Genomic DNA, 88075 nt, shown 5'->3' on the forward strand with positions numbered 1-88075 from the left:
CCTGGAACGATCAGCCCTCCTGATCAAAAGCTGTTGTTGGGTTACGTTGCGCTAACCCAACTTACCCTTGGCTTTAGCTGAGTCCTAGTTTACAGAAAACCGACTACCCTAGAATAACAAACCCACCCAATCAAGGTGGGTTCCTCAATCGCTTACACTTGGTCAAACCCTACGTCCATGACATCCTGGTTAGATTTAAAGATGCCCCTAAGAGGGAGTTAGTCAAACAGGTAAAGAGCTTACCTACTCAGCTACCAGAGTTTGATTTCAGTGACTTACGTTTTATCCCTGACACATACGTGAGGCTAAGGAAAGGACCTTCAAGAAAGACCGAGATTCTCTCTGAGTTTGACCAAGGGCAAGTTGTTACCGTCATTTCCAAGAAAAGGAACTGGATAGAAGTCAGGTATTGGGATGTACTAAGCAAAGACTACTTGCAAGGCTGGGTCTTTACTAAGCACACCGCTTACTTCAATCACCGCAGACCGCGATGAGCCGTTAATAGCCTAAAGGTGTGTGATCCCTATAATACGATGGACACTGGCTAGAAATCGGAGCAAGAGGGTATAGTAACTGCCTTAAGTTCCGGTACATTTCTTTGGTACATGTGGTATTCTTGTATCCCCCAAAGGCCCTGGTCATCAGGCTTTGGAGTGTGTTGGCCCTAGGCTGGCGGAGCCGCCTCCAATTGCTTATATCCATAATATTCTCTGTAAATCAGCATGGTTTGCCTTTCTGCAGTCGCGTAGGGAACAAGTGGCTGGGCTGTGTATCGACGAAGTCTTGAGCAAATTAGCGACTGGCCGTTTATGTGGCGAAATTTTGTTACTTCAACCGCTTACTGACTATCTTCTATTAGCATTACTCTCCAATATTTTTTGATAATGTTTCAATTATTCTGCTGTTTAAGCTGTGGTAATCAGGAGCTACTATTTCTCCAACAATGAACGGGCCGGGAGATAGCGTGAAAGCCATCGGCGATACCAAGTCTTTATCTATCAGATAATCTGCAGTCTTAGCGGATATTGAGCTGCCTGCTTAATGTTATTTCCGTTAAGAAGGGTTCTCTGGAAAACCTAAATCCAGTCGACGTGCTAGTTTCCACAGAAAGCGGGCTACACCGAGTATGCCTGGTTGCTAGTTGCTCTCAAAGTGCTGAAGGCTTCGTGGGCGTTTTTTGGCTATCGGGTCAATCAACAGCCGTTGTCCGGACTACACCACCACAATGGGCCGAATTATGTCGAAAACTATCACTATTGGCGTTACTGATCTGTCTTTTCACCGCGTTACGGCCTCTTTGGTTGTTCATACCCTAAAGAGTATGGGTTTTGAGGTAAATAGAATTTACTCGCCACACCAGGATAACTTTAAAAAGCTGAAAACGGCTGAAGTTGATCTATTGAGCTCTGCCTGGTTGCCGTCCAGTCACGGGGTGTACAAGAGCGATGTTGAAGAATCAGTACCTCTTATTGAGTTGGGTTTGCACTATGAGCCCTATGCGCTGTGGGGGGTGCCCGCTTATGTACCTGTTGAGATGGTCGCTGGGGTAGCCGATTTACTAAAGCCGGATGTTTTAGCGAAAATGAAACCTGATATCCAAGGCATAAATCCTGGCGCGGGAATTACTCGTTTCTCGATTGAAATGATGGATAGATATCAGCTGAGTAAGGCCGGTTACAGGTTCCATACCGGTACGGAAGAGGATTGCTTCAACGCCTTTGAAAGAGCTGTTGCCAGTCAGGAATGGATTGTCGTTCCTCTGTGGAAGCCGCAGTTTCTGCACTACAAATATGATATTCGCGAAATAAAAGAACCAAAAGGGCTGTTGGGTACTGTTGATAGAGCCGTTTTGTTGCTTAGAGAGGATAAAAAAACACTGTTTAGCCAAGCGCAGCTGAATATTTTGGATGCTTTACGCTTTTCGAATGACATTATTGCTGAGCTTGATTATCAAGTGTCTCGAGAAAACCGCCCCCTGGATGAGGTCACTTTTCAGTGGTTGCAATCACAGGGTTCAAAAGAAAGCTGATTTCAGTTTTGGGACGCCTGATAGGGAGCTGAAGATGAAAGTAAGGTTCGATCATCTGGCTTTGAGTGCTAAAAATCCTGAAGGGATGAAGAACTTTCTTTGTGATCTGCTCGGGCTCGAAGTTGGTTTTAGACCCAGCTTTCCTTTTGATGGGTATTTTCTATGTGCTGATGGTAAAGAGGTTATTCATATTTTTGAGTATCCGGTAACTACTATTGATCAAAGCCGTTTGGAAAAGACAGGTAGGCCAGAGCAAGGCATTGTTCACCATGTCAGTTTTTATAGTGATGATTACGGTGAGGTTATGAAGAGACTCGCTAAATTAAAGCTGAATTATTCTGTCAGCACTGTACCTGATTCATCGGTCAGGCAGGTTTTCGTTCGTGCGCCGGAAGGCCTGATCATAGAAATACAGGTGATGCAAAAAAGTTAATTCCAATAGCGGAGCGGCGATATAACAAGTTATATCGTTGCCTTCACTACCATCAAACGATAAGAACAAGAGGTCAGTATTATGTCGATCTATAAGCCGGTTATCACCCCGGAATCTCGATTAACTTCCTTGGGTTTTGAGCTTCCGGATGCTCCTGATGCTGTTTCAAACTACGCCCCGCTGGTCCAGTCAGGAAGTATTGTTTATACCTCCGGACAACTTCCGTGGATTGATGGTGAGCTAAAGTACGGAGGTCAGTTAGGGCAGGGAGGGGAGCGCAGTGACGAGGATGGTTATCAGGCTTGTCGCTTATCTGCGTTAAATGCCGTCGCTCAATTGAAAAAACACCTTGGTGAGCTTAGCCGCGTAAAGCAAATTGTCCGGGTAGAAGGGGTGTTGAACGTTAAGTGTGATTCTCGCTGGACGGGTCAGCCTAAAGCTTTGGATGGCGCTTCAGATTTGATCAATGCGGTTTTTGGTGAACAAGGACGTCACTCACGTATGGTGAATAGCAACTCTGCTATGCCACTCGATTGCACTTCACTTATCTATATATATGCTGAAGTCGAATGACAACTGCTGAGAAACATTGACACAGGTGTCATTCTTCCGGTGTTTTCCAAGATAGTTATTAACTCTGAGTTTATTTGTTATGGCTGCGATATATCCCCGGGGATATCCCGGTGATATATCCGGTTGCTCAGTTCAAAAGATAGGTTCTCTCAGGTTGAGTACTGTTTAGAAAGCCTTATTCTGAAGGTCTTATACAGAGAACCTTAATACTCCCGTCTTTACTGATCGGTAAGGTGATGGATGTTTGCTATAGCTCCATCAAGGAACACATCAACTCGCATATCAACAATGGCTTCGATGTTTTTTGGAATTGGAAGTCGGTAAATATACTTGCGTACCCCTAAATAGAAGAAGCTGGAGTGAAATCCCCATATAAGTTCAGTGGCCAGGTTTTTTTTGTCCGGGTGCTGTGAGAGCTTCAGTCCATTCTCCGTAGCAATTTCTTCAATCAGGACACTAAAAATCTTTTCGTGAAGAATGGCAATGTATTTCTGGCTGATTATGGGATCATCAAAAGCTGACACTAGAAAGACCCTGATCCATTCTTCATCTAATATGGATTTTGTATAATCAGTCAAGTATCTCTTTAGTCTTTCTCTGAGTGGAATCTCACGATTACGTATTAAGACCTCCCAGTCCGGATTCCATCGTCGCAGGAATACTTCATCGAATATTCTATCAATAAGTTTCTGTTTGTTTTTGAAATATCGGTAAAGCAAAGGTTGAGTCATTCCTATGCTTTCTGCAAGCTCTCGGGTTGTAAACTTGAACCCCTTCTTTGAGACAAACATTATAGCCGTATCAACAATCAGCTTTTCTCTTTCATCAGCGCTTAGGTATTTCTTTTCTTTATCAGCTGGCTTTGAATTTGTCATGGGGTATTAATTCTTTCTGATTTTCAGTGAGACGAGGTTATTTCTTCTGGTAGAAATGGGTTGAGTATCTATTCCATTCAGGCAATAGGAAGCCTCCACACTGTATATCTAAAGAGGTTGTGGGACAAGTTGTGTTGAGGTTATTGCAGGTCTGAACAATTTTCTATTGGGTTAGAAACCACTCTTAAGAATCAATATTTTCAACGCTACTATGTTGCTTTGCGCAGTTCCGCTTTTGAATAATTCTTTAGAATATTTTGAAAATATTTTCTGAATAAATAATTATTGATTGTTTGTATATGTTTGATATACAAGATTTATTTTAGAGTTTTCGGTTGGGGATCAAGAGAGGGTTGTTCGCTCAATGCCCTATCAATGCTAGCGAACAAAATTAGTCCAAGCTTTTTTCTTCTATTTTTTTGATGAATTATTTTCATCTTTTAGGCGGTAAATTATCTATTGATAAATTTATCGTTTGATAAATTCTGGTGATGAGATTATCATCAATTCACATCGGAGTTAGTTGGAGATCCCGATGGATTCTTCTAGTCCGTATGTCTATTTTGATAAGGAGAAGAGCGTTGACTGATTCAAATTTGTCAGATGGTTTTTGTTTGTCATGTCCGACTTTGGAAGCCTATGCCGGGATAGCTGCTGAACAGTATCTTAATGACTTCGGCTGTACCGGAGAGAATGAGAGACCTACTCTGAAAATCAGTAATCCACCCAATGGGGTTAAGAGCTTTGCCGTGACATTTTATGATGAGGATGCACCCACAGGCAGCGGATTCTGGCACTGGGTTGTCTATAACTTGCCTGCTGATACCGTTTTATTGCCATCAGGTGACTTACCTGAGGGGGCCTTGGAGGCAAACTCTGATTTCGGTGTTCCAGGTTATTTTGGGCCTTGTCCGCCGGTGGGGCGCGAGCATAGGTATACATTTACTGTGCATGCTCTGGATGTAGAGCAGCTTGATATTCCTGATGTTCATACCGGGGCGCTAGCGGGATTCTTTATATATCAACATACCATTGATAAAGCGTCTTTTACTGTAAAGGCTGGTCCCAGATCTGGTTAACAGTCGATTTTTCTCCAGCCGTATTTAATCTGAAAAGGACGCTTGCTGTAAGTTATGTCCTTTTTATAGCTATCAGGATGATTGAATACTCTGACTCTGCCGGTACCTGTTGGCTGAGGGGGTTCATCCTGAATACTTTGGTTACCTTGGGGTTCTGGGTTTAATTAAAAATATAGGATTTTATTCAGTAGTCTAGGTGTTCATCAATTAACAGGGATTGTTTCTGACTGATGTGTAGGGTGCTTATTTTTATAAGTAACGGATAGTTAAAATGAATAATAATATTCCTACTGAAGTTTATTTGGATTTTCTGGGAAAAACGATTGATATTCATTGGAATTATCATGCGATTCTAATGTTTTCCGTGTGGTTCATATTGGTTCCCATTTGTATTATATCGTTACGCTATTTCAAACCTAAACCGACACTGAACGGGATTAGCGCTCAGTCAAAATTCTCTCCCAAATGGCGATGGTTTAGCATTCATGTATATGGGTTATATCTGGCAGCGGCGCTCTCTCTGGCAGGTACGGCAGTTGCGATGCTGGTGAGTGGCGGTATTAGCGGTTCAGTTCACTCTGTGTTTGGCCTGATGACTGTCGGGTTGGGATGCCTCCAAATAGTATCGTCCTGGTTCAGAGGCACTCATGGAGGAATGTATGATGGTCGAGCTGATTCAAATGACCCATCAACGTGGCGAGGTGACCATTTTGATATGACCTTGCGTCGGCGAGTCTTCGAGGCATATCACAAGAATGCGGGTTATTTTACGATTTTTTGTGCTGTCGCTGCGGTCGCTACAGGGTTAATGAATTACTGGATGCCAGGTATTGCGATTGCGTTGGTGGGTGTATTTATTAGCTTGTTTTTATTGTCTTTTTTCTTTGATCTACGAAACCGCCAGCAAGATACCTATAGGTCATGTTTTGGCTATAACGCTAAGCATGACTACAACAAGACCCGGAAAAACTGGTAATCAATCCGAGGGGCGTGGGGGTTTCTCTTTCTGTTCTTTTCGCCTATAGGGAGAATATCAGCAAAAAATTATCAAATGATAAATTTATCGTTTGATAATTTTATTGAGGTGGATTAGAGTAGTACTAAAGCGATGATTGACAGTGTCATCATCAGTGAATCAGACGCAGAGCTGTTGAATATAGAAATCATTGAACCTGACAATGGGGGATGTATACATGGGTCACCCGATTCTTCCGAAGCCTGAATACGCTAAGAACATGAAGCTAATCGGTCACTCTGATCAGGGGGGGCGTCCAGATGGTGTACAGTTGATGGTTAATAAGGGTTTTGCCTTCACCGGTCACATGTTCTCGAAAGGGTTCAGTATTATTGATGTGAGGGATCCAAGAAATCCCAAGCCGGTTAAATACGTGTCAGCACCTCCAAATACCTGGAATATTCACCTTCAAACCCATGGTGATCTGCTTCTGGTGATCAATGCGAAAGATATGTTTGCCGCCGCTGAATTTCAGGATGAATCTGAATATTACAAAGGTGCGCTCGGAAAGAAGGTTGGTACCGCTGACTTGTCCCGTAAGCGTGACTGGACAGCGGGTATGACGGTTTACGATATTTCCAACCCTGCCAATCCACGACAAATTTCTTTCATGCCGGTCGAGGGAGGGGGAATTCACCGTCTCTGGTATACCGGTGGTCGCTGGGCCTATGCATCGGTCCTGCTGGATGGGTTTATCGATTATATCTTCATTACTATTGATATGGCCGATCCAACCAATCCTAAAGAGGCGGGACGGTATTGGCTACCCGGCATGAATGCTGCTGCCGGTGAGTATCCGAAGGAAGGGGAGGCACGAGCAGGGTTGCATCATGCCATTGTTCATGGCGATACTGCTTATGGTGCCTGGCGTGACGCTGGCTTGGTTATGATTGATGTGACTGATCGCTCAGATCCTACACTGATCACTCATAAAAACTGGTCACCACCATTTGGGGGTGGAACTCATAACTGCCTGCCTTTGCCTGGTCGGGAATTGCTGATTGTTCTGGATGAGGCGGTGCTGGATAACTGTGCAGACGGTATCAAGCATGTCTGGGTGTTCGATATCCGTGAGCCTTTAAACCCTATCAGTATTTCTACTTTCCCGGTTCCCTCTGAGGCTGATTATTGTAGTAAAGGTGCCCATTTTGGTCCTCATAATGTTTATGAAAACCGTCCGGATGGGCTGGTCAGCGACCAGATTATTTTCTCGACCTACCAAAATGCCGGCATCCGGGTGACTGATATTTCAGATGCCTACCGGCCAGAAGAGATCGCTGCATTTGTGCCTCCAGCTCCAAGTCGCTTGGTTGACCATCGTCCAAACAGACCAAAGGTTATTCAATCCTGTGACGTGTGGGTATCAAAGGAAGGTCTTGTTTACAGCAATGACTATAACGGTGGTCTGTTTATTCTCGAATACACCTGATAGTCGCTAAGGCAACGCTGTTTTTTTAGTAAATATATAGACCTGGTGATTGATGAGTAAGACCTATTTTAATATTTTTTAAAATAATAATTTGTTATTTAAAATTTTAACTAATTTAAAATAACAATAACTGTCTTGGATAGATTTATTAAAGCTTATTAATTCTTTAAAGATAAGAAGTAATAGGAATAAATGTTGGTATATCTAGAAGGATAATAAAAATGAAACGTCGTACTTTTTTTAAAGCAGGCGCTGCAGCAACAGCAGCTTTGGCTTCAACTTCCTTGTTGGCAAATACGCCACGAAAATTACGTCTGGCCAGTTCATGGCCAAAAAATTTTCCAGGTATTGGAACCGGTGTAGAAAGGATTGCAGAAAGAATTAAGGTTCTCAGCAACGGGACGATTAATGTTCAGGTTTATGCTGCCGGAGAGTTAGTTCCATCTCTGGAAGTTATGGATGCCGTGTCGGCGGGCAGCGCCCATATGGGACATACCTCTTCTTACTATGCTATCGGCAAGAATCCTGCGTTCAATTTCTTCGCAACTATTCCTTTCGGTATGACTGCGAACGAGCACTATGCCTGGATTCGCTATGGAGGAGGGCAGCAGCTATGGGATGAGTTGGGAGCTGAGTTTGGGGTCAAGCCCCTACTGGCAGGCAATACCGGCCCGCAGATGGGGGGATGGTTTGTGAAGAAAATAGATGATGCTGAGGATCTCCAGGGACTTCGCTTACGCTACCCCGGTCTTGGGGGGGAGTTGTTACGTCATCTAGGCGCCACGCCGGTTAATATCCCCGGTGGGGAGCTATTTACCGCTTTACAATCCGGGACGGTTGATGGTGTGGAGTGGATATCTCCCTGGAATGATCTTGCGTTTGGTCTCCAGCGGGTTTGCAAGCACTATTATTATCCTGGTTTCCACGAACCTGGTCATGGATTTGCTCTGTATATTAATCTGGAATTATGGAATTCCTTTTCTAAAGAAGAGCAAGCGATTATTGCAGCGGCGGCCGAGGTTGAAAACTCTGCGATGCTTGGTGAATACAATGCTCATAATCAGTCATCTCTGGAGCAATTGATTAAGGAGCATGAGGTTCAAACACACAAGTGGCCTGAAGATATTCTGTCGCGTTTAGCAGCTATCGTTGATGATGTTATTGCCGACGATGCAGCGCGAGATCCGTTTGCGAAGAAGGTATATGAAAGCTGGAAAAGCTTCCTGGACAGTCAGAAACAATGGGCAGAAACAGCAGATATCCCCTACCTGGCAATTCGGAAATAATATCAATCTGAAAGAACCAGTGAATGGGTTCATCAGGTTCTCAGCAAGTCTTTTGGGGCTTTCAAAGCATCGGCAGAGGGCATTATATTTCGACTGGCCATCAGCTTGCCAGTAATCGTTACCTCTGTTTCCAATTGCTCTGAAGGTCCCGGAGTCTCCAAGGTGTGGTTTTGTTACGACCATATTCCTCAGCGTGTTGAACTCTGATTTGAAACTAGATTTACTGAGTCAGCTTGAATAAGATTAGTTTTTTCAATATTGACTATTTAATAAATTAGGCCCGGAGAGTGCTGCAGTGATGGAAATAATCTGTCTTTACTGCATGAATAAAATAACTTCAGGTGATGCGAAAATAACGTGGTTAAGAAATAACTCAAATTATTACTCTGACCAATCAGGTAAAATAAAATGAACTCACCAATGCCTCTTATACTCCGTATATGCAGTTATATTGACTGGATTAATGTTTCTATCGGAAATTCGGTTGCGTGGCTTACCATTGGCATGGTGGTTATCCAGTTTATGGTCGTGCTACTGCGTTATGTTTTTGGATTTGGATCTGTTTTTCTTCAGGAAAGTATTATCTATCTGCATGCTAGCGTTTTTCTATGTGGGGTTGGATATACCTTATCAAAAGATGCTCATGTTCGGGTAGATGCTTTTTATCACAGATTTAGACAGCGAACAAAGGATCAAATAAACATGCTTGGTAGCCTGATTTTTATCGGTTCGTTTGTTGGAGTGTTGAGTGTTTATAGCTGGCCCTATGTCTGGGCATCTTGGGAGGTGCTTGAGGGATCCCGAGAGACAACTGGAATACCTGCCGTATTTTTACTGAAAACATTGATGCTGTTCTATATCACACTCCTGGCGTTACAGGGTTTATCTCTTTTTCTTAAGTCGTTTCACAGGCTATATCTGGAGCCCCGGTCATGAGCCAGGAAGTCGTTCTGTTAATTTTATTGTTTACTGCACTTGCGTTCAGTTTAATGCTTGGATTTCCCGTCGCTTTTACATTAGCGGGGTCTTCACTCATTGTTGCCTTGGTGGCTGAGTATTCCGGGTATTTCGATATTTCACTGCTGACGGCTTTACCGCAACGGGTCTTCAGCATCATGATCAATGAAATTTTATTGTCAATTCCACTGTTTGTCTTTATGGGGATCATGTTGGAGCGGGCAAAAATTGCTGAAGATCTGCTGGATACCATGGGCCGGCTGTTAAGGCATTTACCGGGTGGGCTGGCTGTTGCTGTAACCGTTGTAGGGGCGCTTTTAGCTGCTTCAACGGGCATTGTGGGAGCGACAGTCGCAACGATGGGACTGCTCTCTCTTCCAGTGATGCTGCGTTGGGGCTATGACCCAAAATTAGCCGCTGGCAGTATATGTGCATCGGGTACGCTGGGTCAGATCATTCCACCATCAATTGTTCTGGTATTGCTGGGCGATGTTATTTCATCTGCATACCAGCGTGCTCAAATGGATCAGGGGATTTTTGCGCCTGATACGGTGTCCGTTGGAGATCTGTTTGCCGGGGCCCTGCTGCCGGGCATATTGTTAGTGGCTCTCTATATTGTCTACCAGATTATATTTGCTATTCGTAATCCTCATCTTGCCCCTTCAAAAGCCTCCGCTGAAGGTTCTGATCTTTCGGATGTGCCAACGATTGTTGAAACGCTTCAGGCGCTGGTTCCTCCTTTGGGGTTAGTGATTGCAGTGCTGGGGTCAATCCTGGCAGGTTTGGCAACACCGACGGAAGCAGCAGCTGTTGGGGCAACAGGAGCCTGTTTTTTAGCCGCAATCAAGCAAAACTCCTCTCTTCGACCCTGGCTGTACGCAAGCCTGATTTCATTGCTGGTTATATTTGTGCTTTCCGGGCAGGTGAATCTTTCTTTCGCACGAGAGGTAAGAAGCAGCGTTGAACTTTTCAGTATGATTCTGGCCGTAGCACTTACGTTATTTTTCCTGGCTGGTTTTTCTGTTTCTCTGATAACCATTTACCGAGGTAATACCTTGGTGAATGTTTGTCGATCAACGATGAATCTGGCTGCCATGATCTTTTCAATTCTTCTCGGAGCGACCCTGTTTTCCCTGATATTCAGGGGGCTGGGAGGAGATGAGCTGGTTCATGGTTGGTTGCATGATCTCCCTGGAGGCGTTTACGGCGCATTTCTGGTAGTCATGGTGATTATGTTTTTGATGGGATTCTTTCTGGATTTCATTGAAATTACCTTTGTTGTTGTTCCGGTGGTCGCACCCACGTTACTGATGCAGGGATTGGATCCAGTGTGGCTGGGTGTGATGATTGCCATGAACTTGCAGACATCTTTTTTAACACCTCCATTTGGTTTTGCTCTCTTTTATCTTCGAGGAGTTGCTCCACCAGAAATTACTACCGTAGGTATTTATAAGGGAGTAATACCTTTTATATTTGTTCAGCTAATTGCAATGATTGTTCTGACTCTGTTCCCCAGTATTGTTACTTGGTTGCCAGAGGTTATATATGGTTAGGGGAGGGAGTCATATAAAAATTAACAGGATAATAAAATAGTTTATTTGAATTGAGGTTGATTCTGGGAGATGTGAATGAATAACCTAAATCTGTTTGGTAAGCCGGATCCCTTGGTTTGGGGTCGAGGTTCACCTGTGCTTGAAGTTTTTCTGGAACCAACTTGTCCATTTTCGGCTAAAGCGTTTAAAAAAATTGATCCATTACTTTTACAGGCAAAAGAAGAATCATTGACCGTAAAGATATGGTTGCTCTCTCAACCCTGGCACCTTTTTTCAAGTATTGTGACGCGGTCCATTTTTGCTGCGTCGACCATAGAAACAGGTGCAGCAGGAAGAGATAATGCCAAGGCGGTGATGATGGCGGTATTTTCACATCGAGAGGAATTTGAATTTACCGATCATTGTAAAGGTCCAAATCTCAATAAAACCCCAGCGGAGGTGATCGAACTTATTTCCTGCTACAGTGGGATCGATGTGGGCAAGGCATTTCAGGAAAGCAGTCTTCATTCAGAGATGAAGCTGCATGCGAAGTATGCAAGGCAGAATGGAATTCATCTCACACCGACATTTATGGTGGACGGCATTATTTCGACAGAAATGAGCAGCGGGCAAGAAGTGGCTGAATGGATAGAGATACTGAGTTTACCATAGCCGTTTTAACAGGGATGGCCCCTGATTCAACCGCCATAAAATGGCTGTTTTCTTAATTTGCTGATAAATTCGGGAATTGGCTTATCCCTCGGATCGTGCAGATCTTCCATAGGACTGGGGTACAGATTGGCAAAAATCATAGTGTGCAGATTTGCTTTCTTCTGGTTTGGCACTGTGAATATGGATTAATCTGAATCTGTGCCCTGTGTCTGTTATCACATACTCTTGTTCTGTTGCGATAAAACCAATGCTTTGTTGTTAACGGGGTTTCTTTAAAAATTATGTGGGGTAGATTTTGTGGGATGGAGCCCAATATCAGATCTGAGTCACGCAGAGCATAATGAGTACTGAATGAGATTATATTCGTCCAATACCCGTGGAAGCATTTTCATGGTGCTTGCAATGTGGGCTTTTGCTATTGAGGACATGTTGATAAAAGCCGTCGCAAACACTGTTCCTACTGGGGTCGTGTTAGCCATTTTTGGATTGGGCGGTATGTTGATATTTATGCTGCTCACATGGAGAAGAAAAGAAGCAATCATTCATCCTGCAATCTTGTCGCGCCCCATATTGTTGCGTGCAGCCTGTGAAGTAACAGGGCGATTGTTTTTTATATTAGCGATTACCCTGACACCTTTATCAAGTGCTTCAACTATCTTGCAGGCAACTCCTCTGGTTGTTGTAGCAGGCGCGGCTTTGTTTTTTGGAGAGAAGGTCGGGTTTCGACGCTGGTGTGCGGTTCTCGTCGGTTTCGTGGGGGTACTCATTGTTATTCGCCCCGGGGCGGGAAGTTTTGAGCCGGCATCTCTGCTTGCGGTAATAGGGATGATTGGATTTGCAGGGCGGGACCTGGCTACCCGGGCGGCACCTTCTGTATTGTCCAATATGCAATTAGGTATTTACGGGTTTTTTATAATGATACCCACCGGACTGGCTATGCAAATGTATACGGGGTCGGTAGTGAGGATTGATTTGGTAGCAAGCGGCCTAATGACGGGGGCCATTGTCTTTGGTGTTATAGCCTACCAATGTTTAACTATTGCGATGCGCACCGGAGATGTTTCCGTTGTGGCTCCATTTCGTTATGTCCGACTGTTATTTGCAGTATTCATAGGTGCAGTCGTATTTGATGAACAGTTGGATATGGCGATGCTGCTAGGTGGGGTGATTATTGTGTTGAGTGGCTGTTATACCCTGGTACATAACCGCTGGAGTATTGCGTCAGAGCCTAAACGAGATTTTGTTTAGTGGTTGATAGTTTTGTTTAGTGGTTGATAGTAATGAGGGGTCATTAAATGGATGATGCTTACTCCAGCATGCTTTCTGACTTTTCTCTGGAAACGACGGCTCAAGGCGCTGAGCATTTTCAGATGCTGTCTGATGTTCCGGAAGGCACCCAGGTAAAAGTTGCGTTCTTAGGTAATGAAACCTTTGACCAGCGACTGTCAGCTATCGAAGTGCTTTGTGCCAGCCGAGTTTGTCCTATGCCCATTATTTCCGCCCGCAGGCTGGAGTCAGCCTGGGTACTTGACTCTTATCTAACGCAAGCGAAGCAGGTCGGCCAGATCGAGAGTATTTTTCTGGTTGGTGGAGATCCATCAACTCCTCAGGGGGTATTTGCCGACTCGTTGGACGTGATAAACAGTAATATTTTAGACAGGTTTGATATAAAGACTGTCGGAATTGCTGGTTATCCAGAGGGGCATCCTCGAATTCATACTGAGGTTTTGTGGGCCTGTCTAAAGCGTAAAGTTGATGAGCTTAGTTCCAGGGGATTCTCTGTAGAGATTACGACGCAGCTGTCTTTTGACGCTGAACGGGTTATCTTTTGGGTTGAGCAGATCAGGAGTGAGGGGATTCATGTGCCAATCCGTATTGGTATTCCAAGTCCGTCCACAGTAAAGGGACTGCTTAAGTTTGCCGGTCAGTGTCGCGTGGGTACATCCCTGCGACTTTTACGTCAGTATGGCTGGCAGGTCACTTCGTTATTGGGGAATGTTGGTCCAGCAGATTTTCTCGAGGCGTTTCGGGAAGGTGTTCAGGATCGTGATCTGGGTGATGTGCGCCTGCATGTTTTTCCTATGGGGGATCTGTCCACAGTGATGCTCTGGATGAAGGGCGTTGCAACTCAACCTTGTGAGTAACCAGGGGCTTTTCTACTTCGGCTGATTATGCTTGCTGTAACAACATCTTAAGTGAATTAAGTAACTGCTTGTTTTCCACTCCAGCGACACTTATCTGCACAGAGGCGTGAGGATTGGGGGAGCTGTTTTCAGTAATCTGCACATTAAGTTGCAAGGGGCCGTTTTTAAGAGAGAAGCGATCACTGGTTTCTGATACCTCGGTGTTGCCATTGGCATGGCAAAGTCGAGCTAGCTGGATTCCCAGGTCGCGGTTATTAAGAACTTTCAGGGTCTGACGTTCGCGGGTCAGCGCCTCATGTCCCAGGTCACTGATTAGATCAAACAGCAACTCGCAGCTTTTGCTTGAATTTTCAAGCTCTTCGGTGCTTGCTTCCCAGCTGTGTTGTGGTGGGTAAGTGACTCTGACCCCAGTAGCAACACCGGTGGTTGGTGCCATTACGACCTCAATAAACAGTGTCAGCGTATAGTGCAGCCCTGACTTGTCTTTAAAAGGTACCTGTAAGGTTCGGCTGCAAATTCCCGAAGGGTTAAATACGATATCGGCGTATTTAGGTCGGATTACCTTATCCAGTTTCTGAAAAACCTCTTCTGGGGTCATAACGATACCTTTACGTTTTTGATGCAGTATTGGGCTGTTTGCAAAATCTAAAGGGGCCATAAGTGAGACTGTCCTGACAACGCTTTGATGGGCTTGCTTAAGTCACTTTAACTGTATGGCTAATAGAGAGTTTAGGCCATAGATTCAGATCAAGAGAAATTGATTGAATACTGTTCTTGCAATAGCTGAATCAATAGCTGAGTCAATAGTTGAATTGATCACTGAAATTAGCTGATAGGCTTCCATATGCTGGCTATCCAAGGCGCTTATCGCTAGCATAGGGCTTTATCTTCAACAATGAATAAACAACCTTTTTCAGCGATGGCTATTACTGCATGAGTTATCAGGTACTCGCCCGAAAGTGGCGGCCTTCAACTTTCGATCAGATGGTGGGGCAAGATCATGTGCTTAAGGCGCTGGTTAACGCACTGAACGGAGGGCGTCTTCATCATGCCTATTTGTTTACTGGCACTCGCGGGGTGGGAAAGACATCCATTGCGCGGCTCTTTGCCAAATCGCTGAACTGTGAGAATGGTGTCAGTGCTTCTCCTTGTGGTGAGTGTTCTCCATGCAGGGAAATCAAAGAAGGGCGATTTGTTGACCTTATCGAGGTTGATGCGGCATCCAGAACCAAGGTAGAGGATACTCGGGAACTGCTGGAGAATGTTCAGTATGCACCGACTCAAGGGCGTTTTAAGGTCTATCTGATAGACGAAGTTCACATGCTTTCGACTCACAGTTTTAACGCATTGTTAAAAACCCTGGAAGAGCCTCCTCCCCATATCAAGTTTTTGCTTGCTACCACTGATCCTCAAAAATTGCCGGTTACCATCTTATCTCGTTGCCTGCAGTTTAATTTGAAGAACATGTCTCCAGAGCGAGTCGTTGATCATCTGAAACATATATTGAACGCAGAGCAAATAGACTTTGAAGATCCCGCTTTATGGCTTCTGAGCCGGGCTGCTAATGGCAGTATGCGTGATGCTTTAAGTCTGACAGATCAGGCCATATCTTTTGGCAGCGGACAGCTGCTGGAAGAGGATGTTCGGGCCATGCTTGGCAGTGTTGATCAGCAGCAGGTACTTAAACTGCTAGCTGTGTTAGCTGAAGGGTCAGCGGCTAAGGTGATGGATGCGGTGGCCAGCATGGCGGAATTTGGTGCTGATTTTTCTGATGTACTGGCTGAGCTGCTGGGGCTTTTGCATCGGGTCGCTTTGGCTCAGATACTTCCCGATAGTATAGATAATAGCCTCGGAGACCAGGAGGCGGTGCTCTCTCTGGCTCGTTCAATTCGGGCTGAAGATGTTCAGCTGTTCTATCAGATTGCACTTTGTGGACGCAAGGACTTACCATTGGTTCCTGTACCTCGAGACGGGTTTGAAATGACGCTGCTACGTATGTTGGCATTTCGACCCGTTTCTTCCGGGGAAGTCGCCTTACCCAAGCCGGGCAGTCCCGATACGGCTGATGGTCCTCCAGATATCAATAACTTGGACAGGATGTCGTCCCCATCGTCTTCAGCAGATCACTCAGAGGGGGCTTTTTTTGATTCCAATAGTGTTGATACTTCTGCCATAGCTGTGGGCACAGGACAGAACTCAACTCAAAACTCCGCTGAGCTGACTCCAGAACCGGATCGTCAACAAAAGCCATCAAGGCCACTACAGGAAGCCGTTCCGGGGAGTCTTGAGGCGTCTGTTACGATACCTCAGGTTTCTGCGTTACAGGAGTCTGCGACGGTAGGTCGTTCAGATAACAGTGCTCCCGTTATCGAAGACACCGGCTCTCAATATGAAGACAAAGCTTTGGCTTCAACAACAGAGTTTGTTCCCAATGATCCTGTTGCAGTAGCGCCTGATTCAGGAGCTTCGCATTCTGAGGGTATTCCTGACCTGGACGAAGCTCCTCCCTGGGGCGATTCTGCAGTCAGCTCAGTTTCCTTAGATAACCCTCAAGCGGTTATTAGCCCACAGCAAACCGCAAATCAAGAACACCCGACTGGCCTGCAACCAACAACAGTCAGTCCTCCTGTAAAAAAGATTGATACCCCTGAGGGAAGTATTGTCGGCACTTCAGGGGAACAGGAGCAAGAAGAACTCAATATCAGCTTGTCTGAGCTTAATGGGGAAAACTGGATCAGATTACTGGCTGTTATCGGTTTGTCAGGAATGACGTATAATATTGCTGCAAATGCCGCAGTAGACGGAGTTGAAGCTTTAGCTGCCGGAGATCCTGTCGATAACGATGGGATTGTTCGTTTTTTACTACCCGGCCGTCAGATGCATCTCTATAACGATACGCATCAACAAAGAATAGAGGCTTCACTTTCCAGCTACTTTAATGGCAATGTCCGGGTGGTCTTTAATGAAGGTGATAGCGCCTCTGAGACACCTGCTCAGCATAAAGAGCGTCGGCGTAAAGAACGCTTGGCAGGTGCTATAGCAGCAATTCAGGAAGATCCTAACGTTCAGGCGATGATAGAACGGTTTGGGGCAGTCGTTGATGTGAATTCGGTAGAGCCGATTAATCCATGATCCTATACAGGTTCTATATTTGTTTAATAAAGAGGTAAAAGAAGATGTTAAAAGGTGGAATGGGCAACCTGATGAAACAGGCTCAGCAAATGCAGGAGAAAATGCAGGAAGCCCAAGAAGAAATTGCCAATGCCGAGGTTACCGGTGAGTCAGGTGCTGGCATGGTCAAAATTCAGATGAATGGTCGTCATGATGTTAAACGGGTGAATATTGATGCCAGTTTAATGGGGGAGGACAAAGATATTCTGGAAGACTTGGTCGCTGCGGCTATCAATGATGCAGTTCGTAAAATTGAGACTTCGACTCAGGAAAAAATGTCAGGATTGACCGGTGGGATGGGAATGCCTCCTGGGTTTAAAATGCCGTTCTAACGTCCTTTCATCGTCAGGTTGTTTGTTTTGGGTGTTGTACGGTCAATGTCCACCTGTTATTCGTAGTTAGTGACTCTCATGAGCAATGATGGATACAGCTCTTGTCGGTACAGCTCCTTCCTAAGTCGTTAGAAGAGTAATCGTGACCTATGGCATTTAGTCCGCTGATAGACGAATTGATCAGTGCTTTGCGTTGTTTACCTGGAGTTGGGGCCAAGTCCGCACAGAGAATGGCGTTTCAGCTGTTGGAACGTGATCGAAAGGGAGCGCTGGTATTGGCAGCAGCACTGGGTGATGCTATGCAACAAGTTGGGCATTGTCAGACATGCCGGACCTACACGGAGGAGAAAACTTGTTTGCTTTGCTCCAATCAACGCCGTGATGGCTCGATATTGTGCGTTGTTGAAACGCCTGCCGATGTCTTGGCGGTAGAGCAATCGGGGACCTATAGTGGTCGTTACTTTGTACTTCACGGGCATCTTTCTCCGATTGATGGTCTTGGGCCAGAGGACATCGGCATGCCGCAGTTGCTGGAGCATATTACTCAGTCTGAGATCGTTGAAGTCGTTGTGGCAACAAACCCAACGGTGGAAGGAGAGGCTACAGCTCATTATATTTCTGAGCAGCTAAAGCCGTTGGGCGTGAAGGTCAGCCGTATTGCACATGGGGTGCCTCTTGGAGGCGAGTTGGAGTATGTAGACGGTGGCACGCTGGCTCATGCATTTGCAGGACGTAAACAGTTGTGACTAATCCAGAGTCGATTATGGTTGAGACCAAGTCAGGTGAGGTAAATACTGAGTCTTTAGATCTTGTTGCTATTCATAAGGCCGCAGAAGACTATGAATGGGTTGATAGCAATGAGCGCCTCGCAGCTCTTTGTCTTGAATGGCGTAAACAGCCATTGCTGGGGCTGGATACTGAATTTTTAAGAACCGATACATTTTACCCAAAACCGGGGCTCATTCAGGTGGCTTGTTGTGGCCAGTGCTACTTATTGGATCCGTTGAAAATTACTGAATTCGATGAATTTATCAGAGTTTTGACAGACCCTTCGGTGTTGAAGATTCTTCATGCCTGTTCAGAGGATCTTGAACTGTTTGTTGAATGTTTCGGCGCAGCACCGCAACCGATTTTTGATAGTCAGGTCGCTGGTGCTTTTCTTGGCTTAGGCTTGTCGATTGGCTACCAACGCTTGCTGGATACCCTGTTTCAAGTAGAGGTTGGTAAAGAAGAAACGCGTTCAGACTGGTTACAGCGCCCCCTCACTGATGCTCAGAAGCTTTATGCAGCAATCGATGTTACCTATTTAAGTCCAATTCATCAGATATTATCGGACAGGCTGCGTCAACAGGGTAAGTTGGCCTGGGTTATGGAGGAGTGTCAGCGTCTGGTGGATTCGGCGGCACAGCCCGCTGATCATGGCCGCAGTTACCTGCAGCGTTTTAAGCAGGCCTGGAAATTACAGCCTAAACAGTTGGCGGTATTAAAAGAGCTGTCTGCCTGGCGCGAGGATGAGGCTCGAAAAAGAGATATGCCAAGAAATTTTCTGCTGCATAACAACTCTATTATGGAAATGGCAATACGGCCTCCTGGTAACATGAGGGCTTTAGCTGCCGTTGAGAAAATGCGCGGTCGCACAGTATCCACCGATGGTAAGCAGTTATTAACGTTAGTACAAGACGCCCTGGATGCTCCTCTGGATCCTAACCTGGAGTCACCACCTCGACCTTTGCCCAGCAGTTGGGCAAAACGTTTGAAACCTTTGAAAGAAACCATCAGGCAAGTAGCCGATCAACTTGAGCTGGCTCCCGAGATGCTGGTCAGAAGAAAAGACCTGGAAGAGCTTGTTCGTAGCGGTCTCGACGGCCAGGAATTTGCGTTGCCTGTCGAATTGAAAGGCTGGCGTGAAGAGGTTGTTGGCCAGCAACTGCTGGAACAATTACAGTCGATTGATAAAGCAGAATAGCTGGTTCAGTTGATTAACTCCATTGGTACAGAAGTAAAACGGTAACCCAATGAAACGAATCTGTTGTATCTATAAAAGCGCTAAAAAAGATGAAATGTATCTTTACGTTGATAAACGTGAGGCTCTTTCGCGAGTACCTGAGGTCTTGCTATCCAGCTTTGGAAAACCTGTAGAGGTGATGACATTGCTTATTACTCCTGGAAAAAAACTAGCTAGAGTTGATGCTGATAAAGTTCTGGAGGAGATTGAAAAGCAGGGTTTTTATTTGCAGATGCCGCCAGCAAAAGAAGAGTATATGCTGGATCTCTATAAGACTCCGACAGAAGCAAAGTACTGATATCCGAGGGTACTATTTATGGCTGCTCAGCCCTTCTGGGAAACAACAGCGCTGGCTCAGATGGATCAGTCCCAGTGGGAGTCTTTGTGTGATGGTTGCGGAAAATGCTGTCTTCATAAAATTGAAGACGAAGATACTGATGAGCTGTTCTATACTCGCATCGCTTGTACGTTGCTCGATATTGACAGCTGTCGGTGTCAGGATTACACCAATCGGATAAAGAAGGTTCCCGAGTGTCTTCGGTTGAAGCCGGAGGATGTAGCTGAGTTTCATTGGTTGCCAAAAACATGTGCTTATCGCTTGATCGCTGAAGGTAAGAAGCTCGAGTCCTGGCATCCCCTGATCAGTGGAGATCCAGATTCTGTGCACCGCGCGGGCGTGTCAGTCAGGGCATGGGCCGTTTCTGAGTCAGAGGTATCGGAACAAGAGTGGTTTGATCATGTTTTGGAGGGGGTGGAGCTTTAGGCTTGCTGCTACCTGAAAGGTTGAGGTTTTATTCTGATTGTAATGGTTTCTGTTGTTCTTTTTCAGACAGCTATATTGGCAGTGAGGAATGCAAAGAGAAGGGGAAGCAACGAGAAGGGAAATAACGAACTGAGATATAAAAAAAGGAGCACTGATGTGCTCCTTTTTTGGCTAGTTACCGGGCTAGTACCTAGCTGTTAGGCTGTCGCTTAACGGTTTTCCATTTGCTGCTTGATCAGGTCACCGATAGTGGTAGGACCGTCAACAGAAGTCTGTTGCTTATTGAGGTTCTGCATAGCAGTCTTCTCTTCAGCAACGTCCTTAGCTTTGATGGAAAGGCTGATTGAGCGGTTCTTACGATCAACGTTGATGATCTTGGCTTCGATAGGATCACCTTCTTTCAGAACATCGGCAGCGCTTTCAATACGCTCTACACTCAGCTCAGATACCTTGATGAACGCTTCTACACCTTCAGCCAGCTCAACGGTAGCAGCACGCGCTTCTACGGCTTTAACAGTACCGTTTACGATAGTGCCTTTAGCATGAGCAGAAACATAATCGTTGAATGGGTCGCCGTCCAGTTGCTTGATGCCTAAAGAGATACGCTCTTTTTCTGCATCGATAGACAAGATAACAGCTTCCACTTCTTCGCCTTTCTTGAAGTTGCGCAGAGCAGCTTCGTTGTCGGCATCCCAAGAGATGTCAGACATGTGCACCAATCCGTCCAGGTCGCCTTCCAGACCAACGAAGATACCGAAGTCGGTGATGGTCTTGATGGTGCCTGTTACGCGATCATTGGTGCTGAATTTCTCGGAGAAGTTAACCCATGGGTTGCCAGCGCACTGCTTGATACCCAGAGAAATACGACGACGCTCTTCGTCAACATCCAGAACCATAACTTCGATTTCGTCACCCACCTGTACAACTTTGGAAGGATGGATGTTCTTGTTAGTCCAGGACATTTCGGATACGTGTACAAGACCTTCAACACCGTCTTCCAGTGAAGCGAAGCAGCCGTAGTCAGTCAGGTTGGTAACGCGAGCCTTGATCTTGGTGTCAGAAGGGTAGCGCTGCTTGATGTCGGCCCATGGATCTTCCTGAAGTTGCTTCAGACCCAGAGACAAACGACCAGACTCTTGGTCGAACTTGATGACCTTTACGGTGATCTCATCGCCCGGAGTCAGCATGTCGCTTGGATGAGAGATACGCTTCCAAGCCATGTCAGTGATGTGTAGCAGGCCGTCAACGCCGCCCAGGTCTACGAATGCACCGTAGTTGGTCAGGTTCTTAACGAAACCTTTAACTTCCATGCCTTCCTGGATTGTAGCCAGAAGCTCATCGCGCTGAGCGCTGTTCGCTTCTTGAAGAACTGCACGTCGGGAAACCACGATGTTATTGCGCTTTGGATCCAGCTTAATCAGCTTGAATTCCAGCTCTTTGCCTTCCAGGTGGTCAACATCGCGAACAGGGCGAACGTCTACCAGAGAACCAGGCAAGAAGCCTTGAATGTTGTTGATCGCAACAGTAAAGCCACCTTTGACTTTGCCGTTGATAACGCCGGTAACAGTCTCTTCAGCATCAAATGCTTTCTGCAGTTCCTGCCAGGTTTCAGCGCGCTTAGCTTTTTCGCGAGACAGTTTTGTCTCACCGAAGCCATCTTCAACTGCTTCCAGAGCAACACAGACTTCATCACCGATAGCGATTTCCAACTCGGAAGTTGCGTTGATGAATTGGTTGCGGGGAATAACAGCTTCAGACTTCAGACCGGCGTTAACAGTAACCCAGTCGTCATCGATATCGATAACAGTACCAGTCACAAGTGAACCGGGTTTCATATCGATATCTTTTAGGGATTCTTCAAAAAGATCAGCAAAGCTTTCGCTCATTTTTAATCCTATGGGATTCGGACGATTGTCCGATCACCGTTTCTAAGCCTGTAGCACCAGCAGATACAGGTCAGTTAAGTATTAGCGCCTCTCACAAGCTGGTTAATAAGTGAACGAGCGCAGACTAAGGGAGCGCAAATTATACAGCAAATTAACAAAATGCAATAGACTATATTTTACAACCCACCAATAAGCATAGCACGATGTACTGGATGTGGAGCTTTAATCTAAAGAAAGCGCTATGCCGGCTATCTGGAGACAGCTTAATGTGCCGATATTTATGGGTGAAGCTCCTGAGCCACCAAGCAAGTATTGAGTTGTTTTCAGTGCTGGTGTTGATAACAACGCTTTGCTGATTAAAGCGCTACTCTGATTAAAGTTCTTTCTTCGGGCAAGAAAGTGGTCGCAGGTAATCTTATAAAAGGCTATTGATACGGCTGTTAAGGTCCTTGATGCAGGGAGATTTGATTGTATCTATGTCTTCTTTGAGAGAAGGGCTCAACGGGGAGGGATCATTGGTGCGGAAATACTTCAACAACATGGCTTCCTCTCGACGGTCATTGGCAACAATACCAATACTATCTCCGATACAAAATGCAAAAGGAGGGAGGTGCTGGGATAACAACAGATCTTTTTGTTCTTCTTTAAGGCTTAATTGGTATTGTTTTAGTACATCAAGGTAAACATTGGCAGATTCCAGTGCCATCGCTTCTTTCTGAAATTCAGTAAATCGATCGGCATCTTTTGATTGCTCAAGGAATGAGGCCAAATTTTTAATCGCTCTTTCCCGCTCATCTTTGAGTAGTCGCGGGGCAAAGCGCTCATTATTATCTTTATAATTTTGCAGCAGTGCCACTTCCTGTTCGAGCTTGGCGACTTTCTTCCGATAGCCCGCAAGCTCTGATACCAATGCCTCCTTTTCTTTGCTCAGAGATATAATGATTTTGTCAGTGGCCGCCAGGTTTTCTTCGCCGATACTCGAAGGGATCTGTAGTTGGCCGTCAACGCCAGTGGTTACGCTTCTGGTATCATCAGCTCCCCGACTGATAGGGGTGACGGCACTACCAAAGCCTGCCAGGGCGTCAACATTTTCATCGTGTACTTGACCAACTTTGACTGCTAAAAAATAGCCGCCGATGCCGAGTGCTATCAACAGGATAAAACCTACGGCACCTAGAATGAGTTTTTTAGAATTCATCTTTGTTAGTTCTGCCAGCTATATGTGTTATGTCTTGTTATCGCCAGGTACTGTTGACCGGATGCTAATTATTGCTTGCCTGGAGAGTTTTCGGGTTAAGAAAATCCAGTAACACCTGACCACTTTCCTTAAGGAGAGCGTCTTTTTCAGGATCAGTATTATGCTGGTTTTCTGCAAGCTGCTCCAATTCCGCATAAGATTCTATGGGTGGCTGATTCTTAGCATGTCGACGACGATTTTCCAAATCCAAACGCCATTGCTGGTCTCTTTCCCGGCGTTGTTTCAACGCAACTTCATTAAGGAGCAGGTCGTTCTCCTGCCGACGCTGCTTCATATAGTCAATCTGTTCAAACATCGCCAGGAAATCGGGTTCGTCTTCAATGCGCTGCTGATGGGCTATATCCAAAGATGTGAGTAAGTGATTGAAATCAGGAAAGTTCAGGTGAGGCAGAGGTTTCACCTGATCCCAGGGTAAAGCGCCCTTGGCGTTGCTTTCACCTATTTCATCCGGATCATAGAGAGAGGGTTGGGTGATATGGGGCATTACTCCCTTATTTTGTGTGCTGTCGCCAGATATTCGATAGAATTTGGCGCGAGTCAGTTTTAGCTGTCCTGCATTCAATGGGTGCATGACCTGAACCGTTCCTTTGCCAAAGGTCTGACTACCAACCAGGATCCCTCGGTTGTAGTCCTTTATGGCGCCTGCGAAAATTTCTGAAGCTGAAGCACTGAGTCGATTAACCATGACGGCTAAAGGAATTTCATAGTGTTTCGGGTCCTGATCAAATTCAACTCTGACCTGTCCCCAGGAATCTTTGATTTGCACAACCGGGCCTTGAGGTATGAACAGACCGGCAAGGTCCACGGCCTCTCGAAGTGAGCCTCCACCATTGTTACGAAGATCGACAATAAGTCCCTCAATGTCTTCTTCCATCAGTTCCTGTAGTAACCGCTCAACATCTCGAGTGGTGCTTCTGTAGTTGGGGTCACCGTCTCTCAGCGCATTGAAATCAATATAGAATGTGGGGATGCTAATCAAACCCAGCTTGTGAGTTTTCCCATTGCGTTCGATTTCCAGTACTTTTTTCTGTGCAGCCTGTTCTTCCAGTTTTACTTTGTTACGTACAATCACTACTTCTTTAGTGAGCTTGTCATCGCTGCCTGCTGGAATAATCTGTAGCCGCACGGTGCTGCCTTTTGGACCACGGATCAGGTCTACGACTTCATCCAGGCGCCAGCCTACGACATCAACCATCTCTTCATTTTCATCCTGTCCAACACCGACAACCAGATCCCCCGGGCCTATTTGGCCTGTTTTGTCTGCGGGACCTGCCGGTATCAAGCGAACGATCTTGGTATTTTCATATTCAGTTTGTAGTACTGCGCCAATACCTTCTAGCGACAAGCGCATGTCAATGTCGAAGTTTTCTGATCGGCGAGGTGAGAAATACTGTGTATGGGGTCCATAAAGGCTGGCCAGAGCGTTTGCGTAAGATTGAAATACATCGTCGCTATTGACCTGATTCAATCGGTTAATCTGATTCTGGTAGCGCTTTCGTAATAACTTTTCGGTGTCGCTGGTGTTTTTGTCTGAAAGTCTGAAATTCAGGACTGTGCTTTTCAGACGCTTACGCCAAAGGTCATCCAGTTGAGATCTGTTGGTTGACCAGGGAGCTTCAGAGCGATCTGCTTCCAGTTGTTCATTGAGCTCGAAATCAAGATCGTCAAGTCCTGCTTCTATTCGCGTTAACAGATACTCCAGGCGTTCTTTGGTTCTTTGCTGGTATCGGTGAAAAACCTTGAAGGCAAAGTCCAGGTCGGACTGGGCGATTCCGTCATCAAGTTTGTATCGATGACTCTCAAACTCTTCTATGTCGGAGGCAAGGAAATAAAGTTTATTTTTGTCCAGTCTTTCAAGATAAGCATCAAATAGTTGGGAGGAGAATTGGTCGTCAACAATAAGTTTACGGTAATGCCCTAATCGTAAGGTTTTAGCCAGGCTGCGTAAGGTTTTCGTATGCGTGGCTTCTGGTTCCAGCTTAGACAGAGGGAGATCAGTGGAAGCCAGTAAGTTAGGTGAACAGATCGCTAATAGCGAGACAGTCAGGGTGACACTTTTAATCAATTTGATTGGCAGCATAGGCATTAGTACTTCGCGCTTCATTTATCGAGTCAACGTCCATCAGACAAGTATATGGATATATCAGTTCCATTGAGAAGCCAATGTTGGCCTTATCTCATAATGCATTAGTATAGCTGTAAGGTTATTATTTGTATGCCTTTGAATTTGATGTTCTATTGGTGAGTTTTCGGCCTTAATATATTTGTGTGGCTATATGCTGGATCCCTGTCTCTTATAAAAGGAAGGTATCGGATGGGATGGTACAGCTGGAGTCAGTTGGTACTTGGTCCAGATGGTGCTTGAGTGTGATTGGATCTGGAAGCCTGATTTGCATGGTCGGCCTGTTTATTTGCAGAGTCGGCCTGTTTAAACGTGGAGTGTTTTTTTTGATTGCTTACTTTGGGAAAAAAATAGACCGGGTCCGTGGCCCTGTTGTGGGTGTACTGCTGTTCCTTTCGGGGTTGCTAATACAGGGCTGTAGTTTCGATCTGGATGATCGTCTGGAAAAGCTTCGATTGGAAGCTGCAGCTAATGATAAGGCTGGTCAGGCTTTTCTGAAAAGCAACCTGATGAAAGATGGGGTTCATCGTACAGAGAGTGGATTGCAGTATAAGATTTTGAAGGAGGGTGGCGGTAATAAGCCTGGAGCCGATGACGTTGTTAAAGTTCATTACCGAGGGACTTTAATAGATGGGACCCAATTTGATAGCTCCTATGATCGGGGCGAAGCTGCTGTTTTTCCGGTTAGCCGATTGATTCCTGGTTGGACTGAAGCGTTGCAGCTGATGAAGGAAGGCAGTTACTGGCAGCTGTATATACCCGCTTCACTCGCTTATGGTAAGAAAAGTCCATCGACGGCGATTCCTACCAACTCTACTTTGATCTTTGAACTTGAATTGATTTCCATCGAACAGTGATTTGTTGTTTGTCCGGACCTGCCTCGTATTTCTCCCGAGATGAAAGTCAGCGCTCCAAGGGACTTGTTCGCAGGTTCCCTAAGGAATACTCTTATCGGTACGTTATTTATAAAGCTGTTGCTAGGAACATGTAGATGTCTATCTCGACTTTTAATCAACAATTGCTGGATTACCTAAGCTTGTCACCAACACCATTCCATGCTGTTGAAACGATGAAGCATCAGCTGTGTGAAGCCGGCTTCAGAGTTCTGAATGAGCGTGAGGCCTGGTCATTAGAACAAGGCGGGTGTTACCTGGTTACGCGTAATGATTCTGCGTTAATCGCTTTTGTGATGCCTGGCAATGAGCAGATGATCGACCAGGGATTCAGGATGGTTGGTGCTCATACGGATAGCCCTTGTTTGAAAGTAAAACCAAATCCTGAGCTGAATCGTGATGGCTATTTTCAGTTGGGTGTTGAAGTTTATGGTGGTGCACTGCTAAATCCCTGGTTTGACCGGGACTTGTCGTTGGCTGGTCGAGTGAACTATGTTGATGACAGTGGTGAGCTTGCTCAGGGGCTGATTGATTATCAGGACCCTATCGCCGTTATTCCGAGTCTGGCGATACATCTGGATCGTGAGGCCAATGAAAGTCGTAGCATCAATGCCCAGAAACACTTACCGGTTATTTTGTTCCAGAGTGAAAATCAACAAACTGATTTCAGAACCCTGTTGCTGGATCAATTGAAGAGACAAGGCATTGAGGCTGCAAAAGTACTGGATTACGAACTGCTGTTCTATGATACTCAGGCCCCGGCGATGATCGGTTTAAATCAGGATTTTCTTGCCTCAGCACGCCTGGATAATTTACTCAGCTGCTTTGTCGGATTAAAGAGCCTTTTGGATTCAGACCGAAGCCGTGGTGCCATACTGGTTTGCAATGATCATGAAGAAGTCGGTAGTGTCTCGGCGGCTGGTGCTGACGGTCCTTTCCTGCAATCTATTATAGAGCGGATTGCTCCTGATGTGGAATTAAGGAATCGAATGCTGGCCAGCTCCATGATGATTTCTGCGGACAATGCTCATGGTATACACCCCAACTATGCCGATAAGCATGATAGCAATCATGGACCCAAACTGAATGCAGGGCCTGTAATCAAGATAAATGCCAATCAACGTTACGCTACAAATAGTGAAACCAGTGCGGTGTTTCGATTCTTGGCGGAACAGGAAGAAGTGCAGGTACAGGCCTTTACCGTTCGTTCTGATATGGGATGCGGCAGTACTATCGGCCCGATGACTGCTGCGAAGATAGGGGTACCTACTCTGGATGTTGGTGTGCCTACATTTGCTATGCATTCTGTTCGGGAGTTAGCTGGTCGGGATGATTCCGAGAGCCTTTATCGAGTACTGAAGCGTTTTTACAGTGATCAGGCCTGAGGTGTTGATTCAATCTTTAGGGATGTTCACTAGCTTTTAACTATAGGCGTATTTACTGGTTGTAGATATGCCGTCCTGTTACAGAAACAGATATGCTTGACTGAGTCATTAACAGTTGCCATTCAGTTGCTTAGCCAGTGAATGGTCATGACTATAAACAGCAGGTAAGCGACAAAGCTTGACGGAACGACCTTCTCAGCAAGAGGGTCGCTTTTATCTTTAAGCTGCGCTGCGACAATTAATGCTCCGGAAACCAAGGCCATTAATCCAAGGGCGAACAAATAGCCATCAAGGGATTTTTCCTGAGGGTACATCCCTAACAAGGTGCTCAGGGCTGCGACTATGGCTATGACCAGAGAAAGTCTGCCAAACCATCGAATCCATCTACTACTTAACTGCATGATCATTGTCTTTCATTACCCTGATATTCCAGAGACGTTAGTTTTGCCCCGGTGTTATCTTATAATTGAAGATTAACAAAGTTATTGCTTTGCCGTTCGTGCTAAATACTGGTCCAGTTGATTGGCAAAAGCCTGACGATCTGCGTGACTGAATGAGGACGGGCCTCCCGTTTCAACCCCGCTGCTTCTAAGGGTTTCCATAAAATCTCTCATATTCAGTCGTTGGCGTATGTTTTCAACGGTGTAAAACTCGCCCCTGGGGTTGAGTGCATTAGCCCCTTTATCGATAATTTCTGAGGCTAAAGGGATGTCTGCGGTGATGACCAGGTCGCCTTCGTTGCACTGCTGGACGATATGGTTATCAGCGACATCAAACCCGGGGGGGACACGAACAGAGCTTATAAACTGTGAAGGTGGTGTCTGGAGAGTCTGATTTGCCACAAGTACCAGTTCAATTTGCACTCGCTCGGCAGCGCGATACAAAATTTCTTTGATGACCTTTGGGCAGGCGTCGGCGTCGACCCAGATTTTCATGATTGTTTCCTTAATCGCTCAATAATAACTATGGGTAGTGAGTCCTGTACGTTGAGTACAATAGTTGACTGACGAAGCTACATCCATAATGGGCTTATTTGCAGGTTCTGCACAATAGTTTTTGTAGAAACAATAGGTTTGGCTGAATGTTATTGTTCGTAGCCTATAGGTAATTCGACTCGAAAGCAGCTTTCTTGACCTGGTATGCTGTTGAGATAAATAGATCCCTGATGAGCGGATACCACGGCGTTGACCAGGCACAGTCCCAATCCCATACCGGGTTCATTGCGGCTTTGGTCGGCGCGATACAGACGCTTGAAGACATGAGGCTGATCAGCCAGTGCGATACCTATGCCGTTATCTTGAACCTCTAATATTATCTGATCTTTTCTGCGTTTCAGGCAGACCGAGACCAAGCCACCGGGCGGGGTATATTTAATAGCATTATCCAGCAGGTTTCCCAGTACTTGCTGCATTCGCATGCTATCGGCAGTCAGTGAGCAATGGGCTTCTGTTTTCAGTGTTAAGTGGATTTTTTTTTCTTCAGCGACATAACGATACAGTTCCACTGTCTTATGAGCCAGTACGCCGAGATCTATAGGCTTCAGATGGAGTTTCAGTATGCCGCTTTCGGCTTCGGATATATCCATCAGGCTTTTTAACATGGACTCAATACGCTCGCTTTCCTCAGCGCAATCCATCAGAGCTTCCTTCAATCGGCTTTGTTCTGGCTGTGAAAGTGCTGACTCAAGGCTCAGGCGCATTCTGGCCAGTGGTGTACGCAGATCATGAGCGACGGAGTCCAGAGATTGTTGCATTCCATTAATTAATCCTTCTATTTGAGCGAGCATGTTGTTAAATAACTGTGCCAGTTTACCCAGCTCTGATCGGGGATTACGTACCGTGACTCGTGCTTTTAAGTCCCGAGCGCGAAGGCTTTGTACTGTTTCAATCAGATCGTACACCGGGCGCAGAGCATGCCAGTTCATCCATGCAGTCAACATCAGACCCAGAATAAATAAGGGGACCATGACCTGTAATACTAAACTGCGATATTGGCCTATCTGAATTTTGCGGGCGGCGACGGACTGTCCAATGCGAAGGCTGTTTCCAGACTGTAAATCAACTTCTTTGAATAACAGTTGAATTTTGGAGTCTGCCAGTTGAGCCTGTTGCCATTCATCGTTCTCCTGCCGTTGGTCTGACTCTAAGATTTGATTCCAACCTGCTGGCTGGACTAGTAGCTGAGTCTGGCGTTCCCTGTCAATCAGTTCTACCCGCATGGCGCTTCGTTGGAAGTAGGGAGCGTCTCGCTCAATCACCAGTTCCAGTTTGTGTATTCCTGCCTGGACTTCTAGCCGTTGATAGCTTTCCAGAAAAGAGTTGATGAGCTGTTGATCTTTTTCAAGCTGGCTGCGGCTCAGTAAATAGTCAACCGTTATAAATAAAACTGAAGCACAGAGGAGAAATAACAGCGCAAATCTAAGAGTCAGATCAACTGCGGTATTGCGATGAAGTAAATCAGTCAGCTTTGAGAACATAGCCAACGCCTCTTAACGTATGCAGCAACTTCATCCTGAAGCCCTTGTCGATTTTGCTGCGCAAGCGACACACCAGTACATCCACTACATTGGTTTGAGGGTCAAAGTTAAACTCCCAGACATGTTCGAGAATGAGCGTTTTTGAGAGTACTCGACCCGGATGGCGTAACAGGTATTCCAGTAACTGGAACTCGCGAGGTTGCAGGTGGATAGGCTGATTGTTTCGGGTAACTGTTTTTCGGTAGGGATCCAGTTCTAAATCGGCTAATTGCAGTTTTGTCAGGCGAGCATCACTGCCTGATAATAGTTGCGACCTTCGTAATAATGCCTGGGCCCTGGCTTGCAGTTCAGTAAAGGAGAATGGTTTGGTAAGGTAGTCATCACTCCCCGTTTCAAGACCTCTGACCCGATCTTCGACAGATCGCTTGGCGCTGAGAATTATAACCGGTGTAGACAAGCCACGGGCCCGCAATTCTTCTATGACCGATAGACCATCCTTGCCAGGCAGCATCACATCGATGATCAACAGGTCATAGTCACCCTCCAGCGCCATTGCCAAGCCATCATTGCCGTCAAACAGGGTATCGATGACATCGCCGGATTCCTGGAACCCCTGGGCTATATAAGCAGAGATTTTTTGATCATCTTCTATCAGTAATAGTTTCATCGATGAAGCATCCACTTCTGTATCCTTTATTGGCTACAGAAGGTTTTTTGTAAGCGCAGATAATAAAACAACGTTAACACTGTCAGTACAGACTGGCACCTGATTACTCTGAACCTTTCAACATTGTAATGTTGTCGCAATCTTCAGGTAATCCTCCTATTTATACAGTAGTTCCATCAGCTTGTATGGCTGTTTCTACTACAACTGAGTTTTTTGTTTTGCCTGATATCTCAGCAAACAAATGACCTGAAACAATGGAGATTATCTATGAAATCTAATCTGATGGGTTTTACTACTGCTCTGGCATTGACTACTGCCATGAGTGTCCAGGCCGCTGAATTACCTCAGCAAACTTTTCTGAATCTGGAAACTGCTCAGAAGTTAGCTAATGAAGCTCTGATCAACTGTCTTGAGGGTGGATATAACGTCAGTGTTGCGGTGGTGGATGCCGCAGGTCTGACCCGAGCGTTGATCAGGTCTGATAAGGCAGGACCTCACACTTTAGAAAGCAGTCGTAAGAAAGCATACACCGCTGCAAGCATGGGGCGTCCTACTGCTGACTTTGCGAATCTGATCAAAAAGATGCCAGAAGTTGCAGGGTTACGGGATATGGATCCAAATATCCTGATCTTGGGAGGAGGATTGCCTATTAAAGTAAATGATCAGAAAGTCGGTGGCATCGGGGTGGGTGGTGCTCCGGGTGGTCACCTGGACCAGGCTTGTGCCCAGGCTGCTATCGATAAAGTGTTGGGATAAACCTGAGTTTTAGAGTTTAGTTGAAACAGACGGGCTTTTATGGCCCGCTTTTTTTGAAACTGAGATTTCAGTCAAGGTTTTCAATGAATATAACCTGATGGTGTTTATTGTCAATTTTATCTTGAGTTGTAATATCGTTTAATCTCTTTGTATTAAGTTTTTGTGACTAAAATCATTCCTATCGCATTCATTGCTAATTTATAAAAAATACTCTCTCCTGGATTACAAATTTTTATATTGAATATGAAATATAGGGTTAAATGTCAGATGGTGATCAATGTCATATTTGGGTGGTCAGTCATAATCTGTATTCTTATCATTTATAATCCTTATTTAACAATAAGATAAAGTTGGCGGTGACTTTTTTTTGTTAAAAATTTTCAACTTTCAGTCGTTACCGAAATCGCTTTTTCTGTCCGTAACATCGTTGTTTTTTCTTGATTTTATTCAATAACTGCTAACTTGATCAGGATCAAATCAGTAAGAGCTTCAGGAACAATTTGATACGGATCAATTCGTCTATTTCCTATAGGTTTAATATAAATTCCGGCTCATCAGATAACCCTTCTGTTCATGGCTAGTGAACAACTGATGATTAGGAAAGACAATCGTGATTGGGCCATAGTTCTCGCCTTTTTTTAACTGGGTGATAAAAGTCCTGTAGGAGGTCACCATCCATGAAACGAGCTACATTAGGATTATCCGCTTTAACCTTGGCAATGGGTTTGAGCGCTGGGGGGAGTGCATTTGCAGCGAATGCTGCACCGACTCTGACTCCAGAAGAGTTTGATAAAGCCAAGTCTATGTATTTCCAGCGCTGTGCTGGTTGTCACGGTGTGCTACGTAAGGGTGCTACCGGTAAGAACCTGGAACCCGTGAACATGCTGAAGAAGGGGACTGATCGTCTGTCCCGGATCATCGAGCTGGGCACTGAAGGGGGAATGAACAACTTCAACGATATCTTCTCCAAAGAAGAAATCGACCTGTTGGCCAAGTACATTCAGATGGAACCACCAGTTCCACCAGAAATGTCTCTTGCTCTGATGAAAGAGCGTCATAAGGTTTTCATTGAGCCTAAGGACTATCCAACGAAGCCTCTGCACGGTCGTAACTGGAAAAACTTCTTCGTCGTTATCGAGCGTGATGCTGGTAAAGTAGCCATTATCGACGGCGATACTAAAGAAGTTATCGACCACATCGATACTGGTTATGCGATCCACGTAATCAAGGGTACTGAGCATCACAAAACTCAGCACGATGAAAAGTATGAAACTGGTCGTTTCTGGTACACTCAGGGTCGTGACGGTAAAATGACCAAGATCGATCTGTGGCAGAAGCCTGGCAACATGCTGGTGGCTGAAACCCAGATGGCATACGACGCACGTGACGTTGCTGTCTCCGGTGATGGTAAGTACGTTATCGGTGGCGGTTACTGGCCACCACACTTTGTAATCCTCGATGCAGAAAACATGGAGCCGCTGAAGGTGGTTTCTACCCGTGGTATCGACGTTGATGGTAATTACGTCAACGAAGCGCGAGTAGCTGCAATCTACACCACTCCTAACGAGCCAACTTTCCTGGTAGCGGTTAAAGAGCTGGGTCAGATGTGGCAGGTGGATTACACCGATCTGGACAACCTGCGTATCGAGCAAATCAACTCTGCTAAGTTCCTGCATGATGGTTTCTTCGATCCTTCGGGTCGTTACTTCCAAATCGCTGCTAACGCTTCCGATAAAATGGTTATCGTAGATACCAAGACTCGTAAGCTGGAAGCGATGATCGATACAGACGCCAAGCCACACCCTGGCCCTGGTGCAAACTGGATAGATCCTGAATGCGGTCCTGTAGCAGGTACTACTCACTTGGGTGTCGGTCTGGTATCTGTTTGGGGTAACGATCCTGCCAATAATCCAGACAATGCCTGGAAGCTATGCTACGAAGTTGAGACTGATGGTGCCGGTGTCTTCATCCGTACCCATCCTGATTCACCTTACGTATGGGCTGACCAGACCAAGCATCCTGAACCTGAAGTTCAGCAGTCAGTACAGGTCTTCGACAAGAAAACCCACGAAATCGTCAAGACTATTCGTGTGACTGAGGAAGAAGGTAAAGCAGCGGTACACATGGAGTACAACGCCGACGGTACTGAAGTCTGGGTTTCTGTATGGAACCGTGCGGACAACGGTAATCCAACGGGTGAGATCGTTGTTTATGATGCCAAAACTCTGAAAGAGATCACTCGCATCAAGGGGCTGACTACTCCGACTGGTAAGTTCAACGTTCATAACCGCATTAATCACGTGACTTAATTAATCGGTTCTCGTTGTACTGCTTGAAGTACTGTTACTGGCAGTGCTGTTAAGAAGTGCTAACAGGAGAGGTGGTTCTCACCTCTCCTGTTTTTCTCAAACATCTCATTAATTTATTTTCGGCCAGGAGAGTTGGTAATGGCTATCCCACAAGCGCTCAAGACGCTCATGTCGCGCAAGCTTATTCTGGGAACATCCGTTGGCGTTGCGCTTATATTTATGCTGGCGGGGGTGATTTTCTGGGGCGGATTCAATACCGCAATGGAAGTTACCAACACCATGGAGTTCTGTATCAGCTGTCATGAGATGGAGGAGAACGTCTACCAGGAATACAAGAAGTCTATTCATTACAATAACCGTGCAGGAGTTCAGGCGACCTGCTCAGATTGCCATGTACCCAGACCTTGGGGGCATAAAGTTGTACGGAAAATCCAGGCATCTAACGAAGTGCTACACAAAGTCTTAGGCTCCATCGATACGCCTGAGAAGTTTGATAACAAACGATTAGAGCTGGCCAACAATGTTTGGAAAGCTATGAAGTCGACAGATTCTAGAGAGTGTCGTAACTGTCATGATTTCAAAACCATGCAGCCGGAAAATCAAAAACCCCGTGCTCGCAAGCAACATATGAATGCAATGACTGCTGGTAATACCTGTATCGATTGCCACAAAGGTATTGCCCACAAGCCGGTTCACGATCAACTTTCTGATGAAGAAATTGAATCGCTGACTAAGCCCGATCCCTCTATTGCGATCAATCTGCCACCCCAGTGGGAAGAGTTTATCGCTAAAGAGGAAGAAGAGAAGCGTCTGAAGAAAGAACAAGCAGAGGCAGCAGCGGAAGCGGCCAGGTTAGCTCGTGAAAAAGCTAAGGCGGAAGCAGCTGAGTTAGCTAAGCAGCAAGCAGAGGCGGGTGCTGTCGCTACTGCATCCACACAGGCTCCGAGCGCTGCAAGTGCCGGAAATGGTGTTGACTGGAGTCTGGTGCCCAGTCGTGAAGTGACCATTTTCTATCCGGGTCAAACCTCAATGGAATGGGTTCTTCGTGGAAAAGACCACGGTGGTGCTCGTCCGGTCAAGGCTGGTGATCGCTGTGTCGATTGTCATGATGCAGAAACAGCGGACATGGGGCAGAAGATTGTTACTGGAGAGAAGAAGAAAGTAGAGCCAACGTTGATTCCGGGTAAGCGAGGAAGTATACCTGTTCAGGTTCAGGCCAGTTACGATGCCACTAATCTGTACCTCCGATTCCAGTGGGCTGATGCTGAGCACACACCGGTTCCCTTTGTCGAAGGTGGCAAGATGGATCCAGAGAATCAGATGAAACTGGCCTTTATGCTGGCGACAGATGATATCAAATATGCAGGGCAAGCCGGATGCTGGGGTACTTGTCATGCAGATCTGGATAGCATGCCGTTTGCACCTGAAGGTCAACAGGTCACTAAGTATCTGACTGAGAGTCGTACTAAAATTGAGCTTAAGGGTCGCAGAGGTAAAGCACTGGGTGGCTGGGATAAGCTGAAATCTGAAGATGAGATTGCCAGTGAGTTTAAAGCTGGACACTATATGGACATCATTCGCTACAAGAGTGGTTCTAAATTAGTGGAAGATGGTCATATCCTGGCTAGCCGTGAAATGACCGAGGCTAATCCGACTGAATTTGTAGCTAACAAAGAAGGTGATCAGTGGGTGGTCGAGGTGGTCCGGAAATTAAATACTGGCAAAGAAGGGGATGTTCCGCTGGCTACTGATCAGGTTTACAATTTTGGGTTTGCTATTCACGATGACTATACTCAAGCCCGTTACCACCACGTTTCCCTTGGGTATAAGCTAGGGTTTGATAATGTTGATGCAGAGATCAATGCTATTGCTAGATAGTTATGATTGAAGGCGTACATTGTTCAGGGTAAAGCCGAGGAGCGTTGAATGTTCAATTGCCTTACTCGGGCAACTAAAGGGTGGCTAATAGTCACCCTTTTGCTGTTGTCCATGCCATTCAGCTTGGTTGCGATTGCTGACACTCATGAGATTGAAATCAAAAGAATGAAGTTTCGTACACCGGAGTTGAGTATAAAAGCCGGAGATACAGTGATTTGGAAAAACATTGAATATCGCCAATATCATAGTGTCTGGTTTGAGTCGCTTGGTGAACCGGAACCTATTGACTATATATTCCCAGGGGATTCCTATAGCCGGACTTTTGAACAACCGGGTCGCTTTCCCTACCGTTGTGGGCCCCATCCCAAAATGACGGGTGTTATTCATGTGGCCGAATAGTGGATTGCAGAATCGTTCGTCTTTGCTCCCCGTCTCTGAATTCTTTAACGTGCTGGGAGCTTTGTAGAGTCCCGCTGAAGTAGGTAAGTGTTGCAGAAGTCGTTAGACAGCAATGTGAACTGCAGATTAACTGCTCGGCGTGTGGAAAGGGGCGGTAGAAACTGTTGGGAGGATGAGCCGTTATTCCTGGTTTTAAAGGGACTGAATGACAGTAATCGGAATGAAAATATTCACTGGCCGTCCATAGTGATTTATCGTCGGCCAGTATTTAATGACGGGCTGCCGTGGTCACCAGGCTTTGAGTTTAATCGGAAAAGTAAAAACTGCTCAATTCCGGATGTTCTATCACATTGATTGGAATATGTCTTCTATGAACTCTGGCAACAATATTTTCGGTTTCTTCCTCTGGTAAATCTGCCACCACTACGAGATCTCGTTCTTCAAGGTCACTGTCTTCAAAATCCTTTTCCAAATGAGTGACTTCGGCTTGATCGATGAGTCGCTTGAGGGGCTCGCTAGGATCATAACTGATCACGGTAACCCGAACTTTTGCCTGTACTAAAACTTGCGCTGTGGCTGCGGCTTCAGATCCACTCCCTATTAACAGGGCCTGGGTTGAATTTGAACGAAGTAGAATCGGCAGAGTGTCCATAATCTCATCCTTTAAAGCGAAAGACGGCCTCAGGGGTCCGGCAGTTTTGATCATTGCGAAAGATCCCAGTTTGGCTATTTTTCTGGATCATAATCTCTGCTCGGCGGTGGCAACTTGTCCAATGTCAAGATATCAAAAGAGCAACTTGAGCTGGGTCAACTGCCTTGGTATGGCCGATAGAATTTGTCTTATATCAAGGAGTGACCCGCTGCCAGGCGTATTCTGGTAGCCAGTGATATTTGAACTGAGGTTTTGTCGTGAAGAGGTCATTGATCAGCCAGGTACGATTTACTCGTGGTTGCCCTGCCAGGAGAATAAAACAGGGCCTGGGGCTTGCACTGTTGCTGGCGTCAAGCACTGCCTGTATGGCTGAGAGTTCTCTTGATGTAAAACGTCAACAGGAGCTGACCTATATGCTGAAGCATGATTGCGGTTCCTGTCATGGCATGACGCTGAAAGGAGGGCTGGGCCCGTCTCTATTGCCGAATACTCTATCGAGTAAAGGGCATAACATTGAAAGCTTGAGCCTCATTATTCGTTATGGAAAACCGGGTACGGCAATGCCTCCCTGGGGGCCCGTTTTAGCGGAAGAAGATATCCGCTGGATTGCAACACAATTACTTGAGACAAACTGATTGGATTTCAGCAAGCCCGGAAGAGGTATCAAATGAATAGACGTATTTTCCTGAAATCAACGCTGGCCTCGGCGGCATTGCTTTCTGTGCAGGGCTGTAACTCTCTGGCAAGCCAACCAGCAAAGCAAGAGTATTGGATGCCCACTGGAGACTTAGGGATCGTCATCGAAAGAGCCGACGGCAAGGTCGCTCTGGTTAATACAAGCAGCCGTGAGAAATTGGCTGAAATAGAGGGGTTGGGGGATCTCTCCCATGCATCAGCGGTGTTTTCCCGCAATGAACGTTTTGCCTACGTTTTTGGCCGAGACGGTGGATTGACCAAAGTTGACCTGATTACTCGATCTATTGACCGTCGAGTTGTTCAATCCGGCAACAGCATCGGTGGAGCGATTTCCCAGGACGGAAAGCTGGTTGCTGTTTCAAACTATACACCGGGTGGCGTGCAGGTTTTTGACAGTGAAACGCTGGCGCCAGTGCTGGATCTACCTGCTGTTGGAAAAGATGGCCAGGCCTCAAAAACAGTGGGCTTGGTTGATGCGCCAGGACAGCGTTTTGTTTTCAGTCTATTTGATTCTGGGGAAATCTGGCTGGTGGATTTTAGCGCTGCAGAGCCAAAAGTTACTCGTTACCAGGATATTGGCAAACAACCCTATGATGCGTTGATAACGCCAGATGGCCGTTACTATATAGCCGGGTTGTTTGGAGAAGACGGATTGGCGCTTCTCGATCTCTGGCATCCCGAAAAAGGTGTTCGTCGTATTCTGCCAGGTTATGGTCGTGGCCAACAGCGTTTACCTGTGTACAAAATGCCGCATCTTGAAGGCTGGGCCATTGCTGGTAATAAAGCCTTCATCCCTGCGGTGGGACGGCACGAAGTGCTGGTGGTGGATACAAACACTTGGACAGAGATTGATCGTATCAAAGTCCACAGCCAGCCGGTATTCGTGATGTCCAGCCCGGATGGGCGGCAGATCTGGGTTAATTTTGCTTTTCCTGAGAACAAGCATTTACAGGTCATAGACTCGGATAATCATCGGCATATTCAGCATCTGGAGCCAGGAGAAGGGGTACTGCATATGGAGTTTACCCCCAGAGGAGAGGCTGTTTGGGTTTCGGTCCGTAACAATAACGAAGTTCAGGTTTTTGATACACAGGATTTCAGCAAGTTGGCAACACTGTCTATTGATAGCCCAAGCGGTATTTTCTTCACGGCCAGAGCGCATCGGATAGGTCTTTAAAATGTCCTGTGAATACGGCCTTGGTAATCGGTTTTTGAAAAGGAGCGTGTATGTATCAGCTTAATGAGCAGGAACGCCAGCTGTTGAATCTCTATCAGCGTCAGTTGCCGATACAGGAACGGCCCTACGCCACGATGGCCGAGGCTTGTGGTATGAGTGAGTCCGAGGTGATTGATTGCCTTAGTCGCTGGCAAGAAAGTGGAGTAATCAGTCGAATCGGAGCCGTGGTTAACCACCAGAAAGTGGGTGCCAGCACCTTAGCTGCCTTAGCGGTACCTGAAGATGAAATTCAGGCGGTGGCTGAACAGGTTAATGGCTTTGCCGAGGTCAATCACAACTATGAGCGAGAGCATTTCTTTAATCTGTGGTTCGTTCTTGCAGCTCCTTCTCAACAACGAATTGATGAAGTTCTGGAAGAAATTGAATTAACAACTGGTTTGCCGTTGCTTAATTTGCCCATGGTGAAAGCACATCATCTGGATTTGGGGTTTGCGCTATGAATTATAAAAGCGTGCATTCAGCAGAGGTAAACGCAACCACGCTGATGGCAAATAGCACTAATGCTGATTTATTAAATATAAACAACATCGGCACCAACAGCAGAGGATTCAGGCGAATGAGTTTCAATGGTGGAAGTATCCATACCGCTAAAGTTGATATAGATCCTACTGATGCTTCAGGAATCCTGCTTCAAGCCCTCCAGGAAGGTCTACCTATTGTTGAGCGTCCCTACGCAAAGATAGCCGATCAATTGGGTTGGACTGAGCAGCGGGTTATCGATGAACTGGAAAGTCTTTCCAAGTCAGACCGGGTTCGACGTATGGGAATTATTGTTAAACACCGTGCCTTGGGTTTTACGGCCAACGCCATGGTGGTTTGGGATATTCCCGATGATGAGGTGGACGCTGTAGCAGAGCGCATGGCTGAAGATAACTGCGTTACTCTTTGCTATCAACGACCTCGTCGGTTACCTCAGTGGCCATACAACCTCTTCTGCATGATTCATGGGCAAGAGCGCGATCAGGTCCTGGGACGTCTGGATCAGTTGGTCGAGAACCTGAGCTTACAACAATATGCCCATCAGCCACTGTTTAGTACTCGCTGTTTTAAGCAATGTGGTGGTCGCTACTTTCGTACTCCAAAGAATGGAACTGCTGATATAGGAGTGATTAAGAGTGAAGCGTCTAAGGTTGAGGTTTCAAGCATGGACATCGCTGATATCAACAGTAAAAGCGTAGCGATGGGGGGAGCCCATGTCTGAAAGCGCTGCTACCGTCAGTGGTTTGCCAACCGGAAACTGTTCCTCCCGTGTGGCCGATCCGGCTGGTGTCGATAAAAAAATAACAGTAGCTGAGCTGGACACCACTGATCGTGCCCTGATTAACGAATACCAGAGTGGCTTTCCGTTATGTTCAGAACCCTACGCAGAGGTTGGTCGTCATTTAGGTATTGAAGAAGCAGAGGTTATTTCACGAATATCGAGATTGTTGGAATCAGGGGTTCTTACTCGCTTTGGTCCTCTTTTCAATATCGAAGCTTTTGGTGGGCAATTTACATTGACTGCTATGGAAGTGCCTGAAGAGCGGTTTGAAGAAGTTAATGAAATAGTTAATGGATTTTCTGAAGTCGCGCATAATTACGAAAGGGAACATACCCTGAATATGTGGTTTGTGCTCGCTTGTGAGTCTGTTCAGGAAACCGCAGAGGTTCTGGGGCAGCTGGAGCAGGCCACAGGTCTGAAGGCTTACCCGTTTCCTAAAACTCAGGAATTTTTTATCGGCTTGAGGTTTGACGCATGAGTTCCTCTGAAAAAACAGCCTGTTCCTTAGATGCGCTTGACCGTCAACTCATTGAAGAAACGCAGCAAGGACTGCCTTTGACGGCAAAACCTTATCAGACCATTGCCGAGCGCCTCAACTGTGATGAAAAAGAGGTTATCTCAAGGCTTGAAAGAATGATGGAGCAAGGCGTCGTTCGCCGAATCGGAGTAGTCCCTAATCATTACAAGCTTGGATACCGCTACAATCTGATGACGGTTTGGGATGTTCCTGATGAGAAGGTTACTTCTCTGGGGGAGTCGGTGGGGGCGTTGGATTTTGTCAGCCACAGTTATGAACGACCGCGGCATTTACCTTTATGGCACTACAATCTGTTTGCCATGGTTCATGGTCGCAGTGAAAGTGAAGTTGAGCAGAAAGTCAGTGTCATCCAGGAAATGCTGGGTTCACATTGCAGGGACTTTCGCCTGCTTAACAGTAAAAGAATTCTGAAAAAAACCGGGCTTCGATTGAAAAAAAGCAATTGAGAAAAGCAATTGTAACAGTGCACCAATCAGGGCTGACTGCGATGGTGGTTAAACCCATCGAGAAGACTCATTTTGAGGAGATCCTATGTTCCGTTTGACCCATTATGTTCGTGAGCTGGTTAGCCCCGGCAGTCAGCGTAAACCGGGTACTCCACCTGGTCCCGTCGTGATCTGGAACCTTATTCGGCGTTGTAACTTATTATGTAAGCACTGTTATTCCATTTCCGCTGATACAGATTTCAAAGGAGAACTGAATACAGATGAGGCGTTCGCCGTATTGGAAGATCTGAAAGGATTTAAGGTTCCTGCCTTGATTCTTTCCGGTGGTGAACCTCTTTTGCGACCCGATATTTACCAAATTGGTGAGCGAGCAAAAGAACTTGGCTTGTATACCGGGCTGTCCACTAACGGAACTCTGATTGATGAACAGGAAATTAAGAAGTTAAAGCAGGTTGGATTCGATTACGTGGGAATTAGCCTTGATGGGTTAGAGAAAACCCATGATGAGTTTCGACGCAAGGAAGGGGCTTTTGCCGCTTCTTTTAAAGCGGTTGAACTCTGTAAAGAGGCGGGTATCAAGGTTGGACTACGTTTTACGTTGACGGAAGACAATGCCAGTGAGCTGGCTGAACTGCTTGATATCAGTAAGGAATACGACATCGAAAAGTTTTACCTTTCCCACCTTAATTATGCCGGCCGAGGAAACAAAAACCGCGGAGATGATGCCTTTCACCGCACCACCCGAGACGCTCTGGATTTGCTGTTGAAAGAGGCGCTTGATGATGTAAAAGAGGGCCGGGCACGGGAATTCGTGACAGGCAATAATGATGCTGATGGAGTCTATCTTTATAAATGGGCTCTTCAGAACTTCCCGGAGCAGGCGGAGCATATTCGAGAGTATCTGGAGGCCTGGGGAGGGAATGCTTCGGGTTTGCATATCGCGAATATTGATAATCTGGGAACTGTCCATCCAGACACCTTCTGGTGGAATTATGATCTTGGTAATGTCCGGCAGAAACCATTCTCTCAAATTTGGTCAGAATCCGATGATCCTTTGATGCAAGGCTTCCGTCAACAACCCCGGCCGGTAACAGGGCGTTGTGGTGCATGCCAATATCTGAAAATTTGTGGCGGAAATACACGTGTTCGCGCTTATCAGTTGACTGATGATCCCTGGGCTGAAGATCCTGCCTGTTATCTGACTGATCAGGAAATTGGCATTGATACAGATGTAGAGCGGCTTCAGACAACACCTTATGTGCATAAATCTAAAAGTCAAAACGGGTCCGTCGCGAAAGGGACAGGTTTGGCAGAATCAATCGCGGTGCAGAATATATGAAGCGTTCGACCCTGTCCTCTGCTGTAGGTGGATTATGTCTGGCTATGACATTACAGATGCTTATCACGGCTGATACAAAGGCTTCCAGCCCTGCTGTGATTCAACCGGCTGTAGCTACTGCCGAATCTGTGATTAAGCTCTACCAGGATAACTGTGCTTCCTGTCATGGAATTGAGAGACTGGGAAGCATGGGACCGGCGTTACTTCCGCAAAATTTGAAGCGCTTGCGTAAAAAAAGTGCTGTTGAGGTCATATCGAAAGGCCGGGCGGCTACTCAGATGCCCGCTTTTGGGGAAAAACTGAGCGGAAAGGAGATTCAGTCTCTGGTCAGTTATATTTATACTGAATTACCCACAATCCCAACCTGGGATATGCTGCAAATCCTGGCTAGCCGGATGGTTAATCAAAGCTCAGACTCTCTGAGCAACAAGCCGGTTTTTGACGCAGATCTGATGAACCTGTTTATTGTGGTTGAGTTAGGAGATCATTCTGCCACCTTGCTTAATGGTGATAGTTTCGAACCGATCCATCGTTTTAAAACCCGTTTTGCTCTCCACGGTGGCCCCAAGTACTCTCCCGATGGCCGTTACGTCTATTTTGCATCCCGGGATGGCTGGATCAGTAAGTTTGATATCTACAATCTTAAAACCGTGGCGGAAGTCCGTGCCGGTATCAATACCCGTAATCTAGCCGTCTCCAGTGATGGTCGATATGCAATTGTTGCCAATTACCTGCCCCACAATTTAGTTGTTCTTGATACCGAGACGTTAAAACCACTGAAGGTAATTGAAACCCGTGGCCGTAACGGTGAAACATCCCGTGTCAGTGCCGTTTATAATGCGCCGCCCAGAAATAGTTTTGTGGCTGCAATGAAGGATCTTAAGGAGGTTTGGGAAATCAGTTACGAGGACGAACCTTCTTCAGATTTTTCAGGATGGGTCCATGATTATCGCAAAGATTCGGGTGAGAACCGCGAGATAGAGCCTTTTCCAGTGCGTAGTATCAAAGTGAAATCCTATCTGGATGACTTCTTTTTTGATCAGAGCTATAGCTTACTCCTGGGAGCATCACGTCAGGGGGAAGGAATTGTTTTATCACTGGATGCCGGTCGTATGGTTAACGAGCTGGATATCCCTGGAATGCCTCATTTGGGTTCAGGTATCACCTGGCAATATCAGGGAAAAACGGTGATGGCGACGCCCAATCTTAAAGAAGGGGCCGTCAGTATTATTGATATGGAAAGCTGGGAAACAATCAAGAAAATCAAGACAAATGGGCCGGGTTTCTTTATGCGTAGTCATAAAAATTCTCCTTATGCCTGGGTCGATGTTTTTTTCGGTCCCAACAAGGATCAGGTCCACGTGATTGATAAGGCGAGTCTGGAAATCGTCAAAACCTTGATACCTGCTCCAGGAAAGAACGCAGCACATGTGGAATTTACTAAAGATGGTCGCTATGCCTTACTCAGTATCTGGGATACCGATGGAGCCCTGGTGGTCTATGACGCAGAGTCGTTGGAAGAAATAAAACGACTGCCAATGGCTAAACCTTCTGGAAAGTACAATGTTTTCAATAAGACCCGTTATGAGTCAGGAACGAGTCATTAGATGATGAGAAGTCGATTCTGATCTTCACCAAAAACAGCGTTGATAGCCATTCAAAAGAATGGCTATTGGCTAAAAAACAGATAGAGCCCACAAAGGGCTGACAGCAGTAGTAAAAACAGATTCCAGAGAGCAATCACCTTGCGACGCCGACCACGGGCCTCCTGTCGCAGATAGCCAAGCAATCCGGCTGCACTGACCACCATCATAAACTCACTGAAGAAAACAGCTATCACCGTAGCTACCTTGGTGCCGCCTCCCCATTCCCCGAACCAGGCCAGAACAGAAAGAGACACAGCAACCATTCCAACTAGTGTCGGCAGCAAGGTAACGTAGTGCCAAGGAGAAACTCTTAGATTATCGGGTGGGGAAAGCTCTGGCTGCATTACTTTTCTCCGATGGTTGAATCAGTTTTTTGATTGTAATGGGAACCGTTCAACAATGGGAAGAAGAATAGTTGTTGATTTGACTTCGATGAATATATTTTGGCAATTAGTGGCCTTGAGTTGTCAGGAGTGCTTTATTTCAATTTCAGTTTAAGCTGAAAACCAGATTTAGTAGGTCCTGGCTGTTGCGCCAGATCAACGGACCATATGTCACTTGACAGATACAATCCCTTGTACTTGCAGGAGATATCTCTCCTACCTATAATCATATGCGACTAAACCGCTTTAGGGATAAGACCATGGCCTCTTCTGTTGGACGCGATACCAGTACTGATACTGAAGAAACTTTTGATATCACAGTTCTTCGTCAAAACCTGGTCGAACTGTTTAATAGTAACCAGATTAACTGGAGTGGGATCAATTGGCGTCAAACCGGCCAGCAAGTGGTTTTTGGTGATGATGACGAGAGTTCCACTGATGATTTGTTTTTGACAGTTGTTGGCACTAATGAAATGGATCATGTCAGAAACCCTACATTTTTCTTTCCTGACGGTGAAACAAATCGAAGTATTACTGGTGCCATGTTTGGTATGGCTGGGGATGATGTGCTCTATTCATTACATCCCGAATACATTCCATTTTTAGCGGGTGGTACTGGCAATGATACCTACTTTTTTGAAGGTGGAAGTTCCGCTGAATTCCTTGAATATGGTAACGATTCTGACGATACCCTTATTTTCAATGTAAACGATATTGGTTTTGTGGGTGATATTGAAGGACGCCATTTAATCATGGCCAATTCCAGTCAGTCTGATGTGCTGGTTATATGGAACTACACGGTTCCCGAGGCGCGAATAGAAAACTTCTGGATTGATTGGAATAAAGATGGAGTCAACGAAGAATATAAATATGATGAATTTATCAGTCTGATTAAGACCGATAGCACTTGGTTTGGAAGCCTTTCTTCAGAAAGCTTGGCTATTAGCGCTCCAACCTGGTACGAGCTAACTGAAAGCGTTGCCGGTGCATTAAACTCCTCTTTGGCGCATGAACCTTTTCGGGAAGCAGATCTAAGTGTTGTTGAAGACATCGCACGGTTATACACCGCGGCATTTGATCGCGCTCCGGATGTCGGCGGGCTTAACTTCTGGATTGGGCAGTGGGAGTTATCTCTTATTTCTATTAACCAGATGGCTGACGAGTTTTTGCTTTCTCAAGAGTTCCTGAATACCTACGGAGACCTTGATAACAACGCTTACATTACGGAACTGTATGACAACGTACTGGATCGTACGCCGGATGCCGAAGGTTTTGACTATTGGACTGGGCGCTTAACAGGTGGGTTAGAGAGGGCGGATGTACTGGTTTCATTTGCTCAATCGCCAGAGAATCGCAATAATTCAGAAGAACTTCTTAGTGGACTACAAGAAACCAGCCCAGGAGTTTGGGATCTGATTCTAATTTAATATCCCCTTTGTGCTGCTCTGTACCATTTAAGGGTCAGAGCAGATTCAATATGTTTGATCTTTCGCTCAACCCATCAATTAATTTGTCTCAGAGCTATTAGTTTTCCTGCCTCTAAAAAAGCAACCCCATTTCTGAATTTCAGCTTTTCCTGAATTTGGTAGAGGGAGCAGGAGTTGAACTTACGATCTTCGCGCCCGTATAGAGAGCTGAGCCCGACGAGACTTTCTTGCTTTTCAAACGAAAAAAGCTGAGATCCATTTCTGAATTTCAGCTTTTCCTGAATTTGGTAGCGGGGGCAAGATTTGAACTTACGACCTTCGCGCCCGTATAGAGAGCTGAGCCCGACGAGACTTTCTTGTTTTCCAAACGAAAAAGCTGAGATCCATTTCTGAATTTCAGCTTTTCCTGAATTTGGTAGCGGGGGCAAGAGTTGAACTTACGACCTTCGCGCCCGTAGAGAGCTGAGTCCGACGAGCTTTTCTGTACCCAGAAACCAAAAAAATCCAGACTAAAAATAGTCTGGATTTTTCTGAATTTGGTAGCGGGGGCAAGATTTGAACTTACGACCTTCGGGTTATGAGCCCGACGAGCTACCAGGCTGCTCCACCCCGCATCAACGTGGGGCGTACTATAGGGAGTTATCTGCTTAGTGTCCACACTTAACTGAACTATTTTTGTTTTTGCTTCAGGCCCATGGAAGATCCATGCATACCGCTTCTGTTATTTGTCAATTGGAAGCTGGGTTGTGGATATATAAGCCACCGAATTAGCTCCATCTGCATTTTACCTAAATCTTAAAATAGACATTAATGTTATTTTAATTGACACATGTGTCGTTTTTGTTACTGTGCAAAGACATCCTTGATGATCGGTTCTGTCGTTACCCCTCCCGGAGGTCTGTTGTGTTACCGGAAAGAGGTCAATGGGTACTCAATATGAGTTAGAACTGGTTACGAGAATACTATGCATAGACTGCTTTAGGATTAGAGACTTCAGTTTCAGACAAAACCGGACTCTTAGAGGTGAGCAGAATGGACAGCAGGTATTTACATCTTTTTAAGCCTATGACTCTGAGGCATAAGGTGCTGCGTAATCGCATTACCTTTGGTGCCCATACAGCCAATATGGCGGAAAATGGGCTTCCGGGAGACAGGCATTTAGGGTATTACCTGGAACGGGCCATGGGTGGAGCGGCGATGATTGTTGTCGAGCCTATGCCTGTTCATCAGACCGGAGTCTTGACCCGCGGTAACTTCCGACATAGCGATGATGCTGTTATTCCCTATTTTCGACGTATAACAGATGCCTGTCATGAGCAGGGCACTGTCATGATTCAGCAACTTTACCATGTTGGTCAGCATGGAGATGCGGATAATTCCTATTCGCCGAATTGGTCAGCTTCGGGTATGCCTTCTTACCATGACTCTGATGGTAGTCATGCTATGACAGGGAGGGAAATTGAGGAGCTTATCAGCGGTTTTATTCAGGCAGCAGTGCGCTGTCAAAAAGCTGGTTTTGATGGAGTTGAGCTATGGGCTGCCTACCATGCGTTGCTGGATCAGTTTTGGACGCCCTGGTCAAACAGGCGGGATGACAAATGGGGAGGATCATTAGAAAACCGAACTCGTCTGTCTAGAGAAATATGTGCGGGAATTCGAAAAGCCTGTGGTGAGGACTTTATCATCGGAATGGCTGTGAATGATGAGCCAGACTTTGATGTCACTCTGGGGCGAGAGGCGTTGGCTGAGGTGATTGCCCGGCATGATCAGGATGAGCTGGTGGATTATGTTACCTGTGGTACCGGAAGCTATCTGGATTTTTACAAGTTAATGCCGACGGTGTTTTATCCGGATAATCTGGGGGTGGAGCTTTCTGAGATTTTGAAATCTTCGGTCAGCTTCGCTCGAATACAGGCAGAAAGCCATATTCGTACACCAGATAATGCTGATTACGTTATTGGCTCAGGACAAGCCGATCTGGTTTCAATTGTCAGGGGGCAGATCGCTGACCCCCATTTAGTAAACAAAGCCAGGGAGGGACGATCTGAAGATATTCGTGGTTGTCTGTCATGTAATCAGATGTGCTGGGGACGGCGCTCGAGAGACTACTGGATTTCCTGTCTTATTAATCCCTCCGCCGGACGTGAGTTTGAATGGGGTGGAGATCGTTTTATTCCGACTGATAAGGTGCGGAACATTCTGGTTGTTGGTGCAGGCCCCGCTGGTTTGGAATGTGCCCGCGTGGCCGCTGAACGAGGGCATCAGGTAACCTTGTGTGAAGCCTCGGGTGAGCTGGGAGGGCAATTCCGGTTAGCGGGAAAACAGCCCAGAAGAGCTCAGATTCTGGAGCTGATGGAATGGTATGCCGTTCAGCTGGAGAAGCTGCAGGTTGACTTACGATATTACAGTCCGGTCGATGTAGATGATATTCAGGTATTTAAATCTGAAGTGGTGGTGTTGGCTACCGGTTCTCAGCCTGCCGGTACAGGTTATCAGAAGGCTTTGCCACAATTTGAGACGCTGGCAGGCATTGATAAAACTAATGTCTGGTCCGTTGAAGAGGTTATGTCCAAGTCTGCACGACTGGGGAAGCACGTTCTTCTGTTAGATGAAGGGGGGAATTGGCGAGGATGTGGCACAGCGCTGTATCTGCTTGAGCAGCGATATCAATTAACGATAGTGACTCCAGATCCTGTGGTGGGTAAAGAATTAGCTCGCACTGCAGCAGACTTTCCTCTTCGTAAAAAGCTAAAGGCTGCAGGTGTGAGATTTATGGTTGAATCAGCAATAACTGAATGGACGGGGAGTGGAGCGAAGGTGCTCTCTCTTCTGGATGGGTCAGTTCAGCTTGTTGAAGCAGATACTCTGGTTCTGGCGACGACCAATCAGGCGGAAGACAGTGTATATCGTGAATTGTCGGAGATGGATTCTGATCTGGAAATTCACTCTATAGGGGACTGTGTTGCTTCGAGACAGGCTCCCTACGCTTTTTATGAAGGTCGAAAGTTTGGCTTGGCTCTCTAAGGGATTCTCTAGCGTAAAAGGTGCTTATAAAGGGAGAAACAGAAATGGCAGATACTTTCCTGACGTTGGATGATATTCGGGACCTGGCATGCAGTGCTGCGAAAGCAAGTGGGGCAAATATTGATAACGCCAATGCTCTGGCTGCTTCTATTGAGGCGGCTGAAGCACAGGGTTTAACGAATGTTGGTCTGGCACATTTACCCGACTACTGCGACGGTTTGCGCTCAGGATGTATTGACGGAAATGCTGCCCCCACTGTGGTTAAACCAACGCCAATGGTATTTCAGATTGATGCTCATTCCGGTTTAGCCCATTCGGGATTCGATAAGGTTTATGACGATCTAGTATTAACTGCAAAGCAGTTTGGAGTGGCTGTTTTCTCCCAAAAGAATGGCTATACCTGCGGTGCTCTTGGGTATTTTGTGGATAGACTGGCCCGCGCCGGGTTGGTTGCACAAGCGAGCGCAAATGCGGGCCCTCCCTCCATCGTTGTTCCAGGTGGGAATAAACCGGTCTTTGGCACGAACCCGCTGGCTTTTGCGGTTCCTGGGTTAAATGGAGCTGCTTTATTGATAGATCAGTCATCCAGTGCTTCGGCGCTAGTCAATATACGCGCTGCGGCCCAGAGTGGTGAACAACTTCCACAAGGTTGGGCAGTGGATTTACAGGGGCAACCGACGACGGATCCAAATGCCGCACTGCAAGGGGCTCTGCTGGCAATGGGAGGCGGATATAAGGGAACCAATATTGCGTTGTTAGTGGAAATCCTGTCAGCAGGATTAACTGGAGCAAACTGGTCTTGTGATGCCCCTTCTTTTATTGGTGAAACTCAATGCCCTGACGTTGGTTTGTTCATCATTGTAATCGATCCAGCTATTGTTTTTGGGGACGGGTTTGAAGCGCGGATATCCAAATATATGAGTCGTTTTGTTCATGACTACGGGGGACGAATTCCTGGTAGCCAACGCAGCAGTGCTTTGGAAGGTAATAAGGAAGGGGTCTGGGTGACTGCTGAGCTTATCAATCGAATTAAAAATTATACGACCTGTTAACAGTGCTCAAGACATCGGCGATCGCGAAACGCCATCGACCACACTTTTTTGGTTTCCAGAATTTCTCATAGCTGGAGCCTGAATTATTAAATTTACTGGAGGTAAGTTCGGACCTAAGATAGTGATGTGCTAAACAGTAAAATTCGCAAGACCCTCTGGTTGAAAGAGACCTCAGGGTTGATAAAACGGTGATTTAGTCAAACAGGTTATATCACCAGTTACCCTCAAATAATAATAGACCGGTCATCTTCGGGTTAGCTGGGTCGCTCGTAAGAACCTGGTTAAGGGGAATGCAATGAACCTGATGTATCAGCCTACGGAAATACACTCTGAAACCATCAACATCGGTATTCCTGGAGTGCTGATGGATTCAGCAATTAACTCGCCGATTAAAGGGCTTCGCTCTGACACTGAAGTTGCAGTTAAGCAGAATACTCAATTTTCTTTTCAGAGACAGGCGCCTGGTAAAGAGTTAGCTGCATCAGCGAACTCCCAGAAAGCTGTGCAGGAAGTGGCCTTCCTGCTGTTACCCGGCTCTGGGCTTAGTTGTCTGAGTTTAGCTATCAATGTGTTGCGTCATGCTAATCAACAGGCAGGAGAATTACTTTATCGGTGGCATCTTCTGAGCGCCGATGGGTTGCCGGTATTAACTGAAGAAGGGTTCGAGATCGGTGTTCATTCTGCGATTACAACTGTCGACCCTGCTTCTTTGGACAAACTAATAGTCTGTGGAGGTCAGCAATATAAGGAGCAAACTGTATTGCGCTGGCTAAATCGAGCGGGTGCAAAAGAGCTTTGCATTGGAGCTCTGGGGCAGGGAAGTTATCCACTCGCCCGTGCTGGATTGCTGGATGGTTACCGTTGTACGATTCATTGGGAATATCTGGCCAGTTTGCAGGAGGAATACCCTCAGCTCGAACTCAGTTCACAGTTGTTCGTCATTGATCGGGATCGGTTTAGCTGCTCAGGTGGAAGCGCAGTACAGGACTTGATGCTGCATATGATAGGTACCGAAACCAGTGGAGAGTTGGCTTTAGCCGTTTCTGAAGTGCTGGTGTGTGGAATGCGACTTCCCGGTGAACCTCAGAAAGGTGCTTGTCGCCGATCCTCGTTAGGTTATGCACCTCCAAGACTGCAGGAAGCTATTCTGCTGATGGAGTCTAATATTGAAGAGCCGCTACGCTTACAGGAGCTGGCTGAGTTACTGGATATTTCACGGCGCCAGCTGGAACGACTTTTTCGAAAGTATCTTAACAGCAAGCCATCCCGGTATTACATGGAGCTGAGGCTGAATCGTGCCAGGCAACTACTGCAGCAAACCAATAAAAGCATTGTTGAGGTATCCATTGCATGTGGTTTCACTACAGCTTCTCATTTCAGTAAAAGCGTTAAGGAACAGTTTGGATGCTCTCCAAGATCCCTGTGTTTACAAAGAGGATACCGCGGTAATCAGCACTCCTGAGCTGTTGTTTTTTTGAGATGAAGCCAGAGGCTACCAGTCATGACTGCACCTTATCAAACGGCATCTGTTGCGGTGCGGGTTGGATTTGTTTTAGTGCCTGGTTTTGCTTTGACTTCCTTTTCCCTTGCGATAGAAGCTCTTAGCGTCGCAAACCTGCTTAGTGCCAAGACTGTCTATGACTGTAAACTTTACGCTGCTGACCCTGATGTCTCAGTTAAAACCGTTTTTAGTTCTAATGGAGTTCCTGTTCAGGTAGACACTCATGTCAGCGAGTGTTCTTTGCCTGATATCGTTTGTATCTGCGCCTATAAGCTGGCTGCAAAATATGATTGCAGTTTGCTGTTTTCCCTGCTGAAAAAACTGTCCAGGAAAGGATGCCGTTTTGTGGCTTTGTCCAGCGGTAGTTTTATCCTTGCTAAGGCAGGGATTCTGGAGGGCCACAGTTGTAGTTTGCTTAGTGAAGAAACCAATACGTTTCATGAGTTATACCCGAAGATATCGGTCCGTGAAAATCTATATACAGTCAGTGGAAATATTCTGACTTGTGCTGGTGGTGTAACCACTCTCGATATGCTGCATTACGTCATTGCTCAGGATTATGGCAGCGAACTTGCCAATCGGGTATCGCAGAAATTTTTGCAGGAAAGAATCCGATCTCAGGAAGAGATCCAAAGCTCGCAGCGTTACTTCCACCTTAAGATGAAATCGGCCTGTTTAGCTGCGGCTATCGAAATAATGGAGAACAACATTGAACAACCCTGTTCCATAGAAGAGCTGGCCAGGAAAACAGGATCGACTACACGAACACTGGAACATGTATTTCAGCGCTATGAGAGCATGACTCCGGGTCGTTATTATCTTTTTCTTCGTTTAGACAGAGCGAAGAGAATGGTTGAAGAAACTAACCTGCCGATTGCGACCATTGCTCAGGCTACCGGATTTGGTTCACAGAGTTATTTTACCAAACGCTTCAAGGAAACCTATGCTATTCAGCCACGGCAATTACGCCTTCAGCATTATAGTTGAGTCTGGTTATAACAGTTTTCGGATTTGTTATATTCAGCGTACTTCGTTTAAGTAGACACTGTGTTCCTCTTTATTTTCTCCGGGAATAGGTGGGAACAGTGAATATTGCGATTAACCGCAGCCTCGAAAGTAAAACAACGTCTTTTAATGAGATCCCTATCGTTGATATCGGACCTTTACTGGATAACAGTGAGCCGATAAAAGTAGCTGATAAGATCGGTTACGTTTGTGAAAATATTGGCTTTCTCTACATTAAGAACCACGGCATCAGCAAAGAGCTGATTAATGAAGCTTATACTCTGGCTGAAGCCTTTTTTTCCCTTCCTGTTGAAGAGAAAAATAAGCTTGATATTAAACTATCCGGTCCTACATTACGGGGCTATATCCCGATGTACCGTGAAAATGTGGACCCTGGCTTTACCCGTGATTTCAAAGAATGTTTTGATTTTGGTCTGCATCAGGACGAGGTGTCTCCGTTTCATGGTCCCAATCTGATGCCAGAGACTCCTTTGCGTTTTAAGGAGGTTTTTGAACAATATCATGCCGCTATGCTAAATCTGTCTCGAAAGCTTATTGGTGCTATTGCCTTAAGTCTTGATTTGCCGCAAGACTATTTTGAAGACCTGCAGAAGAACCCGATAACCATTCAGCGCTTGTTACATTACCCTCCACAAGAAGGAGAGATTGCTCTGGATGAGATGGGTATTGGCGCTCACACCGATTATGGTTTTCTGACAATTCTGTCGCAGGATTCCAGCGGTGGTTTACAGGTGCAGAATCGTCAGGGAGACTGGATTGAAGCTCCTCCGGTAGAGGATACATTTATTGTTAATATTGGTGATCTGGTACAGACATTTACGAATGATCGCTATATATCCACCGTACACCGGGTTATCAACAAAAGTGGTCGGGAGCGATACTCTATCCCATTTTTCATCGATTTGGACTATGAGGCTGTTGTACAGGTTGTTCCAACTTGCAGCCGTGCCGGGGCTGCAGAAAAATATGCGCCCTATACCAGTGGAGAGCATAAGTATAAGCGCTTTGTCGACAGCTATATTCATTTGCAGAATCAATAACCGATAAATCAAAACCTGCTGGGTTTAACCGGTGCTGACAGGGTTTAACGGCCGGTTATCTATCGGCACGTTGAATTGGTGATTACATAACCTTCGGTAGCTGTTGTCGTAATATCTGAGCAAAGTTGGCCAGGGTGGGAGACCCCCTGTCCTTCTGAAAAATCCGTATGTCAGTCTGTCCCAGTGCCGGAAGGTTCCATTCGTCCGGCACAATCTGGAGTTCATTGGGAATACTTCCCTCTGCAATGACTGACAGTCCCATTCCTGCAATGACAGCGGCCTGTACACTTACCGCTCCCTGTGCAGAGAATACGATACGATAAGGGATTCCCAGAGCATTTAATACCTTGAAGGTATGCTCCCGGTAAATACAGCCTTGCGGGTGGAGGGCCAGAGGTATGGGCTGGTCTGGTTGATAGTTAAATTCAGGGGAGCAGACCCACTTTAGCTCTCGGGAAGTTAAGGTCTCCCCACCTTGGTAGTCAGGCATGGCGTTGACAACGGCAATATCCAATTTGTCATCACAGATAAGTTGTACCAGGTCTCTGCATAGATGCATGGTCAGTTCAATCTGATTAACAAATTGAATTTGATTTGCCAGAAAGTTCTGAAAAAAACCCACCGTCAAATCTTCCGGTAAGCCAAGGCGAATAATCTCTTTTTTATCTTTCTGCAGTGCCGTACCCACCATCTTGTCGTGAGCATCCAGCACCGAAATGGCTTCCGGTAACAGCAGGTTTCCGTTTGGGGTCAATCTCAGGTTGTGGTAGTTGCGGTGGAACAGGCTGGCACCTAATTGTTCTTCGAGTTTTTTAATCCTTAGGGATAAGGCCGACTGGGAACAGTGCAACGCCAGGGCTGCTGCCGAAAAAGACCCCAGGTTTTCTGCAAGAACAAAGCTACGTAGCGCAGCAATATCCATATTTACAACACTGGCCATTGGAATTCCTCATAGCTATCAGCGGAATTAGTCAATTTACTGGCAGCCAACTGAATTGTAAAGTTTATTGAGGCTAATGACTAATCCGAGCTGAAACATTAGCCGATCTGAAATATAGCCACAGAGGGTATGCAGACATGAGCACAACTACTACATCTACAACAACAAGAACACGCCGTCGCGGTGGTCGTAGCTCACTCCGGGAAATCCGTTCAAAACATGTTGAGAAAATGCTACCTGGACTGACCCGGGGGCTTCCGTTGACAGAGCCCATGGACGAAGATCAGATCAAGAGAATCGATAATGAATCGATGCGGATTCTCGAAGAGGTGGGGGTGATGTTTCGTGATCCTATCGCTCTCAATCAATGGCGCGAAGCAGGCGCTGAGGTTGAGGGAGAGCTGGTTAAAATTGATCGAGGCTTGATAAAAGAGCTGATCTCTTCGATCCCGACTGAATTGACCTACCATGCCCGGAATCCTCAGAATAATGTAGAGCTGGGAGGCCGCCACTCTATCTTTGTTCCAATGACGGGGGCTCCGTTTATGCGGGATCTGGAGGATAAGCGCCGTTGGCCAACGCTGAACGATTTGGGTGACTTCCATAAGTTGGCTCACATGCTGCCAGCACTGCACTCGACAGCCCACCATATCGTTGAGCCGATGGATCATCCGGTTGCCCACCGGCATTTACGTATTACTTATTCATCTATGAAGCATTCTGATAAAACTTTTATGGGTATGACTTCTTCCGGTAAAAATGCCCAGGATGTGATGAAGATGTGCGCCATTCTTTTTGGTGAAGAGTTTATGCAAACTCACCCGGTCACTACCGGTAATATCAACGGCAATTCGCCGCTGGTCTGGGATGAAACCATGCTTGGGGCGATGCGTGCCTTTGCGGAATATAATCAGCCGGTACTCTGTTCTCCTTTTGTTCTTGGGGGGGCCAATACGCCGGCGTCCGTTGTGCCTGCTGTCGTGCAACTTAATGCGGAAGCCCTGTCTGGACTGGCCTATACTCAGCTGGTTCGCAAAGGAACGCCTGCCATTTACGGCCACTACCTGTCTACCGTCTCCATGGCGTCAGGCGCCCCCATGGCGGGTACACCTGAAATCAGTCTGATGAACTTTATGATTGGTCAGATGGCTCGTTTTTATGATGTACCCTGGCGCACTTCTAACACACTGGGAGGAGCTAAAACCTTTGATGCTCAGGCAGGTTATGAAAGTGCCATGACCATGAATGCGGTATTAATGTCTGGAGCCAACTATATCTGGCATTCTGCTGGCTGGAATGAGGCCGGAATGCATTGTTCCATGGCCAAATTTGTGGTGGATGCAGATATGTGTGGAATGGGTTATCGAATGGCAGAAGGGCCGCGATGGGATGACTTCGATGAAGCCCTTGCAGCCGTTCGAGATGTCGGTCCGGCAGGCCATTATCTCGGGCACTCTCATACCATGGAGAACTTTCAGCGGGCATTCTATATGCCTAAGCTGTTTGATAATAACTCCATTGAGCAGTGGCAAGCTGAAGGGTCAAAAGAAATAACAGAACGAGCGCTGGCTTATGCTAAAACCCTGTTGAGCGAGTATCAGGAGCCCAAACTGGATGACGCCAAAAATGATGAGCTGTTAGATTTTGTCGCTCGACGCGAACAGGAAATTCCTGCGGTGGATGCGTTAAACGAATCCCATTAATTTAGCTGCAACGGCGAACCGGCTCTTTAAACCCAGTGAGTCTTTAAAATTCAAAGACTCACTGGGTATTCAAAAAATATGTTGTGCCGGCTTTCTCAATTGTGCCGGCTTTCTCAATAAGAGTGATGAAAGACTCATTGGATCACCTTTTCACAGGCCTTTTGCCTTTCGATAATATAACAGCAGCAATAATCACCATCGTGCCCCCGGTTAACATCGTCAGGCTAAGACTTTCTTCGATGAGTATCACGGCAATAGCCACTGCAACAATGGGTTCCAGTGTCGATAAGGTGGCTGCATCAGATGCCCCTATTCGAGGAGAGCCGCTAATAAAAGTAGCTATTGGCAGAATCGTGGCGAACAGGGCGAGTCCCAGGATAGCAAACCAGCCGCTGGCAGACTGTGGCCAATCTGCACCTTGAAGCATCAGAGCAACAGAAAAAGTAACCGCACCGCCAACAAGAATGACTCCAGCTGAGGCCATAGGGTTCTGTGGTGGAACCTTATGGGTGCCATAGAGAATGGCGGATCCGTAGCTGAGGGCGGCAAACAGAGCCCAGAAAATTCCGGCCATATCCCCGTGAAAATCCATCCCTGTCGCCAATAGCACGCCACTACTGGCTAGTACCAGGCTGAATATTTTACTCCAGCTTGATTTTTCAGCCAGAAAGAGAATGGAATAAAGTGTCACAAAGGCAGGAAACGAGAACATCAATATGACGGCCAGACTGACTGAGGCGCTGTGACTGGCACTGTAGTAGCCAAGTGCCGCACCGGCGTATCCGATACCAATCAACAGTGTCTGAGCAAATAGCTTAGGAGTTGGAAGGCTGATCTTACGTTTTTTCAGCCACAGCAATAGCAGGATAGCAGCCAAAGAAAAGCGTGCGAACAGCAGGCCAATAGGATCTGCGCCTGCCTGGTAGGCGAAATAGGCAAAGAAAGGCTGGAGGCCGTAACTGAATGCAGCCAGCAGAACCAGGATAAAACCCCGGGTGTATTCTTGCTGATGGCTGGGAATATAGCTCGTTTGCATAGGGTGGTTCCGGTAATCGCTCTGGTAATTGGTTGTTATAGGCATCCAGATGTAATGGAAATAATGCTGAAACAGGTCTGCCTGGGATGACCTTACTGATAAACAGAAAACGGCCTCTGACTTGGAGCCAGAGGCCGTTTTTTGGTAATGCACGTTTATCTGGACAGTTTGCTTTTCATGGTGTCACAGTACCAGTCAACAAATTGGCAGACACCGTTTTCGGCGATTTCAGAGAAAGGACCAGGAACATAGGAAGGGGATCTGAGGCCACGGAAGGTTTCTTCCACCAATTGGCGATCCTGATCATTAGTGGCCAGCCAGACCTTTGTCAGAGTATCAAGGTCATAGTCCCGATCCACCTGTGAATCTTTGTGTACCAGCCATTTGGTTGTGACCAGGGTTTCTCCAGGTCCTAATGGCAGTATCCTAAAGCTCAGGGCATGATCACCAAGAAAGTGATTCCACGTGGATGGGTAGTTAAAGTACAGCAGGGCGCCGATATTTTGCTCGTCAGTGTTATCTAAGCGGCTATTAACGGCTGGTTTGCCATCCATGGTATAACTGACTGAATTGTTGAACAGTGGAATTCGCGTCATACGGTATTGGCCGTTTTCATCCATATGCATGCGACTGGGCAGACCGGCAGCTTCACAACGCTCCCAGAGCTCAATGAGTTCTGGATCTTCATTGCCACCAACCCCTGCCACGGCCGGGTTCTCCATAAATGACTTCAGCAGCTCGGGATGATTGCTGTCACAGTGGTAGCACTCTCGATTATTTTCGAACACCAGTTTCCAGTTACCTTTTTCAATCAGATTGGATTCGAAGGCAACTTTACAGTTATCCAGATTATGGGGCGTGATAAATTTGGACAGAGCCTGGCGGAATTCAGCAAAATCCGGTGCTTGCTCAGCGGTGCAGACGTAAATATAGGAATTAACAACTTCACAGTGTACTGGCATCAGGCCGTGATCATCATTATTGAAGTGCTCACCCATGTTGGCTGCAAACATCAGTTTACCGTCCAGATCATAGGTCCAGCGGTGATAGGGGCAGACCAGTTTGGCCACCTTTCCTTTGTTCTCCGCACAGAGGCGAGAGCCCCGATGGCGACAGGCATTATGAAACGCACGGATGTGCCCCTGGCTATCCCTTACGATCACGACCGGAAAGTCGCCGATCTGCAAAGTCAGGTACTCACCGGGCTGTTCTATTTCGAAGGAGTGACCTGCGAAAATCCATTCTTTGTGCCAGATTTGCTCTAGATCGTCCCGGTACACATCTGCGCTCAGGTAAAGATCGCGACCTAAGGCATGGCCGGGTTTACGTTGGTTGATAAGGGCCAGCGTTGTTTGATCAGTAACTTGGTCTGTCATTCTTGTCGCTCCAGAGTCAGCATCTGTTGTTGCTGGTTTTTATTTTCATATTTTTTTCTTTTTTATTGTGGCAGTCTGATATGTGGAGCTTCAGGCTCAAATCATCACTGTGCGTTGTAGTGTAGAAGTGCAGCGTAGCGGCGCAAAACGACTTTTTATACTGAAAATTGAAAACACGTAGTTATGGTTAAACATGTAGAACCTGATAAAACCCTGGTAAAAATGCCTTCCCTGAGGGCTGTTAAATCTTTTGTAGCGGCGGCCAAGTACCAGAATTTTACCCGTGCAGCAGAAGCTCTTTGTGTTACACAGGCTGCTATCAGTCGTCAGATCCGAGAACTGGAAGCATCTTTGGGAGTGGCTCTTTTTAAGCGGGCAGGGCGGGCTGTTGAACTGACAGAGGCCGGGACCATTCTTTATGATGCTGCCTATCTTTCGTTCGTCAATATTGCCCAGACCGCAGATCGAATAAAGTCCACTCATACCAATAAGCAGGTGTTGACGATATGTTGTTCACCTGCATTTTCGGCCCTTTGGCTCTCTCGTCGTTTACCGGGATTCTTTGCAGCAAATCCTGATATAGACATCAATGTTGTGGCGACGGAAAACTTTCTGAAAATGGAACCGGGGGTATATCCTGATGTGTTCATTAATAAAGTAACGGACCCCCGTAAAGGCTATCATTCTATCCCTTTGTTTCATGATGTGATTTATCCTGTCTGCACGCCGCAGTTTGTTGCGGAAAATCCGATGATTAATAGCCTGGAGGGACTGCGGGATACGGTACTGCTCAACTTGAGCCCCTATGGTCGTGCCCAGATTGCTGAGCATGTCGACTGGGGAGTATGGTTCGGTTTTCATGAAATACAGTTTGATGAGCGCCCGCGGGACGGCAGTCATGTGTTCAATGCAAATGATTACAATATGTTGATACAGATGGTATTAAATCATCAGGGAGTTTCGTTAGGGTGGCATCATCTGGTAGAGCCATTAATGGAGCAGGAGCTGTTGGTAAAGCCCGTTGGGCAGGAGTTAGTGTTTGAGAAAAAATTTCATTATCTTACTTATGCTGAAAGCAAAGTGGATAACGAAGAATTTAGCCGTTTTAGAGATTGGTTACTATCCTGTGTTGATCCGTCCTGTTAATCAGCCGGAAGGTTCAGGGGGTTATTGCTGTTGTATACGTCGAGCCCTGCCAGGAGTTTCGTGGAAAAAATGTTTATAGGCACGAGAAAAACTGGAAGCGTCTGAAAAGCCTACTTCCGCGGCCAACTCCATCAGTGGCATCTGACTGTTAAGCACAAGAAACTGTGCCCGTAGCATACGACGTTGCATCAGGTATTGCTGGGGGGTTATGCCGAACTGACGCTGACAGAGATGATAAAAATGACTCTCACTGATATTGACAGACTGTGCCAGTTCAGCATTGTCTGGTGGGGAAGCCAGGCGCCTGTCAATAAAGTTATCCAACTCTGTTCTGCATAATCGCTTATTTCCTGTCGGAACCGTTTGCCGGGATGAATACATCTGGCACAACTGAGTCATAAACAAAGAAACTAACTGGCAGCTGACCAAGGGATTGGTTTGGTTTTTTCCTCGTTGCAGTTGACCGGCGGCAAAATCCAGCATGGGTATGATTTCTGAACTCAGGGATATAAATTCCGGCCGTTGGAACAGGGTTTCACTGAAGGGCATCTGGCATGCCTTTTCCAGAGCCTGAATATATGGATCTCGGTCGGACAGGTCGACTACCAGAAGTTCGCTGTCGTCAGTCAGCCCTTCAAACAAATGCTCAACAGAGCTCGGTATAAGCGCAACCGTACCTTTGCTTAACCGGTGAGCATCACGCTGAAACTCACAGTCCATCTGGCCACGCCAGCCTATCAGTACCTGCGCATAGCTGTGGCAGTGTTCGCCCCGCTGTCGAGCAATTAAATTCCGACGTGTCTGGCTGCTATTCATAGAGTTACTGGGTTAGTTGCGAGTGAATTAAAGCAGGTTCATAGTCTCAGTATATAACTTCAGAGTTTGAATCAAAGATACAAATTTTGTTTTAGATACCATGGGGTACAGATTAACAATAAGAGAATCCGTTATGCAATTGAATGCTGATGAAGTTCAGAGTGCCCTGCCATGGGACGCCTTGATTACCGCGTTGAGTGAGATGTTTGCGCGCGATGATGTCTGCTCACCGATTCGTCATCATCACAGTATCCAGGTACCCGGAGAGCCTGAGGCTACTTTACTGCTGATGCCGGCATGGCTGAGTGGTGAATATCTGGGGGTTAAGCAGGTTAATGTCTTTCCCGGCAACAGTCGTCAAAACATGCCTGCGCTTTCCAGTCATTATACGTTGAGCTGCGGCAAGACCGGTCGTCCTTTAATGTTACTGGATGGAAATGAGCTGACAGCCCGACGTACTGCTGCTGCCTCCGCTTTGGCTTCGCGTTTTTTGTCCCGCGAAGATGCCAGTAATATGCTGATGGTGGGTGCGGGCCGTATGGCGTGCAGACTGATACCGGCACACATGAGTGTTCGTTCCATCCAAACTGTGCAAGTCTGGAACAGAAATGAAGAGGCCTCGGCTAGTTTGGTCGCGGAGTTACAGGCTGCTGGTGTTAACGCTCGGATTTGTGCTGCCGATCAGCTGGAAGTGGCTGCACAACAAGCGGATATTATCAGTTGTGCCACTATGGCCACTGCTCCTTTGATACTGGGAGATTGGCTAAAACCGGGGGCTCACCTCGATCTGGTCGGCAGCTTTACCCCAACTATGCGTGAAACTGATAATACTGCCATGCAACGTGGCCTGGTATTTGTTGATACCCGCAAGGGGGCTCTCAGTGAAACCGGCGACCTTATTATTCCCATTTCTGAAGGTGCAATTACAAAAGACAAAATTGTTGCTGAATTTCATGAGCTGTGCAGTGGTAAGCACCCAGGACGATCTGGTTTGGAAGATGCTGAGAACGCCGTAACAGTTTTTAAATCTGTGGGGGATTCTATGGAAGATCTTGCGGCAGCCATTCTGGCATACCAACAGAGTTCTCACTCCTAAACAAATACAGCCGTGGGGAAGTGCTCTACCCATCCTCAGGAGTCTACATCATGAAACAGAAAAGTTCAGTCAAGATAGCAGCGCCCAGTCTGGGGGTTGCGTTGATTCCTATCGTTTTGACGATAGCTTTATTAGCAGTCCAGATTTTTTATTATGATGATTTTACACCCCATATTGCATTGGCCATCGGGTTTGCTATTACCGCTCTGGTCGGGTGGTCGCAGGGGTATCGGTGGAAGGATATTGAATCAGGGGCTTTTCACGTATTGCATGTTGCGATGCCCTCAATTGCCACATTAATTGTGGTTGGGATGTTGGTCAGTACCTGGATTTCCAGTGGAACGGTACCATTGCTGATCTATTACGGACTGGAGCTAATAGATCCTGCCTGGTTCCTTGCGGCTGCCATGCTGCTATGTTCGGTAGTTTCGCTCTCCATCGGTACTAGCTGGACGACTGTCGGCACAGTGGGGTTGGCTCTGGTGGGAATAGGCACTGCCTTTGATATTCCGGTATATTGGACCGCTGGTGCTGTTGTATCGGGAGCGTTCTTTGGCGACAAAATATCTCCTCTGTCGGATACTACCAATTTGGCCGCCGCCGTTACTGAAACCAATGTGTTCGATCATATTCGCAATATGATGCCGACAACTATCCCTGCGATGGCAATTGCTTTTTTGATCTATCTGATTGTGGGCGGGCAAACGGCTGCAGATGCCTCACAACTTGAACAGATAGCCTTATTCAAAGAAGGGCTGAGCAATCATTTTGATTTGGGTGTGCTGCCGTTGATACCGCTCCTGGTTGTCATGGGGTTGGCATTTTTTAAGGTTTCACCGATTCCTGCACTATTCACCGGTTTTGTTCTGGGAGCATTTGTCGCTGTTTATAATTACGGGTACAACCTGAATGAGGTTCTGACCTTTGCCCACAGTGGATTTAAGATCAGCACCGAATCTCCATCACTGGACAGTCTTTTAAACCGTGGTGGAGTGTCGTCCATGACCTGGGTTGTCACCCTGATGATGTTTGCCCTGGCTTTTGGTGGCGCGCTGGAGCGTACCCGTTGTCTGGAATCTGTGGTGCAATCGATTATGCATATGACAAAAGGTTTCAGAGGGTTGCAGAGTAGCGCTATCTGTACATCGATAGCCACTAATGCGGTTTCCGGTGACGTTTATCTTTCGATTGCTCTTCCGGGTCGAATGTACGGCCCGGAATACGACAAGCAGGGGTACAGTCGTCTCAATTTGTCCCGCGCCATCGAAGAAGGTGGAACGCTTGTGTCCCCCTTGATTCCATGGAATGCCGGAGGAGCATTTGTTATGGGGACGCTGGGTCTGACGGTGACTTCCGGCGATTACAGTGCCTTGTTGTATGCGCCGCTGGCATTTGCTTGCTGGTTGTCACCGGTAATAGGAATTCTTTATGCACAAACCGGCTGGTTCTCCCTGCGCGCTGATGCAGGTCATGATGATAATGAGTACAAAGAGGGCGTCGATCTTGTTAGCGATGGTCGGCAAGTGGATAGCCGGCAAGCGGGTAAAGGAGTTATCTGATGTATTCCCCTGACGCTAATAATACAACCGGCTCTGTTGCTGTCGTTGGAGCCGGGGTTGTTGGTTTATGTACTGCGTTGGAAGCACAACGGAATGGATATCAGGTGACTCTGATTGATCGAGATGCGCCTGGTTTGGGGGCATCTTTTGGCAATGCGGGTTACCTGGCGACTGAATTGATTGATCCGTTATCTACCGGCAAAACCCTGCTCTCAGCTCTATCCATGTGGCTTAACCCCCATGGGCCGTTAGCGCTGCCGCTCTCATATATTCATCGCATATTACCCTGGCTGCTCCGCTTCGTTTTTGCGGCATATCCGAAGGTTGCAGATCATGGACGTAGGACTATTCATCAGCTCAATCAGGCTTCGGTTCCCGCTTGGCGGCGGTGCCTGAAAGATATCGAAGCCGATGGTCAATTAATACAGTCCGGTTATCTGCTGGTGTGGGAGTCTGCAGATAAGCTGGAAGATGCCAGGCAGCATGCCCGTTATTTAAGGGAATGGGGCATTACAACCAGACTGATCCGTGGTGAAGAACTGGCTGAGATGGAGCCAGAACTGGCCGGTCGAGTAAGTCATGCGTTGTATTTTCCTGAGGCTTATCAGGTCCGGGATCCTTATCAACTTTGTATGCAGTTGTTTTCCGCATTTCAGGCTCGTGGCGGGCAGTTTGTACAGCAATCCGTTAATGCCTTGTTGCCGATAGAGAATGCTGTAAGGCTTCAAACCCCTTCAACAGCATTAAGGTTCGATCAGGCTATTGTCTGTGCCGGGGCATGGAGTAAACAGTTATTGCAAAGTACCGGCCTGGAGGTGCCATTAGAAGCCGAACGAGGCTATCACCTGACCATTAAAGCTCAGCATATCAAGCTAAACAGGCCGATTGGCTCAGCGGAGAGACGCTTTGTGATGAGTCCCCTTGACTCTGGAATTCGGGTGGTTGGAATGACTGAATTGGGTGGGCTGAAGCTAAAGCCGATCAAACGCCGTTTTGATTCACTTCGTTATCATTGTCGGAAGCTTATCACCTCACTGAATGACCCGTCTCTGGAAATCAGTGAATGGATGGGGCATCGCCCTACGTTACCGGACTCATTACCCGTTATTGATCGCCATCCAGACTATCCTCAGTTGCTATTTGCTTTTGGTAATCAGCACCTGGGGTTGACTCAGGCGGCAATCAGCGCTGAGATGGTGGTGAATTTGATGGCTGGAGAGCCTTCAGCTAATGATCTAGAGCCTTCAGCTAATGATCGAAAGCAATCAGCCATTGACCGTGGGCCTTTTCGGGTAGACCGGTTTTAAGTGGGGCGGTAACAGTGATTTCGGGAGGTTTTTGATGGCACTTTCACTTTATAACTACAACATTGTTCGTGTTACCGACGGAAAAAAGATAGTCAACTGCACGATTATCAAAATGTGTTTTGACTATGCTGTTATCAAATACGAAGGGACTCAATACAAAGTACCCTACAGCATGATTGATCAGGTGGTGGGTCATGAATTACTAATGACTGCTCAATAACCTGCCTGATCTTGGCTGGCAGTTTGATCTCCTTTATTTTGATTGAGGGTTATTTCAATAGAGATGACGCCTGATAAGGGTCAAGTTCCACAATCGACATACAGTTTAAGGTCGTAAAACCTCTCCTGATAAAGACGAGCCCGCTTCAATGCGGGCTTTGTTTTACTCCATTTTTTAGTCCATTACTGCCTGTGATCAATAACTCATCGTTATGTTTATTGCGAAAGAAATGTTGCTGTGGCGATTTTGAATTCTTCGTTAGTCTGTATTGGCGGTTGAAGGCAACTGAAAAGCTATTCAAAACAGTATTCAAAACACAGAAATCTGTAACCACATTGAAAGCCCAAACTGTCGCAGGGCTAGTCTGAAACTTCTTTTGAAGTAGTCATGCTGGTTATGTTGTTTCGAGTGTTTTCGAGAATAAAAATCCAAACTACAGCAGGTGAGTTAAATGCGCTTTGATGGGATTTACACACCGGTGATCACACCTTTTGGTGAGGATTACTCAATAGACTATGACGCCTTTGCCCTGATGATTAAGCACTTGCTAAATGCAGGGGTGCAGGGTGTCATTGTTGGCGGAACTACGGGTGAGTATTACGTTGAAACTCACGAAGAGCGTGTACGTTTATTGCAGATTGCCAAGGATCATACCGAGGGAAAGATTCCCGTGGTTTTTGGTACTGGCTCGCTGAATCCTGATGATTCTATTGCGCTGGCTGAAGCTGCTGCAGAGCACAATGCTGACGCTATTCTTGTGGCTACTCCACCTTACTCGCTGCCGACAGAACGTGAAGTGGCAATGCATGCCCTGGCCGTAGACCAGGCCGCGAATTTACCGGTGATGTTGTACAACTATCCGGATCGGATGGGCGTCATGATGGGGGAGGAATTCCTTGACAGAATTGGTCGCTCTGCCAATTTTCAGGCCATTAAAGAAAGCTCTGGAGATATTAATCGACTGCATTTACTGGCTCGGGATTATCCGCATATTCAGCTTTCTTGTGGCATGGATGACCAGGCATTGGAATATTTTGCCTGGGGGGCCAGGAGCTGGGTCTGTGCAGGTTCCAACTTTTTGCCTGAAGAACATATAGCGATGTATCAGGCTTGTGCTGTTGAAGGTGATTTTGACAAAGGTAGAAGAATCATGTCGGCGATGATGCCCCTGATGAGAGTACTGGAGCAGGGGGGGAAATTTATCCAGTGTGTCAAATACGGTGTCACCCTGGAAGGGCTTTATGCAGGGCCCACACGGAAACCACTGTATGGACTGAACCGGGATGAAAAGCGCTCTCTGGAACAGGTGATCCGTACAGTCAAAACGACGATTGCCCGTATTGTTGCTGAACCTTCCGAAAAGCTCATCGATGGAACAGGTAAACATCTTAAAAGTGCTGAACAAACGGGAAAAAATACCCAAACAAGTGCTGTAAGTTCAGTAGCTGCTGGTGCCAGTGCGAAAAAGGGGGAACTAAGTCATGTCTAATTTGCTGACTCATGAAGAATACCAGGCTATTGCTGCTGATCTAAATCCACCGAGCATGAGTTTCATTGATGGTCGCTTTCGTCCTGCCCTGTCGGGCAAAACGCTGCCCACTATCAATCCTGCTACTGGAGAGGTTCTGGCGAAGATTGCCGCATGCGATAAAGAAGATGTGGATTCGGCTGTTGAAAAAGCGCGTGAAGCTTTTGAAGATGGGCGTTGGAGTCGCCGTCATCCCGATGACAGAAAATCCGTGTTAATCAAACTGTGTAAACTGATTTCTCAGAACAGCCGGGAGTTGGCTGTTTTGGAGAGTCTGGACTCCGGTAAGCCAATTCTTGACTGTGAAACCATCGACATCCCTGAGTTGATTCATACCATCAAGTGGCATGCAGAAGCGATTGACAAAATTTATGATCAGACTGCACCGGTGGGACCCAATGCGGTATCTATGATTGTGCGTGAACCGATCGGTGTGGTCGGAGCGGTATTACCGTGGAACTTCCCGTTATTAATGCTGGCCTGGAAAATAGCACCCGCACTTGCGGCAGGCTGTTCGATGGTCGTTAAACCTGCCGAACAAACGTCACTTACTGCATTAAAAATCGCAGAACTTGCGATGGAAGCCGGGCTGCCCCGTGGGGTTCTGAATATTGTCACCGGAACCGGGGCCGAAGTCGGAGAACCCCTGGGGTTACATATGGATGTGGATATGGTGAGCTTTACCGGCTCAACCTTAACCGGTCGGCGTTTTCTTCGGTATGCGGCGGATTCGAACCTGAAAAAAGTGGTTCTGGAATGCGGTGGAAAGAACCCCTGTGTGGTGTTGGAAGATGCCGAAGATCTGGATCTGGTAGCCGCTCAGGTTGTTAATGCAGCGTTCTGGAATATGGGGGAGAATTGTTCGGCGGGTTCCCGCCTGATTGTCCATGAAAAGGTTAAAGATGAGTTGTTGGAGCGAATAAAGAATCATGCCCGCGACTGGCGTACCGGTGATCCTCTCAATCCTGCTAATCACCTGGGTGCCCTGATCGATAAGAACCATTTCAACAAAGTCTCTGGCTATTTGGACCTGGGTAAGGAAGAAAATAAAACTGTCCTGCTGGGGGGGGAAACCATGGATGGCGTGTACGTACAGCCTACCGTATTTGACGGTGTCCATCGTGATGATCGATTGGCTCAAGAAGAAATCTTTGGGCCGGTGCTGTCTGTGATCACTGTCTCCAGCTATGAAGATGCAATCCGTGTAGCCAATGATACCGATTATGGTTTGGCTGCTTCTGTATTCACGGCGAATGGAAAGCGTGCTATCCGCGCAGCTCAAAGTATCCGTGCCGGAACGGTAACGATTAATTGCTTTGGTGAAGGGGATATCACCACTCCTTTCGGGGGGTATAAACAGTCCGGTTTTGGTGGTCGAGACAACTCTATTCATGCGCATGATCAATATACCGAGCTCAAAACTATCTGGATTGACCTGGGCGACAGTGCTGATGAGATCTACGTAAGCTGATCTTGCTGCGATTAGCTTAGTCATTGTTCTGAAGTCGGCAGTGTTAAATATGACTGCTGACTTCAGTGTTCACTGGCGTTTCTTATCAATCAATATTGAAGAGTGAAATCACTGACAGTTAGAGCTGTGGCTTTTTTGTGCTGCCAATCTTCAACAGGGTCAATCTTTAAAATAATAGAGCAGAGCTATGACTAAAGTGATTCAGGTCACCCGTGTACCTAAAGACACAGGGCCTGCTGCCTGGAATGCGATTTTGGAAGCTGCGACTCCCTACCCGCAGTTGGACGGTGATATTACCGCCGACTGGGTGATTGTTGGTGGTGGCTTTACGGGATTGGCCGCGGCTCGCCGTCTCAGCCAGATTGCATCCGGGGATAAAATTATTGTCTTGGAAGCCTGTGGACTGGCCGAAGGGCCAGCTGGTCGCAATAGTGGATTCATGATTGATCTCCCTCATGATCTGAATTCAGAAACCTATGCGGGAGCGGCTGATGAGGACCTGAAACAGATTCGATTGAATCGAGCGGCAATCGATTTTACAGCTCAGCTGGCCAAGGATTTTGGCATGTCACAGCAGGTCTTTATGGGCTGTGGCAAAGTCACAGGTGCGGCTTCGTCTCGTGGTGAAAAACACATTCAGAGCTATCTGCAGCATATTAAGGCGCTGCAAGAGGATTACCGACTGCTGGATGGCGCCGAAATGAAAGCGCTGACCGGAATTGATTTTTATACTCAGGGACTTTATACGCCCGGAGCCGCAATGATACAGCCCGCAGCCTTTATTCGTCAGGCCGCCAGAGGGCTAAGCAAGACCGTCTCTATTTATGAAAATAGCCCGGTTATTGAGATGCAGCTGGGAGCTGATCACCTGCTGAAAACGCCTAAGGGGAAAGTCAGGACGAAGAACATAATCCTGGCGGTGAATGGACACATTCAGTCCTTTGGTTATTTTAATAAAAAGCTATTACACGCCTTTACCTACGCCTCCATGACCCGTCCATTGACACCTGAAGAAGTCGAACGACTGGGTGGTGAAGCCAATTGGGGAGTGTTGCCGGCAGATCCGATGGGGACTACCGTTCGGCGAGTATCAAACCTGATGGGCAGTGGAGATCGTTTGACAGTCCGTAATCATTTTACTCTGAATCAATCTCTGGAAGTGTCCCAGGCGCAGATACAGAGTGCAGCCAAAAGTCATGATAAGGCATTTCGGGCCCGATTCCCGATGCTCGATACGGTACCGATGGAATACCGCTGGGGAGGGCGACTGTGCCTGTCTTTGAACTCGGTGCCTGCCTTTGGCGAGCTCGAAGAACGGGTTTATTCCGCTGCCTGTCAGAATGGACTGGGTACTGTTAAGGGAACCCTCTCCGGGATGATGGCTGCGGATTTGGCTGCCAATGTTGATTCCGCCATTTTGCGGGAATACATGGCTTATGACCCCCCCTCCCGCTTGCCGCCCGAACCTTTCCTCTCAGTCGGTGCAAACGCGACTATGCGTTGGAAGGAGTGGCTTGCTGGAAGTGAGTTATGAACGGACTGATAACTCAGAGTTATGGTTTTCTGGTAGCAAATGTCGTTAGACCCGAAGGGGTATTATTTTTAAGGTAGTACTGCAGATGGAGATGATTTCCGAACCTTTATGGAAACTTCTATGCAGTAAAGCGTTAGCACTACAAATATAAAAAGGTTGCGCTATGAGTACTGAACAACCGTTGTTATCGATCAAGAACGTATACAAAGTTTTTGGTGACGACCCCGAACAAGCGATGAAGATGCTGGATGAGGGTCATGATAAAGACTCTATCTTCGATAAAACCGGCCAGACAGTCGGTGTCATGGATGCCAGTTTCTCCGTCAACAAAGGTGAGATTTTTGTCGTAATGGGGCTGTCCGGCTCCGGCAAATCCACCATGGTTCGTCTCTTGAATCGTCTGATAGAACCTACCTCAGGCAGTATCGAATTAAATGGCAAGAATGTAACCCAGTTAAGTTCCGAGGAGCTGTTGCAGGTTCGCCGTAAAGAGATGTCTATGGTCTTCCAGTCTTTTGCTCTGATGCCCCATATGACCGTTCAGGATAATACTGCATTTGGATTGGAAATATCAGGCGTTGATCAGCAGGAACGTGAGCGCAGGGCTAAGGATTCTCTGTCTCAGGTAGGACTTTCCGGTTATGAAGATAGTTATCCTCATCAGTTATCCGGAGGGATGCAGCAGCGCGTTGGGCTGGCGAGGGCGCTGGCTAATGACCCGACAATTTTATTGATGGATGAGGCGTTCTCAGCACTGGACCCACTGATTCGTACAGAGATGCAGGATGAGCTGGTCCGATTACAGCGAGAACAGGAGCGGACCATTGTTTTTATCTCCCATGATCTGGATGAGGCGATTCGAATCGGGGACCGTATTGCCATTATGGAAGGGGGGCGGGTTGTGCAGGTGGGAACACCGCAGGAAATTCTTCGTAACCCTGCTGATGATTATGTGGAGATGTTCTTTAAAGGTGTTGATCCCGGGAAGGTGTTAAAGGCTGGAGATGTTGCTGAGCGTAAACCGCAAGAGGAAATCATCGGAGTGTTCAGCGGAGCAACAGACACAGATCAGGACTATCAGTATGTGGTTGATGAAGCCGGAACCTTTCTGGGGCTGGTCAATACGCGAGAGGCCCCTGATGAGCTAGTTTCAGATTTCCGGAGCATTAATGCCGAGAGCTTGGTGAATGAGGTGCTCGATAGTGTGGCCCGGTCTGACTATGCCGTGCCGGTATTGGATCAGGCGGGATGCTATCAGGGAAATATCTCAAAACAGCAGCTTTTACAAACCTTACATAATGCCTAGACGGGAGTTGTAACATGTCCGAACTGAGTCTCTTGGACCCCTTTCAAACGTTGACTATTCCTCTGGGAGAGTGGGTCGAAAGCGCCTTGACCTATCTTGTTCAGAATTTCCGTGATTTTTTTCGTGCGATCCGTTGGCCGATAGATCAGGTGCTTAATGGAATTGAGTACTGCCTGCAGTCGGTTCCGCCAATGATAGGCATTATTTTGATGTCATTATTTGGCTGGCAAATGGCGGGTAAGCGGATGGGATTATTCTGCGCCTGTATTCTTCTGTCGCTGGGCTTTCTCGGCGTATGGAGCGAATCCATGACCACCTTATCCCTGGTACTGACAGCACTGTTCTTTTGCGCGGTAATGGGTATTCCGCTGGGTATCTGGTCATCCCGAAGTGATCGGGTAGAGCGAACGGTACGCCCCGTTCTGGATGCTATGCAGACATTGCCGGCATTTGTCTATCTGGTGCCAGTCGTGATGTTGTTTGGAATCGGTAACGTGCCGGGGGTGTTGGTTACCATCGTATTTGCTCTGCCGCCTCTGGTTCGTCTGACCAATCTGGGTATTCGTCAGGTACCTGAGGATAAAGTGGAAGCGGCGTTAGCCTTTGGCTGTACCAATCGTCAGTTGTTAATGAAAGTTCAATTACCCCTGGCAGCACCAACCATTATGGCCGGTGTCAATCAGACCCTGATGCTCTCACTGTCGATGGTGGTTATCGCGTCGATGATCTCTGTTGGTGGACTGGGTCAGATGGTACTCAGAGGTATCGGGCGATTGGATATGGGGCTGGCAACGGTCGGTGGTGTTGGCCTGGTCTTGCTGGCTATTTTCCTTGACCGCTTGACTCAGGCAATGGGCGATAACAGCTCAACAGAAAAGGGGCATGAAGGTCACTGGTATGAAAAAGGACCTGTTGGGCTGCTCCTTCGAGTATTGGGTAAATCCAAAAAAACAAAATACGCAAAGAAATCGGTCGCCTGAGGTGATCACCAGAAAATAACCATAAAACTGGACTCTGATAATGAAAAAGACACTAAAAAAACTTAATAAAAGCTCTGTTTCAATGGCTGTTGGCTTTGGACTTTCCCTGGGTATGTTCGCCAGTCCTGCAATAGCTTCCGGTGATAAGCCTGGAGAAGGTGTGGAAGTGACACCAATTTTCCCCACGATTTCAGCAGAACATTTTCGTGGTGAAGTCGTTAACATTGGCTTGCGCGAATTGGGTTACGAGGTTGAGCAGTTTAAAGAAACTGAATATGCCACCATGATGGTTGCACTGAGCTATGGGGATGCGGATTACACGGTTCATTTATGGGATAAGTTACACGATACCTTCTATCAGAAAGTAGGAGGCGACGCTAACATGACCAAGGTCGGAACCACCATTGCTGATGTGGCTCAGGGATACCTGATCGACAAAAAAACTGCCGACAAATACAACATCACCTCAATGGCTGATTTAAAGAAGCCGGAAATTGCCAAACTATTTGACAGTAACGGCAATGGCAAAGCCGACCTTACCGGCTGTAACCCCGGCTGGGGTTGTGAGCTGATGATTGAGCATCACCTGAAGGCCTACGGTCTTACCGATACAGTGACACATAACCAAGGTTCCTATTTTGCTTTAATGGCTGACACCATTGCCCGCTTTAATCAGGGGGAACCTGTTTTATATTACACGTGGACACCCCAGTGGATTGCCGGAGTTCTGGTCCCTGGTAAAGATGTGGTTTATCTGAGTGTTCCTCATACCGATATGCCTGATGGTAATAATGACGTTAATACTATTGTTGATGGAATAAATGTCGGCTTTGCCGTTGATCAGATTCGTTCAGTGGTTAATAAGGAGTTTGCTGAAGAGAATCCTGCCGCAACCGCATTTATTGCATCGGTGAAAATTCCCGCCAACGATGAAAGTGCCCAAAACCTTAAGATGGAAAAAGGTGAAAAATCCTCAAAGGATATCAACCGTCACGCCGCAGAGTGGGTAAAAGCAAATCGTACTGTTTTTGATGACTGGTTAAATAAAGCTCGCGCAGCAGCTAAATAAGCGACCAGACTAGACCGCTTTTCAAAACCTTTGTACAGAAACAGCAACAGATAAGTGCAGGATTCTCATCCTGCACTTACGTCCAGTGATGCGCATATGTTGAGCGATGTGCTTACGTCTGATGATGCACTGGGGTTGGAGATTAGGAGGTAATTGTAATGGTATCTAAAAACATGGGATTTGGTGATTCTCCGATCTTAACCGATGACACTCAAATACCTGGCCGATTCCAGAATAAGTCAGTGGTGATCACCGGTGGCGCTGGAGGTGTCGGTCAGGCACTGGTCAGAAAGTTCTGTCAGCAAGGAGCACATGTTTTTATCAGTGATCTCTCTGAAAAAGGTTGTAGGGCTATTCAGTCAGAAATGAATCAAGCAGGGCACCAGATTCATTTCTTAGCAGGAGATCTTCGGGAAAAAACATACTGTGAAAGCGTTGTTGCAGCAGCAGTAAAAGCCCATGGGGGAGTGGATATCTTGCTCAATAATGCTGGCATTATTCCCCGTGGTAATGCCTTGGAAACGACAGATGAGATGTGGCACCAGGCTTTGGATGTCAATTTAACTGCCGTATTCTATCTCTGCCGGGCAGCTATTCCCCATATGAAAGCTAACGGAGGAGGGGCCATTGTTAATACCTCATCAGTCTGGGGTACACATCCTGGGCCTGGACATGTGGCGTATTGCACCAGTAAAGGTGCAGTCGCTGCACTGACAAAGAACCTTGGACGGGACCATGCACCCGATGGCATTCGGGTCAATGCTGTCTGCCCTCATGAAATCAATACTCCTATGATCAGAACGGGTTTCGAGCGTCGTGGGCTGGACCCGGACAAAGCAGTAGAAGAACTTAATAAAACGGTTCCTCTCGGACGTATAGCTGAGCCAGAAGATATCGCTGATGTGATTGCATTTCTGGCTTCCGAAGAGGCTCGCTATATTGCTGGTGAAACGGTCGAAGTGACAGGTGCCAAACCTGTTTCAGGTTGATCTGCTTATTCAAAAAGAACGACTCCAGCTATCAATCTGGAGATCACTACTCTGAAGTTGAAAAAGTAAGGGATGCATTTTAAAGATCAAAGAATGTGGTTGAAGGATCAAGGAATGCAGCGAAAATCCAGGTTTATGTAGTGGATACAGAATCATGCAGTTGAAAGATAAAGTAGCAATAGTGACGGGAGGGGGGCGTGGTATAGGACGGGGGATCAGCGAACGGTTTCTGGAAGAAGGGGCCAAGGTGGTTATTGCTCAGCGTCAGCCTCTCGAAGGCAAACTCAGTGCCGATCCCAAGGTTGTATACGTGCCGGCCGACCTTAGTGATAGCTCAAGCTTTGAGCTAATCGTTAATACAGCAAAAGAATGCTTCGACGGTCTTGATATCCTGGTCAATAATGCCGGGATCATGTTTGAAAAGCCCTTATCTGAAATGGGGGTCGAAGAATGGGATCTGATGATGGCCGTCAATTTGCGAGCGCCTGCTTTTCTGGCAAAGGCTGCTCTGCCTCTAATGCAACAGCGAGGCGGTGGAAGTATTGTTAACATTGGTTCTATTGAAGGAGAAGGGTCCAATCCAGACCATGCGGCTTACTGTGCTTCTAAAGCTGGAGTTCATGGCCTAACACGGGCACTCGCGGTGGACTTGGGAAAACACGGGATTCGCTGTAACGGTATCGCGCCGGGGTGGATCAAATCAGATCTGAGTGATGACTATATCAATGCTCAAGAGGATGCTGAAAACGCATGGAAGGGATTGCATCAAATGCATCCCATCGGGCGTGTTGGAACCCCCAGGGATATTGGCGATATTGCCGTGCATCTGGCCGGCGATCAGGCAGGGTTCCTGACCGGACAGATCATCGTCGTTGATGGTGGGCGTACCGCAAAGTTACCTTTACCTTTCTAGTGGTGTGCTGCTGTAGAGAAGCGAAACGATGAGTAAATACCTGGATTTTATACGAAACCTTGAGTACGAGCAGATTCCTGAAAAAACACGGGAGCTGGTTTCAACTTCATTGTTGGATATTGTTGGTGTAGCAGCTGGTGCATATCGTGCAGACACCGCCTCACGAGTACGTAGTTATGCCGTTAAGCACTGTCCCGCGGGAGAGCTGACAAGTCGCATGCTTTTTGATAGTCGTCCAGTACACCCGTTAGGGGCTGGTTGGGTAGGTGGGTTTACCGTTGATAGTCTGGATGCCCACGAGGGACACTTCACTTCCAAGGGACATGCCGGTGCTACCGTTGTTCCTGCACTTTTATCGCTTGCCGATGCCTGTCGTAATCAGGGACGGGATATCAGTGGACAGGAGTTTTTAACTTGCTTAGCGTTGGGATATGAGCTGGGCCTGCGAGCGGGTGTTTCTTTGATGGCGACAGCGCCTGAATACCATGCATCAGGAGCTTTTTCTGGACTAGGGGTCGTTGCTATGGGGATTCGCCTAATGCAACTGGATGATGAAACCGCTCGACATGCCCTGGGAATTGCTGAGTATTTCGGTCCTCGTTGTCCAATGATGCGGCTGGTGGACTATCCCAGTATGCTGCGAGATGCCCATGGAGCTGGAGCTTACGCTGGCCTTAATGGATTGTTTATGGCAATGGAAGGTATTACTGGAGCCCCGGCAGTCACGGTTGAACAGGATGCGGTTTCAGAGCACTGGATTGATTTGGGCAAGCGGTGGGAAATTGATGCCCAGTACTTTAAGCCCTGGCCAGTATGCAGATGGGCACAACCTGCGCTTACCGCCATGACAAACCTGTTGGAACAACAGCCTTTGGATGCTGGAAGTATAGAATCGATAGAGGTAGATACCTTTCACGAATCAATGCGCCTTCAGGGGCATGAGCCTTCAGACCCAGATGAAGCGCAATATGCGCTGGCCTTCCCTCTTGCCGCTCTAGTGGTCAGAGGCCAGGTTGGCGCCCAGGAAGTAACTGGCGATGCCATTTATGATGAATCCATTCTAGCCATCAGTCGTCGTATTACACTTATTGACGCGCCAGATCTTTCTGCACGCTTCCCTGAGGAAATTCTTTCCCGGCTGCGTATCAGGCTAAAAGATGGTCGCTTATTGGAAACACCGATAACTGCCGCAAAAGGCGATCCAGAGAAACCCATTTCGACAACAGAATTCCGAGAGAAATACAGGCGACTAGCTGGAGCTGGACTTTCTGTGCAGCAGATTGACGCAATAGAAAACGCTGTTACAAATCTGCACCAAGCGCAGGACTGCGTAGCCTTGTTGGACCTCGTATTAAGCACAGAAAACTAAGCTTAAAGAAGAGAAAAGAGCTGAGCCCGACGAGACTTTCTTGCTTTTCAAACGAAAAAAGCTGAGATCCATTTCTGAATTTCAGCTTTTTCTGAATTTGGTAGCGAGGGCAAGATTTGAACTTACGACCTTCGCGCCCGTATGAAGAGCTGAGCCCGACAAGCTTTTCTGTACCCTGGAAACCAAAAAATCCAGACTAAAGATTAATCTGGATTTTTCTGAATTTGGTAGCGGGGGCAAGATTTGAACTTACGACCTTCGCGCACGTATGAAGAGCTGAGCCCGACGAGCTTTTCTGTACCCTGGAAACCAAAAAATCCAGCAAAAAATCCAGACTAAAGATTAATCTGGATTTTCCTGAATTTGGTAGCGGGGGCAAGATTTGAACTTACGACCTTCGGGTTATGAGCCCGACGAGCTACCAGGCTGCTCCACCCCGCATCAACGAGGGCGAATTATAGGGGGGCTTTAGGGGGTTGTCTATAGCGCAGTGAACTTATTTTTCTAATTATCGTTTTCATTGTTGTCAAGATCGGATCTGTTTTTACGTGATTGGTCTTTCCGTTCCCGAATTAGCTGCTTTTGTTGATCAACAATATACTGGCAGAGCTTTTTATGGGCCTGGTGGTTGGTTATCAATCTGCAGCGGTAGAAATCCTGTTGCCGTTGCAATATTTCGATAGTAGCAACAATCGTATCGTTAGTGCTGGCTCCCAAAAGAATCTGTATTTCCAATTGCTGGTCAGGTTGCAGGAGTAATTCCTTCTCATGGTCGATCAGCTCGCCAAGGTAAAAGGCCAGTCCGTTAGAAGACAGGTTGACCACAGGAATGCTCTGCTCTCCGATCAATAACTCCAGAGGGTGTTCCGAATCTGGCTCTATCCGATAGGCTGAGCGTTGCTCATCGTCTTTTAATTCAGCGAATAAAAAAGTTTTCTTGTCGCTCAAGTACAAATTCGATTCTCCGGTTTTCGCTACGACCTTCAGCACTGGAGTTTGAGGCCAAGGGAACTGAGTCTCCATAACCTGTAGCCGTGAAACGTCTGGGGTTTATTCCTCGTGAGGCAAAATAGCGCAGCACGGTGGTTGCACGAATAGCCGAAAGCTCCCAGTTGGATTCGTATTGATCTGTTGAGATAGGGATGTTATCCGTGTGACCTTTGATATTTATGCTATAGCCTCGGTATTGATCGAATAGTTCAAGCAGAGTATCCATAATCGGATCAACTTCGGAATTAAGATAGGTTGAACCTGAGTCAAAAATAACCGAGCCCTGTATCTGGATCGAAATGACCCCATCCTTTGGAAGCGAAACTTTCACCATTTGTTCTGCTGAATTAGTGTTTAGTCTGCTCTGTAAGGTATTTGCCATTTGTGTCCATTGGTCTCCACCCTGACCAACAGAGGGCTGAGTCTGAATCTGTTTACTCGGTTCATCTTCTGACTCTACTCCGCTGTCAACTTGCTTCTCTGGGTTAACGGAAGGAAACACCTGAACACTGATTTTATTATTTCGGGCACCAAGATCTAACAAACTGCCCGCATTTTGCAGGCTTAACTGAATGGATTCCATTGCCTGGACAAAGCGTTCAGACTTTACGCTGGACATGGAAAACATCAGGATAAAAAACACCAGAAGAAGGGTCATCAAGTCTGCGAAGGTGGTGATCCAGCCGGCGCTGTCCGAGGTTGATTCTTCAAAGATCTGTTTATTCATTGAATATTGCCGGCATTAGCCTTGGTGCCAACCACCAGAGGTTTGCGCTTGGCTTCTGGTATATAAGAAGAAAGCCGTTCATAGACATTGGAGTAATGATCGTTTGAAAGGATGCTCAGAGTACCTTCCCGAATAATCTCAAGATTGGTGACTTCCATGAGTGTGCGCGACTTTAACTTGCCGCCAATGGGGAGAAAAATCATTGAAGACAGTAAAGAGCCGTAGAACGTTGTCAGCAATGCCACGGACATGGCGGGTCCAATACTACTCGGATCATCCAGAGTGCTGAGCATCTGAATCAAACCTATCAGAGTGCCAAGCATGCCAAATGCAGGGGCATACATGGCCATTTTTTTAAATACGTCCTGGACCTGATAATGGCGAGCCAGTAATGAGTCAATTTCGGTTTGTAGCGTTTTCTGGACTATCTTCTCGCTGGCTGCATCTGAGATCATCAGGCAGGCGCGTTTTAAAAAATTAGAACTGCTTTCTATCTCCCCCAGTGCCAACAGCCCTTTTCGATGGCTGATTTTGCTTATCTCCAGCATATTGTCGATCATTTGCTGGGGATCTGTGTTATCTCGAGTGAAGACTATCCAGGCTGCGCGAAAGGCCGCAATAACATCTCGAAAGCGGACTGTCAGCAGCGTTGCTGCAATGGTTCCCCCAATAACGATCATCATGCCTGGGATATTGACAAAAACATCTCCGCTACCACCTAAAAAAATAGCTGAGATGATCAATGCTAAGCCGGATAAAAATCCTATAAGTGACGCAAAATCCATAGTTGGCTCTTCATTTAAAATGCGATGGGGCAGTGTTCAGAATATATCTCTGTGGATTTTTTACGTTGATCCAAATCACTAGTCTCGGAAGATACCAGCAAAGAGCTGCTTTTCCTAAGCAGTCAGTGACCAAGGTCATGGGGTGTTTGTCATTTCCACATCAAAATCTACATTAAGGAGGATTTTAGACTATTAAACTAGAAAATAGGGGTTTTCAAGGAGTGCATCTGTAATGATCATTGCATATCATAGTTTGGCGTGATTATAAAAACACTGACAAATAAGCGCAGAGTACGACGGTTTGGGTTGATTGGATAGTTCAAACTGTTTCAGATAACACGTTTCAGGAGACGCTTAATGACACAAAGGATCGCATTGGTAACCGGTGGAACAGGTGGTATCGGGTCTGCTATCTGCTTATCACTCGCCGACCAGGGCATGAAGGTCGTTGCTGGATACAGTAACGAAGCAAAAGCGAAAGCATGGCAACAGGAGCAAAAAGAAGCAGGGTACGATATCCTGATTCAGCATGTCGATGTTACAAGCTTGGAGTCTTGCCAGCAGGCTGTAGCAGAAGTAAAAGAAAAAGCGGGTGGTTCGATCGATGTATTGGTCAACAATGCCGGCATTACTCGGGACGGTGTATTCAAGAAAATGGATTGGGATCAGTGGAACTCTGTTCTTACTACCAACTTGGATAGTGCCTTTAATATGACTCGCCCAGTTGTCGATGACATGCTGGAAAAGGGATTTGGTCGTATTATCAACATATCTTCGGTCAACGGAGAAAAAGGTCAATTTGGCCAAACTAACTATTCAGCTGCTAAAGCTGGCCTGCATGGCTTTACTAAGGCTTTGGCTCAGGAAACAGCACGTAAGGGAGTAACGGTTAATACGATTTCTCCAGGTTACATTTTGACCCCAATGGTTGCTAAGATCGCTCCTGAAATTCAGGAAAAAATCGTTGCTCAGATCCCAGTAGGACGTATGGGAGCGCCTGAGGAAATTGGTCGCACAGTTGCTTTCTTAGCCGATGATAACGCTGGCTACATTACCGGCTCCAACCTGTCTATTAATGGTGGGCAGCACATGTCGTAATGACATCCATAGTGTTGCCTCTTTGCCATGATGATCAAGGGCTCTGCGGCAACTGTCTGTTTATGGATAAAAAAAGCCCCATTCGGTGATGGGGCTTTTTAGTGTTTGAAATAAGATCTCAGATTACTTTGTCTGCTTTCGGGAATGGAGCCTTATTTGGCACAGGTTCCAAGAAGACCTTTTCTTCAGTGTTCTTCTAGAGTGTCCAGCAAACCAGTGAAACGCTCAATCAATTCACTATGGCATTGATTGAACGGTGTACAAAACCATAGTTTCTTGACCGTGTTCAACTCTTTGTCACTAGGGCCGTTTTGCTGTTGTTTCAAAGCTTTGGACAAGTGATTGATCTGGTATTCCATCCGCATAAACTGATCGTCTGCGGGTGAAGATTGCCCGCCCATTATTTCGAGTCGTATACAGAGCAGTCGCAACTGTTTATCTGATTGTATAAGACATTCATCAATGGCTTCAGGTGTCTTTGAAAGTTCATGTAAAGAGTCGAAGCGTTCTTGCATCTTTTCAGCAAAAGGGGAACGGGGGGGATTCATCTGGTTCCAGCTCTCTATTTGCTCTTCGCTCAGCTTTAACGAACCTTCTGTCAGCAATTGTGCTTCTAGCTTTTCGCAAACCTGATGCTGCAATTCAATTGTCAGCCAGTCAGTATCTTCCCGGTGTACTGGTTTGGAAGCGGATGCAGAATGTTGAGAAGATTCAGAGAAATGCTGGGTTTCCGTTGAATTCTCTGTAGCTCTTTTTTGCTCGTTGTCCGTGGCTTTATTTTGTCCGGCCTCCGCTGACTGGGAGCGGTGTTCAAAGAGTTGATTACAAACTCCCCGGAATTCCTGCCAAAGAGTCTGTTCTTGCTTACGCTGAGCGGGCCCGATGTTTCGCCATTGTTTTTGTAAATCTTTAGCGTTGTTAAGGAGTACTTTCAGTTCAGTCTTGTCGATCTGATCGAGCAGCATTTTTGCCTGTTCTAGCAGTGCTGCTTTGGCTGCGGCGTTGCCTTCTTTGCCTGCATTGAGTTTGGTCTCAACTTCTGCCAGTAGTTGATTGAACTGTTGTTGTAATCTTTTTCCAGGGGCTCTGTCGACAGGGGTAAAAGTTCTCCATAACTGCCGCGCTTCCCTGTTTAGTTGTGCAAGCGTCTTGGTGCTCTGAATACTGTCTGTGCTGTGCTGACCATTCGTTTGTTGGTCGGTGCTGCTAAGCGCTTCCTTCAATCGATCAAAGAGTTGTTGACGCTGCTGTAAATTATGCTGTCGAAGCTCCCTTTGTTGATCATTGTGGAGCTGGCAGGGAGTATAGGCGGCTTTGTTGGCCTGTTGAAATCTGTTACGCAGTGCTGATGGTATGGAGCGGGACTCCAGGTTTTTCCATTGCTGCTGTAGTGCCTTGATCTGCGAAGCCCGTTCAGAAACCTCTATGTCAGATGTGACCAGTTGTTCCATTTCTTCACATAGCCGTTCCAGCTTGGGGTGGGTTGCAAACTTTTGCCAGTTATTCAGTTCCTGATGACGGGCAAGGAGTGCTTGATAACGCTGTTTTTGAGCGCCTCTGAACTCTTTTCCGAGATTATCAGACAGATTTCTGATGCGATTCAGATAGTCTGTTGACTGTTGCAACTGCCCTTCATCAAGCGTTTTCTCCAGCTGAGCCAGCAAACCGTCAAGGTCCTGCTTTTTCTGGGAAAGAGTTGCTGCTCGTTGCTCTTGTTTAAGTCGCTGTTCTGCTACTTTTCTGTCAAGCTGCTGAAGTATATCGGGTTGTGGGTAAGCATCGGGCCAGTCGATATTTGAGCGTATTGACAGCAGGGCCTTAATAGATCGACTCTGTGAAAGCCGTGCTTCAAGATCAGAACGCTGTTGTTCCAGTCGGTTCAAGCCATCCAGTAGCTGATTGAACTCTGCCTTTAATTTATTGAAGCGGTTTAACTGCTTTTTCTCAGCAGGCTCTTTCTGGATTAGAACAGCCCATTGCTGATCAAGCTCCTGGATTTTTGATTGCAGTTCAGGGATATCCGGCAGTTGTGTCTGATATATCTGTACCTGCTCATATCCATTATCGATTAGCCGCTGTAACTGCTCTCTATTTTGCTGACGGAGTTGTTCTTCGGCTTGGGTCTGCTCAAAAATATCCAGTTGTGATTGGCATTGTGCCTGAGACAGCTCAAAGCGCTTTTCCAGTGACTCTTTAGCGACAGCGTCATATTCACTCCAACTATTAAGAAGTGCATTGAAGCGTGCGCTATAGAAATTGTTAGGTGCCTCCTTTGCCAGCTTTTCTATTGCCTGGCAGAGGGATTTACAGGTGGCTTGTTGCTCTGCCAAAAGTTTGGCTTGTTGTTTTTGTTGATCTCTCCGTTCCCTAAGAATCCGGTAAACACCTTTATCCCCCTGACGGCAATGTTTGATCAATTGCTCAAGCAGCTCCGGTGTATGAATGCTAGAGGCCGCATGCTGGCGAATCTGGAAATTGTCAGAGTCAATAATGATCTGCTGGAGGCTGGTCTCCAGAGTAATTCTTTTGACTGCCGCAAACTGGACGACGGAGTGATCAGCATTCAGTGTTATGTGCGTCAGAATGTCAGGATCATTTAAATCATCAATATAGCTGGCGCGGGTTTCCGCAGAAAGATTCTCGGGGCCTGGCTGGCAGAGCAAAAGGCAGAGCCGGTTAGTGGCTTCACGCCGTACCTGAGGAGTCGGATCAGTATTGGCTATCTCGCGTAACAGATCGGGATGGACCAGTTTTTCAAGAGCAGAGCACCTGACCTCAACGTCCTGATCCAGTTTCGCCAGTTTTTGAAGTATCTCTTGGTCAGAAGGTAGATCTGACTTTAGCCTGTCAATCGCTTTTCTGCGGATACCAGGCTTCGGGTGCTGCCATCTCGGACGGAAAAAGTGTGTAAAGGTCAACTGCATGCTGTTTCCAATCGAAATACTACATATAGCCGGGATACGAATCTCCAATACCTTTAAGGTGTTAGCGAAAAGGTATCGTACCTGGAATAGTCTTCCATAGTCGGTAGAGAAACGATGTAAAAGAAAGGAGCCCCGTCTTCGCGGTGACGTATTCTACGGCTTTTGAACCAATTCTGAAAGGTGTTTGCTTCAGGTAGCGCCCATGAATTTATGTTGGTAAAGCACCACCGCAATGAGAATACTGCTTAAAAGGGCTGAACCTTAACCTCACCATCCAGGTAGTACCAGAGTCCATTAATTCGAGAAAATCTTGAATTTTCATGGAGTTGAGCTTTCTGCCCATCTGCGCTGAATTCCGCAACAAATGAAACCCTGCCGTAGTCGTCCTGCTCTGATCCAGATTCCACTGTAAGGATAGTCAATTGTAGCCAGGTTGTGTCACTATTTTGCTGGTCCAGTATTTCCGTATTAAGATCCTTTCGATAATCTGGGTGGGTCGTATCGACAATATAATCGCTCATCCCCAAAGCAAATGCGGTGTAACGAGAACGCATCAGTTGCTCAGCAGTCTTAGCCGGCGAGCTGCCTTCTATAGCAGGTTCACAACATCGGTTATAGCTTTTCCGGGAACCGCAAGGGCAGGAAAGCGCTGTGTTTTTTTGATCGTGAAGCATAGTATCCCTTGAGCATAGTTAATAAAAGCGAGCTAAGCGCGTTGGAGGCGTCTAAGGGACGAGTAGTCGTTTGGGCAACCCCAGTCCGATAGCTGATAGATAAACAGTAATTTTCCTACTGTAAGAGACTTTGTACAAGTCATCTCATAAAGTCGTTATTACTAATTGCCATTCCAAAAAAATTAGTATAAATTACGCGCTCCTCGATTGAGAGGAAACACGGTGAGGTGTCCGAGTGGCCGAAGGAGCACGCCTGGAAAGTGTGTATGTCGAAAGGCATCGAGGGTTCGAATCCCTCCCTCACCGCCATATCTTTTCCCAGTAAAATCAAATAGTTAGATATTTATTCTGTTTGAATTTATTGCTTAGGGAACGTCTGTGGGAATGTTCTGGGAATGTCGAAGTGTGCAGCGAGTGCCGCACACGGTATTACAGGTTGTAATATTCTCTCTATTAGGCTGTTCATATCAGCACCATCTTGTTTGATCCATTTTCCATACCGCTTCTGAATCATTTCTATATTCGTATGCCCCACATGTTGAGCTATCCAGTGCAATGGTACACCCACTGGCAAACATGACTCGTGCTCAACGTATAGCAGAGAGTGGGCGCGCAGTTTAAGCTAAATTTCACTAGCCAGATCGAAGCGCACAACCTCGTTAAGTTCTCCAAGTACACTAAAGTCCTAGGTAATGGACTTGCCGTCATAGACTTTACTAGTCGCGTGGGTGGAATTCATAATACCTATAAGGCAGGAGGCAACTGGGAGAAGAAGATGTTTGTTGAGGCTAGTGGTTTTGCTGCTGGTACTGCTATTGTCAATGGCGGCTTAGCCTTGCTTGCTCTCGCGACTCCAGTTGGTTGGGTCTTTCTCATTAGCGCTGGTACTGCAGCAGCATTAGGAGCTATGGCAACGGACGGCTTTGTAAAAGATACGGCTGAAGAGAACTATGGGCCGCTGATGCAATGGATTAACTCTCTATGACGATAGATGGGATTATAGTTTTAGCCTTGATCGGATGTCTTGTCATCGTCGGTATACTTTTTGTCGCCTTCGGTCAGATAACTGTTAGGAGGCTAAGAAAGAATCCAGCTACTAAGGGCAACTTGGGCGTGGAATTTGCCAGTGGCTGGGATATTCTGAATACGGCTCAAGCAGTAGCTTTACCTAAAGCACTGACTGACAGATTCAAGGAAAGCCCCTTGTCAGCAATGTTTGCGAATACCGACTTGCTACGAGAACACACAAGCACCTTTGATCGGGTACTAGCTGCTATATTTTTCTGGCTTTATGTCTTTACAGTAGCATCTCTGATAGCAATGCTCATTTTGAATACACTGGGTGTTTTCTACTAAGGCTATATGCTCCCTCTATCACGGCGTGTATGCAGGATTGCACGCTGCTCTACTTCATGTCACGCTGCTGTCTGGAGTGGTCATAATAATCCATTACAGTGCAGAGCTTAATGTCTGACTCAAAGCCACTCTTAGCCATAATCTCTAATCGATTACTTTATGAGACAGTGGATACTATAGGTAAACTCCTGCCCCTCAAAGTCCTCCTTACCACTCTGACCATCAGCCTCACGATTAGCCAGGTCATTTGCTAACTCATTGCCCTCTGAGGAAGAGACAATAACTGCCTATCCATGACCAAAACAGTGAAGACATCCTTTCTAAAACAAGTGCTTACCGATCAAATTTAGCAACATGCCGAGAGTACGTTAACCAAGTTGTCTCTGTGTGATTTGACCAAAATCAAAAATGGCCCCGCATGCAGCTGGGTGTTTACTTGAAAACTCAATGGGTGACCCCATCCAGTTCGTAATGATGATAATTCAACACAGCAGCTCCCAGCCCCAGAATCCCCTGAGCTCGCTACCGCGCCTCCTGGATACCTGGGGCTTACACCGCTGGATAAATCAGAGATCTGCAATGGCATGGGAGCGGCCAGCTCTCTGATTTCTCGATGGATACCCAACATCATGTATGGCCTGGATGTGGAGGAAGCAGGCAACATACACAACTATATGTATCACATAGGAAAAACGGCAGAAGATAAAGCAGAAGCAGACAGAACCTTTCTGAACAACATGCTGAGACTGATCAATAACCGGGGAGGGTTCCTGGCACTGTTAAGGCGGCGAAGAGCGTTGAAGTATTATAAAGCCGTGGTTTATTTTGGTGGGGCTGCGTTTTGAAATCAATTGGCCTATTAATAGCTCCGAGGTGGCTGATTATGTGTTTCTCTTGTTTTTCAGAAAAGAAGGTTCTTTAGTTTAGTGCGTCCGTTTTTCACGACAAATATTAATCCGTTATTTCAATAAAGTGGTTTTAGTACTACCGTTGATGTAGTAGTAAAGATTGCTATATATTTGATTTTAATCAATATATTTTCGTATTTACAACTTGTTATAAGTTGTTAAGTGTCATATAAAGTCCTTTCGCTAAACGGCTGTTTAGCATTATACGAGTCTTTCTTCACGCATCTGCCCCTGCGCCAACTCGTCATGGGCTTCTAATATGCGGAAGATAAAAGGAACTTTACATGTCCAAGTATATTGTCTGTACCTTACCTCTCTTTTGAGCACCAAGTTCCTTGCTGACAAAACAGGGCTCTAGTTAGTAGCTTTTCTTTTCTGAATAAAAAATCGATCTGATTAAAAGGAATATTGCGTGATTTCAATTAGTCAAAATAAGACCCGCTTTTGCCTTAAACATCTGCCATTGGTAATGGCGCTTGGAGCTACCGCGTCCCATGTTTTCGCGCAGGAATTAGTGCAGGATGGTGGGTTTGAAGCAGTTCCCTCAATATATGCTCAGTATGCAGGTAGCGGTACGTTTTTTCATGACATACCAGGCTATGACCACTGGGTATCGGAAAGTACTGATGCGGGAGCCTGGGAAACCCTAAGCCATCAGTTTTATGATGCTGCTGAACATGGCAATGCTGGTTTTCTGCGAAGAACATCAACTATGTCTCAGACTCTTAATGCTCCATTTATCGACGGAAATACCTACAGGATTGCTATTGATCTAGGAAAAAGAATGGATTACAGCTATGCTGGTTTTCACGCTTTTCTGCGTGCTGGTGATAATAGCATTCAACTGAATTTTCCAACCAATTCCTCCACCTTTAACTATGGATACTTTGATCGATTTACCGCTTCAATAACTGCTGATAACGCCGATCCTATACACGCGGCAATGATTGCTTCAGGCATGAATATTGAGCTGGTATTAAAATCCCTAAATAGCAACGGTGAGACTGCCGTGGACAACGTATCGGTTGTAATGTCAGATCCCAGCGATGATTCAGATAATGATGGGATGAATGATGGCTGGGAAACAACCTACGGATTGGATCCTACTGATCCCTCAGATTCCAACCAGGATTTAGATGGTGACGGTTCTACCAACCGTGAAGAATTCACTAAAAATACCGATCCGTCTGATCCTGATGATTATCCTAATCAGTATGTTCACTACAATGGAGACACTACGATTAATGGTGCGTTACGGCTAGAGCCTAAATCGGCTCCCCCTGTTACTTGCCCTGAACGTGAACCGGGTGCCTTATATTATGATGCTATCGAAGATGAGGTTCTGGTCTGTGATAACAAAGGTTGGGGCAGTTTGAAAGGCGATGATGGGGAAAAAGGTGAAACTGGTCCTCAGGGACCTATTGGATTGACCGGTCCCGCCGGCGCTGATGGAGCAATCGGTCCACAAGGTCCTATCGGATTAACTGGCCCTCAGGGACCCCAAGGACCGACGGGCGCAACAGGTATTGGGCTAACAGGGCCAGAAGGTCCTCAGGGACCTATTGGATTGACTGGCCCTGCAGGTCCTGGTACGCCTAGTGTAATGTATTTAACTCATCGGACTAGTAGCTTGCCTGCTTGCCCCTCTGGATGGACAGAAGCCGGACTAACTAGACTTAATGTTAGCGATCGCGAAGACAATTATCAGAGAGTCTGCTATCAGAGTTCTCTCCAGTGTAGCGTAGTGTATTTAACGCATCGGACTAGTAGCTTCCCTGCTTGCCCTTCTGGATGGACAGAAGTCGGACAAACTAGATTTAATGTTAGCGATAACGAAGACAATTATCAGAGAGTCTGCTACACATGTCTTTAGCTTAATGACTGCATTGTAGCTAGAGTCTTAATCTGATGTGTTAGTGCTAGGTACTGCTTTTTGATCTGCTACTTTATTCGAGTCACAAAAAAACGGATACACAATATGCGTATCCGTTTATTTTACAACTGAACAAAGTATGTTTTGTCCGTCTTTGTCCCAGTTAGTACAGACTGACTGAAATAGCCGCGTTATCTGGTAGGACTAGGCAGATTCGAACTGCTGACCTCTACCATGTCAAGGTAGTGCTCTATGTGGTATAAATTTGGGGCAAAACAGATGCCGTTATGCGCCTTGCTATGCCATTACAGTAGAGCCGAGTAATGATTGTAAACCAGCTGGACCCATGATATTTAAAGGCATCAGGCGGTATGGTAGGGTAAAAACGAACGATGAATAAAACTGCGTCATCGGGGTTCGAATCCTTCCCACACCGCCACGAATACAGAAGCCCTGCTTATATTTAAGCGGGGCTTCGTCGTTTCAGGGCAGTGAAAATGTTGGGGAGGGTTTGAACCGAGCGAATAATTTCCAGGTCAAGAGAGGCATAAAAAGCACAAGACACTCAGCGCAACATCCTGTAGCATCACGCCGCTTATTGGAATCTACTTAAAAGGAACTTTGCATGGCTTGGTTTTACCCCGATTTGTCGGACACCTAGTTAAGAGTAGATAATCTACTTTAACGAGGTTTTTACATGTCTAATACACGAAGAAAATATTCCGAAGAGTACAAGCGCGAAGCCGTTTCATTAGCGCTTCAACCAGATGCATCGATAGCTGAAGTTTCA

Annotated in this window: 80 protein-coding genes and 3 tRNA genes; 61 read left to right on the top strand and 22 right to left on the bottom strand. The window is 46.6% G+C overall.

Annotated features, from left to right (window positions below; all coding sequences use genetic code 11):
- Nucleotides 1-299: 299 nt before the first annotated feature.
- The 4 genes from BGP75_RS27725 to BGP75_RS09360 all read left to right on the top strand — a co-directional run bounded on the left by BGP75_RS27725 (nucleotide 300) and on the right by BGP75_RS09360 (nucleotide 3035).
- Nucleotides 300-494: an SH3 domain-containing protein gene (locus tag BGP75_RS27725; protein ID WP_158070083.1), complete on the top strand. Its 195-nt coding sequence runs from the start codon at nucleotides 300-302 to the stop codon at nucleotides 492-494.
- A 743-nt stretch (nucleotides 495-1237) separates the two neighbouring features.
- The gene (locus BGP75_RS09350) at nucleotides 1238-2029 is read left to right on the top strand and encodes a glycine betaine ABC transporter substrate-binding protein (RefSeq protein ID WP_076718052.1); all 792 of its coding nucleotides are present in this window, start codon (nucleotides 1238-1240) and stop codon (nucleotides 2027-2029) included.
- Nucleotides 2030-2063: 34 nt separating this feature from the next.
- Nucleotides 2064-2462, top strand: coding sequence for a VOC family protein (locus BGP75_RS09355; RefSeq protein ID WP_076718054.1), 399 nt, complete (start codon nucleotides 2064-2066; stop codon nucleotides 2460-2462).
- Between the two features lie 81 nt (nucleotides 2463-2543).
- Nucleotides 2544-3035, top strand: a complete 492-nt coding sequence (locus BGP75_RS09360; RefSeq protein ID WP_076718056.1) for a RidA family protein — start codon at nucleotides 2544-2546, stop codon at nucleotides 3033-3035.
- Nucleotides 3036-3253: 218 nt separating this feature from the next.
- On the opposite strand, the gene BGP75_RS09365 is transcribed toward BGP75_RS09360, so the two are convergent.
- Entirely contained in the window at nucleotides 3254-3910 is a 657-nt protein-coding gene (locus tag BGP75_RS09365; RefSeq protein WP_076718059.1) for a TetR/AcrR family transcriptional regulator, read from the bottom strand.
- A 581-nt stretch (nucleotides 3911-4491) separates the two neighbouring features.
- Between BGP75_RS09365 and BGP75_RS09370 the strand changes: the two genes are divergently transcribed.
- The 9 genes from BGP75_RS09370 (at nucleotide 4492) to BGP75_RS09410 (ending at nucleotide 14024) form a co-directional block, all read left to right on the top strand.
- Complete coding sequence (locus BGP75_RS09370; protein WP_233152896.1) at nucleotides 4492-4989, top strand: YbhB/YbcL family Raf kinase inhibitor-like protein; 498 nt, start codon at nucleotides 4492-4494, stop codon at nucleotides 4987-4989.
- 271 nt (nucleotides 4990-5260) lie between these two features.
- Complete coding sequence (locus BGP75_RS09375) at nucleotides 5261-5965, top strand: cytochrome b561 domain-containing protein (RefSeq protein WP_076718063.1); 705 nt, start codon at nucleotides 5261-5263, stop codon at nucleotides 5963-5965.
- A gap of 217 nt (nucleotides 5966-6182) precedes the next feature.
- Nucleotides 6183-7433 carry an LVIVD repeat-containing protein gene (locus BGP75_RS09380; RefSeq protein WP_076718066.1) on the top strand — a complete coding sequence of 417 codons (1251 nt, stop codon included), beginning with the start codon at nucleotides 6183-6185 and terminating at the stop codon, nucleotides 7431-7433.
- Between the two features lie 221 nt (nucleotides 7434-7654).
- The gene (locus BGP75_RS09385; RefSeq protein ID WP_076718068.1) at nucleotides 7655-8719 is read left to right on the top strand and encodes a TRAP transporter substrate-binding protein; all 1065 of its coding nucleotides are present in this window, start codon (nucleotides 7655-7657) and stop codon (nucleotides 8717-8719) included.
- Between the two features lie 408 nt (nucleotides 8720-9127).
- A complete protein-coding gene (locus tag BGP75_RS09390) occupies nucleotides 9128-9655 on the top strand; it encodes a TRAP transporter small permease subunit (RefSeq protein ID WP_083704723.1) in 528 nt (175 codons plus the stop codon).
- On the top strand, nucleotides 9652-11229 hold the full coding sequence (locus tag BGP75_RS27380) for a TRAP transporter large permease subunit (protein WP_076718071.1): 1578 nt from the start codon (nucleotides 9652-9654) through the stop codon (nucleotides 11227-11229). Before BGP75_RS09390 ends, BGP75_RS27380 begins: the two co-directional genes overlap by 4 nt.
- Nucleotides 11230-11304: 75 nt before the next feature.
- Entirely contained in the window at nucleotides 11305-11880 is a 576-nt protein-coding gene (locus BGP75_RS09400) for a thioredoxin domain-containing protein (protein WP_076718073.1), read from the top strand.
- A 351-nt stretch (nucleotides 11881-12231) separates the two neighbouring features.
- Nucleotides 12232-13128: a DMT family transporter gene (locus BGP75_RS09405; RefSeq protein ID WP_198939323.1), complete on the top strand. Its 897-nt coding sequence runs from the start codon at nucleotides 12232-12234 to the stop codon at nucleotides 13126-13128.
- A 47-nt stretch (nucleotides 13129-13175) separates the two neighbouring features.
- Nucleotides 13176-14024 carry a methylenetetrahydrofolate reductase gene (locus BGP75_RS09410; protein ID WP_076718078.1) on the top strand — a complete coding sequence of 283 codons (849 nt, stop codon included), beginning with the start codon at nucleotides 13176-13178 and terminating at the stop codon, nucleotides 14022-14024.
- 25 nt (nucleotides 14025-14049) lie between these two features.
- On the opposite strand, the gene BGP75_RS09415 is transcribed toward BGP75_RS09410, so the two are convergent.
- Nucleotides 14050-14682 (bottom strand): hypothetical protein, encoded by a 633-nt coding sequence (locus BGP75_RS09415; RefSeq protein ID WP_076718080.1) that lies wholly within the window; start codon nucleotides 14680-14682, stop codon nucleotides 14050-14052.
- Nucleotides 14683-14957: 275 nt separating this feature from the next.
- On the opposite strand from BGP75_RS09415, the gene dnaX reads away from it, so the two are divergent.
- The 6 genes from dnaX (at nucleotide 14958) to BGP75_RS09445 (ending at nucleotide 20295) form a co-directional block, all read left to right on the top strand.
- On the top strand, nucleotides 14958-17156 hold the full coding sequence (dnaX, locus tag BGP75_RS09420; RefSeq protein ID WP_076718082.1) for a DNA polymerase III subunit gamma/tau: 2199 nt from the start codon (nucleotides 14958-14960) through the stop codon (nucleotides 17154-17156).
- A 44-nt stretch (nucleotides 17157-17200) separates the two neighbouring features.
- Complete coding sequence (locus BGP75_RS09425; RefSeq protein WP_076718085.1) at nucleotides 17201-17527, top strand: YbaB/EbfC family nucleoid-associated protein; 327 nt, start codon at nucleotides 17201-17203, stop codon at nucleotides 17525-17527.
- A gap of 149 nt (nucleotides 17528-17676) precedes the next feature.
- Nucleotides 17677-18273, top strand: a complete 597-nt coding sequence (recR, locus tag BGP75_RS09430) for a recombination mediator RecR (RefSeq protein ID WP_076718087.1) — start codon at nucleotides 17677-17679, stop codon at nucleotides 18271-18273.
- A complete protein-coding gene (gene rnd, locus BGP75_RS09435; protein WP_083704724.1) occupies nucleotides 18270-19493 on the top strand; it encodes a ribonuclease D in 1224 nt (407 codons plus the stop codon). Before recR ends, rnd begins: the two co-directional genes overlap by 4 nt.
- Nucleotides 19494-19542: 49 nt before the next feature.
- A complete protein-coding gene (locus tag BGP75_RS09440; RefSeq protein ID WP_076718090.1) occupies nucleotides 19543-19830 on the top strand; it encodes a YcgL domain-containing protein in 288 nt (95 codons plus the stop codon).
- Between the two features lie 18 nt (nucleotides 19831-19848).
- Nucleotides 19849-20295: a YcgN family cysteine cluster protein gene (locus BGP75_RS09445; RefSeq protein WP_076718093.1), complete on the top strand. Its 447-nt coding sequence runs from the start codon at nucleotides 19849-19851 to the stop codon at nucleotides 20293-20295.
- 209 nt (nucleotides 20296-20504) lie between these two features.
- Here the strand turns inward: BGP75_RS09445 and rpsA are convergent, their stop codons facing one another.
- The 3 genes from rpsA to BGP75_RS09460 all read right to left on the bottom strand — a co-directional run bounded on the left by rpsA (nucleotide 20505) and on the right by BGP75_RS09460 (nucleotide 25543).
- The gene (gene rpsA, locus BGP75_RS09450) at nucleotides 20505-22181 is read right to left on the bottom strand and encodes a 30S ribosomal protein S1 (RefSeq protein WP_076718096.1); all 1677 of its coding nucleotides are present in this window, start codon (nucleotides 22179-22181) and stop codon (nucleotides 20505-20507) included.
- A gap of 415 nt (nucleotides 22182-22596) precedes the next feature.
- Nucleotides 22597-23379 carry a hypothetical protein gene (locus tag BGP75_RS09455; RefSeq protein WP_076718098.1) on the bottom strand — a complete coding sequence of 261 codons (783 nt, stop codon included), beginning with the start codon at nucleotides 23377-23379 and terminating at the stop codon, nucleotides 22597-22599.
- 64 nt (nucleotides 23380-23443) lie between these two features.
- Complete coding sequence (locus BGP75_RS09460; RefSeq protein WP_076718101.1) at nucleotides 23444-25543, bottom strand: carboxy terminal-processing peptidase; 2100 nt, start codon at nucleotides 25541-25543, stop codon at nucleotides 23444-23446.
- A gap of 263 nt (nucleotides 25544-25806) precedes the next feature.
- On the opposite strand from BGP75_RS09460, the gene BGP75_RS09465 reads away from it, so the two are divergent.
- Both BGP75_RS09465 and BGP75_RS09470 read left to right on the top strand, forming a co-directional pair.
- Nucleotides 25807-26418 carry an FKBP-type peptidyl-prolyl cis-trans isomerase gene (locus tag BGP75_RS09465; protein ID WP_198939324.1) on the top strand — a complete coding sequence of 204 codons (612 nt, stop codon included), beginning with the start codon at nucleotides 25807-25809 and terminating at the stop codon, nucleotides 26416-26418.
- Between the two features lie 134 nt (nucleotides 26419-26552).
- Entirely contained in the window at nucleotides 26553-27839 is a 1287-nt protein-coding gene (locus BGP75_RS09470) for a M18 family aminopeptidase (RefSeq protein WP_076718105.1), read from the top strand.
- Nucleotides 27840-27961: 122 nt separating this feature from the next.
- On the opposite strand, the gene BGP75_RS09475 is transcribed toward BGP75_RS09470, so the two are convergent.
- From BGP75_RS09475 to BGP75_RS09490, 4 genes are all read right to left on the bottom strand, one after another.
- Nucleotides 27962-28240 (bottom strand): hypothetical protein, encoded by a 279-nt coding sequence (locus BGP75_RS09475; RefSeq protein WP_143821026.1) that lies wholly within the window; start codon nucleotides 28238-28240, stop codon nucleotides 27962-27964.
- A gap of 81 nt (nucleotides 28241-28321) precedes the next feature.
- Nucleotides 28322-28774, bottom strand: a complete 453-nt coding sequence (locus tag BGP75_RS09480) for a YaiI/YqxD family protein (protein WP_076718109.1) — start codon at nucleotides 28772-28774, stop codon at nucleotides 28322-28324.
- Between the two features lie 149 nt (nucleotides 28775-28923).
- The gene (locus tag BGP75_RS09485) at nucleotides 28924-30315 is read right to left on the bottom strand and encodes a cell wall metabolism sensor histidine kinase WalK (RefSeq protein ID WP_076718111.1); all 1392 of its coding nucleotides are present in this window, start codon (nucleotides 30313-30315) and stop codon (nucleotides 28924-28926) included.
- Entirely contained in the window at nucleotides 30296-30997 is a 702-nt protein-coding gene (locus BGP75_RS09490; protein ID WP_304441972.1) for a response regulator transcription factor, read from the bottom strand. The genes BGP75_RS09485 and BGP75_RS09490 overlap by 20 nt, the downstream gene beginning before the upstream one ends.
- 252 nt (nucleotides 30998-31249) lie before the next feature.
- Here BGP75_RS09490 and BGP75_RS09495 point away from each other — a divergent pair, with 252 nt between their 5' ends.
- The 4 genes from BGP75_RS09495 (at nucleotide 31250) to BGP75_RS09510 (ending at nucleotide 36324) form a co-directional block, all read left to right on the top strand.
- Nucleotides 31250-31738 carry a heme-binding protein gene (locus BGP75_RS09495; RefSeq protein WP_076718113.1) on the top strand — a complete coding sequence of 163 codons (489 nt, stop codon included), beginning with the start codon at nucleotides 31250-31252 and terminating at the stop codon, nucleotides 31736-31738.
- 677 nt (nucleotides 31739-32415) lie between these two features.
- On the top strand, nucleotides 32416-34047 hold the full coding sequence (locus tag BGP75_RS09500; protein ID WP_076718115.1) for a cytochrome D1 domain-containing protein: 1632 nt from the start codon (nucleotides 32416-32418) through the stop codon (nucleotides 34045-34047).
- A 138-nt stretch (nucleotides 34048-34185) separates the two neighbouring features.
- Complete coding sequence (locus BGP75_RS09505; RefSeq protein WP_076718118.1) at nucleotides 34186-35925, top strand: NapC/NirT family cytochrome c; 1740 nt, start codon at nucleotides 34186-34188, stop codon at nucleotides 35923-35925.
- 48 nt (nucleotides 35926-35973) lie between these two features.
- Complete coding sequence (locus BGP75_RS09510) at nucleotides 35974-36324, top strand: plastocyanin/azurin family copper-binding protein (protein ID WP_076718120.1); 351 nt, start codon at nucleotides 35974-35976, stop codon at nucleotides 36322-36324.
- Nucleotides 36325-36628: 304 nt separating this feature from the next.
- On the opposite strand, the gene BGP75_RS09515 is transcribed toward BGP75_RS09510, so the two are convergent.
- Nucleotides 36629-36976: a bifunctional precorrin-2 dehydrogenase/sirohydrochlorin ferrochelatase gene (locus BGP75_RS09515; RefSeq protein ID WP_158070084.1), complete on the bottom strand. Its 348-nt coding sequence runs from the start codon at nucleotides 36974-36976 to the stop codon at nucleotides 36629-36631.
- A 257-nt stretch (nucleotides 36977-37233) separates the two neighbouring features.
- Here BGP75_RS09515 and BGP75_RS09520 point away from each other — a divergent pair, with 257 nt between their 5' ends.
- From BGP75_RS09520 to BGP75_RS09555, 8 genes are all read left to right on the top strand, one after another.
- On the top strand, nucleotides 37234-37611 hold the full coding sequence (locus BGP75_RS09520; RefSeq protein WP_198939325.1) for a cytochrome c: 378 nt from the start codon (nucleotides 37234-37236) through the stop codon (nucleotides 37609-37611).
- A gap of 32 nt (nucleotides 37612-37643) precedes the next feature.
- Complete coding sequence (locus BGP75_RS09525) at nucleotides 37644-38849, top strand: cytochrome D1 domain-containing protein (RefSeq protein WP_076718124.1); 1206 nt, start codon at nucleotides 37644-37646, stop codon at nucleotides 38847-38849.
- Nucleotides 38850-38899: 50 nt separating this feature from the next.
- On the top strand, nucleotides 38900-39349 hold the full coding sequence (locus tag BGP75_RS09530; RefSeq protein WP_076718126.1) for an Lrp/AsnC family transcriptional regulator: 450 nt from the start codon (nucleotides 38900-38902) through the stop codon (nucleotides 39347-39349).
- Nucleotides 39346-40110, top strand: a complete 765-nt coding sequence (locus BGP75_RS26615) for an Lrp/AsnC family transcriptional regulator (RefSeq protein ID WP_076718128.1) — start codon at nucleotides 39346-39348, stop codon at nucleotides 40108-40110. The genes BGP75_RS09530 and BGP75_RS26615 overlap by 4 nt, the downstream gene beginning before the upstream one ends.
- Nucleotides 40103-40648 carry an Lrp/AsnC family transcriptional regulator gene (locus BGP75_RS09540; protein ID WP_198939326.1) on the top strand — a complete coding sequence of 182 codons (546 nt, stop codon included), beginning with the start codon at nucleotides 40103-40105 and terminating at the stop codon, nucleotides 40646-40648. The genes BGP75_RS26615 and BGP75_RS09540 overlap by 8 nt, the downstream gene beginning before the upstream one ends.
- Nucleotides 40645-41154: an Lrp/AsnC family transcriptional regulator gene (locus tag BGP75_RS09545; RefSeq protein WP_076718130.1), complete on the top strand. Its 510-nt coding sequence runs from the start codon at nucleotides 40645-40647 to the stop codon at nucleotides 41152-41154. The genes BGP75_RS09540 and BGP75_RS09545 overlap by 4 nt, the downstream gene beginning before the upstream one ends.
- Before the next feature lie 85 nt (nucleotides 41155-41239).
- Nucleotides 41240-42493: a heme d1 biosynthesis radical SAM protein NirJ gene (gene nirJ, locus BGP75_RS09550; RefSeq protein ID WP_076718132.1), complete on the top strand. Its 1254-nt coding sequence runs from the start codon at nucleotides 41240-41242 to the stop codon at nucleotides 42491-42493.
- A complete protein-coding gene (locus BGP75_RS09555; RefSeq protein ID WP_198939327.1) occupies nucleotides 42490-44100 on the top strand; it encodes a nitrite reductase in 1611 nt (536 codons plus the stop codon). The genes nirJ and BGP75_RS09555 overlap by 4 nt, the downstream gene beginning before the upstream one ends.
- A 62-nt stretch (nucleotides 44101-44162) precedes the next feature.
- On the opposite strand, the gene BGP75_RS09560 is transcribed toward BGP75_RS09555, so the two are convergent.
- A complete protein-coding gene (locus tag BGP75_RS09560; RefSeq protein WP_076718135.1) occupies nucleotides 44163-44483 on the bottom strand; it encodes a hypothetical protein in 321 nt (106 codons plus the stop codon).
- 299 nt (nucleotides 44484-44782) lie between these two features.
- On the opposite strand from BGP75_RS09560, the gene BGP75_RS09565 reads away from it, so the two are divergent.
- On the top strand, nucleotides 44783-45949 hold the full coding sequence (locus tag BGP75_RS09565) for a DUF4214 domain-containing protein (protein WP_076718137.1): 1167 nt from the start codon (nucleotides 44783-44785) through the stop codon (nucleotides 45947-45949).
- Nucleotides 45950-46486: 537 nt separating this feature from the next.
- Here the strand turns inward: BGP75_RS09565 and BGP75_RS09575 are convergent.
- Nucleotides 46487-46563: transfer RNA gene (locus BGP75_RS09575), tRNA-Met, on the bottom strand.
- A gap of 418 nt (nucleotides 46564-46981) precedes the next feature.
- Here BGP75_RS09575 and BGP75_RS09580 point away from each other — a divergent pair.
- From BGP75_RS09580 to BGP75_RS09600, 5 genes are all read left to right on the top strand, one after another.
- On the top strand, nucleotides 46982-48973 hold the full coding sequence (locus tag BGP75_RS09580) for an FAD-dependent oxidoreductase (protein ID WP_076718142.1): 1992 nt from the start codon (nucleotides 46982-46984) through the stop codon (nucleotides 48971-48973).
- A 44-nt stretch (nucleotides 48974-49017) separates the two neighbouring features.
- On the top strand, nucleotides 49018-50025 hold the full coding sequence (locus tag BGP75_RS09585; protein WP_076718144.1) for an Ldh family oxidoreductase: 1008 nt from the start codon (nucleotides 49018-49020) through the stop codon (nucleotides 50023-50025).
- A gap of 295 nt (nucleotides 50026-50320) precedes the next feature.
- Nucleotides 50321-51487: a GlxA family transcriptional regulator gene (locus tag BGP75_RS09590; RefSeq protein WP_083704726.1), complete on the top strand. Its 1167-nt coding sequence runs from the start codon at nucleotides 50321-50323 to the stop codon at nucleotides 51485-51487.
- A 39-nt stretch (nucleotides 51488-51526) separates the two neighbouring features.
- Nucleotides 51527-52513: a GlxA family transcriptional regulator gene (locus BGP75_RS09595; RefSeq protein WP_076718146.1), complete on the top strand. Its 987-nt coding sequence runs from the start codon at nucleotides 51527-51529 to the stop codon at nucleotides 52511-52513.
- A 98-nt stretch (nucleotides 52514-52611) separates the two neighbouring features.
- Complete coding sequence (locus BGP75_RS09600) at nucleotides 52612-53592, top strand: isopenicillin N synthase family oxygenase (protein WP_233152897.1); 981 nt, start codon at nucleotides 52612-52614, stop codon at nucleotides 53590-53592.
- Between the two features lie 82 nt (nucleotides 53593-53674).
- Here the strand turns inward: BGP75_RS09600 and BGP75_RS09605 are convergent, their stop codons facing one another.
- Complete coding sequence (locus tag BGP75_RS09605; RefSeq protein WP_076718151.1) at nucleotides 53675-54532, bottom strand: LysR family transcriptional regulator; 858 nt, start codon at nucleotides 54530-54532, stop codon at nucleotides 53675-53677.
- Between the two features lie 137 nt (nucleotides 54533-54669).
- On the opposite strand from BGP75_RS09605, the gene BGP75_RS09610 reads away from it, so the two are divergent.
- Nucleotides 54670-56235 carry a trimethylamine methyltransferase family protein gene (locus BGP75_RS09610; protein WP_076718154.1) on the top strand — a complete coding sequence of 522 codons (1566 nt, stop codon included), beginning with the start codon at nucleotides 54670-54672 and terminating at the stop codon, nucleotides 56233-56235.
- A gap of 142 nt (nucleotides 56236-56377) precedes the next feature.
- Here BGP75_RS09610 and BGP75_RS09615 read toward each other — a convergent pair whose 3' ends face one another.
- Nucleotides 56378-57271 (bottom strand): DMT family transporter, encoded by an 894-nt coding sequence (locus BGP75_RS09615; protein WP_076718157.1) that lies wholly within the window; start codon nucleotides 57269-57271, stop codon nucleotides 56378-56380.
- Nucleotides 57272-57426: 155 nt separating this feature from the next.
- Nucleotides 57427-58647: an aromatic ring-hydroxylating dioxygenase subunit alpha gene (locus BGP75_RS09620; protein ID WP_076718159.1), complete on the bottom strand. Its 1221-nt coding sequence runs from the start codon at nucleotides 58645-58647 to the stop codon at nucleotides 57427-57429.
- A 183-nt stretch (nucleotides 58648-58830) separates the two neighbouring features.
- Here BGP75_RS09620 and BGP75_RS09625 point away from each other — a divergent pair, with 183 nt between their 5' ends.
- Nucleotides 58831-59793 carry a LysR family transcriptional regulator gene (locus tag BGP75_RS09625; RefSeq protein WP_076718161.1) on the top strand — a complete coding sequence of 321 codons (963 nt, stop codon included), beginning with the start codon at nucleotides 58831-58833 and terminating at the stop codon, nucleotides 59791-59793.
- 21 nt (nucleotides 59794-59814) lie between these two features.
- Here BGP75_RS09625 and BGP75_RS09630 read toward each other — a convergent pair whose 3' ends face one another.
- Nucleotides 59815-60609, bottom strand: coding sequence for an AraC family transcriptional regulator (locus BGP75_RS09630; RefSeq protein ID WP_076718164.1), 795 nt, complete (start codon nucleotides 60607-60609; stop codon nucleotides 59815-59817).
- Between the two features lie 133 nt (nucleotides 60610-60742).
- Here BGP75_RS09630 and BGP75_RS09635 point away from each other — a divergent pair, with 133 nt between their 5' ends.
- From BGP75_RS09635 to BGP75_RS09695, 13 genes are all read left to right on the top strand, one after another.
- Entirely contained in the window at nucleotides 60743-61705 is a 963-nt protein-coding gene (locus BGP75_RS09635) for an ornithine cyclodeaminase family protein (RefSeq protein WP_076718166.1), read from the top strand.
- Between the two features lie 50 nt (nucleotides 61706-61755).
- Nucleotides 61756-63264, top strand: coding sequence for a Na+/H+ antiporter NhaC (gene nhaC, locus BGP75_RS09640; protein WP_076718168.1), 1509 nt, complete (start codon nucleotides 61756-61758; stop codon nucleotides 63262-63264).
- Nucleotides 63264-64571, top strand: coding sequence for an FAD-binding oxidoreductase (locus BGP75_RS09645; protein ID WP_076718170.1), 1308 nt, complete (start codon nucleotides 63264-63266; stop codon nucleotides 64569-64571). The genes nhaC and BGP75_RS09645 overlap by 1 nt, the downstream gene beginning before the upstream one ends.
- Nucleotides 64572-64605: 34 nt before the next feature.
- Nucleotides 64606-64791 carry a hypothetical protein gene (locus BGP75_RS09650; protein ID WP_076718173.1) on the top strand — a complete coding sequence of 62 codons (186 nt, stop codon included), beginning with the start codon at nucleotides 64606-64608 and terminating at the stop codon, nucleotides 64789-64791.
- A gap of 451 nt (nucleotides 64792-65242) precedes the next feature.
- A complete protein-coding gene (locus tag BGP75_RS09655; RefSeq protein WP_083704727.1) occupies nucleotides 65243-66280 on the top strand; it encodes a dihydrodipicolinate synthase family protein in 1038 nt (345 codons plus the stop codon).
- On the top strand, nucleotides 66273-67790 hold the full coding sequence (locus BGP75_RS09660) for an aldehyde dehydrogenase (protein WP_076718175.1): 1518 nt from the start codon (nucleotides 66273-66275) through the stop codon (nucleotides 67788-67790). The genes BGP75_RS09655 and BGP75_RS09660 overlap by 8 nt, the downstream gene beginning before the upstream one ends.
- 187 nt (nucleotides 67791-67977) lie before the next feature.
- Nucleotides 67978-69324 carry an FAD-binding oxidoreductase gene (locus BGP75_RS09665; protein WP_076718177.1) on the top strand — a complete coding sequence of 449 codons (1347 nt, stop codon included), beginning with the start codon at nucleotides 67978-67980 and terminating at the stop codon, nucleotides 69322-69324.
- 163 nt (nucleotides 69325-69487) lie between these two features.
- The gene (gene proV / locus BGP75_RS09670; RefSeq protein ID WP_076718180.1) at nucleotides 69488-70630 is read left to right on the top strand and encodes a glycine betaine/L-proline ABC transporter ATP-binding protein ProV; all 1143 of its coding nucleotides are present in this window, start codon (nucleotides 69488-69490) and stop codon (nucleotides 70628-70630) included.
- 14 nt (nucleotides 70631-70644) lie between these two features.
- Complete coding sequence (gene proW, locus BGP75_RS09675) at nucleotides 70645-71610, top strand: glycine betaine/L-proline ABC transporter permease ProW (protein WP_076718182.1); 966 nt, start codon at nucleotides 70645-70647, stop codon at nucleotides 71608-71610.
- 40 nt (nucleotides 71611-71650) lie between these two features.
- On the top strand, nucleotides 71651-72679 hold the full coding sequence (gene proX / locus BGP75_RS09680; protein WP_198939328.1) for a glycine betaine/L-proline ABC transporter substrate-binding protein ProX: 1029 nt from the start codon (nucleotides 71651-71653) through the stop codon (nucleotides 72677-72679).
- A 158-nt stretch (nucleotides 72680-72837) separates the two neighbouring features.
- Nucleotides 72838-73668, top strand: coding sequence for an SDR family NAD(P)-dependent oxidoreductase (locus tag BGP75_RS09685; RefSeq protein ID WP_198939329.1), 831 nt, complete (start codon nucleotides 72838-72840; stop codon nucleotides 73666-73668).
- A 154-nt stretch (nucleotides 73669-73822) separates the two neighbouring features.
- On the top strand, nucleotides 73823-74581 hold the full coding sequence (locus BGP75_RS09690) for an SDR family NAD(P)-dependent oxidoreductase (RefSeq protein ID WP_076718184.1): 759 nt from the start codon (nucleotides 73823-73825) through the stop codon (nucleotides 74579-74581).
- A 28-nt stretch (nucleotides 74582-74609) separates the two neighbouring features.
- The gene (locus tag BGP75_RS09695) at nucleotides 74610-75950 is read left to right on the top strand and encodes an MmgE/PrpD family protein (protein WP_076718187.1); all 1341 of its coding nucleotides are present in this window, start codon (nucleotides 74610-74612) and stop codon (nucleotides 75948-75950) included.
- A 364-nt stretch (nucleotides 75951-76314) separates the two neighbouring features.
- On the opposite strand, the gene BGP75_RS09700 is transcribed toward BGP75_RS09695, so the two are convergent.
- The 4 genes from BGP75_RS09700 to BGP75_RS09715 form a co-directional block, all read right to left on the bottom strand.
- Nucleotides 76315-76391: transfer RNA gene (locus tag BGP75_RS09700), tRNA-Met, on the bottom strand.
- 63 nt (nucleotides 76392-76454) lie between these two features.
- On the bottom strand, nucleotides 76455-76898 hold the full coding sequence (locus BGP75_RS09705; protein ID WP_076718189.1) for a hypothetical protein: 444 nt from the start codon (nucleotides 76896-76898) through the stop codon (nucleotides 76455-76457).
- On the bottom strand, nucleotides 76867-77667 hold the full coding sequence (locus BGP75_RS09710) for a flagellar motor protein MotB (RefSeq protein WP_076718191.1): 801 nt from the start codon (nucleotides 77665-77667) through the stop codon (nucleotides 76867-76869). The genes BGP75_RS09705 and BGP75_RS09710 overlap by 32 nt, the downstream gene beginning before the upstream one ends.
- The gene (locus BGP75_RS09715; RefSeq protein ID WP_076718194.1) at nucleotides 77664-78452 is read right to left on the bottom strand and encodes a motility protein A; all 789 of its coding nucleotides are present in this window, start codon (nucleotides 78450-78452) and stop codon (nucleotides 77664-77666) included. Before BGP75_RS09715 ends, BGP75_RS09710 begins: the two co-directional genes overlap by 4 nt.
- A gap of 357 nt (nucleotides 78453-78809) precedes the next feature.
- Here BGP75_RS09715 and phbB point away from each other — a divergent pair, with 357 nt between their 5' ends.
- Nucleotides 78810-79550, top strand: a complete 741-nt coding sequence (phbB, locus tag BGP75_RS09720) for an acetoacetyl-CoA reductase (RefSeq protein ID WP_076718197.1) — start codon at nucleotides 78810-78812, stop codon at nucleotides 79548-79550.
- A gap of 185 nt (nucleotides 79551-79735) precedes the next feature.
- Here the strand turns inward: phbB and BGP75_RS09725 are convergent, their stop codons facing one another.
- Complete coding sequence (locus tag BGP75_RS09725; RefSeq protein ID WP_076718199.1) at nucleotides 79736-82474, bottom strand: DUF349 domain-containing protein; 2739 nt, start codon at nucleotides 82472-82474, stop codon at nucleotides 79736-79738.
- A gap of 245 nt (nucleotides 82475-82719) precedes the next feature.
- Complete coding sequence (locus BGP75_RS09730) at nucleotides 82720-83148, bottom strand: YchJ family protein (RefSeq protein WP_076718201.1); 429 nt, start codon at nucleotides 83146-83148, stop codon at nucleotides 82720-82722.
- Nucleotides 83149-83369: 221 nt separating this feature from the next.
- On the opposite strand from BGP75_RS09730, the gene BGP75_RS09735 reads away from it, so the two are divergent.
- The 6 genes from BGP75_RS09735 to BGP75_RS27730 all read left to right on the top strand — a co-directional run.
- Nucleotides 83370-83457, top strand: a tRNA-Ser gene (locus tag BGP75_RS09735).
- A 295-nt stretch (nucleotides 83458-83752) separates the two neighbouring features.
- Complete coding sequence (locus BGP75_RS27385; RefSeq protein ID WP_076718203.1) at nucleotides 83753-84133, top strand: hypothetical protein; 381 nt, start codon at nucleotides 83753-83755, stop codon at nucleotides 84131-84133.
- A gap of 128 nt (nucleotides 84134-84261) precedes the next feature.
- Entirely contained in the window at nucleotides 84262-84504 is a 243-nt protein-coding gene (locus BGP75_RS27390) for a hypothetical protein (RefSeq protein WP_233152898.1), read from the top strand.
- Between the two features lie 584 nt (nucleotides 84505-85088).
- A complete protein-coding gene (locus tag BGP75_RS09755) occupies nucleotides 85089-85349 on the top strand; it encodes a hypothetical protein (protein ID WP_143821028.1) in 261 nt (86 codons plus the stop codon).
- A 475-nt stretch (nucleotides 85350-85824) separates the two neighbouring features.
- Nucleotides 85825-87285 (top strand): collagen-like protein, encoded by a 1461-nt coding sequence (locus BGP75_RS27635; RefSeq protein ID WP_076718212.1) that lies wholly within the window; start codon nucleotides 85825-85827, stop codon nucleotides 87283-87285.
- Between the two features lie 697 nt (nucleotides 87286-87982).
- A partial coding sequence (locus BGP75_RS27730; RefSeq protein WP_143820948.1) for a transposase occupies nucleotides 87983-88075 on the top strand: 93 nt, incomplete at its 3' end.

The sequence above is a fragment of the Motiliproteus sp. MSK22-1 genome, from assembly GCF_001968815.1.
In the GTDB taxonomy this organism is placed as follows: domain Bacteria; phylum Pseudomonadota; class Gammaproteobacteria; order Pseudomonadales; family Balneatricaceae; genus Motiliproteus.

Excerpts from the sequence above, each read along its gene's own strand:
- BGP75_RS09350 (WP_076718052.1), top strand. The coding sequence starts at position 1,238 with ATGTCGAAAACTATCACTATTGGCGTTACTGATCTGTCTTTTCACCGC.
- BGP75_RS09355 (WP_076718054.1), top strand. The coding sequence starts at position 2,064 with ATGAAAGTAAGGTTCGATCATCTGGCTTTGAGTGCTAAAAATCCTGAA.
- BGP75_RS09360 (WP_076718056.1), top strand. The coding sequence starts at position 2,544 with ATGTCGATCTATAAGCCGGTTATCACCCCGGAATCTCGATTAACTTCC.
- BGP75_RS09365 (WP_076718059.1), bottom strand. The coding sequence starts at position 3,910 with ATGACAAATTCAAAGCCAGCTGATAAAGAAAAGAAATACCTAAGCGCT.
- BGP75_RS09375 (WP_076718063.1), top strand. The coding sequence starts at position 5,261 with ATGAATAATAATATTCCTACTGAAGTTTATTTGGATTTTCTGGGAAAA.
- BGP75_RS09380 (WP_076718066.1), top strand. The coding sequence starts at position 6,183 with ATGGGTCACCCGATTCTTCCGAAGCCTGAATACGCTAAGAACATGAAG.
- BGP75_RS09385 (WP_076718068.1), top strand. The coding sequence starts at position 7,655 with ATGAAACGTCGTACTTTTTTTAAAGCAGGCGCTGCAGCAACAGCAGCT.
- BGP75_RS09390 (WP_083704723.1), top strand. The coding sequence starts at position 9,128 with ATGAACTCACCAATGCCTCTTATACTCCGTATATGCAGTTATATTGAC.
- BGP75_RS27380 (WP_076718071.1), top strand. The coding sequence starts at position 9,652 with ATGAGCCAGGAAGTCGTTCTGTTAATTTTATTGTTTACTGCACTTGCG.
- BGP75_RS09400 (WP_076718073.1), top strand. The coding sequence starts at position 11,305 with ATGAATAACCTAAATCTGTTTGGTAAGCCGGATCCCTTGGTTTGGGGT.
- BGP75_RS09405 (WP_198939323.1), top strand. The coding sequence starts at position 12,232 with ATGAGATTATATTCGTCCAATACCCGTGGAAGCATTTTCATGGTGCTT.
- BGP75_RS09410 (WP_076718078.1), top strand. The coding sequence starts at position 13,176 with ATGGATGATGCTTACTCCAGCATGCTTTCTGACTTTTCTCTGGAAACG.
- BGP75_RS09415 (WP_076718080.1), bottom strand. The coding sequence starts at position 14,682 with ATGGCCCCTTTAGATTTTGCAAACAGCCCAATACTGCATCAAAAACGT.
- dnaX (WP_076718082.1), top strand. The coding sequence starts at position 14,958 with ATGAGTTATCAGGTACTCGCCCGAAAGTGGCGGCCTTCAACTTTCGAT.
- BGP75_RS09425 (WP_076718085.1), top strand. The coding sequence starts at position 17,201 with ATGTTAAAAGGTGGAATGGGCAACCTGATGAAACAGGCTCAGCAAATG.
- recR (WP_076718087.1), top strand. The coding sequence starts at position 17,677 with ATGGCATTTAGTCCGCTGATAGACGAATTGATCAGTGCTTTGCGTTGT.
- BGP75_RS09440 (WP_076718090.1), top strand. The coding sequence starts at position 19,543 with ATGAAACGAATCTGTTGTATCTATAAAAGCGCTAAAAAAGATGAAATG.
- BGP75_RS09445 (WP_076718093.1), top strand. The coding sequence starts at position 19,849 with ATGGCTGCTCAGCCCTTCTGGGAAACAACAGCGCTGGCTCAGATGGAT.
- rpsA (WP_076718096.1), bottom strand. The coding sequence starts at position 22,181 with ATGAGCGAAAGCTTTGCTGATCTTTTTGAAGAATCCCTAAAAGATATC.
- BGP75_RS09455 (WP_076718098.1), bottom strand. The coding sequence starts at position 23,379 with ATGAATTCTAAAAAACTCATTCTAGGTGCCGTAGGTTTTATCCTGTTG.
- BGP75_RS09460 (WP_076718101.1), bottom strand. The coding sequence starts at position 25,543 with ATGAAGCGCGAAGTACTAATGCCTATGCTGCCAATCAAATTGATTAAA.
- BGP75_RS09470 (WP_076718105.1), top strand. The coding sequence starts at position 26,553 with ATGTCTATCTCGACTTTTAATCAACAATTGCTGGATTACCTAAGCTTG.
- BGP75_RS09475 (WP_143821026.1), bottom strand. The coding sequence starts at position 28,240 with ATGCAGTTAAGTAGTAGATGGATTCGATGGTTTGGCAGACTTTCTCTG.
- BGP75_RS09480 (WP_076718109.1), bottom strand. The coding sequence starts at position 28,774 with ATGAAAATCTGGGTCGACGCCGACGCCTGCCCAAAGGTCATCAAAGAA.
- BGP75_RS09485 (WP_076718111.1), bottom strand. The coding sequence starts at position 30,315 with ATGTTCTCAAAGCTGACTGATTTACTTCATCGCAATACCGCAGTTGAT.
- BGP75_RS09495 (WP_076718113.1), top strand. The coding sequence starts at position 31,250 with ATGAAATCTAATCTGATGGGTTTTACTACTGCTCTGGCATTGACTACT.
- BGP75_RS09500 (WP_076718115.1), top strand. The coding sequence starts at position 32,416 with ATGAAACGAGCTACATTAGGATTATCCGCTTTAACCTTGGCAATGGGT.
- BGP75_RS09505 (WP_076718118.1), top strand. The coding sequence starts at position 34,186 with ATGGCTATCCCACAAGCGCTCAAGACGCTCATGTCGCGCAAGCTTATT.
- BGP75_RS09510 (WP_076718120.1), top strand. The coding sequence starts at position 35,974 with ATGTTCAATTGCCTTACTCGGGCAACTAAAGGGTGGCTAATAGTCACC.
- BGP75_RS09515 (WP_158070084.1), bottom strand. The coding sequence starts at position 36,976 with ATGGACACTCTGCCGATTCTACTTCGTTCAAATTCAACCCAGGCCCTG.
- BGP75_RS09525 (WP_076718124.1), top strand. The coding sequence starts at position 37,644 with ATGAATAGACGTATTTTCCTGAAATCAACGCTGGCCTCGGCGGCATTG.
- BGP75_RS09530 (WP_076718126.1), top strand. The coding sequence starts at position 38,900 with ATGTATCAGCTTAATGAGCAGGAACGCCAGCTGTTGAATCTCTATCAG.
- BGP75_RS26615 (WP_076718128.1), top strand. The coding sequence starts at position 39,346 with ATGAATTATAAAAGCGTGCATTCAGCAGAGGTAAACGCAACCACGCTG.
- BGP75_RS09540 (WP_198939326.1), top strand. The coding sequence starts at position 40,103 with ATGTCTGAAAGCGCTGCTACCGTCAGTGGTTTGCCAACCGGAAACTGT.
- BGP75_RS09545 (WP_076718130.1), top strand. The coding sequence starts at position 40,645 with ATGAGTTCCTCTGAAAAAACAGCCTGTTCCTTAGATGCGCTTGACCGT.
- nirJ (WP_076718132.1), top strand. The coding sequence starts at position 41,240 with ATGTTCCGTTTGACCCATTATGTTCGTGAGCTGGTTAGCCCCGGCAGT.
- BGP75_RS09555 (WP_198939327.1), top strand. The coding sequence starts at position 42,490 with ATGAAGCGTTCGACCCTGTCCTCTGCTGTAGGTGGATTATGTCTGGCT.
- BGP75_RS09560 (WP_076718135.1), bottom strand. The coding sequence starts at position 44,483 with ATGCAGCCAGAGCTTTCCCCACCCGATAATCTAAGAGTTTCTCCTTGG.
- BGP75_RS09565 (WP_076718137.1), top strand. The coding sequence starts at position 44,783 with ATGGCCTCTTCTGTTGGACGCGATACCAGTACTGATACTGAAGAAACT.
- BGP75_RS09580 (WP_076718142.1), top strand. The coding sequence starts at position 46,982 with ATGGACAGCAGGTATTTACATCTTTTTAAGCCTATGACTCTGAGGCAT.
- BGP75_RS09585 (WP_076718144.1), top strand. The coding sequence starts at position 49,018 with ATGGCAGATACTTTCCTGACGTTGGATGATATTCGGGACCTGGCATGC.
- BGP75_RS09590 (WP_083704726.1), top strand. The coding sequence starts at position 50,321 with ATGAACCTGATGTATCAGCCTACGGAAATACACTCTGAAACCATCAAC.
- BGP75_RS09595 (WP_076718146.1), top strand. The coding sequence starts at position 51,527 with ATGACTGCACCTTATCAAACGGCATCTGTTGCGGTGCGGGTTGGATTT.
- BGP75_RS09605 (WP_076718151.1), bottom strand. The coding sequence starts at position 54,532 with ATGGCCAGTGTTGTAAATATGGATATTGCTGCGCTACGTAGCTTTGTT.
- BGP75_RS09610 (WP_076718154.1), top strand. The coding sequence starts at position 54,670 with ATGAGCACAACTACTACATCTACAACAACAAGAACACGCCGTCGCGGT.
- BGP75_RS09615 (WP_076718157.1), bottom strand. The coding sequence starts at position 57,271 with ATGCAAACGAGCTATATTCCCAGCCATCAGCAAGAATACACCCGGGGT.
- BGP75_RS09620 (WP_076718159.1), bottom strand. The coding sequence starts at position 58,647 with ATGACAGACCAAGTTACTGATCAAACAACGCTGGCCCTTATCAACCAA.
- BGP75_RS09625 (WP_076718161.1), top strand. The coding sequence starts at position 58,831 with ATGGTTAAACATGTAGAACCTGATAAAACCCTGGTAAAAATGCCTTCC.
- BGP75_RS09630 (WP_076718164.1), bottom strand. The coding sequence starts at position 60,609 with ATGAATAGCAGCCAGACACGTCGGAATTTAATTGCTCGACAGCGGGGC.
- BGP75_RS09635 (WP_076718166.1), top strand. The coding sequence starts at position 60,743 with ATGCAATTGAATGCTGATGAAGTTCAGAGTGCCCTGCCATGGGACGCC.
- nhaC (WP_076718168.1), top strand. The coding sequence starts at position 61,756 with ATGAAACAGAAAAGTTCAGTCAAGATAGCAGCGCCCAGTCTGGGGGTT.
- BGP75_RS09645 (WP_076718170.1), top strand. The coding sequence starts at position 63,264 with ATGTATTCCCCTGACGCTAATAATACAACCGGCTCTGTTGCTGTCGTT.
- BGP75_RS09650 (WP_076718173.1), top strand. The coding sequence starts at position 64,606 with ATGGCACTTTCACTTTATAACTACAACATTGTTCGTGTTACCGACGGA.
- BGP75_RS09655 (WP_083704727.1), top strand. The coding sequence starts at position 65,243 with ATGCGCTTTGATGGGATTTACACACCGGTGATCACACCTTTTGGTGAG.
- BGP75_RS09660 (WP_076718175.1), top strand. The coding sequence starts at position 66,273 with ATGTCTAATTTGCTGACTCATGAAGAATACCAGGCTATTGCTGCTGAT.
- BGP75_RS09665 (WP_076718177.1), top strand. The coding sequence starts at position 67,978 with ATGACTAAAGTGATTCAGGTCACCCGTGTACCTAAAGACACAGGGCCT.
- proV (WP_076718180.1), top strand. The coding sequence starts at position 69,488 with ATGAGTACTGAACAACCGTTGTTATCGATCAAGAACGTATACAAAGTT.
- proW (WP_076718182.1), top strand. The coding sequence starts at position 70,645 with ATGTCCGAACTGAGTCTCTTGGACCCCTTTCAAACGTTGACTATTCCT.
- proX (WP_198939328.1), top strand. The coding sequence starts at position 71,651 with ATGAAAAAGACACTAAAAAAACTTAATAAAAGCTCTGTTTCAATGGCT.
- BGP75_RS09685 (WP_198939329.1), top strand. The coding sequence starts at position 72,838 with ATGGTATCTAAAAACATGGGATTTGGTGATTCTCCGATCTTAACCGAT.
- BGP75_RS09690 (WP_076718184.1), top strand. The coding sequence starts at position 73,823 with ATGCAGTTGAAAGATAAAGTAGCAATAGTGACGGGAGGGGGGCGTGGT.
- BGP75_RS09695 (WP_076718187.1), top strand. The coding sequence starts at position 74,610 with ATGAGTAAATACCTGGATTTTATACGAAACCTTGAGTACGAGCAGATT.
- BGP75_RS09710 (WP_076718191.1), bottom strand. The coding sequence starts at position 77,667 with ATGAATAAACAGATCTTTGAAGAATCAACCTCGGACAGCGCCGGCTGG.
- BGP75_RS09715 (WP_076718194.1), bottom strand. The coding sequence starts at position 78,452 with ATGGATTTTGCGTCACTTATAGGATTTTTATCCGGCTTAGCATTGATC.
- phbB (WP_076718197.1), top strand. The coding sequence starts at position 78,810 with ATGACACAAAGGATCGCATTGGTAACCGGTGGAACAGGTGGTATCGGG.
- BGP75_RS09725 (WP_076718199.1), bottom strand. The coding sequence starts at position 82,474 with ATGCAGTTGACCTTTACACACTTTTTCCGTCCGAGATGGCAGCACCCG.
- BGP75_RS09730 (WP_076718201.1), bottom strand. The coding sequence starts at position 83,148 with ATGCTTCACGATCAAAAAAACACAGCGCTTTCCTGCCCTTGCGGTTCC.
- BGP75_RS09755 (WP_143821028.1), top strand. The coding sequence starts at position 85,089 with ATGGGAGCGGCCAGCTCTCTGATTTCTCGATGGATACCCAACATCATG.